Consider the following 114640-nt stretch of genomic DNA (forward strand, 5'->3'; position numbering starts at 1 on the left):
GACGTGCTACCAGGAGTAAGTCCCCCCTGACTCGTTTGATTATCTTAGCCACGCTTCGTCTCTTGAACAGGGTTGGGGTGGCCATAAGTGGCACCCTTGGGAAATCTTTCCCTGATCTTGATCTAATCTTGAGGAATGGATCATTTACTCATTCTGCTACTACTATCTGCCCGCAGTGTCTGAGTGTGTGGACAGTTATATTTAGTAGGAGAATTCGGCGGGAGAATGTCATTTCATCGACTACGTCCTGAGCGGCAGGCCGGATGCCAGTGCACAATCAATGGGGGCATTAGATGTCAGAAATCAATCAGATGGTCTTCGATTTGTCTCCACGATCAGGCGGAAGGCGCGAAACTCGGCTCTTATTAGGTGTCATTTTCATTACTGTGGCCCACTAACCCTTGTAGTGACCGAGTTGAGATGCCGGACGGAGAAGCGCGCGCTTCGAGGTACAACTTGTCTTCTAAGTACTAGATGGCGCACCTGACGCTGGATCAACAGCGCGAGGCAGCCGTTTTGACGAACGTCAGCATTATTCCAGTCAGCAATCAACGAACAGGACGAGTAATGGCACTTTCTCTGGACAAAATTAGCGCCCAGGCGCCAAGTCTTCTCCCTCTGGCCAAGACTGCATCTCAGGCCGTCGACCTATCAGGTTTGAACGGCCAGACGGCCAAGGTCGCTGTTGCACTGGACTACTCCGGCTCTATGGGATCGGTTTACAGGTCAGGGGCTATGCAGCGACTGGTCGAGAAGGCACTAGCCCTGGCAACCCAGTTCGACGACGACGGAGCCATCGATTTCTTTGTCTTTGACTCCAAGGCTGCATACTTGGGCGAGATCACCATCGATGACTTCGCCAGCTCCGTAGACCGCCTGACCAAGGGACGCCATATGGGCACTACGAACTATGCCGACGCATTCCTGACTATCCGGAATCAATTTGGATTTGCTCCGCCGGCGCCGCCCAAACGGGGTTTCTTCGGACTCGGCAAAGCACAACCTTCGCCGACCAGCACCGGCCCGGCACCCGCGGACATCCCGGTGTACGTGCTGTTCCTGACCGACGGCGCACCCGACAATAAGGACGCAGCCATTCAAGCGCTGACCGAAGTGTCCACCTCTCCGATCTTCTGGAAATTTCTCTCCATTGGACAGCAATCTATGACCTTTCTCGAGCAGTTGGACACGCTCACGCAACGTTTTGTAGACAACGCGAACTACGAGCCCATCGGCGACGTGGACGCGATTAGCGACGCCGTACTATTCGAGAAGATGCTGACCGAATTCCCGGATTGGCTCCAAGAAGTCCGTAACAAGGGTCTCATCAAATAGCGTCCACATGAGCCGCGGCCGCAGGGTTCCGGGAGGTTCAAGCCCTTTCCCGGTCCACAAAATCTTCCAGTCTTAGAGCGCCATCACGGCCTTCCTGGCCGGGCAGACTTTGTGAGCTGCCTTGGCCCCAATTCGCCTCGGGAACCTTCGCGTAGGACGGAGCCGAAGACAAGGGCTTTGGTTTGGAGAAGGAGGCTCTGGGTTCCAGGAGCGCCGAAAGGGAGCTTGGGGACCGTCATTACCGGATGTATCAGAGGTGGAGCTACTGGGCTTATCCAGCACCTGACCTAATGCATTGATTGGCACTCAGTCTAGGCAACGTTGACCACCCAAGAGGGTCACGGCCGTAACCCAAGACTTGTCCGTGCGGGAGCGGTTACAAAACCGTGCTCAGGCTGCCAGATCCAAATTCCCTTGTTCGACGATTCCGGCGACTATGCGCCAAGTGTTGTCTGGCGGAAGATCGGCTTCCTTGTGCCTGCGGGCCATGACCGCCAGCCGGTCAGCAAGAATGTTCAGCCGGTGATCCGCGTGGCCTTTGACCCAGAGGAACCGGACGTCGGCAAAGGCAACCAGCGTGCGGATCCGCTGCACTTCATCACGGCAGGCCAACGTCGATCGTTCTCGAGGCGAGTCTCCCTCGCTGAGCATCCTGACGGCCGAGAGGTTGTCGGAACAAACGGTGACGGCGCACCGTCCATCCAGGGCGGCCGTATGTGCGTTCTTGGCTGCGCCAAGGGCCAGCCGGATCGCCCGCAGCTCGCTTTCCAGAATGCTCCCGCCACTCACAGCCTTCAGGCCGGCTCGAAGCGGTTGCCCCTTTCCAAAATCCAACACCCAGCCGTGCCCTGCCCAGGGAGTGCGATGACCCACCGAGGCGTCGGTGGCAATCTCCAACTCGGAGAACACCGCATCGAGGCTTTCGGCGATGGCCCCTTCCGTGGCCGCCACACCAGCCGCCGGCGGATAGGAATGAACAACCGGAAGTCCAAGCTCCAGCAACCGTTCCGCCGCCGCATCCACCACGGAAAAGACGGGTTCGCTACGATCCGGAACCAGTTCCACAAGCGCATGGACAGCCTCCTCGTACGCTTTGCCCCAGCGCGGTCCTGCTGCGGCTTCGGCGAGCCAGCCGGAGCGCACTCCGATCACGTTTGACTCGACCGTTCTTGCCACGGCCCACAGGACCAGGCCCCGCCGCGGCACGATGAGGACCGTGAGTCCGGAACGCTTTGCAACAACTTCAGCGGCCGACTGGACTCGTCGCAGCGGCGGGGCGGGAAACGGCATGTGGTCCTCCTTGGAGCGGATGAACTGTTAGTGGGAAGGCTACAAACGGCCACTGACATTTTTCGCGGCCACGACCCCGGCTGCGTCAGACGTCGGCTGCTGCGGCGCACCGGCATCGCTGAGCATCCGCATAAACAGACCATTCGGCCGTGCCCCAGGCAGCACCCGCCGCACATCCTCAAGAGCCTCCAACGGCGACACCCCGGCTTCCGAAGCCCCATATAGCGCAGCCACCGTGGGCGTCCGGGATTCCGCCCGCACGCAGTGCAGCAGCACCGTCTTGCCTTCTGATCGGTAACGTTCGACGGCGGTCGCTGCCTCCCGGAGCACGAAGCCGGCATGCGTGTTGTCACCCTCCAAAGGAGAATCAACCACCCAGAACGTGGCGTGATCTTCCGCGGCCACAGCGGGAACATCCTGCGTACCGAGCCGGCACAATGACACCACCGCATCGATCCCCAGCTCACGCACCCGCGCAAGGGAGCCGACCCCGCCCAGCCACACGCCGTCATCGTGCGGGTGCCGGACCAGCGCGTCGGTGCGGCCCCACATGCTGTAGTCGTGGCGTTCGGCGCGCGGCCAGGACACGGACCGGCGGCCCTCGCCGCGGCCCAGCTCCATGCCGAGGGTCATCAGGTCGCGGGCCCGCAGGCCCGGCCAGCCGTGCAGGCGCCGCCGCCATTCGAAGGGCACTGCCGTGTAGCCGTAGGCGGCGCCCAGCAGACTGCCGGCGATCGCGGCCACCGTGTCGGTGTCACGCCCGCCGCGAACCGCCTCCTCCAACGCGGCCCGCAAGTGGGCCGGACCCGACGCCGACAGTCCCGCATAGTGGATGGCGCTCCACGCGCCCTGGAACGCCTCCACCACCCAGCCGTTGCGGGTGAAGTCACGGGGCCGGGACTGCTCGGCCGTCTCGATCCGCTCCAGCCACACGGAGGCCCGATCAGCAGGCAGCAGTGGCAGCCCGGCCCGGACGTCGAGCTGCCCGGTGAGAACCGCGTGACGGATGGCAACGCACCACAGCCCGCAGGCCTCCTGCGCGTTGGGGTCGGCGTGGGTCAGGGCGCTCATCACCCCAGCGGCAGCCATCAGTTCGGCTGGCTCCCGGTCCAGGTACGCAAGGGCAAGCGGCGCCGTGCGCATCAGCGAGCCGTTGCCGGCGCTGCGGCCGGTGCGGGCGTGGGAGTCCGCGGCGGCTGCGCTGAAGTCGGCCGCGTGTACCTTGCTCCGCCCGGCAGCGGAAGCCCGCCGTCGGGCTGCCGCAATGACGGCGCTGGTTTGCGCGCCCACGTCCTTCGCCTCCGCGGCCCAGGACGTCCAGGCCCGGACCACCATGGTCAGCGCCGCGGGGGAGGAGGACCCGGCGCCGGAAGCAGATTCCAGCAGCGCCTGGGCGATCGGGATGGCCATGGACGTGTCGTCGGTCCACTCGGCCGGCGCGAACCCGAACGGGCCGCCGCCCTTCATGGTCACTTCCGCGCCGTCCGGCAGCGGTGCGCCGAACTCGTAGCCGGCTCCAAGGGCGTCGCCCGCGGCCGGGGCGACGAGGACGCCGGCCGCGCGGTCATTCTGCAAGGGGTTCAGTTTCATGCCATCTCCATCAGGGGGTGTTTGCTGTTCCAGCCGGTCAGGTGGGCCAGCTGGGGGCGGCGCTGGGGGAGCGCGACGGCGATGCCGGCGGCGGTGACCGCTCCGGCGGCGCGGGAGATATTGCGGCTGCGGAGCGCGCCGTGGTCGCGGACCTCGACGGCGGCCGGGCCGTCGTCGAACGTTCCGAAGTCCATGGCCTGGACGTGGGCGGCGAAGTCGCGGGCGCGCTGGCCGGGCATCGGTCCGGATGCCACCGCCTGGGGCGGCAGGAGTTCGAGGTCCAGCAGGGCCGCCTCGATCAGCTGGCGGTAGTGGCCGAGGAAGAGCGTACCGGTGCCGAAGACCTCCAGGAGCAGCGGCTGCTGGCCGAGGCCGATCGCCACGCCGCGCTGGCCTTCCAGCGGTTTCGGTGCGTCCGCGGCGCTGAAGCGGTTCCGTTCCTCCTTGTCGTCCTTGAACCTGTCCATGTGCTGGAGGAGGGAGCTGGTGACGGAGGCGCCCCGGGCGTTGTCGAAGCGGCTGACCCGCTCCCAGATGCGGCCCTGGCGGTTGCCGCCGCGCTGTCCGCCGGGGCCGTTGGCCAGCTCGGACCAGACGTTGAGCGGGGCGCGCCGGGCCTGCCGGCGGTGGGTGGTTTGGCCGGCTTCCCAGCGGCCGGCTTCGACGCAGAAGGTGTCGATGTCGCGGGTTTCGCCCGGGCCGAGGACGACGTCGCGGGCGCAGGTCCGGTGCTGCTGTCCGCCTTCGAGCAGCTCGCCTTCCAGCAGCAGCGCGGGGTGCGGGCCCTTGTTGGTGGCAGTGAGGCGTTCCACCTGGGCACCGCCGGCGAGTTCGGTGACCGCGACGTCGGCGTGGGTGCCGGTGCTGATGCCGAGGCTCCCGGAGCCGGAGGTCCAGACGGGGAAGATGCTGAGGGGGCCGAGCGTGCTGCCGGCGCCGACGTGGAGTTGCGGGACTTTCATGGTGACCTCCGGTTGATTTAATGCATTTCTGCGCTAATTGATCCCAGTGTGCACCGTTTGCGTCTTTAGCGCAATACTGCGATAAATAATGGTGTGAAGGATTCCAAGAACAGCCCTGCGCCGTCCCTGCTCGACTACCCGCGGCCGTCTGTGGCGGTGGATACGGCAGTGCTGACTGTTGCGGACGGGAGCGTGTGCGTGCTGCTGGTGCGCCGCGCGGAGGATCATCAGCACGGAAAGTGGGCCCTGCCGGGAACGTTCCTGCGCGAGCGCGAGACCCTGGCGGATGCGGTGCTGCGATGCCTGCGGGAGAAGGCGGGGATTTCCGGACGGGTCCCGCGGCAGCTGCAAGTGTTTGACGAGCCGGGGCGCGATGACCGCGGTTGGGTGCTGTCGGTGGCGCACGTGGACGTGGTGCCGCTGGCGGCTCTCGAGGAAGCATTGAAGTCCGACGGCGTCAGGCTGGCTTCCGTGACCGGGGAACCTGGCCTGATCGCCGGACTGCCATATGGGCACGCGGACATCGTGGCCAGGGCGGTGGAGTGGCTGCGGGCCGCTTACGCCGACGTGCCGGATCCCGGTGCGCTGCTGGACGAGCCGTTCACGCTGAAGGACCTTCGGGAGCTGCATGAGGCGGTGGCTGGTGCCCCGTTGATGCGGGACACGTTCCGGCGGTTCATGGAGCCGAAGCTGACGGGAACCGGGCAGATGTCGGACGGGACGAGGGGGAGGCCTTCGCGGTTGTGGGTGCGGGGCAGGGCATGAAACGTCCCCCGAACCGTGAAGATGACACCACCGTTGACCAGGCGTCGTCGCGCCAGCCTGACGATTGCCCAGCCAAAATACATCCCGGTTGTTCTGGTTCACACGTAACCAAGGGTTGATCGATCTGCCTGCGACCGTTGGCGCTTCAGTCAACAAACGGCGCGTCTCAAGAATGGCTCCATGCTCTGCCGCAGGCACAGGACGCTCGCGGTGTCCGGTTAGCGAGCGCGAGAGGTTACAGTAGCGCGAGCTGCGCTGGTCCCCGCCGGTCTCGTTCCTTGGCCAGCGATGCGAAATCCGTCAAACTCATCAGCCACTTCTGCTGCTCGGGCTTGAAAGGTTGGTGCAAGGTTCGGGGTATAACGAGCTGAATCCTGTGATCGCGCATCTCATCGGTTTGGGCAACGCTAATTGGACTTTCCAATGTGAGCAGGTGCTTGTCGGGAACACGACTGGCCTCACTCAGGACTTGCCGCCACCGGTCTTTGCAGCTGGTCTTGACGCCCAGCATGGTCAGGTCGCCATATGGAAATCTCGGGTTGCGGTACTCGTCAATGCTGGGGAATATGAAGTCCGGGCGTATGCGTTGCTCCGTCACCGGGTTGAACGTATGGCGCAAGTTTAGCGCGGCGAATAGAGCGATGAGATGGTTCTCCAAGCCTCGCCCCGCTCTACTCTTTCGGCGGTTATGCAGGGAGAGCGAGACCTCGATGAAGCGGTCCAAGTCCACTCGCCCTTCGCTGTAGAGACTTGCCAAGGTGTCGGCGGCGAGGTGGCGCTCCAGAGTCCGGAACAGGAGTTCTTCCCGTTCCATCCAAGCCATAAGTACCGCATCGGGGTCATCGGCCGGATGGAGTTCAGGGAGGGTGGAACGGGCGAAGGCGCCGAATTCGGCCGAAGTGGGGAACCTGGGACCAAACCGTTCCAGCACCCGATCCAGCCAGTCATCGCTGGCTGGTTCTACAGAAACACCGAGCGTATCGAGGAGGTACATGGCCGTCAGAGGAAGGCCGTCGGTCTCTAGGCCGGATCGAACGGAGAACCCTGAATGTTCCGAAACCGTTGTGCCGAAGAGCCAGTCGAGCTGGGCAGCAACGGTAGAACCTGCTGGCGCAACGATGAATAGTGCACCGCCGTCCTTGCGTTTGGCTATGAAGACGATGTCGCCGGCCTCGGCGGTCCTCATTACATCTACTGACGCGGGGTAGTAGAGCCGATACTCGGAGCGATTCGGAGTGTTAATTCTGGCGTCGTAGTAAGTCAAAGTGCCGTCTTCCGCCACCGGCTCGTCGGTATCGTCGCTGACGCGGAGGAATCGGGTGGGGATTGTCAGCTTATTGGACGGTCTTCCAAAGAGGGCCTGAAGCGCCTTCACCCCGTCAAGCTCGTGCTGGTTGGAGCTTCTCCCTACAGTTTCCACCGTACTGAGAACCTTGGCAGCGACACCGTCAAAGTGATCAGCCAGATTACCGAAATTCACGAACTTGCCCCCGAAGAGTCGATGTTAGCCTGCCGCAGACGTCGATGTAGCGCGGCGCCGAGGGAAGTCGGCACCACGCTACAGCAGAGTCAGGCGGACAGGCTCTGATCGACCTTCGATGCTTCAACGACTTTGTGCACGTGCGGAGTCATGATGCGCGCAACTTCGCGCATCACCGGCGTCACGACGCTGTTCCCGAACTGCTTGTAAGCCTGGGTATCACTGACGGGAATTCGGAAAGTATCTTCGTAGCCCATAAGGCGGGCGCATTCTCTCGGAGTCAACCGGCGCGGCCGGTCTCCGTCTTGGGCCACGAGAATTTCGGAGCCATCTTTGTAGTACCTGGCTGATAGTGTTCGGGTAGTTCCAGAGGGGTGGACCAGCCCGTATCCGAATCCGTTTCCAGCGGCTTTGTGTTTGGCCGCATAGGCCTGGAGATAGGCCCACAGTTTCGGAGTGAGTGTGAACTTCGGCTGAACCTCGCGGTTGTCATGATCGAAGTAGCGGTCGCCGTCCCACTCGAGCACTGGCTCCGAACCGTCCGTGCGGTGCAAAATCGTATGCAATTTCGGGCCCACAGGAGGCATTTCCAGATCATCCCAGCTGAAATCGGTGGGTTCGCGGAAGCCTACAATTATGATGCGTTCGCGGTGCTGCGGTGTGAATCCTATGCCGTCAATGACCCTGAAGTGAACTTCGTATCCGAGCTCCTCCCGCAGCGTCTCCAGGATGACCGCAAAGGTTCGTCCCTTGTCATGCGACCGGAGATTCTTGACGTTTTCCAGCATGAACGCGGCAGGGCGCTTTTCGTTGATGATCCTAGCTACATCGAAGAAGAGCGTGCCTTGAGTTGCGTCTTCGAAGCCGTGGAGCCGGCCAAGGGAGTTCTTTTTGCTCACGCCCGCGATGGAGAACGGCTGGCATGGGAACCCGCCTAGCAGGACGTCGTGGTCGGGGACATCGCTTGCCGGAAAGGGCTGGATGTCGCCGACAAAAGTATGAGCGTCCTCTTGGTCATCTGGGAAGTTGGCCAAGTAGGTTTTCTGGGCGTAACTGTTCCATTCGCTTGTGAGGACACATCGCCCTCCCTGAGCTTCGAATCCCTTGCGAATACCGCCGATACCCGCGAAGAGATCGATAAATGTAAAGTCTTGATTTACCGTGGTCGGTCGAACGCCGAGCAACTCCTTCAGCGCAGGTGCAAGCATGGTGGGACAAGGTGTTTCGCCGTTCTCCCAACGGGCCACAGTCCGTTGAGAGACGTTCAGTTGTTCCGCGAGCTGCCGCTGGGTGTAGCGAGCACGGGCTTGGGAGAGGAGTGTCGTTGCGATGTCCATCATGTCCTATCTGGGTTGTTCACCAGACATTCTGTCCTATAAATGACCCAGCAGGAGACTCGCCGCGCCGAGGCCAGCCAATCCGGCGGTCTGGAAGATGTGAGGTTGGTTGGAGCTGAACTGGACATAGATTGCCATGCACCTACGACAGACAAAACGTCCCTAACCCAGTGAGCGACTCCGCCTCGCAGTTGCAGGGGGGGCGCACCGCTCAATGAGTTCTCTGTGGGAGCAAGTCCCCCCGACTCGTTTTGATCCGCTCAGCCTCAGTCACACTCCGCTTGCGTCGCGGTGGTGAGTACGTGTCCCTATGGTTTTCTGGGCCGGCAATCCGTTGGCGTTATGTATATTGTCGGTGGGCGCCGTCAGAATCGGGGCTGATAGTGGATGCAGGACCGACGACGGGGAAATGAACGATGGAGTGGACCGAGAAGCATGAAGCCTGCCTAAAGCAGCTTACGATGATCGTCGCAACGGGCAGTTCGGTCCAGGACGCGAAGAACACACTGTCCGTGCTTGGCGTCGATTCAGCAATGCTGGATCAGGTGGAAAGCCGGTACGTCGACATCCTTAAGGACGTCCTTAGGAAGGACCAAGAGGATGTACTCGAACCGAAGAACCTCGCGCCTTGGTATTTCGGGCCCCAGGCTCAGGACAAGTTCTGGCCGAGGCTGAGGGATGAGATGTTGGGCCAACCGAAGTGGAAAGACGCAGTGCCGTCTTTGGACGAGACGTCGACGGCGGTTGTGGCCAGGCTCGGTAACCCCTCCGACCGCCGATTCGCAAAGCGGGGGCTCGTACTGGGCTATGTCCAGTCGGGCAAGACCGCGAACTTCACAGCAACGATTGCCAAGGCCGCCGACGCCGGGTATAGGCTTTTCATTGTTCTTTCTGGTGTCCACAATTCCCTCCGGCGCCAAACCCAACTTCGCCTAGAGCAGCAGATCGTCGATATCAACCCGACCAACTGGGTCGGACTCACCACGGAAGATGCCGACTTCGGCAACCCGGTGATGGCACTGCCGCTAGTGGCCGGGAGCGAGCTCAAACTCTTGGCTGTGGTGAAGAAAAATGTGTCCCGACTGACCAACCTCGTCAACTGGCTGGAGACAGCGCAGGAGCACGGGGCTCTGAACAATTGCCCCATCCTGATCATCGACGATGAAGCTGACCAAGCCAGCATCAATACAGCCAACACAACGAAGCCTGGTTCCGATCTCGATTCTTCGGCTATACACGCAAAGCTGAAGGCCCTTCTCAATTTCCCTAAGGTCACCTATTTGGGATATACGGCGACGCCCTTCGCGAATGTCCTAGCCAACCCGAAAGACTCCGACGGGATTTATCCCCGTGACTTCATCTATCCACTCCCCAAGCCGAAAGACTATTTCGGTGCCGAGGAGCTATTTGGCGCTCCCGTCTCCGAAGATGAAGAACTGCCCGTAGCGTTCGGACACGACATGATTCGCTTCGTGCCTGAAGTCGAAGCCAAAGCGTATGTCGTTACAGCCAAGAAGTCTTCGCCGGCCAAGATATCACCCGCTCTTGGCGACGCCATCAGGTGGTTCATTATGGCCACGGCCGCACGACGGGTGCGTGCGGGCGAGGACGAACACTCCAGCATGCTCGTGCACACCACGATGAGAGTTCAGCCGCAACTGGACTTCGTTCCAATCATCAGAAAACACCTTAAGGCCCTTTCCCAGGAATGGTCTTCCGGCGCTGTGGAGGGGTGGCGCCAACAATGGGAATTTGAAACGCTCGCCGAGCCGGCGGAACGCCACGAATTGACTCCAATTAGTTTCCAAGAGATGTCCGAAGCCGTTCCATCCGTACTGGACAAGATTGAGGTTTTGGCAGACAACAGTTTTTCCGACGACCGTCTGATTTATACGGATGAGCCGGCGACCGTTATCGCCGTTGGAGGAAATACTTTGTCCCGCGGACTGACTCTGGAAGGACTGGTCTCGTCCTTCTTCCTGCGAAGCTCGACGATGTACGATTCGGCACTCCAAATGGGCCGTTGGTTTGGCTATAGGACTGGTTACGCGGACCTCCCACGCGTGTGGACCACTGCCTCGTTGGCAAACGACTTCAGGTTCCTGTCAGAGATCGAATCATCTATTCGAGAAGACATAGCACGATATGCCCAAGACGGGTTGACCCCTAGCGAATTGGCCGTGAGGCTACTGCTGCATCCCAAGATGCAGATCACTTCCAAGCTGAAAATGCAGTACGCGGTCCCGGTGACGGCGTCATTCAGTTCTGCAAGGCCTCAGACGATCATGTTCGATCACAAAGTCACGAACGTCGTAAACGCCAACTGGACAGCGGCCACGAGACTGGTATCGGACAACGCTGGGAAGGCCAAGCCGGACACCACGCACCCAGGCTCCCTTCTACTCAAGGATGTCTCGGCTGAGAACGTGTTGACTTTCTTGAGCAGTTACTCGTTCCACTCGTCTTCGGAAATGGGTGGAAACCTGCTGGCTGATTACGTCCGCCGCCAGGTCGAATGCGGGAAGCTGGTTACTTGGAATGTCGCGGTGATCTCCAGAGACACGCCGCATTCCGACTACGTCGACGTCACTATGGGACTTGACCGGCCCTTTCACCCCATCGGCCGTTCACGGGTCGTGGTTGGCGAGAGGGAGGACTGGGAAGACGGCCCGGCTTACCTGAAGGCGATCACGTCGACGTCCGACTTCACTGTGGACTTGGACCGTCACCCGTCGTCCGCTCCGGCCATCGTGAAAGCGCGAAACGAGTCGGGCACCCCGTTGCTGTTGCTGTATCCGATCGCGCCCAACTCCAAACCCATTCCGCCGTCCGAGGGCGCTAATGGAGAAACCAATGCAAAGGGCGAAAAGAGGGTTCAGTTGGACGCGGTTGGTCCACTGGTAGGTCTGGCGATGTGCCTCCCCGCGGCAGCTCCGGGCTCTGAACCTAAAGACATGATGCAGGTCGACTTGGGCAAGTTGGACAGCAGCACCATCACCTCGGTGCCTGATGAGGACGGGGATGAAGATGTATATGTTGATACAGAAAACACCCTGAATCAGGTGTCCCTTGACGGCTAGCCAGTATTCCTTTGAATCAATTTGGAACGTGGTCCACTCTCTTGCTGTTCAAGGCTCGTCCGAGCTCTATATGCACACTTTGGGGCCAACTATCGAGGCTGGTCCCCTCATGGCCGCAGCTAACCCAGCGGGCCGGTTAACGGTGCTTGTTCCGCTGCTCAGCAATGAGGGTTTCGCGGATCAGCTGAGCGGCGCCGCCATTCGTCTGGAACGAACTCTGGTCCACGGTAGACCGTATGCATCTGTCACATGCGTCGATTCGGATCTAAACGACGTCTTCATCATATTTGTTCGCGACTTGGTCCGACGTTTACCGCCGTCCGGACCTTGTGCTGGGGTTTTGATCGATCATGTCGAGCATTGGCGAGACCTATTCGCGCAGACAAAGTCGTCCGGTCTCTTGACCCTCCCCCAGGTCGCCGGACTACTAGCGGAACTGCTGACGTTGGAGCGAATCCTGTCTCGTGACTCCGCGCGAGGATTGGCTGTTTGGTCCGGGCCTTCCAAGTCGCAACACGATTTCAGGGTCAGTGGGCATGCTTTGGAAGTAAAGGCCTCGCTTGTTCGGGAGGGGAACCGAACCAAAATCAGTAGTGTGGAACAGCTCCAGGAGCCGCGGAATGGTACTCTCCACCTCAGTTTGTTCAAGTTTTCGCTCGCCCCGGAGGGTGACTCGCTCCCAAGGGCCGTCCGTCGAATCAAGGCATTAAATGTTGACTCGCTTGAATTTGAACTACTGCTGCTGAAGTCGGGGTACCGGGTCGGCTTCGACGACGTCTACGGAGCATATGCGCTCAGCATCTCAACCGAACATACATTTGACGTGACTGCACCAGAGTTTCCCCGAGTTGTTCCGAGGAAGTTTGTGGAGGCTCACGTCCCTGCGGGAGTAGAACAAATCAGCTACGTCATCGACTTGTCGGGGCAATTGGACGTCGCGCTTTCGCCGGCCCAACTCGATGCTGTCTATATGTGTCTCGCGGAAGGAACGCCTCATGCTTGAATGGATCCCTGAGCGCCTCCCTCCGAGCGGTGGCCTGTCGGCAGAGGGCTTTTACAAATTGTTGGGCCGTCCCTCTTTGGATCCTCTAACTGTGCTGGTGCGTGAAACAGCCCAGAATAGTTGGGATGCACGCCCCCACGGTGCGCGCACCGTGCGTTTTGACCTAGACCTTCGAAGGGCGACAGATGAGCTCAAAGAGGTGCTGCGAACGAAAGTTTTCAAGAGCGCTGCCGAGGTCCACGGAACCCCGCTGAATGGAGTGCTCGAAGATCGGGAACTGCACGTACTGACGGTGTCCGATCGTGGCACGCGAGGCTTGGACGGCCCTGTGACCGCCGATGAGGTCTCGACGGATGGCAGACAGAACTGGGCGAATTTCGTTCTGAACGCCGGCAAGTCGAAGACGGAAGGCAATACCGGCGGAACATACGGATTCGGCAAGACGATAGCCTACGTCGTCTCGCAGTCCAATTCGGTGATCATTCACAGCCGGACGAAGCACGGTGGTCAGATTGTCACTCGATTGATAGCAACTGCAATCGGGAAACGTTTCGTTCGGGACGGAAAGAACTTCACTGGTCGCCATTGGTGGGGCATCAACGGTGACGGGGCCCCGCTTCCCGTTGAAGGCGCCGATGCCGAGGAGCTAGCCGCACGGCTCGGCATGCCGGCCTTCGAAAATGGGGAACTGGGGACAAACGTCATGATCATAGCCCCCGACCTGGGTCAACGGACCCCCGCGCAAGCTGTGACCTTCCTGACCGAATCGATTCTTTGGCACCTCTGGCCCAAACTCATTCCACGAGACGGAGGCCCTGCACCCTTACAATGTTCCGTCCGACATGACGGCGTTCGGGTCCCCATCCCAGCTTTCACGAGTCGTCCACCACTCGCCAGGTTTGTTGAGGCGTATCAGGACTTGGTTATGGGGGCGGATGCCTCGCTCACATTTCAAAAGCGCCCGATTGAGCGGAGCGCACCTAAGAAGATGGTCTTAGGTCATCTCGGCACTGTTCCTTTCGCGCGAGAACAGCGAGCTTTTGTGGACGACGGGCACGATCCGGAGGACGACGAGTCTCCGGCGCCGGCGTCACCGTTCACGAATTCGGCTGCACACCACGTCGCCTTGCTCCGCGGGCCGGAGTTGGTCATTGAGTACTTGGCGGGCCCGATCGCACCGGATCCCGCAATCGAGTGGGCTGGCGTTTTCCGTGCCGCGGATGAATACGACGGGATCTTTGCTCGCGCTGAGCCGCCAACCCACGACGCTTGGAATCCGGACACCGTAGATGACAGAACCGAGAAAAACATTCTCCGGAAGGTCCTCAGGGATATTCAAAAGGCAGTTACCGAGCGCTGGGGAACGATTGCTCCGCCTCCCACTAAAGGCGCCGTCAGTACAGCCGGCATCGCAGACGCCCTAGGCCATCTGGTCCTTGGCAAGGCGGGTCAGGGCAAAGGACGCAAGGTGGGGCCAGCTCCTGCGCCGGGCCCAGGGACGGCCCGGCCGGCATTAGCGTTGATCGGCTCAACTATTGAAATCGTTGACGGGATGCATGTATCTCGGGCGACTATTGACGTTGTGCCGGCCAAGGGCAGCCACCGGACCGCACTGAACGTCAGCGTCGGTATCGCTTTGGACGGGACGAGTCTGGATGCGTCGCTAGACAAGTCGTTGCAACTGCGCAGAGTCAGTGCCGACGGAATCGACTTCGATGTGCGCGGCATTAACTCCGTGATCACTCTCGAAGGGACACACAAACAGAGGGTCGTCTTGGAAGCCGCCAATTCCGGACGCATGAGCGTCATGTGGGATGTCGATGCGACTGTTGGAGCTCAGAATTGAAAGTTAAAGTACCGCCGTTTCTTGTTCCCCCAACGGAGAGCATTGCTTTTGACGGGTGGTACCAGCAGCTCGGCGACGAGAACGTCGCCCTCCCCGAAGAGCTTGAGCACTGGGATTATCAGACTCGTCTGATTCTGTCAGCCTTCATAACGCTCGACGAAGCACAAATCTTGTCCGACACTCACTTGGGTCCGGGCAGCCGGTTGGGCGTCTTGGTAACGGCATCCGCCGAAGCTACGAGTACTGAAAGCGTTCTTGCGCTGGTGGACATTCCAGCCGGTTGGAACGACGCACGTGCCCTCACCGTTGAGATTTCCGGTCAGAACTTTGCCCGACGCCTCACGGTCACCACGCAGGTCGTCGTTACGACCGCCGAGCCCCTGGACGGACTGGCCCCTACGAAACAGGGTTCGATTTTGTGGACGATGACTCAGAAGACGTATCTCCAAGGCGTGGGGGCCCAGTTCCCTACGTATGCGGAAGATTTCAGTATTACTAGGCCGAAACTAAGTCATGCGGGATGGTTCATTCACATCGATGCGACGGACCCCCACGCGTTGCTCCTATCCAACATCAAGGTCGTGCTGAACTCGGGGCGCCCCGAGATCCAGAAGCTCCTCAGCGGAGCCAAAGATGCGTCCACCGCCCAAATCCAAAGAATGATTGACGTTGACGTATCGAGGCGAATTGCTTCCGCAGGGCTGGGAATGCCTGAAGTGCTGGATAGCGAGGCGGATTTCGACGACCTGAGCGTCGCCGGTGGCCTCCGAGCAAGCCTTGCTCTGCTGTGGCCGGACGTCCCGGTCGAACATCTTGCCCATGAGTTCGCAAATGATACTGGTGCCTTCGAGGCCCGGATTCAGCAGAATCGAGGACTATTCAATTGAGCGCCAATGACTTCGTGTTCCTTTATCCCAGACTCGACGCACACCGTGCCGCTCTTCTGGTTGATGAATATGCGGACCTGACTGTGGAGGAACTCCGAGGACGCGGCGCGACTTACCACGCTGACGCCGCATGCTCACCTACGGGTGGCCTTCCCGTCCCCGGCCAGAAGCTTCTTGACCTACAGGCGACCCTTCGGGGACTGTGCGAAGATTTCGGTTTCCCACGGCCACTCAAGACATCCAAGCAGGGGGAATTCGACCGGATTTGCGGAACGATCCTTCGCCGCGACATGGGCATTGTTCCGGCGGACGCTGCAGAGGAGGGGGTATGGTCCTTCATCGCCTTGGTTTTGGTTCCTGAGTTGCCAGCGTGGCGGTTTCCGGCCAGACACGTCGATCGTCTTGTAGGGAAGCCGCGCAACGCCCTTCGCAGGCTATGGTGGCGGGCCCATGTGCTGGGACCGGATCTCACCTGGGTTCCGCCCGGATGCTCGCCATTGAACGAAGACGAGTTCGTCCAAATCATGGAGCGCCCGACTGTTGCCAAGAACGCAAGGCTTTCACAGCAGCTGAAACAGGTTCTGTGGCGGACGGAGATGAAGGGGTTCAAGGGCAACCGTGCCGAACTCCTTCGCGACTCAATCAAGCTGATTCGAGCCGAGCGATCTCACATCGCTATGGATGCCATGCACAACAGCGTCCTGGCCGATTACTTGGACGGGATCGTCATCGAGGCTGTGGGGCGTGGCGCAGCGGGTGATCCCTCCCCGCAGCCCATGGTGTAGTTCAGTCTCGAAGCCGGTCCCGACCTCCCCAAGGAGGAGTCCGGCGTAGGGCGACCATCCCAGTTGTTCGAAAAGTTGGGATCTTTTCGCCGACGAGTAACGGCTCGGGCATCCTGCCGAAGGGACGCTGGTGATAGCCCAAGCGCAGCGGCACCGGGTCGCCATTCCGTCCAGGGATGCCCGCCGTCCTAACCTTCGGATAGAGGCTGTCACCCTCGAAGCACTCTGCGCAACGGTTCCCCTGGTGCGGGCAATGCTGGCGCTGGTGAACCTGATTCTCACCGGCGTTGAGGGACTGATCGCGATTTTCCCGGACGTGCCTTCACTCTGGTCAACGCGTCGGTGGTGTTCCGCTACGTGCGCCAGCGCAGGCCGGGCCGGGCACCGGCTAACCCCGTGTTCTACGTGATGGTCCCAGAAGTGGTTGCCATCATCTCCGCCCTACCTGGACGGCCCGCCCGCGGCGCCCGGTCCGTCCAACAGCGCGCTGGTGCTGCTCTGGGGCACCACCACGTGGACGGCGTTGCGCTGGACTGTGAAATCGGCGGGCGTGGTGGTGGCGATCTCGCCGTCGAGGTTTACCGGCAGCGGCGGTTCGGTGACCAGCCGGACATGCCTGCTGGTCAGGTGGTACACCCGGTCGTGTTCGATGAAGCTGCCGTCCTTGAGCAGCCGCGCGATGCTCACATGCTCCCGGAGGGGGCCGGCCAGGATTGCGTAGATGTCAAGGAGGTGGTCATCGATCCCTGCGGTGGGGGAGACCGTGTTGCCGCCGCCGAAGTGCCGGCCGTTGCCGACCGCCACCTGAAGCAGGTTTTCCAGTTCCATCGGCTCGTGGTCGCCCTCGGGGAACTCGAAGCGGGACCGGAACGGCTTGTGCCGGGCATAAGCCCGAAGCGTGGCGATGCTGTACGCCAGCGGCCCAATGTACCGCTTTAGGCGGGGGCTCAGTTCCTCCGTCACAGCCACCGACAGGCCCACGGACGCGACGTTGAGGAATGGCTCGCCGTTGGCCCTGCCGAGGTCGACGTCCACCACCTTTCCTTCGGCCACGGTGGCGCATGCCTCGGCGAGGTTGTTCGGTATCTCCAACGTGCGGGCGAAGTCGTTGGCGGTTCCCAGCGGCAGAACGCCGAGCGCAACGCTGGTGCCGGCAACCCGACCGGCGGCGTAGGACACGGTCCCGTCGCCGCCGCCGACAACCACCAGGTCGTGCCCGTCCGCAAGAACCCGGTCAAGCGTCCCGGCCAGCTCGCCCCCGGACAGCACGTGATGCACGGCGGAGATGGGCACGCCTGCCTTCCGCATCGTGTCCACCGCAAGTTCGTGTGCAGCTCCTCTGCGTGATCCGGCGTTGATGACGACGGCGGCAGAGCGGGCGTCCCGGGCAGCATTCATGAGGGCCATGTTAGGGCGCGGACCTGTGGGTTTCCTATGGCGCCGGCGCCGTTCTTGGAAGCCCCGCTACGGAACCACCGCGGCAACCCCGGCGTCGGGGCCGTCGTCCCTAAGCCACTCGGCCATCCGACGCCCCCGCTTATCGATGAAGTCCAGTGTGGCCTCACGGTACGTCACATATTCCTCCGTTGTGGCCGGTGTCCCGGGACGCTCGAAGTTATTGAACGACAGGAAGAACCGAACTTCGTCGTAGTCGGCAGTCACGAGGTCTTGGAAGTGGAAGAAGTCCACGAAACACCTGAACCCGTCAAAGAGCGCGAAGAAGTCCGCGTAGGCGTTGAGGACACCTGCAAGGGGGCTCTCGGGCTCTCCTGCGTAATGACGCCGGATGCACTCAAGGGTGAGATCCATGCGATCGCTGACCAGCCGACTGAACCCCCGTGCCTGGTTGATGGTGGGTCGGTCCGCCTTCCTGACGGGCCAAATCATCGCACTGCCGATGGTGTACGGCGGGTTGAGGTAGCGGGCCCGCTGCTCTTCGGATAGGTCGGCGATGGCCGCGACCAGAGGCCTCGGACGTAGCCAACGGGAGTAGGAGGGGGTGATGGCGTCGCTGCCGTACCAGTGCCTCGCTCCGGAGGCGTCAGTGAAGATGAGGTAGCCTTCCCCCCGAACTGATGGAGCGGTCGGGGCGAAACGGACGCCGGAGCACAACTCCTTGGTCCACAGTCGCTGATGGAGCGCCCGGAGACGGGGACTGTCCCTGTCGGGGTCGGGATTATTCCTCGCCGGCCTGTCGGTCTTGTAGTCGAATGAGATATCGAAGTCCCGTATCTCGGGGGAGTGCGGTTGCCACACCGTGACTTCGTCAAGCACTTCCGTTGCCTCCGCAAGACCATGTTCACTCATCATTTGCCCCCATTAGTTTGTGCAGCCAATGCCGTGATGTTAGTTCTTCAGGGGATTGAAAGAGTCGTTCTTGAGGCAATTTTGCGCTAATCCTTCCCCACGGCTGCCAACGCGATGGTCCGGAAGTGCACCGCCGCAGTCGTACGGTTGAAAGCTGGCCTGCGTGTTCTGGATTATCGGCCGTTAGTTGGGTTAGTGTCGCGACAAGATAGCCATGTCCTGACGAGGGAGAACCTACTTGGAAACTTCATTCACCGCGTCCAGTTCAATTGTTGGCCAGCTCCTTGAGGAAATTTCGTGGGAGAAAGCCAAGGACTATAGGGCCGGTGGGCAGGGGCGCGAAAATGTGTTAACCGCGGAGGTGCTTGTCGGCTTGGACTTCTTGCCCAGGACCCACTTCCTCGGAGCTGTCATCCAAGCGGCGCAAGGTGCCGATGAGGCCCGGAAAAGACTTTCATCAGAAGCCGAGGAATTGCAGATGCACTTTCTACCGGGGGATTACAGCCCAGGTTCAGACGGTCATAAGGCCAAACTGGTGGTCCAGCCCGACGCTATCTTTGAGACCCCCTCGACATACACACTGGTTGAAGCCAAACGAATAAGATATGGCAGCTTTCAGCCCGAACAACTGGCCCGGGAATACGTCACTCTTATGTCCAAAGCCGGTACCGCCACACCCATTCTCTTCCTCTTGGGTGTTACCCCGCCCGTTCGGGTCAAAGGCAACGGCCAACTAGGAATCGCCGAAGCTGTGGGACGTTTCCTCAGCCCCGTTTTGGAGCGGGTGGGCGATCAAACACTTCCCTCCGAGTCCGAACTTATGGAGCGCATACCGGAGGTCTTCTGCTGGCTATCTTGGCCGGAACTGGACCGATGTATCCGCGAAGCGGCGAACACCTATGTGGGCGGCCATCATTCTGGAGATGCTTCCGTCCGGCGCATCGCCTCCTTTATCCAGAACGCGGTCGCCTGGCATGCGTGATTCTTTCCCGGCTCGCCAGGACTAGTTAGCCCGCCACCGCCGCCGTCGCTGCCTGCTTGGCATTCATCCACTCGCTCAGCCACGGGGCCCGGACGCTGGACGTGATCCGGCAGTCAGCCACGAAGGTGCCCTGGGCGCCGGAGTCGATCCAGTCCTGGAGCGCTGAAAGATCCACCAGTGAACGGATGATCGCCGACTCGGCACCGAGTGCACGGGCGACGCCGCTGAAGTCGACCTCGGGGATCAGCATCGGCTTCTCGGTCAGGCCCTGGGAACCGTACTGGTGGATCTCCGCTCCGTAGGCGGCGTCGTTGTAGATCACTACGATGGCGCTGCGCGCCGCACCGATCAGCGATTCGAGGTCCGACAGGCCCATCAGGAAGCCGCCGTCGCCGGAGGCCAGCACCAGGGTGCGGCCGTCCTCCACCGCACGGGCTGCCCCGACGGCGCTCGCCAGTCCCAGCCCGATGGACTGGAACGCGGTCCCCACCATCACCAGATCCTGCGGCCGCGGAATGTTCCAGTACATCGGGGCCCAGCCGATGAAGTGGCCGCCGTCCTGGACCACCGTGCGGCGCTCCGGCAGCACGGCATCCAGCGCCGTGGCCAGGGCGCGGGGGTCCAGCCGGCCGTCCACGGTTTCCGTGGAGCCTGCAAGGTGCCCGGGGCCTTCCGCCAAGCGCTTGCGGGCTTCCGCGCGCCACGCCTCTGCTGCAGTCTCACCTTCAAGCATCCCTAGGAGGCGTCCGGCAGCGGTCTTCGCGTCCGCGCTGACGAACAGGTCCACCCGGGGGTGCGTGGGCTGCAGGGCGGTGTCGATCTGGATGACCGTGCTGTCCGGGCCGATCAGGTGCCCGAACCGCATGGTGAACGGGCTCAGGCTGGCCCCGGCCACCAGGACCACGTCCGCCGCGCCCATGAGCCCGGCCGCGGTGTCGGTGCCGAAACCGCCGGCCACGCCCAGGTACCCCTCACCTTCGAGGAGGCTGAGTGCCAGGGCGGTTCCGGCGGTCAGTGCGCCGAGCCGGTCGGCGAGTTCGCGGAGTTCCGGGCCGGCGCCGGCGAGGTGCGCGCCGCGGCCGGCGAGGATCAGCGGCCGCTTCGCCCCGGCGAGCAGGCGGGCTACCTGCCCCAGGCCGCCGTCGACGTCGTCAATCACCACCGATGCCAGCGGCGCCGGAAGCTCCTCGTCCGCAGCCTCGAGTGCGGCGAGGTCGTAGGGAATGGCAATCACGACGGCGGTGCGCTTGGTGAGTGCGTATTCCACCGCCTGCTGCGTGATGGAGCCTGCGGCGTCGCGGGTGACCGTGAAGGTGGCCGCGCCGAGTGCTGTGGCGATGGCTGCCTGGTCCACGTCCTGGGGCCGGGCGCCGCTGCTCGGCGCGTCCCCGGTGACCAGCACGACGGGGATCTGCGCCTGGACCGACTCGGCGAGGGCGGTGAGTGCATTGGTGTAGCCGGGGCCGTAGGTGGTGGTGCCCGCTGCGAGGCGTCCCGACGTCCGGTAGTAGGCGTCGGCCGCGGCGATGGCAGCGCCTTCATGGCGGACGGCCGAGAAGCGGAGGCCCAGCTTTTCCGCGGCGTCCAGGAAGTAGACGTTTCCGTTGCCCATGACGCCGAAGACGTCGCTGACATAGCTGCTGAGAACCTGCGCCACGCGGCCGGAGACGGTAAGTGAAGTCATGCAGGAATCATGTGGGCTGGTTCACAGATGCACAATAGAGGTGAGTTTGATTGGGATATTTGGCAGGCCAATGCAGGTGTTAGTGAAAATTTGCCCACTTGTGTGTGCATCATGTTTAGTGCGAGGGGCGGGATTCCTGCTCCGAGAGCCGGCTCAGAAGGCCGTCGTAGCGGGGCGGCATGAGTTCCAGTACGGAAATGGCTGTGCTGGTCCGTTGGATCCCCTCGATCTCCAGGATTTCGTTGGTGATGCGGTAGAGGTCGGCCGTGCTGCGGGCCACCACCTTGGCCATGAGGTCCGCGTCCCCGGTGGTGGCGTGCACCTCAATAACCTCCGGGATCGCCGCGAGCCCGTCTTCCACTGCGCCTGTCCGGGTCTGGCTGATGGACAGCGAGAGGAATGCCATCAGGTCATAGCCGAGCGCGGCGGGATCCAGCCTCCGGCTGAAGGAACGGAGGGCACCGCTGCGCTCGAGCCGTGCGAGCCGGGCGTGGACCGTGTTCCGTGCGACGCCGAGTGTCCGCGAGAGTGCCAGGGCGCTGGCTTCCGGATCCTTGTCGAGGGCCAGGATGATCCTGCCGTCGAGGGAATCCAGGTTGCGCGGGTTGGGGATGGTCATATTTTCACCACAGTTATTAGAAGTTGAGCAGAAGTCCCAATGACTTGAGGGTATCTTGCATTGTGGGGCGGGTCACAATCATGATCGGTCCTCATGACCAGTGATCAGCTCCTGACCGCACCGGACACCGCACTTCCCACCCTTCGTGGCGCTGTGTCCGGACTTCCGTCCTACGTCCCGGGCCGCCGCGGCGCCGGCGCGGACATCGCAGCCCTCGCCAGCAACGAAAGCCACTACAGTCCACTGCCCGCTGCCGCCGCTGCGGTGGCCGCAGCCGCCGGCACCATGAACCGCTACCCGGACAGTGCCGCCGTCGACCTCCGCGAACGGCTCGCCCGGCACCTGGGCGTCACCGCGGGGGAGGTCGCGGTGGGGCCCGGCAGTGTGGGCGTCCTCCAGCAGATCATCACCGGACTGTGCGACGCCGGGGATGAAGTGATCTTCGCGTGGCGCTCGTTTGAGGCGTACCCCATCCTGGTTGAGCTGGCAGGCGCCCGGCCGGTCCGCATCCCGCTGGACCGCGCTGAGGGCCACGACCTCGACGCCATGGCCGCGGCCGTCACTGACCGCACCAAGGTGATCCTGCTCTGCACCCCCAACAACCCCACCGGCGTGCCGATCAGCCACGAACGCATTGAGGCCTTTCTGCGATCCGTCCGTTCCGACATCCTCGTGGTGATCGACGAGGCCTACGTGGAATATGCCGAAGCGGGCAGCGGCCCCGATTCCCTGGCGCTCTACCGCCAGCACCCGAACGTCTGCATCCTGCGCACCTTCTCGAAGGCCTACGGACTCGCCGGCCTGCGGGTGGGCTACGCCGTGGCTGCGCCGGCCATCGCCGAGGGTCTGCGCCGCACAGCCCTTCCCTTCTCCGTGAGCGCGCTGGCCCAGAAGGCGGCCATCGCGTCGCTGGACGCCGGGGAAGAGATGGAATCGCGGGTGGCCGCCGTCAGGCAGGAGCGCGCCCGGATGGCCGCGCAGCTGGAAGCCCACAGCTGGAAACTGCAGCCGAGCCAGGGCAATTTCCTGTGGATCCGGGCCGATGACCACCTCCGGGCGAGGCTGGTGGACGCGTTCGACCGCGCAGACATCCTGGTCCGGGCGTACCAGCGCGACGGCGTACGGATCACCGTGGCCGATCCCGCCTCCAACGACCGCGTGCTCCGGCTCCTCGAAGCCCACGCAGCCTGACAACCGACTGACCTTTTACCAACCCGTTCCACCTACAACCAGAGGAATCCCCAATGGAACAACAGACAAAGACGTCTGCCCGCGCCCTCGGCGCGGCCCTCAAACCCCGCCAGCTCACCATGATGGGCCTGGGAAGCGCCATCGGCGCCGGCCTGTTCATCGGCTCCGGCGCGGGCATCCAGGCTGCCGGCCCGGCCGTGCTGATCTCCTACCTCGTGGCCGGCACCCTCATCATCCTGGTGATGTGGGCCCTCGGCGAGATGGCCGCCGCCAACCCGGACAGCGGCGCGTTCTCCGTCTACACCGCCAAGGCCTACGGGCCGGTGGCCGGTGCCACCGTGGGCTGGCTGTGGTGGCTGCAGCTCGTGGTGGTCATAGCCGCCGAAGCGCTCGGTGCGGCAGGCTTGCTGGCCACCATCTTCCCGACCCTGCCGGTGTGGCTGATGGCGTTCGTCTTCATCGTGGTGCTCACCGCTGTGAACCTCACCAGTGTGAAGAACTTCGGCGAGTTCGAGTTCTGGTTTGCGCTGCTCAAGGTGGGGGCCATTGTCGGGTTCCTCCTGGTGGGCGCGGCCCTGCTCTTCGGCTGGCTGCCGGGCGTTCAGTCGCCGGGCCTGTCCAACTTCACGGGTGCCGGCTTCGCACCCAGCGGTTTTGCCGGGATTGCCACAGCCCTCTTCGTGGTGGCATTCGCGTTCGGCGGCACCGAGATTGTCTCCGTGGCGGCAGCTGAAACCGCGGAACCGGCCCGCAGTGTGAAGCAGGCAGTCCGGACGGTGCTGTGGCGCATCCTGGTGTTCTACATCGGCGCCATCTTCGTGATCGCAGCGGTGGTTCCCGTGGGTTCGGCGGGGCTGAAGAGCCCGTTCGCCGCAGTGCTGGATGCGGCCGGCATGCCCGGTGCGGCCACCGCCATCACCCTGGTGGCTGTGGCGGCTCTGCTGTCTGCCCTCAACGCCAACCTCTACGGTGCCTCCCGGATGGCGTACTCCCTGGCCGAGCGCGGTGAAGCGCCACGCCTGCTTGCCTCGGTGTCCAAGGCCCGGGTTCCGGTTGTCGCAGTCCTGGCCAGCGTCGCCTTCGGCGTTGTCACGGTGGTGCTGGAGCTGGCCTTCCCGGAGAAGGTCCTTCCCGTCCTGCTCAACATTGTGGGTTCGACGTGCCTGCTGGTGTGGACGTCCGCGCTCCTGGCCCAGCTCGCGCTGCGGCTCCGCGCGGACCGCGAGGGGACGGAGCTTCCCCTGCGGATGCCCGGCTTCCCGTGGCTGACGGTGTCTGGTCTGGTCATCCTGGCGGCGATCTTCACGGTGGGCTTCATCGGCGAGGATTCCCGCCCCCAGCTCCTGAGCACGTTCGCGCTCGTGGCGCTGCTGGCTTTGGGGTGCTGGATGCATCACCGGAATGGGAAGGTTCCGGCCGTTGTCGAGACTTCTGATGGTGCCAAGGAGCCAGTGCTCGTCGACTGAACCAGGCGGTGTGAACCACTTCGTTGGTTCCGTGAATGCAAAGGGCGCGTCCGGCTTTCGCCGGGCGCGCCCTATGCAATGCGGCGCAGGGCTGGCTGGCCAGATTATGGCAGGCGGCGGCATGCAGGCCGTGCTGGTCTGCTCTCTTGGGTGCCGGGCGCGCGGGTGGCCAAGGCGAGAAGGTTCCGAAGGTGCACACGTTGCATCTCAAAATGGTCACAGCGTGCCGCGACCGGATTCCCGCTTGGCGCGATGCGATAAGCGTCCGGCATGGGAACATGCTGTAATGACTGATTCAGATCACGCGGTCCCTGGAGCCAAGAGTAGCGCTGACTTTGATGGCTGCGCTGTTTGTAGCCTCAACTACGATTTCGTTCTCCCGCCTCAATTGATTGAGGCGGCCAAAGAGGGTCGCCTGGTAATCTTTGCAGGCGCTGGAATCAGTACAGAGACTTCCAGAGTTTTCCCGTCCACTTTCTATGACGAGATTAGAGCCGAACTCCCGGACAATTTCTCGGGTGATGATTTCCCGTCAGTCATGTCGGCTTACGAGAAACTCAACGGTCGCCTGCAGTTGGTCGAAGAGGCGATGAAGCGGATTCGGTACGCGGAGACCTTTCCGGCTGTCCGACAGTTTGCCTCAATGTTTCATGAAGAGTTATCAACAATTTCCCAAGTTCGTGAAATTATCACTACGAACTGGGATTCATTTTTTGAAGACGTTTGTGGTGCCATCCCGATCGTAGTTGACGGGGACTATGCCTTTTACAATCTGCCTGATAGAAAGGTCTACAAAATACATGGCTCGTTGAGAAACATCTCGACTTTAGTGGCAACTACGGACGACTACGCGGAAGCGGAAGCTAGTCTTCGCTCGTCCGCTGTAGGTGGCACCCTCCGGCATTTGTTAGCTACCAAAATGATCGTTTTCACTGGCTACTCACTCCGCGATGCAGACTTCCGCAACGTCTACGAGCCCCTGATGGAGGGCATGGGTAAACTGCGGCCGGTCTCCTATTTCGTAGGACCCTTCGACTCGCCGGAGGCCGAAACGCTGGGCCTTAGGCACATCAAGACGGACGGGACGCATTTCCTACGATCTCTAAAACAACATCTCCAAAATAGCGGTGATTTGCTCTCGGATGAGGTTTTAGAGCGTTCCCGCAAGCTGCGGCGTTTCTTAGTGGCGGCCCATCAGGAGACGGCAGACATGGACTGGCGTTCGCATCCAGAAATATTCTTCTCACTGGCGTACCAGGATGGGATGCTCGATGCTTTTGATCGCATTCAGTCGCAATGGATAACTGGTGAATATACAAATCCGGAACATGTTCGTAATACACTCCGCAGCTACAGTCATTTGCACCACGTAGCGGTTGAGCGCCATCGGTACTGGGACGCAGCCTACGTCAACGGCTACTTAAATGGGCTCATGACATTGGTCGTTGACGAAGAGCATCTCGAGCTACTTCCGCTCTACGAGTTGTTCGAGGACTCCGTTTATGGCTTCTCAGAGGACGAGGAGGATGAGGACGCTTCGCAGGATGAGTCGGAGCTGCATGTGCACGAAGAAGCAGATGATGCCGAAGAAGTAGTAACAGAGGACGATGACGACGACGCTCCTCGTCAGTTCGCGCCAGATCATTGGACCGAAGATGAACTGATACAAGCTTTAGAAGGTCTGTTTGAGGCGATACCTGAAGCCCTAAAAGAAGCTAAAGGGTATCTGGCAGGACTGGGGCCGGGCATGGTTCCGCAGCATACACCGTTCTTGTACGGTGTAATGGACTGAGCTGGATTACCCCTATCCATGCCATGGTCATCTGGCTGATCGGCGGTTCGTACCTGACCGCGCAGTTCCCCCCAATATCCCAATTGGCGTCTGGATTGTGGGCTTCATCCTCATCACCACACTGCTGAACATTTTGGGCATCAAGGTGGCGGACAAGGCCAACTACGTGCTGATGGCGTTCCGGCTGCTGGTCATCGTGTTCTTTGTGATTCTCTCAATCGGCAACGTGGTGTCCACACAGGGCGCCGGCGGCCTGGCCAGCACCCAGCCGTTCCTCAACGACACGTCCAGCTTCGCCACCATCTCCGCCGGTGCCGCAATCGCTACGTACTCGTTCCTCGGGTTCGACGCCGTCACCACGCTCACCGAGGAAACCATTGAACCGCGCAAGAACATGCCACTGGGGCGGGTTCGACCGGCCACTCGTCGCACCGCCCGTAAGCGGACAAAATGGCGTTAGGCAGCGCTACGCGGGCTTCTGCGCCGACCCGATATTTAAGAAGGCAATCGAGATGCAGGCCGTCCGGCAGGCGACTGCTCACTACGAAGCAGCTGGTTACAGTGTCGAAAACGTCGGCGCCTTCCGCTCCTACGATTTGCTGGCAATACGTGGTGACGAAGAGCGTCACATCGAAGTGAAGGGCTCTCAGGGATACGTCCAGAAAGTCATCCTGACGCGCAAGGAGGTTACGCACGCTAATGACTATGGCCTGACGGACTTGGTTGTGGTGGCTGATATCCAGTGGGAGCGCCACCTCGATGGTTCCATCGCCACCGACGACGGGACGATGAGCGTCTACCCGGATTGGCGGCCTTCGCCGGAGAACCTGAAGCCGCTGAGCTGCGAGTACTTCCTAGACTAAGACCCGGTTTTGCTTTGGGGGGTCGGAGGACCGACCCCCCAAAGAAGGAGTTTAGTAGACCTTGTCGGCCAGCTTGTCTGCGAGGTCCGCGGGTGCAAAATCGTTCGTGTGGTAGGTAGTCCAACCTTGCTCCGCGAGCCAGTCGTCGCGTTCGTCATCCCGTTCGACAAGTACCGCCACCCGCGAAGTCGCCCAGGATAGATCAACTTGCCACTGGTTCTCGGGGCCAATATCGGCGCCCCAGTCTCCAAGCTCCACATTCACCTCGACGAGCTCGGGAATGAGTTCCTGGAGCTCGGGGCCGGATTCGGCGAAGACTGTCAACCAGGGGCTTTGACGCACGCTGACAGGTACGTTGTCGTCATGGGAAACGTCCGAGACGCTGCCTGGTTTTTCAGCGCCGGTAGTGGCAACGGGGTTCAGGGCTGCCCAGTCCATAAAGCCAAGCCCGATCTGACCATGGACGCCAAACAGGGAGCCCCGGTCGAGATTGGAATTGAAGAGTTCGCAGCTTGTTTCCGGCACGAGGACGCAGCAGTGGCAGGCTGCCAGGTTACGGGCATCGGTACCAGACCCGCGGGATTCGATGCAGACAGGATCCGCTGAACACCACGACGTGCGGAATAGTCCTTCGTCCAAGGAAGGGCCGAGGCGCCTCGGGCCCGCCTGTGCAGCGATGCCGCCCAGGCTGCCTGCGGAGTCGGACGATGCCGTATACAAGAGCACTCCGACTTGATCCGGACCCACATAGAGGCGTTCCCGAATAGACGACGCGGGGTAGCCAGCGTCCAACGAGAGCTGGTCGATGATGATGTGGGAGAGCGTGTGGATCAGCGTCTCAACAATGGTGACGGGAATCGGGTCCTGGCCGCGCTGCTCAGCTGCGCGCTTCGCATTGAGGCGGAGAGTCTTCTCCCTGCCAGCTGCGAAGTCCGTTTCAGCCCAAGTCTCAACCTGTGATCGGTCCAGCGCCACAAAGAGTCCCTCACCCAGCGTCTCAATTGCGGGAAGCCAATTCTGGCGGTTGTCGTCAGGTGACAATGGGGACAACTTGGCGTCAGGCTTGTCTTCGCTCCTGGGGTGCAGACGGCTAAAGCCGAACAGGGCCCGGACCTCCCTGAGCCGGGTGACCTTTCGTGCCGCCTTGATCCAGTGTTGATGGGCCTCCGGTACGGCGACTTTCTCAGCTACAAAATCGGTGTCCGGGCTGTCACGGCGGCCGTTCATCAGCGCTAGGAACTCTTGCTCCCGCAGCTGGTCCTCTGAAAGCTCAGCTTCCTCACTGCCATGGAATTGGCGCTTTATTTCAGCGCGAAGTTCGTCGACGGAGAAGCGTCCGTCAAATTCCTGGACCACGCCCTCGAGAACCCATGTGGAACTGGGGTCCAGAGCCTGCGGTTGACTGAGCTGAGAGGCTTTTGACGTCACCACCTTGGCGAGAAATTCGGAATATGGCGGGATCGAGATTGCCGACCGAACCACCGGGAACCAGACATTTGACGCACCGCGCTGAACCGTTTTTGAGGCTTTGCCACATCCACGTTCGCTGTAGCCCCAGCCGAGCCAGGGGCGGTTCCCCTGGCACTTCATTTCCTTCAAGGCAATTGAGTTGAACGCATCGGCCATGGTTCGAGACTTTCCGCACGAGCACCGCACAACCATGTCGGCAAGCGACGACGTTCGGCCCTCGGACGCGAGAGACAGCGCATGATCCGCGTCGTCGCTCGGGGTGTGACCATGGACCCAGTAGGAGTAAGGGAAGTCGTCGATGTGTCCGTCCTCGCACGCCACAACGAATCGGGAGGGAGTGAGCGGTGCAAGGGACTTGCACAAGCCACACTTCGGGTCCTCGTACGATGCCTGCAGCTGTTGAACCCGTCCGATTCGATTGCAGTTGGGGCACACGAGCATCTGGGGAAAGCGCACAACCGGGATCTTCCCGCGCGTGCCAGCTGGCGGTAGCAGAAGCTCTGATACCCCCAGACTACGTGCCAGGCGCGGCTCACTGACCGGCTTCAAATGATTTTTGTCCCATTGATCGATGCTTGTGATCATGAAGCTGTTGTTTTCGGCGGGGAATAGACTCCCTACTCCGAACGTGGAGATCAACTGGCTGCGTCGGGCAGCATAGGTCTTTCTAGCCAAGGGAGGCGTCCTTCCTCATAGGGGCCGGCCGGAGCGCGGTTTCGGCGTCCACGTCGCGCATGCTTCGGGGTGTCGGCCAGGGGATGCTGCTCGTGCTGTAGACGAAGTCGGGGTCTTCAAGGGCTTTGCTGGAATCGATAAGGAGCGAGCGTGGCGAATTCTTCTTGCCTTCGTATGGCAGGTCGGCGTCCGCCAGGGCAGCCTTTCGCCAGATGTTCAGCAGCCGCTCGAGCTCCTCGCGAGTTGCTGGGGCTTCTTCCGAATCGACAGCCGCGACACGGTCGCCTATCCACGACATGATTCCGTCAACTGTTGGGGATTCGTCCCGGACCTGACCAGCAGTACTCCGCAGCTCCGGGACGAGCATCCGAAGCGCAGAGACGAGGGTGGCGTGAAGTCCTCGGTCGCGCGACCGAGCCGCGAAAGGCGTGGCACTTGTGGCTTCCACTGCCCGGTAAAGAGCACCGTGAAAGTCGTTGAACGATTCGTAGTGCGACCGGTCCCGTGTCCGCGCAGCATTGAAGATTGTCACAACAAGGCCCGGGTGCTGACGCCCTACCCGGCTGGTCGCCTGGATGTACTCAGCGCTGGACTGTGGCTGTCCCATAACGGCCATCAACCCCAGACGATCCACATCCAGGCCTACTGAGATCATGTTGGTAGCCAGCACCACGTCCTCGGGCGTGAGGCCACTCATCAGGCTCTTCTCCAGGGACTTTAGAGCCTCGGGGATCTTATGGTTTTCGACGCGGCTCGTGAGCTCGCTCAACTGGATTCCACGCGCCCCCAGCCTGCCCTCCCGTTTGGCCAGAAGGTTAAGGCGAGCTCTAACGTCGTCGTATACCTGAAGGTAGGCGGAGCCAAGCACGCGCAAGCTATTAAAGTAACCGACCAGCGTCCAGTACGGATCGCGGTCCTCTGTTGCGGCCCCTCCGATCACGTTCGCTGAGTGAAGTAGGGATGCGTAGGTGCGCACCATGAGCGTGGCGTGGCTCGTGCCAGATGCCAGAACGCCGACATATTGCCGCGTTCCGAACTGATCGGAGGGCGCCTTGTTGGCGAAGAAGGAGTCGTCGGGGTCAAGCCCGGGCGGCGGGAACAGGCTGGATTCGCGGTTGAAGACGGACCGGATCTGATCCTTGGCTCGTCGGATTGTTGCCGTCGAGGCAATGATTTTAGGCTTTCGACTGGAGGAGCCATCTTCACGGCCGATGCCGCTTGCCGCCAGGTCGACCGCTGTTTCAAAGAGACCGACGGTTGAACCGAGGGGCCCCGAGATGAGGTGCAGTTCGTCCTGGATGATGAGGTCCGGGCCCAGATCGGCAGGAGAGATACGTCCGAACAGAGTTGCGATTTCACCTCGCCAGGACATACCGGCGAACTTGTCGACGGTTCCGATTACAAGTTCGGGCCGTTCCCGGTAGACGTCCGCGTCGATAATGTGAATGGGGAGTCCATCTGAGAAGTCGCACACCTTATTGGAGCAGCTGACGATCATCCGGTCCGAGGGAACTTTGACGATCCGATAGTCGTCGACCGTGAGCCGGGTGCCGCACCAAGGGCAGGCCTCGATCTGCTTCGGGTTGCCTTCGACGACTTCCTGGTTATTGCGAAGCTTTCCCAGGTTCGTTCGTGCAGTTGCGATGTCATTCGGCGTTGCGCCCCCGCCCACCCAGAGTCCGATGCCGAAGGGTGCACCGCCGACCCGGTCCTCATTCCCCAGTCGAACAGATTCCAGGGAACAAATGAGCATGGCAGCACGCTCGAATTGTTGGATCGTCAGAAGCCGGAGGGTATAGCGCATGATGACGGCCACGCCCCGGACGCTTGTATTCCGCAGCCGTCGGAGCAGCGTGAGGTATGCGACAAGCCCCAGATAGGCTTCTGTCTTTCCTCCACCTGTGGGGAACCAGAGGAGATCAGCAATGTCGCGTTCCGGGTGCTGATCGTCGGTCACTGACGGCAAGTTAATGAGGATGAACGCAATCTGGAAGGGTCGCCACGCCTGGGCGCCCAGTACGAACTCGCCTTTGGCGCCTTTCCGGACCCAGTCCTGGCGCGAACGCTGCATGTGCATAGCCTGATTCGCGAGCTGAAATGCCTCAAAAGCTTTCTCATCGTTGACCAGCAGCTTGATGCCAGCTTTGATCCGATCGTGGGCTGTCCCCGCCTGCTTCATATGATCGGCAGCGACACCGCGCAAGTGCGGAGGAACCTGGGTTTGACCGTCTGCTGTCACCGAGGCACCGGATGCAGTGATCCACGCTGCGTAGTCCTCGGCGAGCAAGTTCAGCTGCGCGACGACATCTTCGCGCGTGGCCGAACCCATGAACGAGAGTGACAGGTTGGCGTTGCTGACGCCAGCCATGGACCGGTGGACGTCCTGCCGGGGAACAAACGTGGTGGTCACTCGCCGACAGAGCCGGCCATCGACGTCGGACGGCTCCACATCGACTGCACAGCCGTGCCCGGCGCCGAAGACCATGTGGTTTCGGTAGAGGAGTTCGGAAGACGCCAGGTCGGGGTCCGAGGGGAGGGTGGTTCGCAGCTTCGAACGATCCACAAGAGCGGGCTTCTCGGTGTGAACGGAAAGGCCAGCCTGGAACCAGCACGCCACGTCTTTGTCTGAAGTGGGGTCAGGTTTGGGCTGCGTGTTCCGCAGCACCACGGTCACGGTGACGACAGTCTCTTCGGGAATGCGCACCAAGGCGTACAGCTCCAAGGCCCCGCCCTCCAACAGATGCCTTTGGGGCCCAGCTGAAGTCAGGTCGATTTGCACCTCGGGGAGTTCTGCAGGCAAGCGCTGCCAGTCATATACGTCGCGGCGCTTGCTGCCGCTGTCCCGGACAGTGGGGATTGGGGCATATCTGGCGGCAGTAGGCGAGACGAGCAAAACGGTAGAAAGCGTGGTGTCGACGGAGACCGTTATGCCTACGCTGCTCGGGTAGGTCAGCCGTGCGTTCGCCACGGGGCTGTCGACCGAGGCCTCGCCGGAAGTGGCAGCTACGGACTCCGGCTCGTCCGGGGCCTCGGCATATGAGTCATCTGCAGCCGGCCAGAGCACTCCTGTCACATACCGCTCAAGAGGGCGCTCCGTGATGAGCTCCTCGGACGCGCCCGGCCCGAAGAGGTCGGTGACAAGGCGATCCACCATTTCGCGGCGGAAGGCGTATTTACTGTCCAGTTTCGACACTGTCATTCTCCTAATCCTTGATCCGGCTGATAAGTCCGGTAAGCCGCGGTACCAGCCACATACCGGAGGAACCGAGTCCTGCGAGTTTGGTCTCCTCCGGATGGCCCGTGGCGCACTCAATGGATGTGACCCGAGCGCCGGTAAAGGCGATGGGCCACTCTTGGCCGCGGTGTCCTTTGAAGCCGAAATTCCTCTTCAGTGCGTACGCAAAAGATTGACTGGTTCGGCCAAGCACGCGGCAGTCGCTCGTAGTTAGCGTGTAGCGGGGAACTTCACCGGGCTCCGGCTGGGAGTCAATGCGGCCGGAAACGACTTCTCCCAGAAGGTCATCCAGTACAAGGCTGTTCTGGACCGCCTGAGCGTCTCCGTCTGCCGGGTAATAGGGCGAAATGTCGTCAATGTCGGAGTTCATGAACTCCATCCGTGCCGTGTATTGACCGAACTTCCCGTAAGCCTTCTCCAGCCATCGCCCCGTGGACCCGTCGGCGCGCTTGAGGATCTTTTTAGGCAGTTTGGTGGAGACGATCTCTTCTCGAGCCCGGCTCAGGGCTACGTACTTCTGCTTCAAAGTCGCTGCGTTATGTTCTGCGGCGGGAGATCCGAACTCCGGTTGCAGATAAAGGACATTGGTGAACTCGAGCCCTTTGGCCCGATGTACTGTCGAAACGATCAACGGAGCGACGTCGGCCACCGTGAGGGTCAACGGGATCGATCTGCTGCGCAGCCTTTGGCTGAGCTGGGGGACATTTAGTGAGTCGTACGCGGAGAAGTTGCCCTCGGCCGTCTTCAACGCGAGCCAACGGTCTGCCGCTGCCTCACCGAAGAGTTGATGCAGGCGTGACTTTATCTCGTCGGCGTCATAGGTCCTGTCTTCTAGATCCTTGAAGACCTGATGGACCCACGGCGCCACACTCATGTCCTGTGCTTTCCGCCGGATCAGGTGCGGATACCCGTTTTCCCACAGAAGTTCACTCGCGATGAGGACTTCGTAATTGGTCGAACAAAGCAGGGCTGTTGTGTCGCCTTCCTTCGGGCTGAGCGCCCCGGACTCATTTAGTACGGAGGTGCTGGAAACTTCCCTGCGGAAGTCGTCGAGCAGCATGTGCGCGGCCTCGCACGCTGGGTCGTCGAGTGCTCCCAGGTTGCGGATCTCGTCGCCAACGGAGATGAGCTCCCTCGTGCGATCCGTCACCGCCCTATAGTGCTTTGCCAGCGTCTGTTGATCAGCATCAAACTCCCTGACGAGGGTCTCGATGAGCTCCGCCGAGGTGCGTTTGGACTCGGATTCTTCCAGCTGGAAGTCGTAGATACCCTGTAACGGGTCGCCGAGCACAGTAAAACCAAGGTCGTCGCCGAGAGCGGAGAATAGCGCCAAGACGAGCTCCGCGCGGTCGCCCACGAGGTCCTGAGCTTCGTCAACCAGGATGTGCTTCAGATAAGTGAGCCGATCGGGCGTCTCGTCTCCGGCGATGTATTTCGTGGCTTTTCGGATCCGGGCGTCAAAGCTGTCGCCCAGAGTCTCTTCGTCCATGTCGATCAGAATCTGCGCCGCAAAGGAGTCGAAAGTGCGGATTTGAAGTCCATCGAGATCATGGATGCGTGCCCGTTTCCTGACAGCTTCTACAGCCGCCCGGGAAAAGCTAAGCACAAGGATTTCGTCGGCAGGATTCAAGCCATCTTCTACCAAGGTCTTTACCCGGGCCAGAAGGACCTCTGTTTTTCCTTGCCCGGCCGCGGCCGTCACGAACATTCGCGCATCCGCCTCGGCTTCCGCAACTTCTCGCTGACTCTCGTCCAGTTCAATCTCGGCGAGCACTACGAACCGTCTTTCCACAGGTAGTCCAACTGGGTAAACGCCAACTTGTGGCCATACTGATCCAAGTTGTCCTTAACGTTGACGATCAGGACTTCTTCGCTTCCGCCGTTGAGCGGTCCGCGGAGGCCGCGTCCAATCATCTGGATGTACTTGTTCGGCGAGAACGTAGGCCGGCAAACGTATACGGCGTCGACCTTGGGTGCGTCGAAACCCTGGGTAAGCACGTCGAAGTTGGTCAGCACGCGGATCTTTCCCTTGCGGAATTCCTCGATTATGGAGCGTCGGTGGCCCAAGTCCGTTTTTCCCGAGATGGCCGCTGCAGGAACACCCTCAACGGTCAGGACAGCTGCGAGAGCTTCGGCGTGTTCCACTGAAGCAGCGAAGACCAAGGTCGGCCCCTTCGTCTCGGACGCCTTGATATGGTCGAGAATCGCTTCGTTGCGCTGCGTGCTGTCTGCTACGTGCTGCAGGTCGATCCGGGCCTCAAGCATTGCACTTTGGGAATCCTCGTCTGTGGCCGAGCGCATGTCCTTCAGCTTGAGCTCGATACCCTTCAGCTCGCGATGGTTGACCTTAGCCAGGACACCCATGCCCTGGAGATACTCGTGGGCGTCTTCCGCACTGAACTCATCCGGCTCGATGAGGTTGCTTCCGAATCGGGCTACAAGTCGCGCGGTCTCCTTCTCGTTCGTGCCCCGATATGGCGTGGCCGAAAGTCCAAGCAGGGACCGGGACTTTTCGGTGAATGAACGGCCGAACCAGGAAAGGACTGGAGTGTATGACGTTGCGGTCGCCCCGTGGGCCTCATCAATGATGACAAGATCGGGGTTAGACATCCATTCATACATGGATTTGCGGGACTGTTGGATGCTGCTCAGCGTCTGAATGGTTGCGACGACGAGGTGGAGTTTCGTTTCCTCTCGGATGGCGTTGTTCCCGCCCCACAGCCGGCTCACCGCCATTCGCTCACCAGGAACTCCCGCTGCCTGCCAGACATAGGTCCACGTGTCGATGGCCTGCTCGCAAAGTTCTTCAGATTGGGCAATCCAGATGACCAGGCGGTGATCTTCCTTCGGTGAGGCTTTGATATCCCGGATGACTGATTCAACGGCTACGCGTGTCTTGCCGGCACCCGTGGGCAACTGCACTAACCCGCGGCGGTGCTTGGTATCCCCAGCAAGGAGACCGACGATCTTCTTGCTGGTCGTTTCCTGGTACCGGTGAAGGGGGTTCAAACCCACCGGTCCAACGAACTCTTCGCGTTCCGGCTTCTTCTTGATTGACTCTCCAGCCATGGCCGGGGAGAACCCGAGCTCTTTCACGAACTCTTGGGCCGTGCGCCCGCCGCGGAACTGATCAGGCGTTTCAATGCCGGCTTCCGACAGGGCAGGCTTGAGCACTTTGAGGAGGCTGCTGCCGTGTAAGTTGCTAACGATCTCGAACAGGCGTTCATCGGTGAGGTCAAGTTCACGGGCATCCAGCATCTTCATGACCGCGTCTGGGATCAGCTTTCGAAGGGTCTCGCGACCAACAAGTTCGGCGATCTTGCCGGCATCCGTCTTTTGCTTGTTGACTCGTCCAATTCGGGCTTGGGCTTCGTCGTCCTTTTTGAGCTGCCGCATTGACTGCATGACCTGCGCGGTCGCGCGTTTGCTGCCGAATGCACCGAGAATTGTTGTGAGCAACGCCTGGTCACCCTGCGGGGCCCGGTAGTAAAGGACACCATCCTGGAGGTAGGACGCTTTGGGCGTGGCTTCCGCCCGAGAGTCGAAGCTGTTTGTTCGCACTTCATCCACGGAAGTGCAAGGAACACAGAGGGTCTGGACGGCAACTTCACTGGCTGCGCGCTTAAGGAACGGAAACTTCGACTTTATGCTCTCGGGTACCTCCCCATCCATAGGCGTGGCGCGGGCTGAGATATGGAACTCGACCGTGACCGGCTTGAGCCCCCAGTTCTCGGCTAGGGCTTCGTCCAAATCTGGATGGCCGGTGTATATGACGGGCACGTCCGCTGTATCAACCAGATAGTCGCGGGAGCCGAGGTCCGCAGCCAGAACTACATCAGACGACAGGTAGCGTGTGTTTCGACCTCCGCTGAGAGGAGTCAGAAGCTCCTTCGGTGGACGCACATCGAGGACGGCAAGCGCCCCATAAAGTTCATGCAACTGGAGAATGGGCAGACGCTGCTCTGCCAATGAAAGGACGAAACTCCATTGGATCTTGCGTGTATCGGTGGGCAGTCCTAACGCCCTAGATTCCTCCTCTCCAGGAAATGGCAAAAAGTCTGTGGGAATCCCATCGATTTTGCCCACGCAGTGCTTGGTGTCTACTAAGCCGAGAGGGGTCTCAAAAGCGCCGTGGTTTTTTACCCACCAAAGGTCTGGCCCGTCGATTGTTTCAGCGGTCCTGAAGCCGCTGCTGAACTCAACTTTTGTCGGGTACTGCGGCCGGCCCAAAATTGTACGTGTAACCTTTGCACGGGTTGCTGCAGATGCATCCGCCAACAGATGGAGTCCATCTGTTGTCAAAGCCTGGCCAAAGCGGATTCCGGCTTCGGAAAGACGGACCGGTCCGTTCCGGGACTCGTTTGAAAAGCGGGTTGCCTCTTGCCCCTTCCATAACTCGTAGGTGCCCCCGGCGCGGACCATCTTCGAGTCCCCAAGTGACGTTCGTGCGCCCAGATTTCTCAGCAGGGCAAGGTCGTGGCCGTGGAACTGATCGTCTACTAGAAGGTGCTCATCCCCGATGTTGGTTTGAGGAATCAAGCCACCCGGCAGCCAGACATCACCCAGCGTGCGCCACATGTGATCGCGGCACCGAACAAGAATTTTTGTCGGTTCTGTTCTCTCATTAAGTATGGAGAGACTTTCCGGGACGGACAGCGACCGGGTTAATTTCCAAAGAGATCCGGCCAGATCTGTATCTAGATAGTCTCCGGCGACATCGCTCGCGACACGATTGACGATACCCCTGCCGTCTTGCGCCTGGAGGTCGAGGGCCCGAAGGTAAGCATTCGCATTTCCATGATGCATTAGCTCATAAGACACAACATTGGCTGACTCGTCGTCAGCCTTCATGGGTAGAAAGACCCTCGATGTGATTGGCGGTTGGACGCTGCCATCTGACATCAGGACAATCCGGCTTCGCCGCATTGCGGGCCTATAGTCGCTGTATGACTTGTCGATCATCGCCGCTATCTGCAGGGCGTTCTCGTAATCCTGCAGTTCTCCTCCGGCGACAACTTCTTCCAGCCACTCCTCAAGGGTGGCGCGCTTAAAATTCGCTTCCTTCAAAATGCGTATGACCTGGGATTCCCGTCGCAACGCCGACGAGTGTAGCCAGTGCCGGTCAGCTGGCACCCATGAGTCCCAGAGCGCGATGAGACGAGTTGCTTCTTCCAGTGGTGGTTGTACTTTGATTTCACTGGGGAGCCTGAGCACGCCTGATCTGTCCGGCAGACACGGTGCGAACGGCAGAATTTCAAAAATCGGTTTGTTGATCACGGAGTCGGCCCATGAACTTGACTCCTTGTCACGCGACGGCAGAATGTCCAGAAAGAGAGCCGGATCTTCAGGTGTCCTGAGGTCGTTTAGGGCGCTCGCCACCATACGGGGAAGTGTCCGAGTGAGAATTTCCCGATTATAGAGGGTCTCCAGCATGCTGTGGCGGTCCTCATTCATTTTGAAGGCCGCGTTAACGATGCCGCGAAGCGACGTCTCGTGCTGAGTCGGGAAGTAGTTCCAGAAGCGGCCCATCTTGCGCCGCTGGTTGCCTGTCAACGGGACAGCCCAAGTCACGTCGACATTTTGTCGCGCAACGATGCTGCCGGCCTCGATCGCAGCTTGAGGGCTGACTTCATGCCTATTTTTGAATATCAGCCATTCGCTGCTGTTGGCGCCGTCATAGAGGCTGACACGGCTGCCGTCGCGTGTTGCTGTCCACGTCCAGGACGAGCTTTGGGCTCTGTCCTCAAATTCAAGGGAACCAATTTTGTCGGAGAAGAGGAGGAACTCCTCGGGAAACTTCTTCATTTCGTCCGAGAGCCAGGAGACGCTGCCACTCAGGGGAAGCTTGACCACCGTGGTGGCCCATTCAAAAAGCTCAGAGAGGACGGGGTCTTTGGCCGCTTCGACGTCGGGGTCCACCGGGGTGGCCAAACGCAGAATCGGATAGGTAGCCAGGCGCGGATACAGGCCCTCCAAAAGGTTTCGGCTTTGATCCTGGCTCCATGCGACGGAACCGCTTCGGCTGAATATCATGGGCTCGTCGGTCACCTGAATGACTGATTTGAACCCGAGGCCGAAGCGGCCGATCTCGTCGTCGCGCTTCTCGGAGGAGTGGGACAGCATGAGGGTCCGGAATCCGGCCTCGGTGAAGGGCTGCCCTTCGTTCGCGCAATAGAGTGCATCCCGTGTCAAGACGACTCTGATGCGGCCGCCCGGTTCCTTGATGGCGTCAGCAGCGTTCTGGACAAGCTCATTGAGCTGTTTTCGACCGTAACCGCCCTGAGAGATAGCGGCCTCGATATTGCTGTGCTCGCGTACCAGATCCGGGCGAGCCCGGTAAGCGTTGAGCGCGCTTTCCGTTTCGGTCGCGACGAACCTTCCGAGCGGCGAGGTCGTACCCGCCCATGAATGCTGAACCATCATTGGTTCTATCCCCCAAATCGAGATTAGTGCTCTCGGCCCCCGCCGAAGTCTTCACGCTAATATCTACCATTCAGAGGCGACATTTATGCGAAGCCAGGCTTACCAAAGTGAGCTCTTCTAGAAATGTTGCAGCAGCTGTGCGGCAATGGCGCGTCCCAGGGCCGTCGGAACAGCGTTGCCAATCTGCTTTGCTATCGCGGTCTTGGACCCAACCCACAGCCGATCGTCTGGGAATCCTTGGAGCTTGGCTGCCTCGAGGTGCGTGATCGCCCGGTGTTCGGTCGGGTGGAGGTACCGACCCTTCTCAGGCTTGAAGAATTCAGTGCGCACCGTAACTGAAGGCTTGTCCCAATGCATACGTCCCATGACGTCGCCGGAGCCCGTTTTGTGGTCTTTCCAACAACGTGCCAGCAGTGAATCCGGCAGGTCAAATCGGTTTCCGCCCAAGGGTATGTTCACGAATCTGTCGAGAGAGAGCTCTGCATAGTCCCGACTCAGGTGAAGCTCTGATGTGCGGAAAGGGCCTGCGAAGTTTCTCCCAGCGTACCGGGTTGAACGGGACGGTAGGAGGGTGGCGGTAACTCGAGGCTCTATACCCCTCAGCGCATTGCGTACAGTCCGATGCCTACCGATATGCGTCGGCATCGGAAATCCTGGAAAAGCGAGGTCCTTTCGATGGCCGATGAGTATCGCTCTTTTTCGTGCTTGTGGGGCTCCGTAGTCAGCTGAATTCAGCACGTGCCACTGAAAGTCGTAGTCTTCGATGAGACCACCTGCGGCAGTTGCGTCTCTGAAGTCTTGAAGCTGCTGAGACTTACCGAACGCTGGCACGTTCTCCACTATGAAGTACTTGGGCTTCGCTCTGGACAGCGCTTCCGCATATGGCTGCCACAAACTGTTCCTGATGTCCTCAGGATCCTGCTTACCTAGCTGAGAGAATCCTTGGCACGGCGGTCCGCCGATCACGACGTCCACTTCAGGGACCGTTTCCTTCTTGAGCCAGTCCTGAATCGGGCCAGCGTATACCTTGTCGCCAAACGTCGCCGCGAACGATGCAGCGGCTGCAGGTTCGAACTCCACAGCGCGTTCGGTGACGAAGCGGGGGGAAGCCGCGTAGAAACCCTGGGTAAGCCCGCCAGCTCCGGAGAAGAGGTCCAAGACAGCGATGGATTTGGAGGTCTTCTTCCGCCCGTAGGGAGAGGTTTGCGCGACGGGATGTGTACTCATGATGGACTTAGAATATAGCCCCTGGCGTCGTCCGCAGGGCCGCGGAGCGTGTCGAGAGCCAGCCGAGTTGACTGATCCGGGCTCAGCGGCACATGAGTATTGCTGAGGTTGTCATTGGCTGCAGCCTACACTCTTGGGAGTGTTCACCCAAGGCACAATTCTGAGCTGACTAGATGGTCGGCACTCGCCGAAGATGGGGGACACAATGGGGCTTTCCAACCAGGAATATGTGGGACGTGCACTGGAGGCGTTGGCCACGGACCTAGGCTCCTACATCGACTCCCTACTGGAGGGGATAGCGCCAAGTATTTCCTGGCCCAAGCTGCTGGAACACAAGGATGCAAGCGCGGGCCGAGCACCCCCGACGTATTCGGCCTCCGATTTGAGCGCGCAACTGCGCGCAATGACGGAATCGTCTAATGGCGCAGCGGCTTGTTGCGCGAACCCGGGGCGCTAAATACCCTTGCGCGGCCTTGAGAGCTGCGATGATAGAGCACTGATCCACCGTTCCGGGTGGACTACCTATGGGGGATGTTTGACATGCAGAAGTCTGAGGTTGTGGCCCGTGTTCTAGGCGAGAATAGCATCGAGTGCACGATCGTCTCGCCTAAAGGCCAGAGGCTCAAATTGTCCGGCAACGTCACTGACGATGAACCCGAGTTCGAGAAGGGTGGGCTTGGGAACAATCCCGCTTTGGTGAACAACGCCTGGGCCTTCGCAAAGGCCAGGTACGCAGCAGTCAACCTGCCCGATCAGGAGCAACAGAAGAACGCTGAGAAGCGAGCGAAAAAACACCAGAATGTGGCCGAGTGGATCGCCGATGTGGCTGACGACCTCACGAGCGAGAAGAAGCACGGCTGGTGTTCGGCCTGCTTCGGTCAGCACGACCACTCGAAAGCGAATCGGCCGATCGGCCAGCTACCCGCATACGTTTGCGACGGTTGCGGATCGCCGACGCTGCCCTGCGTGCCAGGATGCAAGAACATGGCAGTGCGTGGACAACGAGCCATCAAAGTACCGCAGTACTGTGCCGAGCATCGCCACGAGGTCCCTGGCTTCGAAAAGGCCGACCTCAAGATGGGAGCGCTTGGGGACTACGAGGAGTTTCTCAGGTTCGACAAGGCAAACCTAAGTCGGGCCACCAAGTTTGTTGGCCTCGGACTCGCAGGGATCGCTTTGGGCGCCCCCGCCGCCCTTGTCGCCGCACCTGCCATAGGAGGCGCAGTCGGCGCGCTCATCGGGGGTTACACAGGCGCCGCCGCCACCAGTTTTGGACTGGCGCTGGTTGGTGGGGGCTCGTTGGCCGCCGGAGGACTAGGCATGGCCGGCGGCACCCTCGTGATTACTGGACTTGGTGCTGCACTCGGTGGTGCGCTCGGCGCTTCTGTCACTAACGCCTACGTCCGGGAAGACAGGTCGTTCCATATCGAAATGCTGCAAGGCGGACCAGGCGTACCAGTGATCGTCTGCAATGGCTTCCTTAGCGAGAGCGGCAAAGGTTGGGGCGAGTGGAAGGACATCATTACCGCACGTTACGCGGACTCACCTGTTTACCGGGTCCACTGGGGCGCCAAGGAGCTCAAGCACTTGGGATTCTTCAGCGCCAGCGGGGCGGCAAGGGTCGTCGCCGGTGCTGCCTTGAAGGAGGCCGCGATGAAAGCCGCGAAGATGGCCGCAAAGAGGCTCGGCCCGCTCGGCCCGGCTCTGTTCGCCGTCGACCTGGCGAAGAATCCTTGGCATGTCGCCAAGAACCGCGCCGAAAAGACCGGCGCTATTCTGGCCGACCTGCTTGCCCGCACCAATGAGGAGGCGTACGTCCTGGTTGGCCACAGCCTCGGCGCACGCGCGATGGTGGTCGCCGCCCAGACACTGGGAAGCAAACCCGACGGTCCACGGGTCCAAGCCATTCACCTCCTCGGTGCAGCCATCGGAGCCAGGAGCGACTGGCACACCCTCACCGGTGCGGTAGACGAGGCGGTTTACAACTACCACTCGACCAAAGACAGCGTCCTGAAGCTCGCTTACCCCTTCGCCGAGCGGGGACAGACAGCAGCTGGCCTTACAGGCTTCACGCCAACTGCAGTCCGACTGAAGAACGTCGACGTTTCGTCTAAGGTCGGGAGCCACTTCGACTACCACAAGAGTGTCAGCCTAAATTCACCGGGAGAACTGCCGGCGCCACGATCTGATTAAGCGGCAATGGCTCACTTATAAGAGGATCCCCTGTTGTAGTTCGATTCTCCCGCCATGTCAGATGTCTCGGCAGGGTCGCTGCGACCACGATCCGGGCGATCCACAGCACAAAGACCACAGGTAGTGCCGGGCCTACAAACTGGTTGGGACAGGTTTTCGCAGACACTGGCTGACGCTGAATCGGCAGCCGACGTCCCAAGAAGCCGCACCCCGATAGTGGCGCCTAAGGTGGTCCCTCCACGGCCTACACTCAGATTTGTGACTACATACGAACCTGCCGAACTCGCTCGAGAACTCGGCTATACAGACGAGCATCGTCCAGGGAAGGTCGTCCGGGATTATCTCCGAAAGACATATCCGGACCACCCGAAGCATCACCGGTGGGTGCTCGACGACGTTCAGGCCGCCGACGTTCGCGTCAACGTCCCGCGCAAGCGCTGAACCGCAACACCCGACGGCTGCCACCTCAGCTCAACGGGTTTCAGCAGGCTCAACCGCCGGCCGAGACTGCTGCCACCTCAACCTCCACCCCCAGCGTCCCTAAACTTCGCGACCTGACCCGGGTCGGCGCCGTCGTCCGTCACCAAAGTCCAGGGGAGCGCGAGCCGCGCCCAGGCGTGGAACGGCCGCAGGCCCAGCTTGGATGAGTCCGCCAGAACATACACAAGATTCCCCCGCCGGGCCATGAGTTCCTTGAGCCGGGTCTGCGCGTGGTCGGCCTCGCAGATACCGTCCTCGGCCGTGACGGCGTCGGCGCCCAGGAAAACGCGGTCAAAGCTCATCCGTTCCAGGGCGGCTTCGGCCAGTGGTCCCACAAAACTTTGCGAAAGGCTCCGCAGCCGGCCGCCCAGGCAGTCCACCTCGATGCCCTCGGAATCGGCCAGTTCCTGCATGGTGTTGCTGCCCGGCGTTGTCACGGACAGCTTTTCGAAGCCCCGCAGCTCGTGCGCCAGAGCACCCACGGTGGAGCCGGCGTCCAGCAGGATGTTCTCCCCGGGCCGGATTGCCGACGCCACCCAGCGGGCGATCGCATGCTTCTGCTCAAACGCCTCGCCGGTGCGCTGCCGCAGCGACGCCTCCGGTGCCCGCCCAGCGCCATCGCGCAGCCGTACGTGCGGGCCAGCCGGCCTTGCCCGTTAGCAGCGCCAGGTCGCAGCGGATGGTGGAAGCGGTCACCTCGAACCGTGCCGAGAGTGCCTCCACGGAGGCCAGCCCGGTGACGCGGGCCTTCTGAACGTTGGTGCGGGCAGCCATAATCGGTGTTGCTGGTGCATGGCGGCCAGTAGCGCGTGCCGTCGTCGTAGTTGACAGCTCCAGTCGAAATCCCAGAGTAGGGTGTCCTCGCCGGGTACTTGCGTCCAGCGCTGCGCTCCCTGACGCATCGCTCGGTGCGGTCACCAGGCCTCACGGGCCCGCTGGCGCTTATCGTGCCGCCAACGCTAAAACCCTGGCGGCCGTATGTCAGTGCTGGGTACCAAGCACCGAATGGGCGATCAGCATATCCAACCGACGTATGTCCGCTTTCTTGCCCACCTTAATTTTGATGTGACCGGCCCTCGTCCATAGCTCGAGCTCAGCGTCCATGTCGAATGTTCCGGCATTCTCCGAGGACCACATGTTGATAGCAGAGTAGGGCAGCGAATACACCTCCACTTTCTTGCCAGTGATTCCTTGGGCGTCGCGGACGATCAATCGCTTGGTTGTAAAGATGGCGCTATCGCGAAAGGTCTTATATGCGGCCACTGGTTGCTCGCCCGGGACCATTAATTCCATGACGTCGTTCGGGATCGGACATTCGGTGACGAACATCCATGTGGTCACTGCTGCTGCCTCCAAGGCTGCTCCTTTGATTAGTGTGGGCTGTTTTCAAGTGAAGGACGGGACCTGATCAACTTTGCCTACCGCGAAACGTTCTGCTGGTTGCCGTTGTCTGCACAAGGTCTTTGAGACCGTCCGCATCCAGGAAACCGGCGACGTCGATGGAACCATCCGGATGGACCCGAACATCAATTCGGTTGGCCACCACCTCGGGCTTGAAGGCCTTGTATCGTTCGGTGAAGTGGATAAAGCGTTGGTTGCTGGAGCCCACCAGAGCGCGGCTGGTTTCGGCGTTTCGGGCCTGGTAGGGGCCGTCCACGAGCAGGTCGGTCCCTGCTAGGAAGGCCTTTATGGCATCGTCCCTGCCCAGCAGGGATTCGTACTCGTAGCCCGAGAACGCGATGACTCCCAGGCCCCGCTCTTGAGCCGCGCTTGCCAAGGCTGCACCGCTGGCGGGCTGGTCAAACGGCTCGCCGCCGATAAGCGTTAGCCCTTCAACCCCCGCAGCGACGGCCCGATCGACAATTTCTGCGATGGGCGTCCGGGTCCCACCGCGGGGATTGAACAGGTGCGGGTTGATGCAGCCCTTGCACTGGATGCTGCAGCCCTGAAACCAGACCGCGGTTCGCAGACCCGGACCTTCGGCGGTAGTGCCGTGCAGAACACGCGCGACCTGAAGGTGCCGGTCGGTCAAAGGTCGAGTCGGCGGGCTGACTGGGTCCCGCTGTTCATAGGCGCAGTCACCGGTGAGGGGGCTGGCGCGCTGTGCTGCGCCGCACCGAAGGTGAGCTTTGACCGGTGGGGGATGAGCACGTGGGGCGGCACCTGGGCCTTTGACATGAGCTGCTCGAAGGAAGTAAACGAGCCTACGCCCTGCCGCGCGTCAATGATGCGGTTGGCGGTTGGCTGGTCCACGCCTAACGCGGTGACGAGGTCACCGGCCGTTGCTGTATTCACGTTGAGGGCCTGGTTGGATGAAGCCTGCGGAGAGACGGGCGGTGCCGGTGAGTCGAAGGCAGCGGCCGCCGCATTGGGGTCGTATCCGCGGGCCGGGGAGGGGTTCCCTACCGGCTGCGATACTCCGGCCTGGGCGTACCATTTGACGTCGCTGGTGTGGGCCTTCCAGATCAGCCACTTCTTATTGGTAACAAACGACGCCACTAGTCCGCCGATAAAGGTCGTGAACCAGATCCATCCCCAGATGGTGCTCGCCACAGAGGTTTTGGGCGCTTCTTTGGTGCCGGCATCGAATGTGCCGGTTGCCACCATGAGGCCGACTCCGAGCACCAGAAATCCGATGCCCAGTCTGATCCACAGCTTGTTCTTGGCCTTTATTCCGCGAATGAGGAAACCGACGCCGGTCAACAAGCCGAAGGAAAGGATGCTCCAGAGGAGCCCGGCGCTGTTTCGGAAACGCCACGTGCGTGAACAGAGTTTTTCTTCCGGAGTCATCGTTCGCTGTCCGCCTCGTACTGTAGATGTTGGGTAGCAACCTCTTGGTTGACTGTCTGGTAGTAGGCCGGGGTCAACCGGGAATCGGAGATCACCGTGTCCGGCAATAAGGCCTGGATCGCGGCGAGGTCGTCCGTGCAGCCGGGTCCCGGCCCGTGGGTTTCGGCGGTTATGGATCCGGATGCCGAAACGGTAATGGTAAAAGTCTTCTTCTGCATCATGTCGCCTGTTCGAATACGAGTTGGACTTCGCCGTTGGCTGCTGTCTGTGAGACGAGGACCATGCCCATGTCCGCGGCGCGGGCGTGCAGCGAGTCCACGGTTCGCTGTTGGAGCAGCGCACCGACGCTCATGTCCAGGGAGGCGAGCATGTTCCCGGTGACCTCGTCCGCGGCGTTATCGACCCGGCCCAGAAAGACCTCGCCGATCCGTTGGAAGGTGATCCTTCCATAGGGGCTATTGCCGGTGATGCGTCCCTCGGCGACGCTCAATTGGGTTGCACCCATGGCAAGGAGCGCGTCCTGCAGGAGCTGGGCGTCCTTGATGCGGGTCGTTCTGCACTTTTCGCACAAGTCGGTGCTACGGGCTTCGCGTATGGCGGCAACGGCGGCGATCCCCACGGGGATCAGGAGCAGCTCGAGACTCATGGGGTCAGTCCCCGAAATCGATCTGCCGGCCACCACGCCAGGAGTTGACGTCGGCTGTGGCGGCGGTGCCGCTGGTCGAGTAGTCCTCACGTGCGCTGGTCGATGTTGCCGCCACGGCACGTTTGGACGCCCATTCACGAACTGCGTTGATCTGTTCGGCCTGAGTGACAGAGAGCGGGACCGTGTTGGAGATCGCCCTGCTCAGGTCTTTTTCATTGAGCCGGCGACGTTCGGAGAACGCCTCGAAGCATGCACTGACCGCAGCTTCGGCGATCTCTGCGCCGGAGAAGCCTTCGGTCTGCTCAGCCAGGAAACCCAGCGAACTGGCGGTGATCTCGAAATCGCCGGAGGCAGCTGAAGCTGCAGTGAGCCGTTTTTCGAGCTGGATGCGCCAGATGTGAACCCGTTCTTCCTTCGTCGGGAGGTCGACAAAGAAGATCTCATCAAAGCGGCCCTTGCGGAGGAACTCCGGCGGCAGGGAATCTATCTTGTTGGCAGTGGCAATGACAAATACCGGATTCTTCTTTTCCTGCATCCACGTCAGGAAGGTCCCGAAGACCCGCTGGCTGGTGCCGGAGTCTCCGCTGCCGCTCGACCCGAAGCCCTTTTCAATTTCGTCGATCCACAGGATCGAAGGGGACACGGCCTCGGCCAGCTTTAGGGCACCCCGCATGTTTTGCTCGCTGGAGCCCACCAGACCGGAGAAGACACGGCCAACGTCAAGCCGAAGCAGGGGCAGTCCCCAGAGCGTAGCCATACAGGTGGCCGTCAGGCTCTTGCCGCAGCCGGGGATACCGGTGATGAGGACGCCCTTCGGCGCGGGGATGGACCAGCGCTGCGCCTCCGGCAGCCAAGAACCGTTGCGCTTTTTCAACCACTTCTTCAGGTTTTCCAAGCCGCCAACATCGTTCATCGTTCCTTCGGCGGAGATGAATTCCAGCAGCCCGGACTTCCTGATGGTTTGGCGCTTCTCGTCAAGGACCAGGGCAATATCAGACGCGTCCAGCCGGCGATCTGAGGCAATGGCGCGGGCGAAGGCATTTTCCGCCTCGCCCAAGGTCAGACCCTGAGCAGCTTGGATGAGTCTCTGGTGGTCGTCCGGGCTGAGATCCACAACGATCGACGCGGCGTTCGCTGTGACGATCTCGTCCAGGACGCCCTCGATTTCACCGGCCGTCGGCAGTGGAAGGTCGACGACGGTGACTTCCTTTTCCAGGTCGGCCGGTAGCGTCAGACCCGGGGAGACGATGATGAGGGTGTGGGGTACGTCTCCGGTCCGGAACGCCGTGGCGGCATCCTGGACCGCGCGGACCATCGTCGGCTCGGCCGGCCTGCCCTGCGCCCCAAGGAAGTGGTGAAGGTCGAAGAACACGAAAATAGTGGGCTCCGGGGCCTTGATCGCGTCGACCAGGGCAGCGTCAGGAGCCGTAGGCTTTCCGGACTGGCCCGGGGCGTGCAGGCCTTTGGAGACGGTATACATGACGACGCGGCGGGACCGCCGAAGATCCGGACTCGTCGCTACAGCTTCTGCCGCGGCGATGACCCGGTTGCCCTCGTGTGTCTCCACCAGCAGGATCGGGTGCCGCGCCCGGATGAGCTCGACCAGAGTCTCGCCGAAGACCAACGGCGTCTTTGCATTCACTTTTGCCCCCAGAGTTCTTGTGTCGCAACTTGGGGAAGCTTATCCCAGCATCAGGGCGTTTGAAGTGCACAGAGGGACAAGAATGTACGGCTGTTACTTTTCCCGGCTCGGAGGCGACCCGGGAAGTCGAAGCACTCCAAGGTTTCGGCAGGCTCAGCCGCAGATAAACCACGGCACGCCGTTCTGGATCTCGCACGACGGCTTCGTCGAGTAAGTCCCACCCGGCGCGGTCACTTCGACCAGCACTCGGAACTCCGCCATAAGCGCGTCTTTGGTTATGCGCGGGTATCGACAGGCTCAACTATTAGGGTGTTGACAAGCTCAACCCCCGACATCCGCCACCTCAACCTCACCCCCGGACAGCAGCCACCTCAACCTGCACCCCAGCATCTCTAAACTTCGCCACCTGATACGGGTCCGCGCCGTCGTCGGTCACCAAAGTCCATGGCAGCGCCAGCCGGGCCCAGGCATGGAACGGCCGGAGGCCGAGCTTCGACGAGTCCGCCAGGACGTACACTTCCCGGCCGCGCCGGGCCATAAGCTCCTTGAGCCGGGTCTGGGCGTGGTCGGCCTCGCAGATGCCGTCCTCGGCGGTGACGGCGTCGGCGCCCAGGAACACGCGGTCAAAGCTCATCCGCTCCAGCGCCGCCTCGGCCAGCGGCCCCACGAAGCTCTGGCTCAGGCTCCGCAGCCGGCCGCCCAGGCAGTCCACCTCGATGCCCTCGGAATCCGCCAGCTCCTGCATCGTGTTGATGCCCGGCGTCGTCACGGACAGCTTCTCAAACCCCCGCAGCTCATGCGCCAGGGCACCCACGGTAAAGCCGGCATCCAGCAGGATGTTCTCCCCGGACCGGATCACGGACGCCGCCCAGCGGCGATCGCATGCTTCTGCTCAAACGCCTCACCCGTGCGCTGCCGCAGCGACGCCTCCGGGTGCGCGCCCAGCGCCATCGCCCCGCCATACGTGCGGGCCAGCCGGCCCTGCCCGTTCAGCAGCGCCAGGTCCCGGCGGATGGTAGACGCCGTCACCTCGAACCGGGCCGAAAGTTCCTCCACGGAGGCAGGCCGGTAGTGACGGCAAGGCGGTAGATCTCCTCGCGCCTGGCATTTGCGCTCAGCATTCCCGGTCTCCTTCGCGTGGGCGTGCTTACCATGCTAGTTCCGGCCCCCAATAAAACAGCGCTGCTACACGGCCACGCTGGGCCGGATGGCCATCTCGGCCGCCTGGTGCAGCGCCTCCACCATGCTGCGCGGATCCGCGATCGCCTTGCCGGCGATGTCAAAGGCGGTGCCGTGGTCCACGGACGTGCGGATCACCGGCAGGCCCACCGTGATGTTCACGCCGGCCTCGATGCCCAGCACCTTCACCGGGCCGTGCCCCTGGTCGTGGTACATGGCCACCACCAGGTCGTAATCGCCCCGGCCGGCCAGGAAGAACAGCGTGTCCGCCGGCAGCGGGCCCGTCACGTCGATCCCGGCAGCCTGCGCCGCCTTCACGCCCGGTTCGATCTTCTCCGCTTCCTCGCCATGGCCGAACAGCCCGTTCTCGCCGGCGTGCGGGTTCATCGCGCAGACGCCGATCTTCGGGTTCGGGATGCCCGCGCGGACCAGGGCCTCATGGCCGCGGCGGATGGTGCGCTCCACCAGGTCCGGGTTGATCTTGCGGATGGCATCCATCAGGCCGATGTGCGTGGTCACGTGGATCACCCGGATCTTGGGCGTGGAGAGCATCATGGACACTTCCTCCGTGCCCGTCAGCTGCGCCAGCAGCTCGGTGTGTCCGGGGAAGATGTGCCCGGCGGCGTGCAGCGCCTCCTTGTTCAGCGGCGCCGTGCAGATGGCCTGCACCCTCCCGGCCATGGCCAGCTCGCTGGCCACCCGGATGTACTCGTACGCGGCGTGGCCGGCCACGGGGGAGAGCTGCCCCCATGCCAGGTCCTCCGGCAGCAGCGCCAGGTCGATCACGTTCACCCGGCCCGGCGTGAACACCGCTTCCTCCACGTTTTCGATCACCTGGATGTCCGCCTCGATGCCGAGGACCTCAGCGGCCTAGCGGAGGCGCAGCGCGTCGCCGATCACCACGGGCCGGCACTCTTTGTTGCTCTGCGGATCCAGCACGGCGGCCACCACCACCTCCGGTCCCACCCCGGCGCCGTCGCCCATGGTGACGGCCACGTAGGGGAGGCTCTTCTGCTCGGTCTTGTTTGCTGCTTCGGCGGTCATGTCTGCTCCAGATCGTTCGGAAGTCTTGCGGGGAAGGGTGTTGGCGAGAGTCGGCGCGGACTGGCCGCGGCGCTCCCGGATTTTCTCGTAAAGCTGTAGGAGGGCCAGGTCGTCGCCGAAGCTGCCGGGCTTGGTGCCCATCAGCGTTCCGTCCTCGGCGGAGGCGCCTCCCTCTAACCCCGACGCTCTGTCACTAACGGTCCCTTTTCCACGGACGTTCTTCCCTTGTGGTCACGTCCAAAAGGGGCCGCTGACAAGTGAGCGCGTTACATCTAGCGTTGGTGATGAGCGCCAGGGATCGTGTCGCGCGGCACCGGATGGCCATGCGCGAGCGAGGGTTTCGTCAGATCCAGATGTGGGTGCCGGATGCGTGTACGGGCGAGTTTAAGCGTGAGGCCCACACCAGGCGCGCGCTGTCGCCGCCCCTGACCAAGCTAAAGCAGGCTAAAAGCGATCAGGATCTCGTCGAACAGATTTCAGAAGACTGGCCGGAGTGAACCGAGGCGGGCTGGGGCGGAATCCGGACTTATGCGCAGAAACCCCGCGCGGCACTCATCATCGAGGACGAACTCTTCGCGGAGTGGGAGTCCGTTAAACTTCTACCCCTGACGTCGCACCTCGCGGATGCTCCACTGCTGAGGCTGAGCAGTCGCTCGCTGTCTTTCTCGGCTTGGCTCGGTATCGACGCCGGACTTAAGTCCCTGTTCCGGAGGAACCCTCAGGCGTAGCTTGAAGGCGGGTCCCGAAAATCCGGAGCCCGCACTCAAGGGGGCATCATGACCAGGCCCAGGCTTTCGGCATTCAGTGTTCTGGGGCTCTGCGCCCTGTTCTCGCTCTCGGGCTGTTTCGGCCCGCCGCCCCCGGCGCCCACTAGCAGCTCCGCCGCCGCGACTACGACGCCGCCGACGACGTCGTCGTCGCCCACGAGTAGCTCCGCCGCGCCGACCACAACGGCGAGCCCGTCCACGGCCAGCCCGTCGGTCACCCCGACCCCTACAGCGACTGCCCCGCCGTCGTCCGCTCCCGCGAGCCCGACGGCGACGGCGGAGCCAACCTCCACCGGTCTCCCGGAGCAGGTGGCTCCGCTGACCATCTACTACGTCGCCGTCGGCGACGCCGGTGTCTCCGGGCCGTTGATCGGCTGCGGTGACAGCCTCGTCGCTACCACCACGGCCCCGGTCCGCTTCACGGACCAGGTGGGCCCCAGCGTCGGGACGCTGCTCGCGAACAAGAGCCGCGACGTCGGACTGTCAGGGCTCGTGAACGTCCTGTACCAGTCGGACCTCAGCTACGTCGGCGGGGAGTTGGACGGCAGCACGATCACGATCTACCTCACCGGGCAGTTCATGCTCGGCGGCGTGTGCGACATCCCGCGCGCTAAGGCACAGCTGGAGTACACCGCCATGGCCGCGGCCGGGGCCACGAGCGCCCAGGTGTTCGTCAACGGCCGCCCGATCGACGAGGTGCTCAGCCTCAAGTAGTGCCCCGCGGGTCCTTCCCGCCGGGCGCTCCGGTTTGCAGGGCTACAGCTCATCCGGCAGGCGAGCGATTCCGGTGCTCGCTGCACGGACAGCATCATCAATCCAGAGCGGAATTGCGTCGCCGATCATCGGACGAATCAAGCCAATAGGTGCCTCCCTGCAGGCGAGCGCGACGAGAGCGAGTCCACGTGGGGTCACCCGCCCATGCCGCGCAAGGGTCAGCCGATCCAGAATTTCACCGACGGGCGCATTAAGGCCGGTCAGATCCGGCAGTACGTCCGCTGGTGGATCTTCCATGAGGTCCTTGTACCGATAGACGGTCATCATTCGGGCGTCCAGTGGGTTCTCGCGGCAGAAGCGGGGGATCAGCAGCGCGGTTTCGACGATTGCCTCGATCGGTTCGTTTGCTTCAATCCGTTGAAGCTCGTGGTGGAAGCGCTTGATCGACCGAACCCAGGCCGAGGCGAAAAGCGCGTCTCGCGAGCGGAACCGGTGATAGATCGAACCGGAGGGCGCCCCGAGCTTTGCGGTGACGTGAGCCACAGTGGCTGAGCGCCAGTGGTCATGTACGGCGAGCACTGCGGCGTCGAGGATTTCTTCTCGGGAATACGAAATGGGTCTTGGCATTTCCCCCATGCTATGCCATTCTGGAGGCGTTCATCTAGAGAGGGTCCTCTAGAACTCATTGGGGGAGAGAATGATGCCGATCAAACGACGTTGGCAGGTGGTTGCCTTCTGCGCGCTTGTGGTCTCAGTGGCGCCATACGGGCTGATCAAAATTGCATGGTTGGCCGGCTCGGACTTCGGCATGAAACCAGGCATGGGTATGGGGGAGATGGGCACGCCGCGCTTCATCATCGGCAATACCATCACCATCGCCATGGACGCCCTGGCAGTGGTGCTGGGGTTGGTGCTGATCCAACCGTGGGGGCGACGCATCCCCGCGTGGTCCGTCGTCATGGTCGGGGGCGCCGCCACGGGGTTGCTGGCGCCAATTCTTATCGGGCTCCCGGCGGGCAGTGTCCTGCAGCTGGCCGTCGACGGCAGCCTGACGTCCGGCGGAGAGGGAAACCTCGAAGGCTGGACCTTTGGGATCATCTATGGCGGGTTCGGCATGATGGCCGTAGCCCTTGCGGTACTCCTGGCGTTGTATGCGGAGGACCGGTGGGGCACGCTTATTACCGCCGGACCACGACTTCCCTCGCACAGCTGGGTGACGGCCATAGCGGGAACCGGGATGCTCTGCTTTGCCGCAGCAATGCTCTACTGGGGCGTAGCCGGGCCCGGCGCCAGCGGGCCGTCCGGCATGGGCTCGATCGCCCAACGCACAGTCCTCGCCGTCACCGGCGTCGCCGCGGCGGCCGGGTTCCTCGCACCGTTCTTCTCCGCGGGATCGGCATCCCGTGCACGGGCCGCAGCGCTGATCACGTGGGTTGGGTGCGCCACCGCCGCACTGCAGGGTCCAACCGGGCTCCTGCTGGCCCACGACGGCGAAATTTCGCCGCTCGGTGTGGCGGTGGCCGCCCTCGGAACCCCCGCCGCGGTGCTTTATGGTCTCGCGGTCTTGAAAAGTACCCGGCAGGAGGTTGCCTCGCCGGGCCACCAGCCCGGCTGGATTTAGCGGCGCTGCGGCCCCGCCGACGTCGTACGGGGGGAGTTTCCCTTCCCTTAGGGGGCCGGCTTGCCCACTGCCTCTATTCAGAGAGGGCAGGTTGAAGCAAGATAACCCCATGAAAAAAATGGCAATAGCTAGTTTCGCAGCGATGGTGATGGCGCTTGGCGCCATCACCTCCGCGCTTCCAGGCAACGCAGCTCCGGGCGCCGCGGCGGCCCAGTCGTCACCCGTCACGGGCCAGATCATGGTGAAATTCCGCGACCCCGGTGCGGCGGCCGGCGTGCTGCGCGGGCACGGCCTCAGCGAAGGCCCGGGCATCGGCAGCACCGGCGCCCAGCTCATCAAAGTACCGGCCGGCAAAGAACTTCAGCTCATTGACGCCTTGAGCCGGAACCCGGCAGTGGAGTACGCCGAGCCGGACGAGTTGGTCACCGCCGCTACGTCGGACGAGTATTTCCCCCGCCAGTACGCCCTGCAAAACAACGGTCAGTCATTCACCAACACCGCCGGCACCCTGTCCGTCGCCGGAGGGAAAACGGACGCCGACGTCGACGCCGTCGAAGCCTGGAACGTCACCACCGGTAGCGGCATAAAGGTTGCCGTTCTCGATTCAGGCGTCGCAAGCGACAACCCCGACATCAACCCGAAAGTTGTTGCACGCGCCAACTACAGCGGTGCGGCCACCAACGAAGACAACTACGGCCACGGTACCCACGTCGCCGGTACCGTTGCCGCCACTGCCAACAACACGATGGGTGTAGCCGGGGTGTGCCCGGGTTGCACGATCCTGGCCGGCAAAGTGCTCAACGACAGCGGCGTCGGATCCAGCTCAGGCCTCGCGAACGGCATCAACTGGGCTGTCAGCAACGGTGCGAAGGTCATCAACATGAGCATCGGAGTACGGGCGTCGCGGACCCTCGAAGCTGCCGTCAATAACGCCTGGAATGAGGGCGTGGTGCTGGTTGCGGCAGCAGGCAACGGCGGTAACCAGACCAAGATCTACCCGGGCGCATACCCCAACGTGATTGCCGTCGCCGCTACTGACAACACCGATGCCAAGGCGTCCTTCTCCACCTACGGAGCCAGCTGGGTGGACGTCGCAGCGCCCGGAGTCAACGTGTATTCGACGTTCCCGAACCACACCTTCGTCCTCGGGACGCAGAACGGCCGTTCCTTCGGTTACGACGTCGGCAACGGCACCTCAATGTCCTCACCCATCGTCGCTGCCACGGCCGCGCTTGCCTGGAGCTCGCATCCCGGCGCCACGCAACAATCAGTCCGCGCAAATGTGGAATCCACCGCCGACAAGATTTCCGGCACCGGGACTTACTGGGCATACGGCCGCGTGAACGCGGACAGGGCCGTCCGGTAGGGCTGCCGACCGGCCGCTCGCTCCGGCCATGAACGTTTGTGCACATGCTTTGGACGGACCCCTCTGGCCTCAACGCCCGGGCAAATAGCTACTGGCCAGTAATAACGGCGCGAATGGGGACATTCCGCCTTGGCTCAGGGGTCGCTGGCGGGCGGCCGATCCTCGTGCACATCCGTGCAGTCAAGGCTGAACGGATGTGTCTGTTGCCTACATTTGAGTACCGGCCGGGGTTTGGTTGACGGGAAGAAACACCACCGCGGCCGGCCCACCCACTGACACACAAACAACGAGGTTTCTATGTCACTGCTCTCCAAAACCCTGTCCATCGCCGCTGCTGCCGTCCTCGCCGGGTCTCTGGCCGTTGCCCCCGCCCAGGCGGACACCCTCGACGTCGCGCCGCCGGGGGCCAACGACTGGTCCTGCAAACCAACCGCCGAGCATCCGTATCCGGTCATTCTGGTGCCTGGAACCTTCGAGAGCATGGCGAAGAACTGGTCCACGCTGTCGCCGTACCTCAAGAGCGCCGGGTACTGCGTCTTCGCCCTGAATTACGGCGAGACGAACGGCGTGTCTGCCACCGCCCCGGTGGCCGACTCCGCGCAGGAACTCGCCCCGTTCGTGGACGCCGTCCGTGCTGCCACCGGCGCCAAGCAAGTGGACCTGGTGGGCCACAGCCAGGGCGGCATGATGCCCCGCTACTACATGGGCTTCCTGGGCGGAGCCAAGTACGTCCACCAGCTCGTTGGCATCGCGCCCTCCAACCACGGCACGGAAGGTGTGATCCTCCCGCCGCCGGACGTTGTCGCTGATCCGGACTACACCGCCCTGGGCTGTGCCGCCTGCGCCGACCAGCAGGCGGGCTCGGCGTTCATGCAGAAGCTCAACTCCATCGGCGACACCGTGGCGGGCCCCTCCTACACCGTCATCTCCACGGTCTATGACGAAGTGGTCATTCCCTACAACAGCCAGTTTCTTGCCGGCGCGGCACGGCAGGTCACTAACATCACCATCCAGGACAAGTGCCCGGCCGATCTCTTCGAACACGACCAGACGCCGAACGACCCCGTGGTGCATCAGATCGTGGCCCACGCACTGGGCCAGGCGTCCGGCCCCGCTGATCCGGTCTACCAGCCCAGCTGCATCTAGCTCGCCGGCGGATCAATCCCGCGCCCAGTGCCCGCGCAGCAGCCCGGCAACGCGCTCCGGCTCCACCCGGTGTGGCGAATCGAAGTGGTGGCGGTTCGGGAACACCTCGAGGCGGAAATCCGGAAAGACCCTCCCGAGGCGCTCCGCGTTGTCGCCAAAATCGTCCGGGTTGCTCAACCCGCCAAGGGCGAACAGCACCGGCTTCGTGAAGGCAGCCAGCCGCTCGCGGTCCAGGTCGTAGGTGTTGAAAGTCTGCAGGAACGCCCTGATCCCCGCCGGCCGCTTGGCCATCCACGGCGGCGGGGGACCCGGCGGCGGAGGCGGAAGGACGACGTCGGGCCTCACCTGCAAACGCATGAAGGTGCCCATGAACTCCTCCTGCGGCAGGCCGCCCAGCTGACCGTACTGCTTCCAGAGTTCGGCGTGGGCCCGGCTCCAGTCCCAACTGCCGGCCCAGGCCGGCTCCAGCAGGGCAAGGCTCTGCAGGCGCTCCGGGTGCCGGGCGGTGGCGGCCAGGGCAGCTGCGCCTCCACCCGAGTACCCCACGAGGTGGAACGTCTCCCAGCCGCGGGCGTCCGCTTCGCGGACCACGCCGTCGGCCTCCGAATCCAGGCTCCAGCCGGGCGGGGGCACGTTGCCCGCATAGAGTTCCAGGTCCTTGGCAACGGCTTCGACGCCCGGTCCCAGCGCCTCGATGAGCGCACCGTAGGCAGGCTGGGCCGGGAGCACGCTTCCGGGAAGAAGGATGACCCGAGTTGGTCCCATGGCAGGATGCTACGCCCGGGCGGCCAAACGGGCTACTGCCTGCACCAACGCCCGGGCCCCTGCCGGGGAGCCCCTGCCGGGGCCCGCGAAAAAGACCCCGGGCGGCCCGTTTTCGCGTTCCTTGTCAGCCACTCCGGCCGGGAGGAGACTTGCTACATGTCATTCGTCAGCGGCGGATGACGGTGTCTTTCCTGCGGGGGCCGTGGTGCCCTCTTGGCTGGTCGGGGTAAGTCGTGGACGGACCTGGGTTACGGAGCGCGTTCGTCGTCGTCAACGGGGAGGCGGCGGGCGCCCGGATCGTGATCCCGCACGGCAAAACGACCATCGGCAGCGACGAGGGCTCCCGGCTGCGCCTCCCCGTTTCCGGTGTGAGCCGCCGGCACGCCCTGCTGACCTCGGTTAACGGCCGCAATATTCTCGCCGACGAGAATTCCCGCAACGGCACCTGGGTCAACGGCCACGCCATCACCTCGCCCACCGAACTTACCGACGGTGATGAGGTCCAGTTCGGGCAGGTCAGGCTCCGCTTTGTTGAAGGGACGTACGACGACGGCAGCGCGCGGCCGCCCGAAGGCGGCGGATGGGAGGGACCTCCGGCCGCCCCGGCGGCTGCCAGGAAAAAGGGTCTGGGTTCGGCGCTGTTTTTCGCGGCTGCGATCAATGTGGTGGGGCTGATCGGCAACAGCCTGACCGCGTTCCTGACCGAGCTGACGCCCACCTGGACGTGGTTCGTCACCCCGGCGATGGGCCTGGCTGTTGCCCTGGGCGGCGAGGCGCTGGATTACCTCAAAGACAAGGCGCAGCCCGCACCTAAACGGTCTAAGCCGCAGTACCGGCCGTCCAGCCTGGGGCAGCCAGCACGACCCGCACGCCCGGTGAGGCCGGGGCGCCCGAATACCCACGCGACCACGTATCCTTCCGGGCCGGTCAAGGCGGCACCACGGTCCCGTCCGGTCATCGCCACGGTGCTGCTCACGTTGCTCCTGCTCGGCGGTGGCGGGTGGCTGCTGGCTGCCGGGGCGAGTTACGCCGTCGGCTATTTTTCCGGGAACGAGGAAGGCACCCAACGGCTGGCACGCCAGGTGGTGACGGAAGCGCAGGGCGTCACGGTGACCGTCCTCGGCATCCAGAGCACCGCACATTTCACCCGAGTGGAGATCCATGTGCGGAACGGAACCAGCAGCTCCATGTCACTGCCGCTGTTTCACAACGCAATCCTCACCGGCCCTGATGGCACCACGTTCGACGCCGATTCCTTCCGCAGCAGCTGGCAGCCCGAAATACCGCCCGGAGGCCAGCGCAAGGGGACCATCAACTTCGAAAGCCAGCTGCCCGAATCGGGTGGCACGGTGTCGCTCAGCTTCGTCACGGTGTTCATGCAGGGGTTCGACGGACCGCGGTCCATCACCGTCCCGGACATCCCGCTGATGCCGGTGGTAACGCCGCTGTAAAAACCCGTGTACAGTAGAGATCGTTGTTGTGTTTGTATTTGGTAGTTCAGGCAGTACGCGGGGTCGAAAGTCCTCGTTCTTCTGAAGTAGCGGTTTTGAACACCCCACACCGGAGGACCCGAAAGTCGGGACAGTTCCTCCACCTTCACGAAGGACATAAATAATGGCTACTGGTACCGTCAAATGGTTTAACGCTGAAAAGGGCTTCGGCTTCATTTCCCCCGATGACTCCTCACAGGACGTTTTCGCACACTACTCTGCGATCAACTCCTCCGGCTTCCGCTCCCTCGAAGAGAACCAGAAGGTCTCCTTCGAAACCGAGCAGGGCCCCAAGGGTCCCCAGGCCACCAACATCCAGGCTATCTAATTTCCTAGATACCCGGGACCGTTAGGTTTCCTATAAAAGCAGGGTCCGTCTTTGACGGGCCCTGCTTTTTGTTTAACGCGGGTGTGCTTTGACTGCCCAAGCTTGGTTTCGACAGGCTCAACCAATACCGTGCCGCTGCGCCAGGAACGCATCCAGCGCGGGGTTCTGGATCTCCTTAGCCAGCCACGGCACAGCCTGCGCCGCCGCCTCATCGCCGAGCACGGCCCGGTGGGATTGCGCCCGCACGGTGAACTCCCGCATTCCGCTCCGGCCCGCAAGCTCGGCCAGGCGTTCGACGAACCTCGGAGCCCGCGGCGAGCGACTAGCAATGGCAACCTCCGCCGCCGTATCCAGTAGCCGGGCCGAGTACCAGAGGTACCACGGCTTGGGTTTAAGGCCGCGGTTGATCCAGTGCTCGGCCGCCGCGAGATCGCCGTGGGCCAGGAACAGGCGCGCTTCGGCGCCCGCCGCCAAGGCCATGTAGCAGTGGTCGCCGGCAAGCTCTGCCATCACCCAAGACCGGTCAATCATGGCCGCGGCTTCCTCCAGTTGCCCCGCTGCCAGATAGGTCTCGCCGCGGACCCCGGCGACAAACGGCTCGAACGCCGTCCAGTGTTCCTCCGCTATCAGAGCCAGGGACAGGTCCAAGGAGCTGGCCGCCTGCTCCAGTTCCCCGCGAAGCAGGTACACCCGCCCAAGCAGCGCCTCGCTGAATGCCTGCTGCCTTCGGTTCCCGACAGCCCTGGCCAGCCTTCCGGACTCGGTCAGCGCGGACACCGCATCCTCATACCGGGCGGTGTCCGAGGCCAGCATCCCCTGGATCGCCAGGATCCTGGCCCGTTCGTCGGGGAAACCTTCGGCAGCCCGCATCGCCCGGTCCAGCCAGCCCGCCGCGCGGTCGGGCACACCGCGCTGCACGGACAAGTAGCCCAGCTCCCGGTACGCTGCGGCGGCAGTCCGGGAGGCGCCGTCGGGACCTTCCGCCTGCAGAGCACGGTGCAGGAAGTCCGCCACTTCGGCGCCGCGCCCGCCCGCCTGATGGATCAGCGCGCCGGACAGTGTCACGAGGGACTCGGCGATCAAATGGGCGTCACCGGTGCGCTGGGCCAGCACTACCGCGAGACGCAGCTGATCCAGTCCCCGGTCCACGGCGCCCGCCCAGAGTGACGCGCCGCCGGCGTCGATATAGGACCTCACCGTCGCCGCGGTGGCCGGCATCCCTGGATCCGCCTCCGGAGCCGCATCGGACAGCGCCCGCCGGACTTCCGCGGGCAGCGGCAGGCCAAGTTCCTCGCGGTACAGGTTGCCGCATTTGGTGACGTGCTCGCGGGCCCGGCGGTGCTCACCGAGAGCCACAAGCGCCTTGACGAGGACGGCGTTGCAGTCCGCATGGAAAGGGTCCCGCCGTAGAGCCAGCGTCGCCAACTCCACCGCATCGCCGGGAGCGCCCGAAGCCAGGGCCGCCAGCGCGGCCTCGTATAGCAGGGACTGGACGACGTTGTCCAGACGGTGGCGCTGGTCCGCCAGCCAGGAATCGAAGACCGGGGAATCGGCGAAGGACAGCCCTTCGAGCAACTGGCCGCCGAAGCGTCGCGGATCAGCGCCAGGATGGGCAGCCGAGTCCACCACTTCCAGTGCGTCGCAACGCCACGGCGGCTGCAGGGTCAGCTGCAGGGGATCGCCGGCCACCGTCACGCCGTCGAGCGTCCGGCGCAGCTCGGACAGGTTCCATCGCAGGGCACCGAGCGGGTCCGCGGCATCCGGGAACAGCAGCGACGCCGTGCGGGAGCGGCCGGTGCCGTCCGACTGCAGCGCCAGATAGGCCAGCACCGCCCAGGCCTTGCGGCCCCTGGGCTGCAGGGGAGTTGTACCGGGGGACTCGATCGCGGGCGGACCGAGGAGCCGAATCCAATTCTCGGCCATACGGCTCATGGTACGCCGAGGGATTGGCGGCGTCTGCGGGGTTCACACGTTTGCTCACACGGCGGCCGCACACACTGAAATCACCCAATCCGCACACACTCACAAGAGGTGCACATCATGGAATTTCTCGGCATCCTGCTACTTGGACTCTGGGTTCTCAGCGTTACCGTCCGCGCCGTCCTGACCGACGGCCGCGGCCACACGCCTGACATCCGCTCCACGGCGCCGTGGACGGCAGGCAACCTTCCCAGCGGGCCATACGCTTCGCCGAGGGTCTAGCCGGTTTCGGCAGGCTCAACCATCGAGAAAAGTACGACGGCGGGAGGCCGGCCTTGTGTGCCGGCCTCCCGCCTTAGCCCTCGAGCTGCAGAACGAGCTCCACGCCCACGTCATCGCCGTCGTGGATGGCGGCTGCGGCCCGGATGGCCTTCTTGACCGGCAGCAGGTACGAGCCGGTCTTGGTGTCAGGGAAGATCGACGTGGACCAGCTGTTCCCCGCGATCGAGGCCGTGACCTTCACCGAGCCGAATCCCTTGTGGAAGGGAGCGGCTTCGTCGCTGATCTCGTCCGCCAGGTCCTGCGGCAGCGTGATGAAATGCCACCCGGCTTCCTCCGGATAGTGCCACAGCCCGCCGCGGAACGAGTAAGTCGTCACGCATTGAGTATGGCACCGGCCGGGGTTTCGGGCTCAGTCAACGGCCAGTTCACACCCCCGCCACCACCGGTTCACCCGCCCCGGCAACGATGGGCGGCATGACTGCTTTCACCCGCCGTAATGTCCTCAAAGGTGCGCTGGCCGCCGCCGGTGCCGCCGCCGTCGTGCCCGCCGCGCTTTCGACAGGCTCAACCCCCGCTCACGCCGGCGTCGCGCTGGTCCGCAACCGGCTCACCCTGCCGTCCGGCATCGCCACCGGAGACGTCACCGCCGATTCCGGTGTGCTGTGGTCCCGCGCGTCGGGACCCGGACGGCTGGTGGCCAACCTGCTCGCAGTGGACGACGACGGTGCCCCGCTCCGCGGCGGCCGCGCCTTCCAGCGCGTGCTGCGGGGGAGCGCCGCCAGCGAAGCCACTGACTTCACCTCCCGGATCAACGCCGAGCATCTCCCGGCCGGCACCCGGTTCGCGCTCACCCTGCACTTCGAGGACGCGGACGGCAACGCCGGCGAGACCGCGCAGGGCTCCTTCAGCACCGCCCCGGAAACCGGACTCATCAGCAGCGGCCGCGCAGCCCGCAAACAGAGCTTCGTCTGGACCGGCGACACCGCCGGCCAAGGCTGGGGCATCAACGAGGAGATCGGCGGCATGCGCGGCTACGCGGCCATGCACGCCACCAAACCGGACTTTTTCATCCACTCCGGCGACACCATCTACGCCGACGGCCCCATCACCGCGCAGGTCACCGAGCCTGACGGGCAGGTGTGGCGCAACCTCGTCACCGAAGAGGTGTCCAAGGTGGCCGAAACCCTCAACGAGTTCCGCGGCCGGCACCGCTACAACATGATGGACCGCAACATTCGCGCCATGTACGCCGAGGTGCCGGTGATCGCCCAGTGGGACGACCACGAAACCCACAACAACTGGTACCCCGGGCAGATCATCACAGACTCCCGCTACACGGAACGCCGCGCGGACGTGCTCGCCGCCCGCGGCCGCCAGGCCTGGCAGGAATACCAGCCAATCTCCGGCCTCAGTACCCGAATCGGCGACGGCAGCACCGGCTTCGAACCCGCCCGCATCTACCGCAAAATCTCCCGCGGCCCCCAGCTGGACGTCTTCTGCCTGGACATGCGCACCTTCAAGGACCCCAACACCGACGGCAAGGAAACACACCTCACCCACATCCTGGGCCAGGAACAGGCCGAGTGGCTCATCCGCGAAGTCAGCAAGTCCAAGGCCACCTGGAAGGTCATTTCCGCCGACCTGCCGCTTGGACTGATCGTCCCCGACGGCGCGGTCAACCAAGAATCCCTGGCAAACCGCGACGCCGGCGCCCCATTGGGCAAGGAACTCGAGATCGCCGGGGTGCTTTCCGCGTTCAAGCGCAACCGGGTTAAAAACGTGGTGTGGCTCACGGCCGACGTCCACTACTGCGCCGCCCACCATTACTCGCCGGAGCGCGCCGGCTTCACCGACTTCGACCCCTTCTGGGAATTCGTGGCCGGTCCCATCAACGCCGGCAGCTTCGGCCCCGGCGAACTGGACGGCACCTTCGGGCCAGAGAGGGTGTTCTACAAGACCGGCGCCTACGCCAACCAGTCCCCGCGCACCGGCGAAAACCAGTTCTTCGGCCACGTGGACCTGACCGAGGACGACGCCTTCACCGTCAGCCTCCGCAACGCCAACGGCACCGTTCTCTGGAGCAAGGCCCTGCAGCCGGAGCGGTAGCAACGTACGACGGCGGCGGTCAGCCCTCGATGTCCACTGACCGCCGCTCGGCGTCGCTGAGCCGCGCGGCGTCCAGCACTTCGAGTGTATGCACGGCTTCGGCGCCGGGGACCGGCTCGGGTCCCTTGCCGGCAACGGCCAGGGCGAACTGCTCGTAGTAGGCCTGATAGGCACCCTGCTCGGACGGCACGCGGAACTGGCCCGCCGCCGTCGTGAGCGTTCCCCAGCGGGCCTCGTCCTCGTAACCCCACGCCGCGGGGTCGTCGGCCGGGCGCCGGCCCGCGATGGCCGCGACGGCCTGCACGTCGCTCTGCTGCGAGACGTAGCTGCCGTCGGAACCGAGCAGCCGCATTTCCCGCGCGACGAGCCGGTTGCTCTTGGTGGCCGAGACGTGGGACTTCACGCCGTTCCGGTGCACGATGCTCACAAAGAAGCCCGAGTCGGTGCGGCCGGCGTCCAGGTCCACCCAGTCGAGCGTGGCGAACACGGTGGCCGCCGGGCCGAAGAGCCACAGCGCCTGGTCCACCAGGTGGCTGCCGAGGTCGCGCAGCAGTCCGCCCGCCGGGCCGGCCTCGAGGGTGTCAGGCTGGTCCAGGTCGAAGCGCGACTCAAAACGAGCCACGTGGCCCACTGCGCCGGAGTCCAGCACCGAGCGCAGCGTCCGGATGTCCGTGTCCCCGCGGCGGTTGTGGAAGACGTTGAGGATGACCCCGGCGTCCGCGGCGGCCTTGACGAGTTCGCGCCCCACTTCGGCATTCGGGGCGAAGGGCTTGTCCGCCACCACATGGACGCCGGCCGCAACCGCTTCGAGCACCAGCTCCCGGCGCGTCTCCGGCGGCGTGGTGATCACCACCGCATCCACTCCGGCAGCCAGCACTTCGGTGAGGGAATCGTAGAGCGGCACCCCCGGGTACTCCGCCGCGGCCTCGGCGCGGCGGGCAGGGGAGCGGGTCACGATGCCGGCGAGTTCCACTCCGTCCGCGGCCGTGACGAACGGAGCGTGGAAGAACCGGCCGCCGAAACCGAATCCAACAAGTCCAAGTTTCACAAGATCTCCTTTGTCCCCCTGGCGGCGTTGCCTCGGGGATAGTTTGTCCTTATGTTAGAACAAATACCGGAGAACTAGCACGCGTGAAAAGCCATCAGCGCCGAAAAGGACCTGCGACCTGCAACGGGCTACGCGGTGCGCGCCTTCCTGGCGGTGACCAGCAAGTATTCCCAGTCCATTTTCGCCGTCGAATCGCCCTGGGCTTCGAGGTACGTGCCGGCCAGCTCCGTGAGTGCCTTGTCCAGGTCCTTCGCCCTGTCTTCATCGTCGCCCAGGAACTTGTAGACGGAAATGGTGGGGCCGTAGTGGGACTTGAAGTAGTGCACGAAGTCCTCCGGATGGTGGAAGCTGGTGATGGCCACTGTCTTCTTTGCCGTCTGGACATCCGTGATCCTGTCGCCGAAAAGCTCGCGGACGTGGTCCTCAGTGCCCCAGAGCGGCGGCGGCTGTGCGCCGGGCGGGGGCGGCGGAGCGAACGGCTTCATGGCGGCGAACATCTTTCCGATGAACCCTTCGGGCGTCCAACTCATCAGGCCGATGGTGCCGTCAGGTTTGCAGACCCGCACCAGTTCGTCGGCACTCGCCTGGTGGTGCGGCGCGAACATCACGCCCAGGCAGGACATCACCACGTCGAACTCGTTGTCCCCGAACGGGAGCGCCTCGGCATCGGCTTCCTTCCATTCGAGCTCGGCGCCGCGATCTGCAGCCTGCCGGCGGCCGGCGTCGAACATTTCCGGGGTGAGGTCGCTCGCTATCACCTCCGCTGCCATCATGGCGGCCGGAATGGCCGCGTTGCCCGCGCCGGCGGCCACGTCAAGGACGCGCTGGTGGGACTTGATGTGGCAGGCTTCGACGAGGATCGCTCCGAGCTCCGAAATCAGTTCGCTGGCGAGGGCCGGGTAGTCGCCCTGCGCCCACATGGCGCGGAGCTTCTGCTTCAGTTCCCGGTCCGCCGCGATTGCATCGGTCTGGTCATTCATAGTGGCACCCCTCTGCTGTGGCAGGTTCTGGAAGACAGCGCGCTGTGAGCCCAGTGGAGGCTGTGGTGTGAGTTATTTTGGCCGCGGACCGGCGGGAAGTAAAGGTGCCCGCGGAAGCTGACCAGGGAGGGTGCGTTCCCGTACTGGCGAGTAGAAACCGTGCTAGCACGGAAGTGCGGGCGGGGTGCCCGGAGCCACCATGGATACATCGGAACGCGCGGGAAACCGGCGGATCCGAAGCCCGGAATCGCCGGGCAAACCACCCCACACACACAGCATCTTTCCCTCAGGAGAACCCCCGTGTTCAACGCATCAAGCACCAAGAAGTCCCGCACCTCCCGCCGCAGCAAGGCAGCCGTGGTGGCCGCCCTTGGACTGGGCATGGTCGCAGCACCCTTCGCCCTGGCCGCCCCGGCCCAGGCCGCCGGCACCAACTACGCCTGCTCGGTCACCCCGCTCCGGCCGGCGTTCGCCGGGTTCAATTCGTCCGGCGTGAAGCTGGTGGACTACCAGATCCAGGTCCACTGCAATACGGACCGCTACGTCAACATCACCCAGCAGCGCTGGGAGCAGGACGATTGGCCCAACCCCGACGACCATCTGGGCACCACCAACTTCAGCCGCCACCTCAACCAGTACAGCGGCACCGTGACCCTCCACAACGTACGCACCCTGGTGGACGGCGAGATCGGCAACGAGGAGCTCTACCAGAAAGTCAGCTTCCAGGAAGGCAGCAACGGCGTCTGGTCCCCGTACACCGGCTGGCACTACAGCGGCGTCACTTCAATGTCGAACTGACGCCCGCCCGGGGGAGCCGCTGAGCCGGTCCCCGCAATGCCCAAGACCCGGTTCCCCCAACCGGGTCTTGGGTTGTTTTAATCCAGCGCCCGCCGCTCACCTGCCAGAACCGCTTCTTCACGGGCGATGTAATAACGACGGCGGTCCTGCAGCCGCGCTTGCTGCCCCGGCGAAGGGATCCGGGCGCCCTTCGCACGGTTGCAGCTGCTGCAGGCGGCCACAAAGTTCTTCAAGGACGTGGCACCTCCCTTGGACCACGGGTAGAAATGGTCGCCATGTTCCGCGGGGCGCGAGCACCGCCGTCGAAACGCGCCTTCCATTTCGCATTGCCCGTCCGCGCGCGCCATCCCCTCGCGGCGCTGCTGGCGGGTGAAACGGCGGACCGGGTCCCGGCGTCGGACGTCCCGGCTTTGCATGATGATGGAGACGACCACCAGCACGGCGAGCAGCACGCCCGGGCCGGCCATGGCCGGCAGGACGCCGCCGAACGTTTGCTGCAGCACGGCGGAGACAGTCGTCGCCGGCTGGGCGGGGACCGGCTTCGCCGCACCCGGCGTGAGTGCAAGGTAGGCCGAGGCGAAAAGCCAGAGTCCCGCGAGCAGCACCAGCAGCCGGAGCCCCTGGCGTGTCCAGTAAATGCGCTTCAGTTCCACCATCTTGATCCCCCAATCAAACATGCTCCGTTGACGAAGCCGGTGCGGCAGCCAGTGAGACAGATCGTACCGGCGGGGCCGTCAGGGCGCCGGCACGCCGGGCCCCGCACCGCCGTCGTGCCTTTCCGTACGGTTCTGGCCCCACCACGCCCGAAAGTGCGGGACACTGGAAGTCACACCACCCACGAAAGCGGACCACACTTTGATCAATCTCCAGCAGGACGCCGACGGCTTCATCCGGATGAACCGGCACTTCCCGGAAAGCGTCCGGATCACCGTCACCTTTGCGGACGGTACCACGGAGGAACTCTCCGGCGGCAGGCTCAACAAGGCCTATGACGCCGCCCTGGCCGAATACCGCGCGCAGAACCACCTGGACGCCAGGGGATACTCGCGCTCGCCGAAGAAGAAAACCAGCTCCGGAAACAAAATCGAGTTCGTGCCCGTCCACCCCGGCATGGGCGACTGACTCCACCGCCCCGCACCACGAAGAAGGCTGAGCATGGCACCGAGCAGAGGATTGCGCTCCGAACCGGGCCGGCCCGCCGGCACCGGCCGGCTCGATCCGCTGCTGTATCCGTGGGATCCGCCCGAGACCTCGGGCGTCATGGGCGCCGACGGTTTTCTGCCGCTTGAGCCCTCATCCGGCCTGGATGAAGCCCTCGCGCGGGCCAACGCGGCACCGCTGGAGTGCCGATCAATGGTGGTCTCCATCGGCTCGAATGCCAGTGCCGACGTGATGCGCCGGAAGTTCGCCGCCTACCACCAGCCTGTCAGTCCGGTGCTGCCGCTGGTCCGCGGGCGGCTCCACAACATCGCCGTCGGCCACTCTGCCCACGTGAGCAGTGGCGGCTACATTGCCGCCGCTCCCTACCCCCGGCCTGGGGAGCGCACCGGGGTGTGGGTGTCCTGGCTGGACGACCTCCAGCTGACGGCACTGGACGAAACCGAGCCCAACTACCGGCGGATCCAGCTCGACGGCGGCGCCTGCCCGCTCGCGCTCGACCGCGGCGAGCGTCCGGAGGACTTCTCGCTGTTCACCTCACGCTGGGGCGTTCTGACCGACGGCGACGGCGGGAAGCTTCCCTTCGTGGACCAGCCGGTCCTCTTCGGGCTGCTCGCCGGCAGCGGCACCGGGGACCAGGCGGAAGAGGGAAAAGCGGTGTTCGACGGCCCTCCGGAACTCGTGGCCGAACAGCTCGCCCGGCCGTCGGTCCAGACATGGGCCAGGGACTGGTTCAGCTCGGCCGGACTGGCGGCACCCGCAGACTTCGGCGGCCTCTGCGCGAAGTAGCCGCCGCTGGCTGCCGTTGTACGCCGCGGGGCCGCCGGGCCGCGGGGCCACCAGCAGCCGCGGGCCGCCGGCCGCATCAGCGCGCCGCGATGTGCTCCGCAACATACGCGGCATCCCGGCCGACGCCCGCCACGATGGCCGACCAATGCCCGTTCAGCCACGGCAGCCCCACGACGTACAGGCCAGGGTGCTCGGTGATTCCGCGGTGGTGCCGGGGATAGTTCCACTCGTCCAGCACGGGTATGTCCAGGATGCCGAAGTCGAGCCGGTACCCGGTGGCCCAGAGGACGGACATGATGTTTGCGGCGCCCAGGTCCAGCCGGGCGGGCTCGGACGGCAGCCAGTGGTCCTGGCGCGGCGGATCGGCCTCCGGTGCCGGGATCCCCGCCGCGGCAATGTAGGCGTCGAACATCGGCTGCAGGCGTTGGCGGAACCCGGCCTCGACAATAGCCAGGCGCTCCGGAAGGTCGTCGCTGAAGGTGAGTCCGCCGTCGTCGGCTGCTTCCAGGTGGCCGTGCAGCCGGACGCCGCGGCGGCCGAGGTCGCGCAGGTGGATGTCGTGGCCGCCGTCGGCGCCGGAGAGCAGCGGGTTGCACATGAACCGCGCCGCGGGGGAGGGCAGCTGCTCTACGGTGAGGCCGTTCAGCCCGTACTCCGGGCCGTGCAGGCCGATCTGGATCATCCAGTGGATCGCGTCCTTGCCGCGGTACCGGCGGGGTGCCTCCGGGCAGGCGGACACGGCCAGATGGACTTCGCGGCCCGCCGACAGCAGGTCCTCGGCCACCTGCCCACCGGACTGGCCGGTGCCCACGATCAGGACGGCACCGTCCGGCAGCTGGCCCGGGTGGCGGTAGTCATGGGTGTGCAGTTGCACGATGTGCCCCGGCAGATCTGCGGCGAAAGCAGGGACTTTCGGTTTCTGGTAGGCGCCGGTGGCCAGCACCACGTTGCGCGCCCGCCGGATGCCCTCGGTGGTGTCCACGCGGAAGCCGCCGTCCTCCGCCACGATCCGGGTGACGTCCGTGCCGGTGCTCACCGGCGCGCCGATGCGCTCCGCATAGTTCCGGAAGTACCCGATCAGCTCGTCCCGCGGCATAAAGGCGTCCGGCTCAGCACCGTCATACGGCCTGCCCGGCAAATCCAGCGAGAAGTTCGGTGTGTTGAGGCAGAACGCATCCCAGCGGTCCTGCCAGGCGCCGCCCAGGGCGGCACGCCGCTCCAGCAATTGATGTTCGACGCCGGCACGGCTCAGCCAGTAGCTGGTCGCCAGGCCGGCCTGCCCCGCGCCGATCACTAGGGTGTCCAGAATCGGTCCCATGAAAAAACCATACGCCGGGCCGGGAAGGTTTCAAGGGGGTATTGGGGCTTCCGTCCGTGACGGGCTGCGGCACAACTCTGGAGTCCGCGTTTGTCACGGAAGAGTGGTCGGCCCCTTTCACCGAAGTCTTGGGGAGCTTCTGACGGCCAGGTCATGGATCGCCACGGACTTCACTGGCTCATCGGGTACGAGCCCGGCCCGTGAGCGACGCACAGTTGCACGCGCAGTTGGCCAGCAAACGCTGTTAGTTTCCTCGCGGCAGAAGCCGCGCCAGCGCCCAGTCCCAGCCAATCAGCTCCTGCTCCAGGCGGACAGCCGAACCGAACTCGCCGTCAGCGAGAGACTGATAAAGCTCAGACTCCTCTGCCGTCAGCCGCGTAAGTGCGGCCGTTGCAGGCGTCGGTTCCGAGCCCCACGCATCGCGGTGTTCCAGCAGGGTTGCCCGGTCCATCAGCACACTTCCCACATGCGGATGGGCTGCCCTCAGTTGGTCCAGGATGCGGAAGCCGTGGGTGTCCAGGTCACCCCAATAGAGGACCTCGCAGTCCTGAAGCCAGGCCGCGTCACGCAGCGCGGAAAAACCGTAGCCCGCACCGAAGAGGGCCAAAGCACCGGGCCGCTCCGGCAGGGCCAGGAAGTTGACGAGGTTTTCGGTGACGACCACCGTGCGGACCGGCAAACGTAAAGTGCGGAAGGCGTCCGCGGTTACCGTGACGTCGCGGGCGTCGCCCAGGAGCGGAATCTCCGGGTCCAGCATTCGGAACCGGACCAGTTCAGGCGGATGGATGAAGCCGTGGCGTTCAGCAAAACGCCCCGCCGGTGTGCGGGCTGCTGCGTTGCCGAGGACGGCATCGCCCGGTTCTGCATTGCCCAGGACGGCGTCCGTCTGTTCTTCGGCCGTCGGCTCGCTGGGCATGGTCGCCTTCAGCGCTGCGGCCATCTCGTCCACCACCCGCCGATGGGTCTCCAGGAACTTGGTGTGCACGCCGGGCAGGCTCAGCTGCCGCACGTATATTCCGGGCGCCGGGGTGCTGAGTAACCAGAGGGCCACGCGCCCGGCTGTCAGCGCAGCTTCTTCCAGCGCCAGTAGCTGAAGCGGCCGCTTCCACGCCCACTGGCGAAGTGCCGGATCCAACGCCGACAATTCGTCCGCGAGTTCCCGGAACCGGGCCGCATCACGGGTCTTACCGACGAAGGCGATCTCGTCGTCGACCGACTCGAACACCGCTGCGGCGGGCAGCCGGTTGGAACCGATGGTGGTCCGCCCGACGTCGGCGGTCTCCAGCGTGTAGCGCCCGGCAGCCACGAACAATTCGCTTGCCCACGCATGTGCGGCGGCGTAGTCCGTCCGGAGGCCGGCCGCCGTCGGACGTTTTAGCGGGCGGCGGCGGGGATATGCACCGGTAGGTTCCAGCAGTTCGCGCAGCAGCGCCCCGCTGTCCCAGGCCTTCAACGACAGAGCGCGGAGCATTGCCAGCGTGGTCCAGCCGCTGGTCCGCGGGCTGGTCCGTGCCCCTGGCCCCTCAGTCGGCACGCCGGTCCCGTTCGTCCCGGTATTCCTGGATGGTCATGTTACGCAGCTGCGAATCGTCGCCATTGACGTTGGCCACGAATCCCACGTGGGACACAAACGGCTCGATCACATGGATCTTCTGCAACGGAGTCACGATAAGCAACTGCAGCTTCATCCGCTGGAACAGCTCCAGCCCGTACCGCGCCGACTCATCGGAGCCGCGGCCGAACGCCTCATCAATCACGACGAACCGGAAGCTACGTCCGCTCCCGGCGTTCTTTCCGGCGCCCTTGCCGGACGCGAGCCCGAACTGGAACGCGAGGGCGGCAGCCAGAATGGTGTAGGCGAGCTTCTCCTTTTGGCCGCCGGACTTTCCACCGGAGTCCGTGAAATGCTCAAACTCCTCGCCGGTCTCGGTCCACTTTTCCGAAGCGGAGAACGTGAACCAATTCCGGACGTCCGTGACCTTGGCCGTCCATCGTTCATCGAGGGTGGTGTAGCCGTCCCGGCCGCGGAAGCGTTCAATCAGCCGGGCAACCTGCAGGTACTTCTGCTCGGAATACTGGTCATCGTCGCCGATGGTCCCTTCCGAACAGGCCCGCAGGTCCATCCCGAACTGCCGGACGTCCAGGTCGGTGCTGTTCTGGTGCTCCAGCTGGATGTGCCGGCCGGAGTTGTACTCGATCCCGGCCAGGGAAAGGTTGATTTCGCAGATCCGGTTCACGATGTCCTGGCGGCGGCTGTCCAGGAAAGCGTTGAAGGCCACCACCTCATGGATGGTGTTTTGGTTCAGCGATTCCTTGAAATGGGCCTCGAACCGGGGGAGGTCGTTGCTGACGAGCTGCTCCAGGAGCTTGGCGAAGTCGCCGGCTGCCTCGAGGGCGGCGTCGATCTCGACCGTCTCGTTCGGGTACGTGTTCCGGAACTCGGCCATGAGCCGGACAGTCTTTTCCGCGGCACGCGCGATCTGTTTGGAAAGCGCATCGATGCTGTCCGTCAGCCCGGATCGGACCGCACTTTCCACAGTGCCGGTGTTCTTGTAGGTGAGCGTTTTGCCGGCGAGTTCTGCGCCGGCAAGGCGGGCCACGGCAGCCAGCACCGCGCCGTCGCCCGTCAACGGGGTTTCCTTGAGGACGTCACGGCAGTCCGCGATCGCCTCGGCGATGTCCTTGGCCGCACCCTCATTGGAGCCGATCCGGCGCTGGACGTCGTCGGCCCGCGTTTGAAGGCGGTCCAGGGTCCCGGAAATCTCGGTTTCCTTCGCCGTGAGCTCCCGGAGTACATCGCTGGTGGATTCCAGCTGGGTCTTCTCCGCCTTGAGGTCCTCAATGCGCCGCGCGGTGAGCTGCCAGCTGACCTCTGCGAAGTCCGACACCGAGCCGATGGTCCCCAGCTGCTGGTTCTGCCGGCCGACGGCGCCCAGGGAAGCGTTGACCCGCGAGAGCTGGCCGGCCACCACGCTGAGCTGCCCCTGGAGGTCGTCCTGTTCGGCGCGGAAGCGGCTGATCTTGTCGTGGTTGTCCCAGCCGAGGACGTAATTGCGGCGGTCCGAGAGGTCCTGCCGGTCGTCCTTTTCGTGCCGCCCGCGCCCGCCCTTGAGCTGGCCGTTGGCGGTGAGGGCCTTGGAGCGTCGGCGGAAATCCTCGAGGGTGTCGCAGCAGAAATAGTCGAAGCGGCTGCTGAGCTCATCCAGCAGGAAGTCACGGAACGGCGTTCCCTGTTTGATGGCGATTTTCGCGGCAAGGGTGCCCGCTTCGGCCGGCTTCGGCGCGTACGACTCGCCGATCTTCAGGTACACCAGCCGGCCGCGCAGGTTGTTGCCGTCCACCCAGCCGCTCACCGCAGCGTAGTGTTCCGACGGAACCAGGAGCGAGAGTGCAAAACCCCGCAGGGTGCGCTCGGCAGCGCCTTCCCACGCCGCTTCGCCGTCGCGGACGCGCAGCAGCTCGCCGGCGTACGGCAGCTCGGACTCCCGGATTCCGGTCCCGTCACACAGCCGACGGCGGAGCTCCAGTTGGGGGCGCGGCAGCAGGTTGGGCCGGGACTGCAGGCTGGTCAGCTCAGCGGCGATGTCGGTGGCGCGGCTGGTGAGCGCCGTGCGCGTCATGGTGAGCTCGGTGCGGCTGTCCTGCAGCTCGTCGGCCTTGGCGGCGAGCTCTATTTCGACTTCGGCGAGCCGTGCCCGGTTGGCGTCGAACAGCACGCGGTCCGCCGGGGCCTGAAGACCAAGGTCTGCCGCTGCCTCTGCGTACTTGTCAAACCGCGCCCGCTGCGCCCTAGACTCCTCGCCCAGCCGCGCGGCTTCGGCCTCGATGGCGGCCAGCCGTCCGCCGCCGTTGCTGCGGATGTCCTCCTTGACAGCCGCCAGGTCGAGCCGGAGCTGGGTGATTTCGGTGGCGAGCTTGCCGCTGTCCTCCTGCAGCCGGACGCCGGTGCTGTGCAGTTCTGCCTGGTGCTCGAGGCTGAGCTGCAGCTTCCGGTCCGTGAACCAGGGGTGCAGCTGGTCCCGCTGCCGGCGAGCGAATTCATCTTCGGCGCTCAGACTGGTGTGCTGGGCGGCGCCCTGGGTGATGGGCGTCAGCAGCGCGATCTGGTCCTTGGCCCGGAGGACGGCGTCGTGGGCCTTCTTCAGATCGTCGAAATGGTGGATGAGGTTGCCGATCCGGGCCTGGACGTCATCTTCTTCGAGCATGTTGGTGCGCACGAAGTTGGTGATGTTTTCCACCTGCTTCATGGACACCGTGCGGTGGAACAGCTCCATGGCCTGGTTGCCGCTGATGCCGAACTGCCTTTTGAAGGCTGCTGCGTAGGGCTCGAACGTGTCGTGGATGGAGGCGCCGGCCGCCCGGAGCTGCTTCTTCAGCTTCGCGGGGTCCTGACCGAAGTTGGCGAAGTCCCCGGCGATGGACTGCTCGCCCTCCATCAGCGAGTAGAAGCGGCTGGGCTGGCCTGCTTCCTGCGTGGCCCACAGGCTGATCGCCAGCGTGATCGATTTGCCGAGGACGGCGTTGTGGAAGACGCCCAGCACCACTGACAGTTTGCCGGTGCCGCGCAGCGCCACCGGCTTGGAGTATTCGCCGCCGGTGCTGCGGGTGCTCTTGTGGAAGCCGCGCACATAGGACATCAGGGTGCGTTCCTTCTTCTGTGCACCCGCGGCCTTGTTGTACTCGATCCTGTTGGCCGGCAGCAGCAGCGTGGTGATGGCGTCCACCACCGTTGACTTGCCGGAACCGATGTCGCCGGTCAGCAGGCTGTTGGATCCGTCCAGCCGGAACGTACGGACCTCCCGGTGGAACGTACCCCAGTTGAGCAGCTCCAAACGGTGCAGCCGGAAGCCCGGGGGAGTACCGGCGTCGTCCGCTTTTTCATCGAGGCTGAATAGCATGTCCTGCTGGTCGGTCAACTGGGTGCTCACGGGAGGTTTCCTTCCGTCGTGTCGGGCCCCGAAGCGGTGCCCGTGCCCGCGCCGGTGAGGGAGGCGCGGTAATCGGCCAGCCGCGCGTCGAACTCTTCCAGCCACTGGGCGTCAACGTAGGCCTTGAGGATGCGGGCCACCTCGTAGGCGCCGGGCTGGTTGCGGAGTTTGCGCAGGAAGCCCAGTTCCACCACTTTTTTAATGTTGGTGCCGAGCTGGTCCAGGATCCTGGCCTCGTTGCTGGATTCTGGCAGGAAGACGGCGACCATGTCTGCGATGTCCTGTTCGGTCATGATGAGGCGGAGCTCGCTGCTGTTGGTGTCGAATTCCAGCATCCGGCCGCGGAGCAGCGCCAGGAGCAGGCTGACGTTGAAGGTCAGCGGTCGCCGGGGGATCAGCCTTGGCAACGTACCGTCCGGGTCCTCACGCGATTTCAGGAATGCGTAGCCCTCGGATTCATCCAGGATGAGGTCCAGGCCCAGAACTGCCACGTAGTCGCGGACGTGGGAGGACAGGCCCAGCAGCGACTGCCAGACCTTCTCGTCCGACTCGGCGTACACCACGCCTTTGAAGAGCTTGGTCACGACGCCGGGAAGTTCTTCGGGCGCGTTCGTTGCCGGTGTATCAGTGTGGTTCATGCGGGCCTCACAAAGACAATCTGTTCAACGGTGGCTTCCCGGGTGCTGCCGTCCGGGAGCTGCCAGGACAACTGCTGGGTCCGCTCCGGGCTGATGGATGCCCAGTCCGATTCGGTGGCGAGCTGGTAATAGGCCACGATCTCGGCCAGTCCCTGGGAGAGCGGGTAGGCCTCGGTGATGTCGCCCAGAGTGGCCTGCTCGGCTCCCGCGAGGACGGCGTCGATGTTGGACTTGAGCCTTTCCGTGTCCACATGGAACTGGCTAAAGAGGGCGGCGGCGTCCACCTCGGCATCGTTTGCGGCCACCACGACGTCGTCCACCATGATCCGCCGGCTGGGCTCATACAGGGGACGTTCAAAGGGCAGTGCGACATCCACGGACTGAGCGGCTATGTCCATAAAGACTCCCGGCGGTGCCTCGGAGCGCGTGGCGAGGGCGCCGGCTTCAATGCTGCGGACCAGCTGCATGATGCGCTTGTTCTCCAGGAACACCTTGTCATCCAGGAGCCGGCGCATTTGCTGGGACAGCTGCCGGACAGTGGCCTGCGTCTGTTCGACGGCGGGCAGCCAGTCCTGGTGGAGGTTCGCCACTGCGTGGAGGTTATCCAGTTTGGCGAGGGCATCGATCTGCGTGGCCCGCTGCAGCAAGTCCCGCAGTTCGGTGCGCAGCTGCGGGGACATGAGGTAGTCCCAGAAACCCTGGAAAGTGCGGCCCTGGAGGGAGCCGCTGATGTCCTGCTGGTTGGCGAAGATCGACTCCAGCAGCTCGCCCTGTGTGCCGTCCCAGGTGGCGATCTGTTCCCGGACCTGGCGGTCCAGTTTCCGGAAGTTTTGTTCGACCTCCCGGAAGTCCGCCAGCAGATCCTTGGCGAGGGCGGTGAGCTGCTGGAAGTGGTCCAGCGCTTCCGGCCCGCTCATCACCTTGACGTGGCCGTCGCGGATCCGCTGCATCTCGGCGTCGATCCCGTCGCGCTGGCGCTGGAGTTCCGCGAGCCGGACTTCCGGGTCCGTTTCTGACTGCTGGACGAGCTGCTTGAGCACGGCGAAGATGCTGGTCAGCCGCGACTGGGTGGCCACGAAGTCACGGCCGGGCAGGCTCTCCACCCACCGGACCACGTCCTCCGCCGTCGCAGTGAGGTCGTAGCGCGGCTCGTCCTGCCCGGGAACGTAGTATTTCCGCAGCCACGCCCGTTCCGGGGCGGCCCAGTCGTCCAGGTATTCCGAGGCCTGGCGCGGGAACTTGTCATCGCCGTAGGTTTCACGCAGCCCGAACAGCACATCATCCAGGGTGTCGATCAGGTCCTGGCGGCCAATATCCCGCTGGTTGGGTTCGGTGAACGCCGCCATAAAAAACGCGATGGCGAGCGGGGCATTCTGTGCGCGGAGCAGAGACCATCCTGCGTGGTTCTCACGCAGTGCATTGATTGCGTAGTAGTCCATGGTGCCCCTGCGGTGGTTTTTTACGGCGGCCGGTCGCTAGCCCTAACTTATATGCCACCACAGACATCTTAGGAGGGGAATGCGAGCCGGCGGATGACGTCTCGGCTTGCTTCGGCCTGGCGGGGAGAAAGAGCGCCTGTGCTGCCGCCGGCAGCGCAACCCGGCTACCGGCGTCGTTCGTCACTTTTCCGGCTGTCCCGCGCTGCTGGACGGATTCACCGCCGGAATCTGCAACAATACTGGAGGTGTCCGGGCGGCTCAGCGCCCGGCGCTCTTAGTTTTGAGCCAGGCTTAGCGGCCGCGGAAGGTGGGACGCATGCCGATGTGGGTGCAGGCCATGTTCTGGGGAACCCTGGCTGGCGGCGCACTGGTGCTGGGTTCCTGGCTGTCGTGGACGTGGACCATCCCCGCGAAGCTGGTTTCCTCCATCATGGCCTTCGGCGCCGGCGTGCTCATCTCCGCACTCGCCTTCGAACTGGTGGACGAGGCAGTGGACGGCGGCGGGCTGTGGCCCACGGCGGCCGGATTCCTTGCCGGGGCCGTGGTGTACGTCAGCGCCAACGCCCTGCTGGCACGCTCCGGCGCCAAACACCGCAAACGGTCCAAAGGCCAGCAGCCCACCGAGAAGGACAGCCCCGGCAGCGGCACGGCCATCGCCGTCGGCGCCCTCCTGGACGGCATCCCGGAATCCGTGGTCCTGGGCCTGGGACTCATCAGCGCCGGCGCGGTCAGCCCCGCGATGCTCGCCGCCGTCTTCATCTCCAACGTTCCCGAAGGCCTCTCCAGCACGGCGGGCATGAAGAAAGCCGGCCGCAGCGCCGGGTATGTTTTCGGCGTCTGGGGCGGCATCGCGGTGCTCTGCGGCCTGGCGTCCCTGCTGGGCTATACGGCACTGGAGAACGCGCCCGACGAAGCCGTAGCGTTCATCACCGCCGTTGCGGCCGGCGGCATCCTGGCCATGCTGGCGGACACCATGATCCCGGAGGCCTTCGAAGAGCACCACAACCTCACCGGACTCGTTGCGTCTGTGGGATTCCTGTCCGCCTTCACGATCCACCACGTGGGCGGGTAGCGCTGCCGCTTCCGACGGCGGGTCCCGGGTGCGGCGGCCGCAGTGGGTCCCGGGTGCGGCGGCCGCAGTGACCGGTCGCAGCGGTGACCGCCACCGGGACGGCCACCGCTGCTGCGGACAGTGCGGCGCCTACGGCGTGGGGCTGCCGCCGTTGACGTTCAGCGTTTCGCCCACCACGTAGCTGGACTCGGCCGACGCCAGGAATACATAGGCCGGCGCGAGTTCGGCCGGCTGGCCGGCGCGGCCCAGAGGAGTGTCCTTACCGAACTCGGGCAGGGCCTCCTTCGGCTGACCGCTGCTGACCTGAAGCGGAGTCCAGATCGGCCCGGGCGCCACGGCATTGACGCGGATTCCCTTCGGAGCGAGCTGCTGCGCCAGGCCCTTGGTGAAGTTGTTGATGCTTGCCTTCGTGGTGGCGTAATCCACCAGCGTGGGTGACGGGTTGTAGGCCTGGATGGACGTGGTGTTGATAATGGTGGATCCGGCAGGCAGGTGCGGCACTGCCGCCTTGGTCAGCCAGAACATCGCATAGACGTTGGTCTTCAGCGTGTGGTCGAACTGCTCATCGCTGATCTCCCCGATGTCCTCCTGGGCCACCTGCTTGCCGGCGTTGTTCACCAGGATGTCCAAGCCGCCGAGTTCGCGCACCGCCGTGTCCACCAGCTCGCGGCACACGGCCGCGTCCTTCAGGTCGCCGGGAGCCCTGACGGCTTTGCGGCCCGCCTTCTCGATCAGGTTTGCGATCCGTTCGGCATCTTCTTCCTCCTCCGGCAGGTAGGAAAGCACGACGTCGGCACCCTCCCGTGCGAAGGCGATCGCCGTGGCGGCGCCGATCCCGGAATCCGCGCCGGTGACAAGCGCCTTGCGACCCTCCAGCCTTCCGGTGCCGCGGTAGGTGTCCTCACCCAGGTCTGCCTTCGGTGTCAGCTTCGCGTCTAGGCCGGGCTCGGGCTGGTGCTGTTTGGGCGGCTCAATGTGCTCGTAGGCCGTCACGGGGTTCTTGAACGTGTACTGGTCGGTCATGGTGCTCCTCCGGAAGGGTTGCTCTCAACACGGACAGTCGGTCGGTGCCAGATGGCCGGCCCCGACGCATGCTAAGCATGCTTACCAATTCACCCTAACGAGGGTGTGTGCGAGTCGCAACGAGGGCGGGCTGCCGGGGGCGCGCAGGTGGGGTTGGCACGTTCCGCTGCGGCGTGTGGCACGTGGTGCGCCGGCGCAACTGCCGGTGTGATGGGCTCCACAAAAACGTCCGACGGCGGAATGCTGACTTACGGGGGACCCGTAGCCCCCGTAGCCCCCGCCGTTGCGGGGGTTTTTCGGTGTGTTCTGCGTGTTGGGGGGTGGATTTGTGTGGGGTGCTGTGGGCGTGTAAAGTAATTCGAGTCGCCGCCGCTGATGCGGAAAGATAGCGACCGACCCCCTTTCTGAATGGCCTGAAAAACGGCGCTGTGATGGCGTGCGGAAACCGGGTGGGGACCCTTCCTGTGGTGCTTGTGGATGGCGGAAACGCCGGTTTGCAAAGCGATCCGGGATCGGGTAACTTAGAAAAGTTGCTCCGGAGCGATCCACGGCTGTGAAGTTGTGGTGGTGCCGGGTGTGTCTGTTGTTTGAGAACTCAATAGTGTGCCAAGTTTGTTGATACCAATTTATTTTATGGATTGGTTGAATGTGCTGGATTGTCCACCCCGTGGATGGTCTGGTGTTTTTGGCTGGTTTCAAATTTTGTGCAGCCTGGTTCCGCGTTTTCCCGTGGTGCCTGGTTGTGTCTGTTTTTGTTTTACTTCAACGGAGAGTTTGATCCTGGCTCAGGATGAACGCTGGCGGCGTGCTTAACACATGCAAGTCGAACGATGATCCCAGCTTGCTGGGGGATTAGTGGCGAACGGGTGAGTAACACGTGAGTAACCTGCCCTTAACTCTGGGATAAGCCTGGGAAACTGGGTCTAATACCGGATATGACTCCTCATCGCATGGTGGGGGGTGGAAAGCTTTTTGTGGTTTTGGATGGACTCGCGGCCTATCAGCTTGTTGGTGAGGTAATGGCTCACCAAGGCGACGACGGGTAGCCGGCCTGAGAGGGTGACCGGCCACACTGGGACTGAGACACGGCCCAGACTCCTACGGGAGGCAGCAGTGGGGAATATTGCACAATGGGCGAAAGCCTGATGCAGCGACGCCGCGTGAGGGATGACGGCCTTCGGGTTGTAAACCTCTTTCAGTAGGGAAGAAGCGAAAGTGACGGTACCTGCAGAAGAAGCGCCGGCTAACTACGTGCCAGCAGCCGCGGTAATACGTAGGGCGCAAGCGTTATCCGGAATTATTGGGCGTAAAGAGCTCGTAGGCGGTTTGTCGCGTCTGCCGTGAAAGTCCGGGGCTCAACTCCGGATCTGCGGTGGGTACGGGCAGACTAGAGTGATGTAGGGGAGACTGGAATTCCTGGTGTAGCGGTGAAATGCGCAGATATCAGGAGGAACACCGATGGCGAAGGCAGGTCTCTGGGCATTAACTGACGCTGAGGAGCGAAAGCATGGGGAGCGAACAGGATTAGATACCCTGGTAGTCCATGCCGTAAACGTTGGGCACTAGGTGTGGGGGACATTCCACGTTTTCCGCGCCGTAGCTAACGCATTAAGTGCCCCGCCTGGGGAGTACGGCCGCAAGGCTAAAACTCAAAGGAATTGACGGGGGCCCGCACAAGCGGCGGAGCATGCGGATTAATTCGATGCAACGCGAAGAACCTTACCAAGGCTTGACATGGGCCGGACCGGGCTGGAAACAGTCCTTCCCCTTTGGGGCCGGTTCACAGGTGGTGCATGGTTGTCGTCAGCTCGTGTCGTGAGATGTTGGGTTAAGTCCCGCAACGAGCGCAACCCTCGTTCCATGTTGCCAGCGCGTAATGGCGGGGACTCATGGGAGACTGCCGGGGTCAACTCGGAGGAAGGTGGGGACGACGTCAAATCATCATGCCCCTTATGTCTTGGGCTTCACGCATGCTACAATGGCCGGTACAAAGGGTTGCGATACTGTGAGGTGGAGCTAATCCCAAAAAGCCGGTCTCAGTTCGGATTGGGGTCTGCAACTCGACCCCATGAAGTCGGAGTCGCTAGTAATCGCAGATCAGCAACGCTGCGGTGAATACGTTCCCGGGCCTTGTACACACCGCCCGTCAAGTCACGAAAGTTGGTAACACCCGAAGCCGGTGGCCTAACCCCTTGTGGGAGGGAGCTGTCGAAGGTGGGACTGGCGATTGGGACTAAGTCGTAACAAGGTAGCCGTACCGGAAGGTGCGGCTGGATCACCTCCTTTCTAAGGAGCACCTACAATCACCCTGCCTCATGTATGTGAGTGTTCGGGGGTTGTCAGGAGTACGCCCGTTGCGCAGACGCTAGTTCTGCGGCGGGTGCTCACGGGTGGAATATCAACAAATAGCGGCCGCATGGTTTTGTCCTTGCCCAGTACGGATGTGCTGCTCTCTTGTGGAGCAGGGTGTCCTGGAACGGCGGGGGCGGAGTTGGTGCGGTTTAGTGTTTGGCACACTGTTGGGTCCTGAGGCAACAGGACCATGATCTCCCTTTGCGGGGTTGATCCTGGTACTTGTTTGTTTCTGGTTTCCCGGCTGCAGCGAGCATGCACTGTTTGGGTGTGTGGGGTGTGTGGTACGGGGTTGTTGTTTGAGAACTACATAGTGGACGCGAGCATCTTTTATAAGAAGCAATTTCCAAGAATATGAACCTGGATCTGGCTGCGCGTGATGATGATTCCTTGTCTTTCGGGGCGGGGGGTGGTTGTTGGGTGTGGTTGGTTTCTGTGGTTCTCTCGAAAATTTCTGATTGATCTTTTGTGGTCAAGTTTTTAAGAGCACACGGTGGATGCCTTGGCATTAGGAGCCGAAGAAGGACGTAGGAATCTGCGATAAGCCTGGGGGAGTCGATAACCGGACTGTGATCCCAGGGTGTCCGAATGGGGAAACCCCGCCAGGGACGCGAGTTACCTGGTGACCCGCATCTGAACACATAGGGTGCGTGGAGGGAACGCGGGGAAGTGAAACATCTCAGTACCCGCAGGAAGAGAAAACAATAGTGATTCCGTTAGTAGTGGCGAGCGAACGCGGATCAGGCTAAACCGTTCCATGTGTGATAGCCGGCGGGCGTTGCATGGTCGGGGTTGTGGGACTTTCCGTTCTGTCTCTGCCGGGACAGTGGGGTGTGATGTGCAGGCATAGGTGAACGGTCTTGAAAGGCCGGCCAGAGAGGGTGTGAGCCCCGTAACCGTAATGTTGTGTACCGCCTGGAGAGTATCCCAAGTAGCACGGGGCCCGAGAAATCCCGTGCGAATCTGTCAGGACCACCTGATAAGCCTAAATACTCCCTAATGACCGATAGCGGACCAGTACCGTGAGGGAAAGGTGAAAAGTACCCCGGGAGGGGAGTGAAACAGTACCTGAAACCGTGTGCTTACAATCCGTCGGAGCCAGTCTGATTCTGGTGACGGCGTGCCTTTTGAAGAATGAGCCTGCGAGTTAGTGTTACGTCGCGAGGTTAACCCGTGTGGGGCAGCCGTAGCGAAAGCGAGTCTGAATAGGGCGTTGCAGTGGCGTGATCTAGACCCGAAGCGAAGTGATCTACCCATGGCCAGGTTGAAGCGACGGTAAGACGTCGTGGAGGACCGAACCCACTTCAGTTGAAAATGGAGGGGATGAGCTGTGGGTAGGGGTGAAAGGCCAATCAAACTTCGTGATAGCTGGTTCTCCCCGAAATGCATTTAGGTGCAGCGTTGCGTGTTTCTTACCGGAGGTAGAGCTACTGGATGGCTAATGGGCCCTACAAGGTTACTGACGTCAGCCAAACTCCGAATGCCGGTAAGTGAGAGCGCAGCAGTGAGACTGTGGGGGATAAGCTTCATAGTCGAGAGGGAAACAGCCCAGACCACCAACTAAGGCCCCTAAGCGTGTGCTAAGTGGGAAAGGATGTGGAGTTGCGAAGACAACCAGGAGGTTGGCTTAGAAGCAGCCATCCTTAAAAGAGTGCGTAATAGCTCACTGGTCAAGTGATTCCGCGCCGACAATGTAGCGGGGCTCAAGTACACCGCCGAAGTTGTGGCATTCACATTTTATCCAAGCCTTTGTGGTTCAGGAGTGTGGATGGGTAGGGGAGCGTCGTGTGGGCAGTGAAGTCGCGGTGTAAACCAGCGGTGGAGCCTACACGAGTGAGAATGCAGGCATGAGTAGCGAAAGACGGGTGAGAAACCCGTCCGCCGAATGATCAAGGGTTCCAGGGTCAAGCTAATCTGCCCTGGGTAAGTCGGGACCTAAGGCGAGGCCGACAGGCGTAGTCGATGGACAACGGGTTGATATTCCCGTACCGGCGAAAAACCGCCCATGCTGAACAGGGGATACTAACCGCCCGAGACCTGACCAATCACCCTTGTGGTGTGCGGTTTTTGGTGGAGCGCGGGACCTGATCCTGGGAGGTAAGCGTATTAACAGGTGTGACGCAGGAAGGTAGCCGAGCCGGGCGATGGTTGTCCCGGTCCAAGGATGTAGGGCGAACGGTAGGCAAATCCGCCGTTCATGATGCCTGAGACCTGACGGGACCCCCGTAGGGGGGGATTCGGTGATCCTATGCTGCCTAGAAAAGCATCGACGCGAGGTTTTAGCCGCCCGTACCCCAAACCGACACAGGTGATCAGGTAGAGAATACTAAGGCGATCGAGAGAATTATGGTTAAGGAACTCGGCAAAATGCCCCCGTAACTTCGGGAGAAGGGGGGCCCCAACCTTGATGGACACATGCTGTCCGGAGGGGATCGGGGCCGCAGAGACCAGGGGGAAGCGACTGTTTACTAAAAACACAGGTCCGTGCGAAGTCGCAAGACGATGTATACGGACTGACTCCTGCCCGGTGCTGGAAGGTTAAGAGGACCGGTTAGCCGCAAGGCGAAGCTGAGAATTTAAGCCCCAGTAAACGGCGGTGGTAACTATAACCATCCTAAGGTAGCGAAATTCCTTGTCGGGTAAGTTCCGACCTGCACGAATGGAGTAACGACTTCCCCGCTGTCTCAACCATAAACTCGGCGAAATTGCAGTACGAGTAAAGATGCTCGTTACGCGCAGCAGGACGGAAAGACCCCGAGACCTTTACTATAGTTTGGTATTGGTGTTCGGAGTGGCTTGTGTAGGATAGGTGGGAGACGTTGAAGCCCGGACGCCAGTTCGGGTGGAGTCATCGTTGAAATACCACTCTGGTCACTTTGGACATCTAACTTCGGCCCGTAATCCGGGTCAGGGACAGTGCCTGATGGGTAGTTTAACTGGGGCGGTTGCCTCCTAAAAAGTAACGGAGGCGCCCAAAGGTTCCCTCAGCCTGGTTGGCAATCAGGTGTCGAGTGTAAGTGCACAAGGGAGCTTGACTGTGAGAGAGACATCTCGAGCAGGGACGAAAGTCGGGACTAGTGATCCGGCGGTACATTGTGGAATGGCCGTCGCTCAACGGATAAAAGGTACCTCGGGGATAACAGGCTGATCTTGCCCAAGAGTCCATATCGACGGCATGGTTTGGCACCTCGATGTCGGCTCGTCGCATCCTGGGGCTGGAGTAGGTCCCAAGGGTTGGGCTGTTCGCCCATTAAAGCGGTACGCGAGCTGGGTTTAGAACGTCGTGAGACAGTTCGGTCCCTATCCGCTGCGCGCGCAGGAAATTTGAGAAGGGCTGTCCTTAGTACGAGAGGACCGGGACGGACGAACCTCTGGTGTGTCAGTTGTACTGCCAAGTGCACCGCTGATTAGCTACGTTCGGATGGGATAACCGCTGAAAGCATCTAAGCGGGAAGCTCGCTTCGAGATGAGATTTCCATACACCTTGTGTGTGAGAGGCCCCCAGCCAGACCACTGGGTTGATAGGCCGGATGTGGAAGCGAGGACTAACGACTCGTGAAGCTGACCGGTACTAATAGGCCGATAACTTACACCACACACCACTGCGTGAACGGCATTCAAAAGACGTTCACACCAAGCACTGGTAAAAAGATAACAAGACTGCTTGCGTCCACTATGTGGTTCCCAACCAACAAACCCGTTGCTTGAGAACCGATAATTACATAACAACACCACAACTGCCCTACCAGGCAGAGCATGTTGTAACCACAGAATTTCCCGACCCGCCAGGGTTGTGGAGCAAGGGTTACGGCGGTCATAGCGTGGGGGAAACGCCCGGTCCCATTCCGAACCCGGAAGCTAAGACCCACAGCGCCGATGGTACTGCACCCGGGAGGGTGTGGGAGAGTAGGTCACCGCCGGAACACCATTCAGGTCGAGAGCCCCAACCACACGGTTGGGGCTCTCCCACTTTAACCACCACACCACACCAGCACCCTCTTAAGGCCCCCTTCCAAGCGACCCTCTCTCACTACCGGGGCCCTGGCCCGGGGCACCCGGGCCGGCCACCGCCGTCGAACCTCCGCCACAACCGAGAGAGCGTCCGCGAAAAACCCGCCACAACCGAGAGAGCGTCGCAAGGGGGAGGAACACCAGCCGTTCCGCCGTCGTTGTACTCACTGGTTTGGTACGCCGGGTAGCGGCGAACTCCATCATCGAATGGGAGACACTTCATGACTGCACGCACCATCGTTATCACCGGGGCTAGCGACGGCATTGGTGCCTCCGCCGCACGGACGCTGGCCAAGGCAGGGGATCGGGTGGTCGTCGTCGGGCGTTCGGCGGAGAAGACTCAAGCGGTGGCGCAGGAGATCGGCTCTGACTTTTTTGTCAGCGACTTTGCGGACCTGTCTCAAGTGCGCACCCTGGCTGGTCAGCTGATGGAGAAGTATCCGCGGATCGACGTCCTGGCGAACAATGCCGGCGGGATCATGGGCAAGCGCGAGTTGACGGTGGATGGCCACGAGAAGACTTTCCAGGTGAACCACCTGGGGCCATTCCTGCTGACGACTGAGCTGATGGATGTCCTGACGGCAAGCAAAGCGACGGTGATCAACACATCGAGCGCGGCGAACGCATTCGGATACGTGGACATTAACGACCTTGACGCCGCCGGCAAGTACTCCACCAACAAGGCCTACGGCACGGCCAAGCTCGAGAACATTCTGTTCACCACCGAGCTGCACCATCGTTATAGCGCCGCCGGCATTTCCACGGCCGCATTCCACCCGGGCGGCGTGGCCACGAACTTCGCGGCAGAATCCACCAGTTGGTTCCGGTTCGCCTACAAGACTTTCATCAAGCGGTTCATGCTCACCCCGGAGCAGGGCGCAGATACCCTCGTGTGGCTCGCAACCGCCAAGCCTGGGCAGGACTGGGTCTCCGGTGCGTACTACGCCAAGCGCACGCTGGCCAAAGCCAACAAGCAGGCCTACGACGCCGAGCTGGCGCGGCAACTCTGGGACCGCAGCGAAGCGCTGGTCAGCACCGACAAGCTCAACCAGCGAAGCTGATCGGTTATCCACATAGGGACTTGCCTCCGTTCTGCTTGCCGCAGACCCCTCGTAGCGTGGTGACATTCGCTATGAGGGGGATCCATGAAGAAGTTCATCGCCGCGCTGATTATTACCACCGTAGTAGGGCTGGCCGGGTGCTCACTACCTGTGGCAGCGCCTGCTCCACTGTCCGATCAGGAGTCCGTCCCAGCGACCACTGCCGCGTCTGACAAAGCCCCGGTGGTTAGGGACCCGGGCTTCGGCGACTCAGGCATGATCGTTCAGAGGCCCGCTCCCGGCCCCCAAACGCTAGCGCCGGCATCTCCAACCATGAGCGTCGAGGAAGTCTGCGCTGTATGGAAACAGGGCTTCAGGGTTATCGATGAAGGCATCGTCTCAGCCGGGGAAGCCATGACGCCCCTGGAGGAAGCTACGGCGGCGGCTCCTCCAGAAATCCGGGTCCAATCCGGCATCGCCACCCGGATTCTCTGGGGCCAGATCTTATATCCCAGCGATCAGCCGGCGTCGGCAGAGACCATGGGGTATCTCGCGGCTCTGCGTCAGGCCTGTTACGACCTGACCGGAATTGATGTGGTCGAAGGACTCGACAAGTAGTGCACTGTTCGCTGAAGCACTCAGCCCTCGAGACGAATGCCCCGCATCTGATCGATGGCATCTGCCGAGCGGAGCAGCGCGAGCTCCAGGCCGGACTCCGGTTCCGGGTGGGAGAAGAGATAGCCCTGCAAGGAGTCGCAATCCAGGTTGGTCAGGTAATTGGCCTGGGCAGCGGTCTCGATTCCTTCCGCTGTCACCGTCAGGCCCAGGCTGTGGGCCATGTTGATCATGGAGTTCAGGATGGGCAGTTTCTCCGCTCCGGTCCGGACCATCGAGACGAAGGAACGGTCGATCTTCACCGCGTCCACCGGAAGTTCCTGGAGCCGCCCCAGCGAGGAGTATCCGGTGCCGAAATCATCCAGCGCCACCCGCACGCCTGCGTCGCGGAGCAGGTCCAGTTGCCTGATCACATGGGCATCCGGATCAAAGAAGACGCTCTCCGTCACCTCCAGCACCAGCTGCCGCGGATCCGTGGCGCAGGACGCCGCCAGCCGCAGGACCCTCTCAGCAAACGTGCAGTCCTTCAGCTGCACCCCCGAGATATTGACAGCCACGGAGCGCGCGGCGTCCCCGGCGAGCCATGGCTGCAGCTCCACAAAACTGTGCCGCATGACCTGCATGCCAATGGCCGAGATCAGGCCGCTGCGCTCCGCCGTCGGAATGAACTGTCCGGGCGGAACCAGCTCCCCGTCACGCCTCCATCGGGCCAGGGCTTCAAACTGCACCACTTCACCGAGATTCGGCGAAATCACCGGCTGGTAGTGGACAGTGATCTGCCCGGAGTCCACGGCAAGCCGGAGGCCGGCCTCCATGTCCGTACGCTGGACCAACGCCGTCATCATATGCTTCTCGAACCGCATGTACCGGTTCTTGCCCGCGGCCTTCGCAGCGTACATGGCTACGTCAGCCCGGCGGAGCAGCTCGGAGGCCGCCACCACGTCCTGGCTCGCTGACGCCAGGCCCAGGCTGAGGCTAGGACGGAGCATGGTCCCGTCGATCCACATGGGTACATTCAAGGAGGCCACGATGGATTCCGCTACGTCATCGGGTTCAGGGGAATCCGTCAGCAGCACTACGAACTCATCTCCGCCCAGGCGGGCCACGGTGTCGTCGGGCCGGACGCAGGACCGCAGCCTGCGCGCCACTTCTGTCAGCATCTCGTCGCCGGCATGGTGCCCCAGGATGTCATTGACTTCCTTGAAATCGTCCAGGTCAAGGAGCAGGACGTCCACGGTTCCGGACCTATTGCCGCGGAGAGATTCAGCAAGCTGGTCGTGGAACAGTTTCCGGTTGGCAAGGCCGGTCAGCGGGTCCTGGAACGCCAGTGCCTTGAGCTGTTCCGCCTGCTCGGCGAGGTCGGCCAGGGCCTGCCTTGCCTGGTCCTGGGCAGCCAGCCGCGGGGTGACGTCGCGGAAGCTCCACACCCGGCCCACCACTTTGTCAGCCACTTTTTGGGGGCGTGAATACCGCTCGAAGGTCCGGCCGTCAGTAAATTCCAGGATGTCGTTGCTCTCGGCCAAGGGGTGCTCGTAGAGATCACGGACCTTGTCAAGAAAGCTTTGGGGCCCTTTCAGCAGCCCGAGCACGTAGCTGATCACTGCTTCGTCGTCATGGGTTGCCAACAACTCGCGCGGAATGCCCCACATGGACACGAACTGCTCGTTCACACCGGCGATCTGGCCACCCGTATCTACAACGAGGATCCCGTCAGCCGTGGATTCGAGGGTGGCGCTCAGCAGGGACATCGCCTCGCGCAACCCGTCGTCGGGTTCTTCGCGATGGGTCATATCCCGCACTGACACGGACATGCAAAGACCGGCGGCTATATCCAGGAGGCCGCACGCTATCTCGCCCTTGAATTCCGTGCCGTCCTTCCGGAGCCCGTACTCCTCCAACGGTGAACCGTAGCTGGACTCCGGGCCCCGGCGCGAAGGGCCTTGAAGAAACGCTGGAATCCCAGCCGGTACCCTTCGGCGAGAATGATCCGGTGGTCATGGCCCACCAGTTCCTGCCGTGAGTAACCGAACACGCGTTCAGCGGCAGGGTTCATGAGCACTACAGTGCCGTCCTGGGCCAGCACCAGCAGGGGGTCGGGCAGCGAATCAATGATGGCCTGGTAATCCTGGCCTGAAACTGCCCCCGGATCCGGGCTTCCCTGCAGCGCCATCACAGCACCCTAAAGACAACATGAGACCGTACTTGCTGCCTTGAATGTCCTCCCTTCCGCACATCATAGAGCGCAAAGGCAGGAACCGCCTGTCACGCGATCCGCTGAGGAATCAGACCCGCCCCGGTCCCCAGCCCGCGAACGGTCCAGCCTTCCGCCTGCCACGCCCCAGCATCCAGCACATTGCGCGCGTCCAGGACCGTCCGCCGGCGGACCAACGCCCCCGTAACCGCCGGCGACAGCGAACGGTATTCGTCCCATTCGGTCAGCAGCAGCACCAGGTCGGCGCCCTCAAGCGCCCGGTCCGTGCGCGCCTCGAACCGCAGCTGCGGGTAACGCATCCATGCATTGTTGATCGCCTTCGGATCCGTCACCGTCACGTGTGCGCCGGCCGCGGCCAGCTGCAGTGCGACGTCGAGGGCGGGGGAGTCGCGGATGTCGTCCGTGTCCGGCTTGAACGCCGCTCCCAGCACCGTCACCGTCCGGCCGGACAGACTGCCGCCGCACATCCCGCGGGCGATCTCCACTGTCCGCGATCGCTGGTCCAGGTTGATGGCATCCACCACGCCCATCCACTCGTCCACCGATGCCACGCCAAGCGCCGCCGCCTGGGTCCGGAAGCTGCGGATGTCCTTGGGCAGGCAGCCGCCGCCGAACCCCAGCCCGGCATGCAGGTACCGGCTGCCGATCCGCGGATCCAGACCCATCGCCTCGCCCAGTTCGGTGACGTCCGCCCCGGACGCGTCGCACAGCTCGGCCATCGCATTGATGAAGCTCACCTTCGTGGCCAGGTACGCGTTCGACGCCGACTTGATCAGCTCCGCCGTGGCAAAGTTGCACACCAGCCGCGGAATCCCGGCGCTCAGCAGCGGCCCGTACACGGCGTCCAGGGCCGCGGTCACCCCGAATGCGGCACCGCTCGTCCGGTCAAACGAGGCTGCCTTGCCGCCCGGCGCGCCGTAGACCAGCCGGTCCGGCACCAGCGAATCCTTCACCGCGGTGCCCTGCCGCAGGAACTCCGGGTTCCAGCCGAGCAGCACGTCCGGCCGCGCGGACAGGAGGCCCGCCAGCATGTCGACGGTCCCCACCGGCACTGTCGATTTACCCACGACGGCGGCTCCCCGGCCCAGGTGCGGGAGGAGGCTTTCGGTGGCGGCGAGCAGGTAGCTGAGGTCGGCGCCGTCGGACGTCTTGGACTGCGGGGTGCCCACGCAGAGGAAGTGCACCTGGGCTCCGGCCGCGTCCGCAAAGTCCGTGGAGAACGTCAGCCGTCCGCTGGCCCGGCCGTCCTGCAGGAGCTCATCCAGACCCGGTTCAAAGAATGGGGCCAAGCCGCGGGCCAGCTGCTCCACCTTGGCGGTATCGACGTCGATCCCCACCACGGTGTGGCCCATCGACGCCAGGGTTGCCGCGTGGACGGCACCGAGGTACCCGCAGCCGACCACGGAAATCTTCACAGCGTTGCTCCTCTTTTGGTTGCGACAGGCTCAACCGCCGGCATTCGCCGGGCAGGCTCAACCACCGGTATTCGTCCGACCGGTTCAACCACCGGCTCGCCGGCGATCACTGCCCGGTAATGCAGGACCAGCTCCGCGCTCAACGCCGGCCACGTCCGCCCCTGCACCGAAGCGTGGGCTGCCGTGGCGAACGCGCGGCGTTTGGCGTCGTCGCCCATCAGGTCCATGACGCGGGCGCGCAGCCCGGCCAAGTCGCCCGGTCTGTACAGCCAGCCCGTGCGGGAATTCTCAACCAGGTCCAGAGGCCCGCCGCGGCCCGTGGCCACCACCGGCACGCCCGATGCCATGGCCTCCTGGATCGTCTGGCAGAACGTCTCGAACTCGCCGGGATGTACGAACAGGTCGAAGGACGCCACCGCCCTGGCCAGCTGCTCACCGCCCAGGAACCCCGTAAACACGGCGTTCGGCAGGGCTTCCTGCAGCGCCTCGCGCTGCGGACCGTCGCCCACAATCACCAGCCGTGTTCCCGGTACGTCGGCCAGCACGGCCAGGTCCTCCACCTGCTTTTCTACGGCCAGCCGGCCCACATAGCCGATGATCCGCTCCCCGCCGGGGGCCACGGTTGCCCGCCACCCGGCGTCGCGCTTTCCCGGCGCAAACCGCGCGGTATCCACACCGCGCCGCCACATGTCCACCCGCAGAACTCCGCGGCCGCGCAACTGATTCAGCGCGAAAGTCGATGGCACAAGCGTCCGAGAAGCCAGCAGATGGATGTTCTCCACCCGGTTCCAGGCCCAGTTCTCCATAAACGGCACACCGTAGCGCGCCGCGTAGCTGGGGACCTCGGTCTGGTAGATGGCCACTGTGGGAATCCCCAGCTGGTGCGCCGCCTGCGCCGCCCGCCAGCCGAGCACAAACGGGGACGCGAGGTGGACAACATCAGGCGCGTAATCGGCAAGGATTCTCTTGACCCGGTTCACACCGCCCAACGCCACCCGCACGTTCGTGTACCCGGCCAGCGGCACGGACGGAAGCCGGTGCACGAACGCGCCGTGCACCACGTCCAGGACCTCTGTGTCCTGTGTGGACGGGGCGATCACCAGGACGTCATCGCCCCTTTCCTGCAGGTGCTCAAGCACCCGAAGGATGGAGTGCGTAACCCCGTTCATCAGTGGCAGGAATGATTCGGCAACGATTGCGATCCTCACCCCTCCACGGTGCGGGCGGCGCGTTGCGCCGAGGGGGAGCGGGCATGACGGGGAAGGGAAGGTTGGGTTAACAGCCGGGCTGAGTTGAAGCACGACGACGGCGGCGCTCGCTGCCGGGGCGGGCTTGCCGCCCAGGGCCCGGACCCCGGCCCTTGCCACCCCCAGGCAGACAAGGGACAGGATCCGGACCGGTCCGGGGGTCAGCGGCCGGCGGCCGAGTCCGCGCAGCCCATGGGGTCGGGCCAGTTGCCGATACGGGCGTTCGTGGCGTTGGGCCACCAGCCGATGGCGGCACGGGTTGAGGAGGGACGGACTATTACGGTGGCGCTGAAAAGCTGGGTGTGGATGGACATGACTTTTCTCCTGACTGAGTTGTGATTCCGTACGCGGACGGCGTCGGTGGCCATGCTCTGCCTGAAAAAGCGCAGAGGTGACCTGTTCAGTCGGGGGAAGACCCCGGATCGAATGACGGGCTGGCGGCCAGGATCAGCGCCGCGCCGGGCACGGGGCAGCGTCCGCCGTCGTGCAGCGGGCTCCAGAACCCGGGCACGTCAGCCGACGCCTCCGTGCCGGTACTGCCGGTGCCTGACGTCCCTGAACCGGACCGGTTCTGGAGGCCGGGGAAACGCAGTTCCGTTGCCGGCTCAGGAGCCGGAGCGGCCGAAACAACGTAGCCAACCGTGGCGGACTCCGCCCGCATGGCCTGCGTATTCGCGAGGAACTGCAGCGGTGTAACTGTGGTGTAGACCTGCTGCGGAGCGGCTCTGACATCGGCGTGCCGGACCATGCCGGCTTGAGGGGCCGCTTCAACGCCGCCGACAGGGGCCTCCGATTGCGAACTGACGCCCGAAGGCGGGACTGCACGCCCGGGGACTGCCGTGTCCGGCAAGGGCACCCGAACCTCTGGCAACGCAATCTGCGGTTCCGGGATAGTGGGACGCGGAACGGAGGGATCCGGCACAGTCGGAAAATTGATGTCCGGGAGCGCCGGTGCTAATGAATCCACCACGGACGCGACCTCGTCGACCGCCCCAGCCACCGTATCCGTGACAGTGTCAACGAGTGGCGTATCGGTGAGCAATGGGGCGGCGTCCGCCCCATTCGTGACGACTGCCGTTGTCCCGCTGACCACCGGGTCTACGACGTCGACGATGGTCGCCGCTGGGTCGGAGACCGGAAGCGGCACAGCGGCGACCGGAACTGGAACATCCTCGATTGTTTCAACAAGGGCGCTGTCCGCTTCCTGCACGGTTTCTTGGAGCAGCGAATCAGCAGCCTGCTCGATTGCCGCCGGCGGGTTGGGATCGTCAGCCGCGGCGCTCGCGGTGCCGGCGGACCAGGCCATCCAGGCGACGCAGAGGAGGAAAGCGAGAAGGCATGGGCGCAGGGCAGCAAGGCAACGATCGCGGAAAATGCCGCCCATCCAGATCACCCCCCAGAGGCAATGGAAAATCAGGATACGCCCGGTGGTGTCTGACCGTCCAGACCCGCGCGCTTGCGGACTAGTTGAGGGCCTACCGGCAGGCGCCGGTCGTTCGTTCGAGCGACGCTCGGCGGCAGGACCAGACGGCCGTAAAATTGGCTTTAGAGGTGTTCCATCGATGTCAGCGCCAATCGTCGCCCTCCTGATTTTCTTTGCCGTCGTTGCCCTGGTGGGGGTTATCGGAACGGTAGTGGTGGTTGTGCGCGACGGCCGCGGGATCCTGCCGCGGGAGGAATCCGAGCGGCCATGGATGGCAGGGAACCTGCCCAGCGTTCCCTACTCAGTCTGGCGGTTCTGACCCGCCCTCAAGGGGCGGCCGGGAGCGGGACTCAGCGCCCGCCGTCGTGCCTTAACACCTCCGGAAGTTCATCCACGTAGACCGTTTGCGGCGGATCAAAATAGATGACGAGCACCTCCTCGCCCACCGCAAATTCACTTGCCTTGTCGAACGGGTGGGCGTGGAAAGCCATGGTGCCGCCGAGGTACGGCAGCATGACTTCGCCGATGGTGCCCGGGCCGATGCGCCCGGTCACCCGCCCGATCTTGCCGGTGAGGCTGCGGTCAACATCCCTACGCATCGGGGGCTTTCGCCGGCCGCTTGCCTTCCCGGCTGTTCTTCAGCGCCGAAGAAAGGGCCGGAAGGTAGTCGCCCACCTGGGCGAGAATGCCGCCGAGCATCTTGTTGACGCCTTCCCCGCCGTTGAGCACAGTCATCTGGCCGACGTGCGAGAAGGGCTCGGCCGCTGCGGCGATGATGGCGGGCATATTCTCGGCGAGCTGCTGCGAAATGACAGCGTCCTGGTTGGTCCCCAGTGCCTCGGCGCGGGCCTTGATGCCCTCCGCCTCCGCCAGAGCCTTGGCCTTGATGGCCGAGGCGGCGGCATCACCGCGCGCCCGGGTGGCTGCGGCTTCCGCCTCGCCGGTGACCTTGGTGGCGCCGGCCGCGGCCGCAGCGGCGGTGGCATTCGCCTGTGCCTGCAGTTCCGTCCGCCGGGCGTTCACCTGTGCTTCGAGTTCCGTGCGGCGGGCCAGCGCTTCTGCCGCACTGATGTCCGCCGCCTTCTGGCCTTCGGCGTCGGTGCGCTTGGCGTAGGCCTTGGCATCGGCGGGCTTGCGGATGGTGGTCTGGAGTTTCTGTTCTTCGCGGTCCGCCTCGAGTTTGGCCACTTCGGTTTCCTGGACCACCACCTGCTGCCGGGCCGTCGCATCCGCCAACGGCCCGGCCTGGGCGGCGTTGGCTTTGGCCCGTTCGGCATTGGCCTGCGCCACGGACTGCCTGATCGCCGAGACACTTTGGGCGTCGGCGATGAGCGCCGCCGCCTCCGCCTCCTTCTCCGCCGCCTCGCGGTTCCTGGTGGCCTCGGCGATGCGGGCCTCCATCTTCACCTGGGCAATGTGCGGTTTGGCGATGTTCTGGATGTAGCCCGTAGGGTCCTGCAGATCCTTGATCTGGAGTGAATCCACCACCAGGCCCAGCTTCTCCATTTCCACACCGCTGGCGCTGCGGACCTGCGAACCGAGCTTGTCCCGCTCGCGGATGATCTCTTCCATCGTCATGCTGCCAATGATGGATCTCAGGTGCCCTTCAAAGACGTTGTACACCTGGCTTTCCATTTTGGGCTGCTGGCCCAGGAAGCGCCGGGCAGCATTTGCTATGAAAGGCGGGGCATCGCCGATTTTGTAAATCACTACACCTTCCACAATTACCTGAATGCCCTGGGAGGTAACACAGGAAACTTTGAGCTCAGTTTCATTCAGGGTGAGGGACAGGGTCCGCACGGTCTGAAGCCCGGGAAATACCAGCGCGCCCTTGCCCGTGACGATCTTGAAGTCCATACCGGCCCGTGTTTCAAGGGTTCCGCGGGTCAGGCCGGAGATGATCAGGGCCTCGTTGGGTTCAGCCACCTTCCACATGAGTTTTATTGCCACCCAGATAAAGCCAATGACAACTATGGCCCCGATGAGGGCGGCAATTAGCGGGAAGAATGCTGACAAGTCCGGCATGGCCCAGGTCCTTTCAGGTTATGGAACAGGCATCGCGGTACATCCCCAATAGATGCAGCTGCTCATTCCCTGCCGGTCAAAATGCGGGTAATTCAGGCCTGCCGGGCCAGCTGTTGTAGACAGTCTGATTGGCCCCCGCCGGGAAGTCCAGCAATTCGGCGGTGACGGGAAGGAAGCCTCTGTTACGGCGCCTGCCGCTGTGGAATGGTGGGGCAGGGGACCGGGGACCGCGGACTGATCCGGAGAGGAGTTTCACGATGCGTGGCGTATTCGTGCGGATCCTCGGAGCCGCGTGGGATGTCTGGCGGGCTGAACGTGGAGGCCCGGAAGCGATCAGCCGGCGGCAACGTGCCCGGCTTGCGGACCTCGTGGAGTTTGCCCGGTCGGCGTCGCCGTACTATCGCCGGTTGTACCGGGACATGCCGGAGACGGTGGCCGATCCGCGCCAGCTTCCCTCGGTCAGTAAACGTGAGTTGATGGCGAACTTCGACGACTGGGTGACCGACCCGCACGTTACATTGGCGAAGCTGAGGTCTGAGCTCCTGTCCGACCTCTCGCGGTTGGGCAGCCTGTACCGCGGGCTTTACCTGGTGGTCACGACGTCCGGCACTTCGGGTGAGCCGGCCGTCCTGGTCCACGACCGGTTCTCCTGGGTGGTGGTGAACGCGGTGGTCAGGATCCGGGAGCGCCGGTCCCTGGCGGGTGGCTCCGAGGTGCGGGATTTCCTGGTCCGCGGCTTGCGGGCGGCGGCCCTCGTGGCGTCCGGCGGACACTTCGCGGGTGTCACGCTGACCGAAGCCGCCCGGCGCCGCGCCCCCTTCATTGCCAGAAGGCTCCGCGTCTTCTCGGTGCTGAGGCCGCTCCCCGGGCTGGTGGAGGAGCTCAACACCTTCAAGCCAACGTTGCTCTACGGCTATCCGAGCGCGATGATCCAGCTGGCCGCCGAGCAGAAGGCCGGCCGGCTGCGGATCAAGCCCGTCCTGGCGATCTGCTCCGGCGAAACCTTGTCCGCTGCCGGACGTGTTGCCATCGAAGAGGCTTTCGGCTGCCGGCTCACGGAACGCTATCTTTCCTCGGAAGTCCCGGCGCTGACCAGCATGTGCAAACTTGGTGCGTTCCACGTCAACACTGACTGGTACATCCTCGAACCGGTGGACACGAACTACCGGCCGGTCCCGGCCGGCACCACCTCCCACACCGTGCTCGTCACCAATCTAGCCAACCGGGTGCAGCCCCTGATCCGCTACGACCTCGGCGACCGGGTAACGCTGGCACCCGAACCGTGCCCCTGCGGCAGCCCCTTTCCCGCAGTGAGCATCGAAGGCCGCTCGGGCGACCTGGTTTCGTTTGCGGCTGCGGATGGCAGTTCCGTCACCGTTCTGCCGCTGGCGCTTGGCACCGTGATCGAGGAAACCCCCGGCGTGCGCAGGTTCCAGGCGATCCGGACGGCGCCGGGGAACCTGACGGTGCGGCTCGAAACCTGGGCGGGCGCCGACCTGGGCCACGTGCGGAGGGCTGTGACGGAACGGCTGGATGCATATTTCGCAGCCCTTGGCGCCGTGCCGGTTGTGATTGAGCATTCGGATGCGCAGCCCCACCCTGACCCCAGCGGGAAATTCCGGCAGGTCTGGTCCGCGCGGTGAGCGGCAGCATAAGCGCGAACGGACAGGTGGGGCCCCGCCGTTTGGGGCTCAACTGTCCGTTCGCGCTCGGTCAGCGGGCAGGTTCTGCAACCGGCTCGGCCGCCACCACCGGGTGGTCGCGGCCCAGGTTCCCTAGCGACGAGGCGCCCTGCGGCGACCCCAGCTCTTCGAAGAACTCCACGTTGGCCCGGATATAGTCGGCCCACTCATCGGGAACGTCGTCCGAGTAGTAGATCGCCTCCACCGGACACACCGGATCGCACGCACCGCAGTCCACGCATTCGGACGGGTGGATGTACAGCGAGCGTTCACCCTCGTAGATGCAGTCCACCGGGCATTCCTCGATGCAGGCTTTGTCCTTCACATCCACGCACGGCTGCGCGATCACATACGTCATGGTGCGCTACACACCCGTGTAAACGGTTTTGCCCCAGGTGAAGAAGTCCAGCGCGGACTTTCCCTGCTCGCGGAACGTGTTGGTGGAGGAGTCCTTCACGCCGCCGAACGGCACATTGAGGTCCAGGCCCGCCGTCGGCCGGTTGACCTTGACCACACCGGCTTGGGCCCGGGCGGCGAAGTCCGTGGCACGTGCCAGCGAGTCGGTGCAGATGCCGGCGGTGAGGCCGTAGCGGGAGTTGTTGATCGCGGCGACCCCGGCCTCATAATCGGCCACTTCGAGGACCGCCACCACGGGGCCGAAGATCTCCTCGGTCACGGCGGCGTCGTCGAACGGCAGGTCCGTGAGCACGGCAGCCGGGAAGTACAGCGGACGGTCCGCGTCGCCGTCGTGCGTTTCGTCCAGGATCCCGGAGCCGGTGAGCAGCGTGGCTCCGCGTTCGACGGCGGAACGCACCGCCGCGGTGTTCTGCGCGAACTGCTGGCTGCTCACCACAGCCCCCATCGGGGCGTCCATGCCGTCGCCGGGAGTGTAGGCAGCGGCTTCCTCGGTGAGCGCGTCAAGGAACGCGGCCCGGATGCCCGGGGTGACGTAGACGCGGGACGTGGCGGTGCAGGCCTGGCCGGTGAGGCCGAACGCGCCGGCGGCCACCACCTTGGCGGCCTTGCGGGCATCGGCATCGTCAAGCACCAGGACGCCGTTCTTGCCGCCCATCTCCAGCTGCACGCGGGCGCGGCGGGCATTCAGGATCTGCTGCAGGCCCAGCCCCACGTTGGTGGAACCGGTGAAGGAGAGCCCGGAGACGCGCTGGTCGCGGGCCAGGGCGTCGCCCACCACGCGGCCCTTGCCGTGCACCACGTTGAAGACGCCGGCGGGCAACCCCGCGTCCTGGAGGGCGCGAGCAAGGTGGGTGGCGGAGAGCGGGGTGAGTTCGGCCGGCTTGATGACTACGGCGTTGCCGCTGATCAGCGCCGGGGCGGACTTCCAGGCCGGGATGGCGATGGGGAAGTTCCACGGTGTGATCAGCCCGACGACGCCGAGCGGCTCGCGGCGGGTGGTGATGGTGGTGTCCGGCAGGCCGCTGGGCAGCACTTCGCCGGTGGCGGCCCAGCCGAGCGAGCCGAAGAAGCGCAGCACGTCCGAGGCACGCTTGACCTCGCCCTTGGCCTCGGCGAGGGTCTTGCCTTCCTCCCGGACCAGGTCCTCGGCGATGGCGGCCTGGCGTTCAATCAGCAGGTTTCCGGCCGTGATGAGGATGGCGCCGCGGGACGGGGCGGGCAGTGCTGCCCATCCCGGCTGCGCTGCCGCGGCGGCCGTGATGGCAGTGTCCACGTCCGCGGCGGTGCCGCTGGGGGAGAGGGCTGCGAGTTCGCTCGGGCGGGCCGGGTTCATCCGGTCGGTGTCGGCCTCGCCCAGCCATTCGCCGTTGATCAGGTGCCGGGCGGTGATGAGCTCGCGGTCGGTGGAGGTGGTGACGTCAATGGCTGTGGAAGTCATGGGGTTCCTTTGGGAATCGTGGGGAGGTCTGAGGAGCTACAGGCTGCGGATCAGGCCGCCGTCGCAGCGGAGCGCGACACCGGTGATGTACGACGCCTGGGCGCTGCAGAGGAACGCGGCGGCGGCGCCGAACTCCTCCGGCTCGCCGTAGCGGCGGGCGGGGATGGTTTTGCGTGACTCGAGCTGGATGTCCTCAACCGTGGTGCCGCGGCGCTTGGCGGCGGCCTGATCCAGTTCGGCCACCCGGTCCGTGGCGATCCGGCCGGGGAGGAGCATGTTGACCGTCACCGAGTCCAGGGCCACCTCTGCGGCGAGGGTCTTGAGGTAGCCGGCCAGTGCGGCCCGGCCGGTGTTGGACACGGCCAGGTTGGGCAGCGGGGCCACCACTCCGCTGGAGCCGACGGCGAGGATACGGCCCCAGCGCCGCTCCCGCATGCCGGGAAGCACCTGGGAGATGAGCGCGTGGTGCGGTTTGACCAGGAGCTCGAAGGCGGCGGCGATGTCTTCGGAGCTGAGCGTCGCCGCCGCCCCGGGCTTGGGGCCGGGACCGTTGAGCACCAGGATGTCGACGGGACCGAGGTCCGCCACGGTTTGTTCGACGGCGGACTCGATGCCTTCCGGTGTGGTGAGGTCCGCTTCGATGGCGATGGCTCCTGTGCCATACGCCGTGTGCAGTTCCGCGGCGATTTCCTTGGCGCGGTCGCGGCGGCGGCCGATGACGGCCACGCGGACGCCTTCGGCGGACAACGCGCGGGCGACGGCCAGGCCTAGGCCTCCGGTTGAGGCGGCCACGAGTGCGGTTTTCCCGGCGATTCCCAGGTCCATCAGAAACTCCCTACTGAGGTGTGGTGGTTGGCGGCAGGCGTGTCGGTGGCTGATTCCAGCGCGGCCGCGGCTTCCCGCAGGTGGGTGAGCATGCTGTAGCGCAGCTTCTCGGGGAACTCCGCGGCCGGGGCCCGGACGCCGGAATCCTTGATGAGGCCGCGCTTCCGCAGGCATTCCTTGCGGACGGCCAGCGCGATTTTGGCCTGCTGCTCGAAGTTGACCAGCGGCAGGTACGGCAGCAGCTGGTCGCGTGCGGCTTCATACCCGTCCCGCTGCCACGCCCGGACACAGGCGATCAGCGCCTCGGGATACGAGAAACCGGTCATGGCGCCTGCTGCGCCGGCCATGAGCTCGTCCAGCAGGCCCTGCCCGCCCAGTCCACCGAAAACGGAAACCCCGACGGCGGCTGTGAGGTCCGCGATGGCAACGCTGGTGGGCGGTGCTTCCGCCTTCACGGCGACGACGAAGCTGCACCACTTCACCACGGAAATGAGCGCCGCGGTGCTGATGCTGACGCCGCTGGCCAGCGGATAGTCCTGCAGGACCACCTTCGCGCCGGTGGCCCGGTGGATGGCGTCGAGATGGGCGATCACCACCTCGGGCCGTGGCGAGTTGGCCTGCATCATCACGGCGGCAAGGCGCTCGCCGGCGACGGCCTGCGCAGCCTTGATTTCGTCGATGGCGGGCCTGGTTGCCAGCGCGGTGATGCCCACAACCAGCGGAAGGTCCGTGCATTCGACCGCGATGTCGAGGACCTGGCCGCGCTCCTCCGCGGTCAAGGCTGCGGCTTCGCCGAACACGCCCAGGACGGTCAGTCCGGTGGCGCCGATGCCTTCGTAGTGCTCCACCAGCCCGGACAGGCTGTCCAGGTCCACATCCAGCGTGCTGCCTTGGAACGGTGTTGCCACCACGCCCCAGACGCCCGGCACCAGGGACTCGCGTGCGTCCGGTTCACGGGAATCCTTCCCGCTGTGGTCATTCAGTGATCCAGTCATTGAATCCTCCTCGAAGTTGGCGGGCATCAGCGGCCGGGCCAGACCGGCGGCCGCTTTTCCTGGAAGGCGCGCACGCCTTCGGCCGAGTCCTCGCTGTCCAGCGCGGCCATGAGGGCCGGCAGCCGGAGCCCGCGGGCCTCTTTGGCGGTGAGGTGCCCGGTCTGCGTGACCATCTGCTTCACGGCCCGGACCGAGGTGGGGGCGCAGGCCAGGATCTGGTCCACCCAGCGCTGCACCGCGGCGTCGAGCTCTTCTGCCGGGACCACCTCGTTGACCAGTCCCATGGACTGCATCTCCGCGGTGTCCGCCTTCCGCCCGGTCAGCAGCATGCCCATCGCCTGGGTGTAGGGGATACGACGCACCAGCTGGTGGATGCCGCCGTCGAGCGCCAAACGCCCCACCCGCGGTTCCGTCAGCCCGAACTTGGCATTCTCCGACGCGACCACGATGTCCGCGCCGAGCACGATCTCCATGCCGCCGCCCAGTGCATAACCGTTGACCCGGGCGATGACCGGGATGTCCAGACTGGTGCGGAGGCTCAGGCCGCCGAAACCGTTCGGGTCCAGGCCGGCCCAGTACTCCAGGCCGGTCTTGTCCACGGCGGAGGCGGACATGTCCGCCCCGACGCAGAACGCCCGGGTGCCGGCGCCGGTGATGACGACGGCCCGCACGGAGGTGTCCTGTTCCAGCTGCGTCCAGATTTCATTGAGCCGGGCTTGTGCGGTGCCGTCGACCGCGTTGAGCACGTGCTGCCGGTCGATCACCACTGTGGCGACGTGGTTCTCGATGGTCAGGGTGACCTGGTCAACTGTGTTCGGGACTGCGGTGGCCTCTGCGACAGCCGTCACCGCAGGACCCCCAGCTGCTGCAGGCGTTCGATGGTTTCCTCATCGAAGCCGTTCTCCAACAGGACCTCGACGTTGTGCTCGCCCAGCCGCGGCGCCACGCGCCGGACGGTGGGCGGGGTGGCGGAGAGCCGGATGGGCGCGTTCAGCATGCGTACGGTGCCCACGCCGGGGTGTTCGGCCTCGACGATCATGCCGTTGGCCTCGGTCTGGGCGTCGGCCAGGGCCTGCTCCAGGGTGTGGACCGGGGCGTTGAGCAGCCCCTGGTCCTCCAGCTTGCCGGTCCAGTACTCTGTGGTGTTGGTGGCGATGCGCTCGCGGAAGATCGCTTGCAACGCCGGCTTGTGCTGGAACTGCTGCTCCAAATTGGCGAACTCGGGCCGGAGCGTCAGGTCCTCTTCCAGGCCCAGGGCCTCGGAGATGCGGGCCAGCGGGTCCGGGGTGAAGCCGCCCACCATGCACACGGCGCCGTCGGTGGTTTCGAACACGCCGCTCAGTGGCATGGCGCCCCAGTTGACCTCGTAGCCGCGGTTGAGCTGCATGCACGCCTCCTGCATCTGCAGGTGCAGCATGGAATCGTACATGGTCACCTCCACCTTCTGCCCGACGCCGGAAGTTTCCCGGGTGCGCAGCGCCAGCAGGATGCCCTGCATGAGGTGCATGCCGGTGATGTAGTCGCACAGCGTCGTGGGGTAGATGGACGGCTTCTGGTCATCCGATTCCCGCCGCCACATCACACCTGAGTAGGCCTGCGCGATCGCGTCCTGGCCGCCTTTGTGCGAGTACGGACCCACGGGGCCGAAGCCCGTTCCCGAGGCCCAGATGATGCCGGGGTTCTCGGCCTTGAGTTCCTCGTAGCCGAAGCCCATCCGCTCCATCACGCCGGAGCGGAAGTTGCTGACCACCACGTCCGCGTCCGCCATGATGGCGTGCAGCACGTTCCGGCCTTCCTCGGTGCGCGTATCGATGGAGACACTGCGCTTGTTCCGGTTGATGGACAGGAAGATCGGGTTGTCCTGGCCGTCCTTGTCCGGGAAGGAGTTGCGTGAAATGTCTCCGGCGCCGGGGCGTTCCACCTTGATGATGTCCGCGCCGTAGTCGCCCAGCAGTTGCGTGCAGGACGGGCCCATGAACACCTGCGTGAAGTCCACGATCTTGATGCCGTCCAGCGGCAGCGGGGTTGGGGTGAGTTCATCCGCGGCGGCGGGCGCCGCCGTCGTGCGTTCCAGCTCTGTCGCTTCCAAAGTCACCGTGCTCATGCCGGAACCGCCGCGTCGGCGTCAACGGTGGCGTTCGACGACGGGACGTCGCCCGGGTCGGCGCCGTGCCCGCGCATGCCCTGCTGGATGTCCAGCGCGGACACGTCGCGGACCAGTAGGCCGTTCTCGACGGCGAGGGCTGCGGCGACGCCGACGGCCTGGCCCATGGCCATGCAGGGCGGGATCTCGCGGGACATCTTCTGCGCCTCCGGTGTTGCGGAGTAGTGGCGGCCGGCCACCAGGAGCTGATCCACTTCCTTGGGCAGCAACGAGCGGTACGGGTAGTAGTAGTCGCGGCCGCGGGCCACGGTGTCGGCGAAGTGGCGGCGCTGCGTGACGTCGTCCTTGGTCATGACGTACTCGCCCTGCAGCAGGCGGGTCTGACGGACGCCCATCTGCGAGGCGACATCCAGCATGTAGCAGTTTTCGAAGCCCGGCAGGTTGGCGCGGACGTAGTCCACGGCCTCGGAGATCCGGTCGCGGGCGGCGAACTCGGCGGCGGTCATGTCTGCCGGGTCCACGCCGTCGAAGCCGGACATGTGCGGGGCGTTGCACCACACCACGCCGTCGATGGGGGTCTTGAGCCACCACAGTTCCCAGGCGCCGCCGAGGAGGCGCTTGATTTTGCGGTTGATGGCGCGGGCTTCCTTCGGGTTGGCCTGTTCGAAGGCCTCCGCTGCGGCGGTGTTCACGTTGCCCAGCCGGAAGACGAGGGTGGTGAGGTAGTTGTCCTTGGCGTAGCTTGCGCCGGCCCGGGACGCGACGTCGATGTCGCCGGTGGTGTCGATGACGACGTCCGCCATGAAGGCCTGCGGGCCCAGCTTGGTCTCGCAGATGACGCCCTTGATCACGCCGTTGTCCACGATGGGGCGGGAGAACCAGGAGTGCAGGCGCAGGTCCACACCGGCCTCGCGGACCAGGTCGTTGGAGACGCGCTTCCAGCCGTCCGGGTCGAACGCCGCGGCGTAGCAGATGGGCTTGGGGTTGGTGTGGGAGTGGAAGTCGAAGGTGCCGTAGCGGCCCCACTTGTTCCAGAGTTCCTCGGAAGTCTTGCGGTCGTCGGCCGGCGGGACGACGGCGAGGCCCAGCTTCTGCAGGCGCTCCACGTATTCGGACACGATGCCGGTGACGGTGATTTCCTGGCCGTTGATCATGTCGTCCAGCACCAGCACCATGCCGCCGGAGGCGAGGCCGCCGAGGGATGAGTAGCGTTCCAGCAGGGTGACTTTGGCGCCGGAACGGGCGGCGGTGACGGCGGCAGCCACACCTGCGGGGCCACCGCCGACCACGAGGACGTTGGAACGGGAGATGACCGGGGCGGTGAGGTCCGCCGTCGTGGTGCTGAGTTCCAGGGAGTTGAAAGTTGCAGGGGAGGTCATGGGGAGTCCTTACTTTCCGACGAAGATGCCGTTGGAGCGGCGGGCGGCGAGATAGAAAACGATGCTGAGGATGGAGAGGGCGGCTACGTAGACCGGGAAGATCCAGGTGAGGTTCAGGGATTGGAACCAGACCAGCAGGTAGGAGGCGGTGCCGCCGAAGAGTGCGACGCCGATTCCATAGCCCAGGGCTACGCCCGTGCCGCGGATGTTCTTGGGCATCAGGGAGGAGCTGACCACATTGTAGAGGGTCATGTTCAGCACCAGGACAATGGAGCCGCCCAACAGGACTGCTGCGAAGCCGCCGATACCCGGCTGGACGTAGAAAAGCATGAGGAACACAGACGGGATCGCCAGGATTCGGGTGATCAGGAACCAGCGCGACATCGACTTGCCGTCGGTCAGCTTGCCGATGATCCAGCTGCCTGCCACCAGGATGACGCCCAGGACGGTGGTGAGGGCGAAGACGGCGGTGGGATCTTCCTTGAACCCGCTGCGGGCAGCGCTGGGAAGGCCAACGTTCCAGGCGTAGTTGTAGGCCTGTGCTGCGCCCACCACAAAGATGATGGCCAGGACGGAGAGCCAGTGCTTGCGGACTCCGGACCAGACGGCGCGGGGAGTGTTGCTGGCCATTTCCTCGGCCTTGAGGGTCTCCGGGAGCGAACGGCGGAGGTAGAGGACCACGAAACCGAAGAGGGCGCCGATGATGAACGGAACGCGCCAGCCCCAGTCGGCCATGACGGCACCGCCCAGGACCAGGCTGCACAGGAAGCTGATCAGCGACGCCAGCAGTATGCCGATGTTCACGTAGAAGCTCATCAGGCCGGCGACGTAGCCTTCGCGGCCTTCGGGCGCCAGCTCCAGGGCATGGGACGTTGAAAGCGGGGCTTCGATGCCCGTGGAAATGCCCTGCAGCACGCGGCACACCAGCAGGATGATGCCGGCCCAGGCGCCGATCTGCTGGTAGCTCGGGGTGACGGCGATGATCAGCGTGGTGCCTGCCATGAGCATGATGGACAGGAGCATGACCCGGCGGCGGCCCACGCGGTCGGCCAGGGTGCCGAGCAGGATCCCGCCCAGCGGACGGAAAGCGAATCCGACGGCGAACACGGCCAGCGCGTTCAAGGTGGCGGAGAGCGGATCGGTGTTGGGGAAGAAGTTGGGCCCGATGAAGGCCGAGAGGAGGCCGAAGACCATCCAGTCGTACCACTCGAGGGCGTTGCCAAGGCCGAGGCCCAGCAGGCCTTTGCGGACCTCGGGGGTGAATTTTTCGTGCTTGGTGTGGGATGAGCGGGTGGGGGAGGGGGACGTGACGGCTTTGTCCGTCCCTTGGGGGTCTGTCGTTTGTGTATCGAGCATGGAAGTGTCCTTACGCTTACGCCGAAAAGGGCGTGGGAGGGTATGACGCATCGACGCCCTGGACGCAGGGCGGAAGATGCGAACGATGCAAGGAGTGTCTGCGGCCACGGTTCGTGTCCGGAGAGTTAGGGGAAAACGCAGGTGCCGGTTGGGGGCGGCAGGGCTACCACGCGTGTGGTGCGTTGACCCAGATGGCTACGCATACCTCTTCGTAGCTGTTCTTGTACCAGTGCGGGATCTCTGAGGAGTACGTGATGGAGTCGCCCTCCTCAAGGCTGTAGCAGACGCCGTCCAGGAAGACGTCCTTGCGGCCCGAGATGATGTAGCAGAACTCCTCACCGCTGTGGGTGAAGGGTGTTCCGCTCGTGTCATGCCCCGGGGGCGTGCTGATCCACTGCGCTTCGATGTTTCCGTCACGGTTCGGGGTCAGCAGCTCGTGGACTGCTTCCCCTACCGACTCGCGGGTGACGTTTTTCAGGTTGCGTCGATCGGATTTTCGAACGACGGGGGACTTGGATTCATCCTGGCCAATGAAGAACCTCCCTACGGGGACGTCCAATCCGTGGGCCAGCTGTGCCAGCGTGGTGAAGGAAGGGTTGGCCAAGCCGCGTTCGATCTGGCTGACGATCGCTTGGCTGAGGCCGGTGATGTCCGAGAGCCGGGCGAGGGTCATGCCCTTTGCCTTGCGCATGGTGCGCACCTTGTTTCCGACAGTCGCCAGAAGTTCGCTGGTGGCCGGCGGGGCGGGAGTCTCGGTGGTCATTGCCGCATCCTTCGTTGGTGAGCTAACTCACACAACTATAGTGAAGATTTTCAGCGAGTCAATGATTCTGCCTTGATTAAAGTGAAAATCTTTACAGGAATGCAGATTTTGTAGGTAGCCACCCGCCATCGGCCCCGACCACCCGCCGTCGGGCCTTAACGCAAAAAGCTGGTGCAGCCGCCTGCGACTACGCAGGGCAACTGCACCAACCGGTGGTTAAAACATTCAGATTGCTATGAAGCGTTCCTCATTAGCGGCTCCTTATGTCCCGGCTACGCGATCCGGGTTACCTGCGGTCCTCGGCCAGATGCCTCGAGAGGATCCAGCCGACGCCAATCATCAGCACACCCAGCACCATGTGGGTCCAGTTATCCATAGTGTTCAGCGACAGGAAATTGGCCGCCGAACCTACTCCGACAATGAGCCCGAAGATGCCGAGGACGATGTACAGCAGACCAAAGCCCATGAGGAAGTTCCGGGCGCCCATTCCATTACGGGACATCGCCCAGCCGGTTCCACCGATGACCAGCTGCACAATGTTCAGCAGCATGGATACCTGGAACAGGCCAAGGAACATGGCGTGCGAATCAGGCCCAAGGAACCTCAGTTCGCCGTACTGCTGGGTAACGCCCGGGATGAACCCCAGGACACCTACCAGCATCAGGACAATACCTACACCCATGCCAACGTTCTGGACATCCGTACGTCCAAAGTGAACGCCATGTGCATGCGGGGATGCGGTAGTCATTTTTCTGCCTCCAACCACTGATTGCGGACATTCCAATTTTACGGCTGAGTAATGAAAAAAGCGCTGGGGGATGGGGACTTCTGCCCAGCGACAGGGCCGCCTCCTGTCTGGTGAACTGGCAGGACCATGCGCCCTGTAACAGTGATCATCCGGACCCTTGCGGCCGTCGTCGTGCTACTCCTCACCGCCGGCTGCAGCGTGGCCGTCCCGGCCGGGAAGGCGCCCGCCGTGGGGGCACTGCGGATGAGCGACGAGACGGCCGTTCCGGACTCCGCCACCCAGCCCCTGAACCCCAGGCCCCTGAACAGGCCCCTGAACCCCAGGCCCCTGAACAGGCCCCTGAACCCCAGGCCCCTGAACAGGGCCGAACAGCTCCTGCCCAAGGTGAACGCGCAGCCGTGGCCCGCGCCGCTGCCTGTGGTGGTGCAGTCGGCCAGCAAGGACATGCAGTGCTCCATCGACGCGGACGGTGCAGCCTGCCACCTGCTCACGGACGTTGCGCCCCGGCCCGGCGACATCAAAGGCCAGTGCACCGGGCTTAGTGAGTATTTCGGCGGATATGCGGTGGTAACGCTCGACGGCGGTGCCCAGTACGGGCTGTGCGGCAACGGAACGTCCCCCATGGAGACGGAGGAGGCTGCAGGTCCGGCGTTCCCTGGGCCGTGGATCCAGGACGGCCAGACCGTGCGGCTGGGCAACATGGTGTGCGAACGGGCGCCGGGCGCCATGACCTGCGCGCATCTGCGGACGGGCCACGGCTTCATGATGAGCAAGGACAACTACGAGCTCTGGTAACTCGGGGGTTTGAGCCTGTCGCAGACGGGTCCGGGGCACCTCCCGTGACACCATGGAACACGATGAAACTGCGCGCTGATCAGACCGGAGACCGTGGCATTCCCATGCCCTTGTGGCTGCAGGGAGCGCTCGAATCAGCGCAGGCGGCGGTCATTTCCGCGCTGGTGGTGCTGGCACCCATCGTCGCCGTGTGGGCCACAGCCGGATTCCAGAACAACAACTTCGACGCCCTGGCCCGGCTCGGCGGCCAGGCCTGGCTGCTGATCCACGGCGTTCCCCTGCACCTGACCACCGTGGCGGGGGACGCTGCCGCGCAGCCGGAATCGGGCACCCTGTCGCTGATCCCGCTGGGCCTCACCCTCATCCCGTTCCTCCTCGCGTGGCGGGCAGGCCGGCGCCTGGCCAGGGCTTCCTACACGGACCAGCTCTGGCAGGCCCTGCTGGGTTCCTGGCTGGTGTACGCCGGGTTCGGCATGGCCACCGGCTTCGTATGCCGCACGGACGACGTCGCCATCTTCCTGTGGTTCGCCGGGCTGATGCCGCTGGTCCCGTTCGGCCTGGGCATGGTGGTGGGCGCCCGGCGCGAAGCAGGGTCCTGGAGCCGGCTCATCGGCGTCGACGCCGTGGACTGGATCGCCCGGACCAGCCAGCACTCCCGCTGGGCCGGCAGCTACCTGGGCTCCGCCATCAAAGCGGGCTTCGTCGCACTGATGGCCGCCTTCACTTTGTCCGCCGCGCTGCTCGCGGTTGACCTCTTCATCCACTGGGACCTGGTGATCGCGGTATATGAAGGGCTCGACGCCGGCGCCATGGGCGGTGCCGTGCTCACCATCGCGCAGCTCGGCTTCCTCCCCAACCTTGCCGTTTTTGCGCTCGCCTGGACGTCCGGCTCCGGCTTTGCCCTGGGCGTCGGCTCGCAGGCCGGACCGCTCGGAACCGCCGTCGGCCCGCTGCCGTCCATTCCTGTGTTCGCCGCCCTGCCCGCCGGTCCGCTTGATTACGGCTTCGTGGCGCTGGTGGTTCCCGTCCTGGCCGGCGTACTTGCCGGCTGGTGGTTCCTTCGCGAAGGCGAAAACCATTTCGACGAATGGCTGTCCATCAAGATCCGTTCCCGCTGGTTCACGGCATCGGCGTCAACGATAGTCCTCGGCGCGATCATCGGCGTGGCCGCCGGCCTGATGGCGGGCGGCCTGGCCTGGATGGCGCGCGGATCGGCCGGGATCGGCCGCCTCACGGACATCGGACCGGATCCTTTAAGCACGGCCTTGTGGGTGGCCGCGGAAGTGGGCATCGGCGTCGTGATCGGTTATGCGGCGGGACCCTGGCTGGAACGCCAGCAGAAGCTGCGCGAAGCGGACCTGGACACAGCGAAGCCCTAGGGGCGCCGCCGTCGGGCGTTATTTCCGGACGGCTGGCATTACCGGACGGTTGGCGGTGTCCGGAGGCCTAGCGAAGCTGGGCGGGGAGGGACTTTTGCAGCTGGGTCTGGCACTGGCTCATGGCCTGCTCCGTGAGCGCACTGCGCGAGCACTGCTGGAAGTCCCGGACCTGGTTGAAGAACACCGCGGAGACCAGGATCAGCAGCACCATCACCGCTGAGACCACCAGCCCTGAAATGGTCCCGAAAAGCACCAGCTTGGATTCCTTCAGCTTGATGGCCCGGACCAGGACCATAATGCCGAGCACGATGCTCACAGCCGTGAGGATGGAGGTGAGCCACAGGTAGGTGACGTCAAGCTGGTAGACGAAGAAGGCGCCCAGGACGGCAACGATGAACGCACGGAACAGGTTGTGAGTCTTCAGCAGTGACGTCTTGGCGGCCTCGCTGAGGGGCTGCCGGGCCTGCTGGGGACCTGCGGGGTCCTTCGGGGGATTCATGTTTTCCAGCCTACGCGAGCGGCCCCATAAGCTAGAGCCATGCGCATCGTAGTCCTCGTGTCCGGTACCGGTTCCAACCTCCAGGCTGTCATTGACGCCGTTAAGGCGGGCGAACTGGACGTGGAGATCGCCGCCGTTGGCGCCGACCGGCCGGGGACCTACGGTGTGGAACGTTCAGCGGCCGCCGGAATCCCGACGTTCGTGGTGGACTTCAAGGCCTACTCCGACCGTGCCGAATGGAACGCGGCGCTGACCGAAGCCGTGGCCGCATATCAGCCGGATGTTGTGGTGTCCTCCGGGTTCATGCGCATCGTCAGCCCGGAGTTCATCGACGCGTTCGACGGCAAATACCTCAACACCCACCCCGCGCTGCTGCCGGCTTTTCCCGGGGCACACGGCGTCCGGGATGCCATGGCATACGGCGTCAAGGTCACCGGCTGCACGGTGCACTGGGCCGACGCCGGCGTTGACACCGGCCCCATCATCGCCCAGGAAGCCGTCGCCATCCGCGACGACGACACCGAGGACACCCTGCACGAACGCATCAAGGTGGTGGAGCGCAGGCTCCTGGTCTCCACCCTGGCGCAGCTCGCCGCGGCCTGATTCCTGCCCAACTAGGTAGCAGCAGGTGTCGTTTTGGAGGCTCAAAACGACACCTGCTGCTACCTAGTTGCAATCTGGGGGCCGGGCCTGTGGATAACCTCCGCGCACTAGTCCGAAGTTTGCCACGATGGGGCCATGAAGACCCCGCAGCCGTTGCCGGAACCGCTTAGTTCGGGCGCTTTCACGTACCAGGAAGCGGTCGACGCCGGTGTAACCCGCCGCCGCATGCGGCACCGTTCGCTGTCCGCGCCAAGCCGGGGAGTCAGGCAGCCCGGGCAGGGCGACATCGAACTACCGTCACAGGTCCGCCCGGTTACCCTGGTCACCGAGTTCTCGACCGCATCCCATGCCTCGGCCTTTAGGCTGTGGTCGTTTCCAGGATTCCTACCTGGCGCGGACGATTCGATCATCCACATCTCCCGTCCTGACAGGCTGGCCATCCCCAGGCGGACGGGTGTGCGAGGCCACCGCGGCCAGTTCTTTGCGGACGAGATCGTCGCTCTGCACGGTCTGCTGGTCACATCCCGGACCAGGACCTGGCTGGATTGCTCGCGGAAGATGACCATCGATGAACTGACGGTTGTGGCAGACCATCTGCTGAGGATTCCGCGGCCCGAATTCGAGGGCAGGACGGAACCTCATGCCACGCTTGAAGAACTGGCGGACATGCTGGACCGGCACAAGGGAACGCCCGGGATCCGGAAGGCCCGCCTTGCCCTGCAGCAGGCGCGTGTCGGAGCCGATTCGGCGCCGGAAACGCGCCTTCGGCTGGCCTTGCAGAACGGAGGCCTGCCAGAACCGCACCTGAACGTGCCCACGAAACTGCGTGCCGGCGTCGTGCGTCAACCGGACCTTGCCTATCTGGAATACCGCGTAGCGGTGGAGTACGAAGGCGAGGGCCATTCCGAGGTTGCGCAGATTGTCCGGGACATCGCCCGTGAAGAGGATTTCAGCCGGGCCGGGTGGGTGCTGGTCCGGATCTCCAAACGGCACATGGTCAACGATGCCCGGCCGGCGGTGGCAAAGGTCCGCGCGGCACTCCTCAGCCGCGGCTGGTTGCCCAAGTAAGTAGCAGCAGGTGTCGTTTTGAGACCTGAAAACGACACCTGCTGCTACCTAGTTGGGGGAGGGGAGGGGGAGGGGAGGGGGAGGGGTCGCCTACGTCAGGGTGCGCTGCTTCGTCTCGGGGGAGAAGAACGCCATCCACAGCACCGACAGCAGGACCAGCCCGCCGGCCAGTGCGAAGGACGTTGCCAGACCCAGTTGCGGCCACAGGACCGAGGCGAAGATGAGCGGCCCGAAGCCTGCCCCGAGCCGAGAGAACGTGGACGCCCAGCCGAAGCCGGTGCCGCGCAGGTCCGTGGGGTACAGCTCGGACACATAGGTGTACAGCACCGGGATGGCCACCTGCACGATGAACCCGAACACCAGCAGCCAGAACACGGCGGCCGACGGGATGTCCACCACGAAGGCCACGATCACCAGGGTCAGCGCGGACAGCGGCCCGGTGATCGCCAGGATCCACTTGCGGCCCACGCGCTCCACCAGCACTGCGGCCACCACCACGCCCAGGAGGCCGACGGCGGCCATGGACGCCGTGGTGAGGAAAGCCTTGTAGTCCTGGAAACCGGCGCCGATGAGGATCCGCGGCATCCACGTCAGGGACAGGTAGTAGACCAGCAGGATGCTGAAGAACAGGGACCAGGCAGCGGCCGTAATCTTCCAGTTGAATCGCCAGACCCGGACCAGCTGGAGCCAGGCGCTGCCGGCCGAAAGCTTCGGGGCGTCCTGTGCATCCGGGAGGCTGTAGGCGCGGGGCTCGGCTCCCGTGGCCTTGACCAGGTCGTCGATGACCTTGGCGGCCTCGTCCCGGCGTCCTTTGCGGATGAGGAACAGGGGCGACTCGGGCACGCTGCGCCGGACCCAGAAGACCAGCAGGGCAGGGAGCACCATCACCAGCATGGTCAGCCGCCAGTCGGCGAAGGCGGCCACCAGCCAGGCGGAGATAAAGCCGCAGAGCGCAGCACCCACCGGCCACCAGCCGTCCATGGCGGTGAGGACCTTGCCGCGCTGCTTCCGCGGGGTGAACTCACCCACTAGCGCATAGTCAACGGGGATGCATCCGCCCAGGCCGAACCCGGCCATGAAGCGGAACACGCAGAACCAGATGAAGTCGGGGGAGAAGGCGCCCAGGACGGTGAAGAGGGAGAAGATCAGCAGCGTGGCGGTGAAGGCCTTCTTGCGCCCGATGGTGTCAGCGATGGTGCCCCACGCAAACGCGCCCAGGGCCATGCCCACCAGGTTCGCCGTGCCGATCCAGGCGGCATCGCCGGGGGCCAGGTTCCAGTGGGTGGACAGCAACGGGATGAGGATCCCGTTCAGCGTTACATCCCAGGCGTCGAACATAAAACCCAGGCCGCCGATCAGGAAAATCCGGCCCTGGACCTTCCACCGCCACGGCAGTTCCTGGACCACCTGTTCGCCGCTGGGCACAGTGGTGTAAGTATTCATCTCGGCCTCCTGTGAAAACTCTACGGTGCGGGGCCGGGTGCGTGCGCGGACTTCACACTCCGGCGCGCAGGGAGGGCATCCCCCCGGACGCGATAAACTGGCCACATCCCCACCAACCGCGGCACCCACCGTGTCAAAAGACGGAGACCTTTGTGAGCTTTACGCAGCTAGACCGTGTTCCCATCCGCCGAGCCCTGATCTCGGTCTACGACAAGACCGGTCTGGAGGAGCTCGCGAAGGGCCTGCACGAAGCCGGCGTCAAGATTGTCTCCACCGGCTCCACCGCCAAGAAGATCGCGGCCGCAGGCATCCCCGTCCAGGAGGTCGAGGAAGTCACCGGTTCGCCTGAGATGCTGGACGGCCGCGTCAAGACGCTCCACCCGCGCGTTCACGGCGGCATCCTGGCCGACCGCCGCGTCCCCGCCCACATGGAAACGCTGGCCGGCATGGAGATCGAGGCATTCGACCTCGTCGTGGTGAACCTGTACCCGTTCGTGGAGACCGTCAAATCCGGTGCCGCACAGGACGACGTCGTGGAGCAGATCGACATCGGAGGCCCGGCCATGGTGCGCTCCGCCGCGAAGAACCACGCCGCCGTCGCGATCGTCACCGACCCCAATTTCTACGGCGACGTGGTGCGTGCCGCCGCTGAGGGCGGCTTCGACCTGAAGACCCGCCAGCGGCTTGCCGCGAAGGCGTTCGCCCACACGGCCAGCTATGACACCGCCGTGGCCACCTGGACCGCCAGCCAGTTCCTCGACGAAGACGGCGACGGCGTGATCGACTGGCCCGCCTACGCCGGCCTGGCCCTGGAACGCTCGGAAGTCCTCCGCTACGGCGAAAACCCGCACCAGCAGGCCGCGCTCTACGTGGACAAGGCCGCTCCGGCCGGCATCGCCCAGGCCGACCAGATCCACGGCAAGGCCATGAGCTACAACAACTTCGTGGATGCCGACGCCGCCCTCCGTGCAGCCTTCGACTTCGCCGAGCCTGCCGTGGCCATCATCAAGCACGCCAACCCCTGCGGCGTGGCGGTCGGTTCCGCCGACGCCGCGGACCCGATCGCCGACGCCCACGCCAAGGCCCACGCCTGCGACCCCGTCTCCGCATTCGGCGGCGTCATCGCAGCCAACCGCACGGTCACCGCCGGAATGGCGCGCACCGTGGCGGGCATCTTCACCGAGGTTGTCATCGCGCCGGGCTTCGAGGACGAGGCCGTGGAGATCCTGTCCAAGAAGAAGAACATCCGGCTCCTGTCCCTGCCGGAGGGCTACGGCCGCTACCCGACCGAGTTCCGCCAGGTCTCCGGCGGCATGCTGGTGCAGGCTGCGGACAAGGTGGACGCCGAAGGCGACAACCCCGCCAACTGGACCCTCGCCGCCGGTGACGCCGCGGACGAAGCCACGGTGGCCGACCTCGCGTTCGCCTGGACCGCCTGCCGCGCGGCCAAGTCCAACGCCATCCTGCTTGCGGACAATGGTGCCGCGGTGGGGATCGGCATGGGCCAGGTCAACCGGCTCGACTCCTGCAAGCTGGCCGTGGAACGCGCCAACACGCTGGGCGTGCAGGTGGAGTCGGAGGTGGACGGAGCGGGCGGCGCGTCCAATACCAGCGCGGAGGGCGCCCCGCAGCGTGCCCGTGGTGCCGTGGCAGCCTCGGACGCGTTCTTCCCGTTCGCCGACGGACTGCAGATCCTCATCGACGCCGGCGTCCGCGCCGTGGTCCAGCCCGGCGGTTCCGTCCGCGACGACGAAGTGATCGCCGCGGCCAACGCCGCCGGTATCACCATGTACTTCACGGGCGCGCGCCACTTCTTCCACTAAGAGCTAAGCGCCACGTACGACGGCGACCGCCCCCGGAAAGGGGACGGTCGCCGTCGTGGTTTATTCAGTTAGTTTTCCTCAGGTTCCGCCTCCGCCTCAGGTTCCGGGAGCCGGATTTCGCGGGGTTTCGCTTCGGCCATCCGCTCCTGGGTCCAGTACGCGAGGATGTCCTCCGGAGTCTGGCTGACGACGCTGTGGCTCACAGCGTCGTCATCGGAAGGCCCCGTGGCGTCAGTTCGCGGATGATGATGCACTCGAGTACGCCTGCTGGATGACGGAACCCCAGTAGGGTCCGTACATGACCTTGGAGGGTGCGCCGCTGTAGCCGTAGCTGTTGATGGAGTTCTGGTAGCCGTCGGAGCTGGTTCCGATGAACCACGGACCGCCGGAGGAACCGCCCGTCATGTCGCACGGAATGCCCTGGCTGTTGAACTGGGGGTTGTACGGATCATCGCTGGCCGGGCCGGTGCAGCTGACCAGTGACTGTCCGTCGAACGGGGCTGCGGCCGGGTAGCCATAGGACTTGTAGGTGAGACCGCGCGCTGCGTTGAACTGGACCCCGGACGAACCCACCACATCGGCCAGGTTCTGGCCGTTGAGCGGCGAGACGACGGCGAAGCCTGTGTCGTACTGCATATCGCCGGCCGAGCTCCACTGCGTGGGGGTGTACAGGGCCTTGGCTGCCCATTTGCCGTACGGCGCGGCGCCGTCCAGGTAGGCCGGGACAAAGACGAAGTTGGTGGCAAACGCGCCCGGACCCTCATTCACGCAGTGACCCGCTGTGGACACGGTGCTCTTGTTGTTGGACACCACGGAGTTGCCTGAGCAGACGTAGTTGCTGCCGCCCATGGTGAAGAAGACCTTGCCAATATGGGACACCGGATTCTCATCGACGTGCAGGACTGTCTTTCCCTTGCCGGCCTTGCCCGTAATTTTGGTACTCGAACCCTTTTCCACCGCCGCGGCTGAAGAGGTGTTGCCGCGCTCCAGCGCCTTGGCTGCCAGTACGTCGCCCGGAA

Annotated in this window: 97 protein-coding genes, 3 rRNA genes and 2 pseudogenes (1 of these 102 cut by a window edge); 41 read left to right on the forward strand and 61 right to left on the reverse strand. The window is 63.6% G+C overall.

Going from position 1 to position 114640, the window contains the following annotated elements:
- Window positions 1-474: 474 nt before the first annotated feature.
- Window positions 475-1335, forward strand: a complete 861-nt coding sequence (locus tag AC1MDG_RS05070; protein ID WP_479807934.1) for a VWA domain-containing protein — start codon at window positions 475-477, stop codon at window positions 1333-1335.
- Window positions 1336-1725: 390 nt separating this feature from the next.
- Here the strand turns inward: AC1MDG_RS05070 and AC1MDG_RS05075 are convergent, their stop codons facing one another.
- From AC1MDG_RS05075 to AC1MDG_RS05085, 3 genes are read right to left on the reverse strand one after another with little or no spacing between them, the layout of a single operon-like run.
- Window positions 1726-2625, reverse strand: a complete 900-nt coding sequence (locus AC1MDG_RS05075; RefSeq protein ID WP_479807935.1) for an RNase H family protein — start codon at window positions 2623-2625, stop codon at window positions 1726-1728.
- 39 nt (window positions 2626-2664) lie between these two features.
- Entirely contained in the window at window positions 2665-4215 is a 1551-nt protein-coding gene (locus AC1MDG_RS05080) for an ADP-ribosylglycohydrolase family protein (RefSeq protein ID WP_479807936.1), read from the reverse strand.
- Complete coding sequence (locus AC1MDG_RS05085) at window positions 4212-5177, reverse strand: ARPP-1 family domain-containing protein (protein ID WP_479807937.1); 966 nt, start codon at window positions 5175-5177, stop codon at window positions 4212-4214. The genes AC1MDG_RS05080 and AC1MDG_RS05085 overlap by 4 nt, the downstream gene beginning before the upstream one ends.
- Before the next feature lie 93 nt (window positions 5178-5270).
- Here AC1MDG_RS05085 and AC1MDG_RS05090 point away from each other — a divergent pair, with 93 nt between their 5' ends.
- A complete protein-coding gene (locus AC1MDG_RS05090) occupies window positions 5271-5942 on the forward strand; it encodes an NUDIX hydrolase (protein ID WP_479807938.1) in 672 nt (223 codons plus the stop codon).
- Window positions 5943-6177: 235 nt separating this feature from the next.
- Here the strand turns inward: AC1MDG_RS05090 and AC1MDG_RS05095 are convergent, their stop codons facing one another.
- Window positions 6178-7422, reverse strand: coding sequence for a type II restriction endonuclease (locus AC1MDG_RS05095; protein WP_479807939.1), 1245 nt, complete (start codon window positions 7420-7422; stop codon window positions 6178-6180).
- 89 nt (window positions 7423-7511) lie between these two features.
- Complete coding sequence (gene dcm / locus AC1MDG_RS05100) at window positions 7512-8762, reverse strand: DNA (cytosine-5-)-methyltransferase (protein ID WP_479807940.1); 1251 nt, start codon at window positions 8760-8762, stop codon at window positions 7512-7514.
- 413 nt (window positions 8763-9175) lie between these two features.
- On the opposite strand from dcm, the gene AC1MDG_RS05105 reads away from it, so the two are divergent.
- From AC1MDG_RS05105 to AC1MDG_RS05125, 5 genes are all read left to right on the forward strand, one after another.
- Entirely contained in the window at window positions 9176-11839 is a 2664-nt protein-coding gene (locus AC1MDG_RS05105) for a Z1 domain-containing protein (protein ID WP_479807941.1), read from the forward strand.
- A gap of 109 nt (window positions 11840-11948) precedes the next feature.
- On the forward strand, window positions 11949-12842 hold the full coding sequence (locus tag AC1MDG_RS05110) for a PD-(D/E)XK motif protein (RefSeq protein WP_479807942.1): 894 nt from the start codon (window positions 11949-11951) through the stop codon (window positions 12840-12842).
- Window positions 12835-14688: a hypothetical protein gene (locus AC1MDG_RS05115; RefSeq protein WP_479807943.1), complete on the forward strand. Its 1854-nt coding sequence runs from the start codon at window positions 12835-12837 to the stop codon at window positions 14686-14688. The genes AC1MDG_RS05110 and AC1MDG_RS05115 overlap by 8 nt, the downstream gene beginning before the upstream one ends.
- A complete protein-coding gene (locus AC1MDG_RS05120; protein ID WP_479807944.1) occupies window positions 14685-15575 on the forward strand; it encodes a hypothetical protein in 891 nt (296 codons plus the stop codon). Before AC1MDG_RS05115 ends, AC1MDG_RS05120 begins: the two co-directional genes overlap by 4 nt.
- Window positions 15572-16360, forward strand: a complete 789-nt coding sequence (locus AC1MDG_RS05125; protein WP_479807945.1) for a DUF6339 family protein — start codon at window positions 15572-15574, stop codon at window positions 16358-16360. Before AC1MDG_RS05120 ends, AC1MDG_RS05125 begins: the two co-directional genes overlap by 4 nt.
- Before the next feature lie 441 nt (window positions 16361-16801).
- Here AC1MDG_RS05125 and AC1MDG_RS05130 read toward each other — a convergent pair whose 3' ends face one another.
- Together AC1MDG_RS05130 and AC1MDG_RS05135 are read right to left on the reverse strand one after the other, a co-directional pair.
- Window positions 16802-17758, reverse strand: a complete 957-nt coding sequence (locus tag AC1MDG_RS05130; protein ID WP_479807946.1) for a lipid kinase — start codon at window positions 17756-17758, stop codon at window positions 16802-16804.
- Window positions 17759-17824: 66 nt separating this feature from the next.
- Window positions 17825-18634, reverse strand: a complete 810-nt coding sequence (locus tag AC1MDG_RS05135) for a DUF6994 family protein (RefSeq protein WP_479807947.1) — start codon at window positions 18632-18634, stop codon at window positions 17825-17827.
- Between the two features lie 271 nt (window positions 18635-18905).
- Between AC1MDG_RS05135 and AC1MDG_RS05140 the strand changes: the two genes are divergently transcribed.
- The gene (locus AC1MDG_RS05140) at window positions 18906-19649 is read left to right on the forward strand and encodes a hypothetical protein (protein WP_479807948.1); all 744 of its coding nucleotides are present in this window, start codon (window positions 18906-18908) and stop codon (window positions 19647-19649) included.
- A gap of 25 nt (window positions 19650-19674) precedes the next feature.
- Here the strand turns inward: AC1MDG_RS05140 and AC1MDG_RS05145 are convergent, their stop codons facing one another.
- Together AC1MDG_RS05145 and AC1MDG_RS05150 are read right to left on the reverse strand one after the other, a co-directional pair.
- Window positions 19675-21333: a thiamine pyrophosphate-binding protein gene (locus tag AC1MDG_RS05145; RefSeq protein WP_479807949.1), complete on the reverse strand. Its 1659-nt coding sequence runs from the start codon at window positions 21331-21333 to the stop codon at window positions 19675-19677.
- Between the two features lie 115 nt (window positions 21334-21448).
- A complete protein-coding gene (locus AC1MDG_RS05150) occupies window positions 21449-21952 on the reverse strand; it encodes an Lrp/AsnC family transcriptional regulator (RefSeq protein WP_479807950.1) in 504 nt (167 codons plus the stop codon).
- Between the two features lie 93 nt (window positions 21953-22045).
- Here AC1MDG_RS05150 and hisC point away from each other — a divergent pair, with 93 nt between their 5' ends.
- The 5 genes from hisC to AC1MDG_RS05175 all read left to right on the forward strand — a co-directional run bounded on the left by hisC (window position 22046) and on the right by AC1MDG_RS05175 (window position 27264).
- Window positions 22046-23143, forward strand: coding sequence for a histidinol-phosphate transaminase (hisC, locus tag AC1MDG_RS05155; RefSeq protein WP_479807951.1), 1098 nt, complete (start codon window positions 22046-22048; stop codon window positions 23141-23143).
- Between the two features lie 53 nt (window positions 23144-23196).
- Window positions 23197-24609, forward strand: a complete 1413-nt coding sequence (locus tag AC1MDG_RS05160; protein WP_479807952.1) for an amino acid permease — start codon at window positions 23197-23199, stop codon at window positions 24607-24609.
- A 286-nt stretch (window positions 24610-24895) separates the two neighbouring features.
- The gene (locus tag AC1MDG_RS05165) at window positions 24896-26401 is read left to right on the forward strand and encodes an SIR2 family protein (protein ID WP_479807953.1); all 1506 of its coding nucleotides are present in this window, start codon (window positions 24896-24898) and stop codon (window positions 26399-26401) included.
- Between the two features lie 97 nt (window positions 26402-26498).
- The gene (locus tag AC1MDG_RS05170) at window positions 26499-26861 is read left to right on the forward strand and encodes an amino acid permease (protein ID WP_479807954.1); all 363 of its coding nucleotides are present in this window, start codon (window positions 26499-26501) and stop codon (window positions 26859-26861) included.
- A gap of 52 nt (window positions 26862-26913) precedes the next feature.
- Window positions 26914-27264 (forward strand): protein NO VEIN domain-containing protein, encoded by a 351-nt coding sequence (locus AC1MDG_RS05175; RefSeq protein ID WP_479807955.1) that lies wholly within the window; start codon window positions 26914-26916, stop codon window positions 27262-27264.
- Window positions 27265-27315: 51 nt separating this feature from the next.
- On the opposite strand, the gene drmB is transcribed toward AC1MDG_RS05175, so the two are convergent.
- The 5 genes from drmB to AC1MDG_RS05200 all read right to left on the reverse strand — a co-directional run bounded on the left by drmB (window position 27316) and on the right by AC1MDG_RS05200 (window position 40294).
- A complete protein-coding gene (gene drmB / locus AC1MDG_RS05180) occupies window positions 27316-29409 on the reverse strand; it encodes a DrmB family protein (protein ID WP_479807956.1) in 2094 nt (697 codons plus the stop codon).
- Window positions 29402-32602 carry a helicase-related protein gene (locus tag AC1MDG_RS05185; protein ID WP_479807957.1) on the reverse strand — a complete coding sequence of 1067 codons (3201 nt, stop codon included), beginning with the start codon at window positions 32600-32602 and terminating at the stop codon, window positions 29402-29404. Before AC1MDG_RS05185 ends, drmB begins: the two co-directional genes overlap by 8 nt.
- A 10-nt stretch (window positions 32603-32612) precedes the next feature.
- Window positions 32613-34418 (reverse strand): UvrD-helicase domain-containing protein, encoded by a 1806-nt coding sequence (locus AC1MDG_RS05190; RefSeq protein ID WP_479807958.1) that lies wholly within the window; start codon window positions 34416-34418, stop codon window positions 32613-32615.
- Window positions 34418-39067 (reverse strand): DEAD/DEAH box helicase, encoded by a 4650-nt coding sequence (locus AC1MDG_RS05195; RefSeq protein WP_479807959.1) that lies wholly within the window; start codon window positions 39065-39067, stop codon window positions 34418-34420. The genes AC1MDG_RS05190 and AC1MDG_RS05195 overlap by 1 nt, the downstream gene beginning before the upstream one ends.
- Window positions 39068-39184: 117 nt before the next feature.
- Window positions 39185-40294, reverse strand: coding sequence for a DNA cytosine methyltransferase (locus AC1MDG_RS05200; RefSeq protein ID WP_479807960.1), 1110 nt, complete (start codon window positions 40292-40294; stop codon window positions 39185-39187).
- Between the two features lie 531 nt (window positions 40295-40825).
- On the opposite strand from AC1MDG_RS05200, the gene AC1MDG_RS05205 reads away from it, so the two are divergent.
- Both AC1MDG_RS05205 and AC1MDG_RS05210 read left to right on the forward strand, forming a co-directional pair.
- Entirely contained in the window at window positions 40826-42487 is a 1662-nt protein-coding gene (locus AC1MDG_RS05205; protein ID WP_479807961.1) for a DUF726 domain-containing protein, read from the forward strand.
- A 258-nt stretch (window positions 42488-42745) separates the two neighbouring features.
- Window positions 42746-42928, forward strand: coding sequence for a hypothetical protein (locus AC1MDG_RS05210; protein ID WP_479807962.1), 183 nt, complete (start codon window positions 42746-42748; stop codon window positions 42926-42928).
- A gap of 77 nt (window positions 42929-43005) precedes the next feature.
- On the opposite strand, the gene AC1MDG_RS05215 is transcribed toward AC1MDG_RS05210, so the two are convergent.
- From AC1MDG_RS05215 to AC1MDG_RS05265, 11 genes and pseudogenes are all read right to left on the reverse strand, one after another.
- On the reverse strand, window positions 43006-43503 hold the full coding sequence (locus AC1MDG_RS05215) for a DeoR/GlpR family DNA-binding transcription regulator (RefSeq protein ID WP_479807963.1): 498 nt from the start codon (window positions 43501-43503) through the stop codon (window positions 43006-43008).
- A 25-nt stretch (window positions 43504-43528) separates the two neighbouring features.
- Window positions 43529-43741, reverse strand: coding sequence for a hypothetical protein (locus AC1MDG_RS05220; protein ID WP_479807964.1), 213 nt, complete (start codon window positions 43739-43741; stop codon window positions 43529-43531).
- Window positions 43742-43948: 207 nt separating this feature from the next.
- Entirely contained in the window at window positions 43949-44296 is a 348-nt protein-coding gene (locus AC1MDG_RS05225) for a PH domain-containing protein (protein ID WP_011690880.1), read from the reverse strand.
- Between the two features lie 79 nt (window positions 44297-44375).
- Window positions 44376-44999, reverse strand: a complete 624-nt coding sequence (locus AC1MDG_RS05230) for a 4Fe-4S single cluster domain-containing protein (RefSeq protein ID WP_479807965.1) — start codon at window positions 44997-44999, stop codon at window positions 44376-44378.
- Window positions 44996-45757 carry a ComEA family DNA-binding protein gene (locus tag AC1MDG_RS05235; protein ID WP_479807966.1) on the reverse strand — a complete coding sequence of 254 codons (762 nt, stop codon included), beginning with the start codon at window positions 45755-45757 and terminating at the stop codon, window positions 44996-44998. Before AC1MDG_RS05235 ends, AC1MDG_RS05230 begins: the two co-directional genes overlap by 4 nt.
- Window positions 45754-45978, reverse strand: coding sequence for a hypothetical protein (locus tag AC1MDG_RS05240; RefSeq protein ID WP_479807967.1), 225 nt, complete (start codon window positions 45976-45978; stop codon window positions 45754-45756). Before AC1MDG_RS05240 ends, AC1MDG_RS05235 begins: the two co-directional genes overlap by 4 nt.
- Window positions 45975-46403 carry a hypothetical protein gene (locus AC1MDG_RS05245; protein WP_479807968.1) on the reverse strand — a complete coding sequence of 143 codons (429 nt, stop codon included), beginning with the start codon at window positions 46401-46403 and terminating at the stop codon, window positions 45975-45977. Before AC1MDG_RS05245 ends, AC1MDG_RS05240 begins: the two co-directional genes overlap by 4 nt.
- Before the next feature lie 4 nt (window positions 46404-46407).
- Window positions 46408-48045 (reverse strand): AAA family ATPase, encoded by a 1638-nt coding sequence (locus AC1MDG_RS05250; RefSeq protein WP_479807969.1) that lies wholly within the window; start codon window positions 48043-48045, stop codon window positions 46408-46410.
- A 349-nt stretch (window positions 48046-48394) separates the two neighbouring features.
- A pseudogene (locus AC1MDG_RS05255) lies at window positions 48395-49166 on the reverse strand (DeoR/GlpR family DNA-binding transcription regulator).
- A gap of 64 nt (window positions 49167-49230) precedes the next feature.
- Window positions 49231-50058, reverse strand: a complete 828-nt coding sequence (gene pdxA / locus AC1MDG_RS05260) for a 4-hydroxythreonine-4-phosphate dehydrogenase PdxA (protein ID WP_479807970.1) — start codon at window positions 50056-50058, stop codon at window positions 49231-49233.
- Between the two features lie 36 nt (window positions 50059-50094).
- On the reverse strand, window positions 50095-50409 hold the full coding sequence (locus AC1MDG_RS05265; protein WP_479807971.1) for a hypothetical protein: 315 nt from the start codon (window positions 50407-50409) through the stop codon (window positions 50095-50097).
- A gap of 143 nt (window positions 50410-50552) precedes the next feature.
- Here AC1MDG_RS05265 and AC1MDG_RS05270 point away from each other — a divergent pair, with 143 nt between their 5' ends.
- The gene (locus AC1MDG_RS05270) at window positions 50553-50765 is read left to right on the forward strand and encodes an antitoxin MazE-like protein (RefSeq protein ID WP_479807972.1); all 213 of its coding nucleotides are present in this window, start codon (window positions 50553-50555) and stop codon (window positions 50763-50765) included.
- Between the two features lie 266 nt (window positions 50766-51031).
- Here the strand turns inward: AC1MDG_RS05270 and AC1MDG_RS05275 are convergent, their stop codons facing one another.
- Window positions 51032-51328, reverse strand: coding sequence for a hypothetical protein (locus AC1MDG_RS05275; protein WP_479807973.1), 297 nt, complete (start codon window positions 51326-51328; stop codon window positions 51032-51034).
- Between the two features lie 16 nt (window positions 51329-51344).
- Here AC1MDG_RS05275 and AC1MDG_RS05280 point away from each other — a divergent pair, with 16 nt between their 5' ends.
- Window positions 51345-51749: a hypothetical protein gene (locus AC1MDG_RS05280; protein WP_479807974.1), complete on the forward strand. Its 405-nt coding sequence runs from the start codon at window positions 51345-51347 to the stop codon at window positions 51747-51749.
- Between the two features lie 42 nt (window positions 51750-51791).
- Here AC1MDG_RS05280 and AC1MDG_RS05285 read toward each other — a convergent pair whose 3' ends face one another.
- Window positions 51792-52376, reverse strand: a complete 585-nt coding sequence (locus tag AC1MDG_RS05285) for a TetR/AcrR family transcriptional regulator (RefSeq protein ID WP_479807975.1) — start codon at window positions 52374-52376, stop codon at window positions 51792-51794.
- 73 nt (window positions 52377-52449) lie between these two features.
- Here AC1MDG_RS05285 and AC1MDG_RS05290 point away from each other — a divergent pair, with 73 nt between their 5' ends.
- From AC1MDG_RS05290 to AC1MDG_RS05300, 3 genes are all read left to right on the forward strand, one after another.
- Window positions 52450-53370, forward strand: a complete 921-nt coding sequence (locus AC1MDG_RS05290; RefSeq protein WP_479807976.1) for a hypothetical protein — start codon at window positions 52450-52452, stop codon at window positions 53368-53370.
- Between the two features lie 109 nt (window positions 53371-53479).
- Complete coding sequence (locus AC1MDG_RS05295; RefSeq protein ID WP_479807977.1) at window positions 53480-54736, forward strand: S8 family serine peptidase; 1257 nt, start codon at window positions 53480-53482, stop codon at window positions 54734-54736.
- Window positions 54737-55033: 297 nt separating this feature from the next.
- Window positions 55034-55882 carry an esterase/lipase family protein gene (locus AC1MDG_RS05300; RefSeq protein WP_479807978.1) on the forward strand — a complete coding sequence of 283 codons (849 nt, stop codon included), beginning with the start codon at window positions 55034-55036 and terminating at the stop codon, window positions 55880-55882.
- A 12-nt stretch (window positions 55883-55894) separates the two neighbouring features.
- Here the strand turns inward: AC1MDG_RS05300 and AC1MDG_RS05305 are convergent, their stop codons facing one another.
- Entirely contained in the window at window positions 55895-56647 is a 753-nt protein-coding gene (locus AC1MDG_RS05305; protein ID WP_479807979.1) for an alpha/beta fold hydrolase, read from the reverse strand.
- A 233-nt stretch (window positions 56648-56880) separates the two neighbouring features.
- Between AC1MDG_RS05305 and AC1MDG_RS05310 the strand changes: the two genes are divergently transcribed.
- Entirely contained in the window at window positions 56881-58098 is a 1218-nt protein-coding gene (locus tag AC1MDG_RS05310; RefSeq protein ID WP_479807980.1) for an FHA domain-containing protein, read from the forward strand.
- 163 nt (window positions 58099-58261) lie between these two features.
- Window positions 58262-58465, forward strand: a complete 204-nt coding sequence (locus AC1MDG_RS05315; protein WP_011690916.1) for a cold-shock protein — start codon at window positions 58262-58264, stop codon at window positions 58463-58465.
- A 117-nt stretch (window positions 58466-58582) separates the two neighbouring features.
- Here the strand turns inward: AC1MDG_RS05315 and AC1MDG_RS05320 are convergent, their stop codons facing one another.
- Window positions 58583-60388, reverse strand: a complete 1806-nt coding sequence (locus AC1MDG_RS05320; protein WP_479807981.1) for an AfsR/SARP family transcriptional regulator — start codon at window positions 60386-60388, stop codon at window positions 58583-58585.
- 117 nt (window positions 60389-60505) lie between these two features.
- Here AC1MDG_RS05320 and AC1MDG_RS05325 point away from each other — a divergent pair, with 117 nt between their 5' ends.
- Window positions 60506-60667, forward strand: coding sequence for a hypothetical protein (locus AC1MDG_RS05325; RefSeq protein WP_479807982.1), 162 nt, complete (start codon window positions 60506-60508; stop codon window positions 60665-60667).
- A gap of 73 nt (window positions 60668-60740) precedes the next feature.
- On the opposite strand, the gene AC1MDG_RS05330 is transcribed toward AC1MDG_RS05325, so the two are convergent.
- Window positions 60741-61043, reverse strand: a complete 303-nt coding sequence (locus tag AC1MDG_RS05330) for a DUF1905 domain-containing protein (RefSeq protein WP_479807983.1) — start codon at window positions 61041-61043, stop codon at window positions 60741-60743.
- Window positions 61044-61132: 89 nt separating this feature from the next.
- Here AC1MDG_RS05330 and AC1MDG_RS05335 point away from each other — a divergent pair, with 89 nt between their 5' ends.
- Window positions 61133-62773 (forward strand): alkaline phosphatase D family protein, encoded by a 1641-nt coding sequence (locus AC1MDG_RS05335; protein WP_479807984.1) that lies wholly within the window; start codon window positions 61133-61135, stop codon window positions 62771-62773.
- A 19-nt stretch (window positions 62774-62792) separates the two neighbouring features.
- Here the strand turns inward: AC1MDG_RS05335 and AC1MDG_RS05340 are convergent, their stop codons facing one another.
- Window positions 62793-63821, reverse strand: coding sequence for a Gfo/Idh/MocA family oxidoreductase (locus AC1MDG_RS05340; protein ID WP_479807985.1), 1029 nt, complete (start codon window positions 63819-63821; stop codon window positions 62793-62795).
- 128 nt (window positions 63822-63949) lie between these two features.
- Window positions 63950-64801: a class I SAM-dependent methyltransferase gene (locus tag AC1MDG_RS05345; protein WP_479807986.1), complete on the reverse strand. Its 852-nt coding sequence runs from the start codon at window positions 64799-64801 to the stop codon at window positions 63950-63952.
- A 300-nt stretch (window positions 64802-65101) separates the two neighbouring features.
- On the opposite strand from AC1MDG_RS05345, the gene AC1MDG_RS05350 reads away from it, so the two are divergent.
- Window positions 65102-65599: a hypothetical protein gene (locus tag AC1MDG_RS05350; RefSeq protein WP_479807987.1), complete on the forward strand. Its 498-nt coding sequence runs from the start codon at window positions 65102-65104 to the stop codon at window positions 65597-65599.
- Between the two features lie 77 nt (window positions 65600-65676).
- Here AC1MDG_RS05350 and AC1MDG_RS05355 read toward each other — a convergent pair whose 3' ends face one another.
- Window positions 65677-66276, reverse strand: a complete 600-nt coding sequence (locus AC1MDG_RS05355) for an HNH endonuclease (protein WP_479807988.1) — start codon at window positions 66274-66276, stop codon at window positions 65677-65679.
- A 178-nt stretch (window positions 66277-66454) separates the two neighbouring features.
- On the opposite strand from AC1MDG_RS05355, the gene AC1MDG_RS05360 reads away from it, so the two are divergent.
- Both AC1MDG_RS05360 and AC1MDG_RS05365 read left to right on the forward strand, forming a co-directional pair.
- A complete protein-coding gene (locus AC1MDG_RS05360; RefSeq protein ID WP_479807989.1) occupies window positions 66455-66721 on the forward strand; it encodes a hypothetical protein in 267 nt (88 codons plus the stop codon).
- Between the two features lie 33 nt (window positions 66722-66754).
- Window positions 66755-67546, forward strand: a complete 792-nt coding sequence (locus AC1MDG_RS05365; protein WP_479807990.1) for a hypothetical protein — start codon at window positions 66755-66757, stop codon at window positions 67544-67546.
- Window positions 67547-67622: 76 nt separating this feature from the next.
- Here the strand turns inward: AC1MDG_RS05365 and AC1MDG_RS05370 are convergent, their stop codons facing one another.
- On the reverse strand, window positions 67623-68864 hold the full coding sequence (locus AC1MDG_RS05370) for a flavin-containing monooxygenase (RefSeq protein ID WP_479807991.1): 1242 nt from the start codon (window positions 68862-68864) through the stop codon (window positions 67623-67625).
- Between the two features lie 111 nt (window positions 68865-68975).
- Here AC1MDG_RS05370 and AC1MDG_RS05375 point away from each other — a divergent pair.
- Window positions 68976-69068, forward strand: a pseudogene (locus AC1MDG_RS05375) (VOC family protein); the annotation flags it as partial.
- 40 nt (window positions 69069-69108) lie between these two features.
- Here the strand turns inward: AC1MDG_RS05375 and AC1MDG_RS05380 are convergent.
- Genes AC1MDG_RS05380 through AC1MDG_RS05395 form a run of 4 tightly spaced genes read right to left on the reverse strand, consistent with a single transcriptional unit; the run spans window position 69109 to window position 75869 of the window.
- Window positions 69109-70398: a Wadjet anti-phage system protein JetD domain-containing protein gene (locus tag AC1MDG_RS05380; RefSeq protein ID WP_479807992.1), complete on the reverse strand. Its 1290-nt coding sequence runs from the start codon at window positions 70396-70398 to the stop codon at window positions 69109-69111.
- A complete protein-coding gene (locus tag AC1MDG_RS05385) occupies window positions 70388-73792 on the reverse strand; it encodes an ATP-binding protein (protein WP_479807993.1) in 3405 nt (1134 codons plus the stop codon). The genes AC1MDG_RS05380 and AC1MDG_RS05385 overlap by 11 nt, the downstream gene beginning before the upstream one ends.
- Window positions 73789-74430 carry a DUF4194 domain-containing protein gene (locus tag AC1MDG_RS05390; RefSeq protein ID WP_479807994.1) on the reverse strand — a complete coding sequence of 214 codons (642 nt, stop codon included), beginning with the start codon at window positions 74428-74430 and terminating at the stop codon, window positions 73789-73791. Before AC1MDG_RS05390 ends, AC1MDG_RS05385 begins: the two co-directional genes overlap by 4 nt.
- The gene (locus tag AC1MDG_RS05395; protein ID WP_479807995.1) at window positions 74427-75869 is read right to left on the reverse strand and encodes a DUF3375 domain-containing protein; all 1443 of its coding nucleotides are present in this window, start codon (window positions 75867-75869) and stop codon (window positions 74427-74429) included. Before AC1MDG_RS05395 ends, AC1MDG_RS05390 begins: the two co-directional genes overlap by 4 nt.
- Before the next feature lie 316 nt (window positions 75870-76185).
- On the opposite strand from AC1MDG_RS05395, the gene AC1MDG_RS05400 reads away from it, so the two are divergent.
- A complete protein-coding gene (locus AC1MDG_RS05400) occupies window positions 76186-76941 on the forward strand; it encodes a ZIP family metal transporter (RefSeq protein ID WP_479807996.1) in 756 nt (251 codons plus the stop codon).
- A 129-nt stretch (window positions 76942-77070) separates the two neighbouring features.
- Here the strand turns inward: AC1MDG_RS05400 and AC1MDG_RS05405 are convergent, their stop codons facing one another.
- Complete coding sequence (locus AC1MDG_RS05405) at window positions 77071-77964, reverse strand: SDR family oxidoreductase (protein ID WP_479807997.1); 894 nt, start codon at window positions 77962-77964, stop codon at window positions 77071-77073.
- Window positions 77965-78726: 762 nt separating this feature from the next.
- Between AC1MDG_RS05405 and AC1MDG_RS05410 the strand changes: the two genes are divergently transcribed.
- From AC1MDG_RS05410 to AC1MDG_RS05430, 5 genes are all read left to right on the forward strand, one after another.
- A 16S ribosomal RNA gene (locus tag AC1MDG_RS05410) occupies window positions 78727-80250 on the forward strand.
- A 536-nt stretch (window positions 80251-80786) separates the two neighbouring features.
- Window positions 80787-83912, forward strand: a 23S ribosomal RNA gene (locus AC1MDG_RS05415).
- A gap of 210 nt (window positions 83913-84122) precedes the next feature.
- Window positions 84123-84239: ribosomal RNA gene (gene rrf / locus AC1MDG_RS05420) — 5S ribosomal RNA — on the forward strand.
- The 16S, 23S and 5S rRNA genes sit together here, the layout of an rRNA operon.
- 309 nt (window positions 84240-84548) lie before the next feature.
- Entirely contained in the window at window positions 84549-85388 is an 840-nt protein-coding gene (locus AC1MDG_RS05425) for an SDR family NAD(P)-dependent oxidoreductase (RefSeq protein ID WP_479807998.1), read from the forward strand.
- A 312-nt stretch (window positions 85389-85700) separates the two neighbouring features.
- Window positions 85701-85985, forward strand: coding sequence for a hypothetical protein (locus tag AC1MDG_RS05430; protein ID WP_479807999.1), 285 nt, complete (start codon window positions 85701-85703; stop codon window positions 85983-85985).
- Between the two features lie 20 nt (window positions 85986-86005).
- Here AC1MDG_RS05430 and AC1MDG_RS05435 read toward each other — a convergent pair whose 3' ends face one another.
- The 6 genes from AC1MDG_RS05435 to AC1MDG_RS05460 form a co-directional block, all read right to left on the reverse strand.
- The gene (locus AC1MDG_RS05435; protein ID WP_479808000.1) at window positions 86006-87772 is read right to left on the reverse strand and encodes a putative bifunctional diguanylate cyclase/phosphodiesterase; all 1767 of its coding nucleotides are present in this window, start codon (window positions 87770-87772) and stop codon (window positions 86006-86008) included.
- Between the two features lie 56 nt (window positions 87773-87828).
- Window positions 87829-88152, reverse strand: coding sequence for a PAS domain S-box protein (locus tag AC1MDG_RS05440; RefSeq protein WP_479808001.1), 324 nt, complete (start codon window positions 88150-88152; stop codon window positions 87829-87831).
- A gap of 92 nt (window positions 88153-88244) precedes the next feature.
- Window positions 88245-89609, reverse strand: coding sequence for a UDP-glucose dehydrogenase family protein (locus AC1MDG_RS05445; RefSeq protein WP_479808002.1), 1365 nt, complete (start codon window positions 89607-89609; stop codon window positions 88245-88247).
- Entirely contained in the window at window positions 89606-90817 is a 1212-nt protein-coding gene (locus tag AC1MDG_RS05450; protein ID WP_479808003.1) for a glycosyltransferase family 4 protein, read from the reverse strand. Before AC1MDG_RS05450 ends, AC1MDG_RS05445 begins: the two co-directional genes overlap by 4 nt.
- 200 nt (window positions 90818-91017) lie before the next feature.
- Window positions 91018-91170 (reverse strand): hypothetical protein, encoded by a 153-nt coding sequence (locus tag AC1MDG_RS05455; RefSeq protein WP_479808004.1) that lies wholly within the window; start codon window positions 91168-91170, stop codon window positions 91018-91020.
- An 86-nt stretch (window positions 91171-91256) separates the two neighbouring features.
- A complete protein-coding gene (locus AC1MDG_RS05460; RefSeq protein WP_479808005.1) occupies window positions 91257-92240 on the reverse strand; it encodes a hypothetical protein in 984 nt (327 codons plus the stop codon).
- Window positions 92241-92418: 178 nt separating this feature from the next.
- Here AC1MDG_RS05460 and AC1MDG_RS05465 point away from each other — a divergent pair, with 178 nt between their 5' ends.
- Entirely contained in the window at window positions 92419-92598 is a 180-nt protein-coding gene (locus tag AC1MDG_RS05465; RefSeq protein ID WP_479808006.1) for a hypothetical protein, read from the forward strand.
- A gap of 31 nt (window positions 92599-92629) precedes the next feature.
- On the opposite strand, the gene AC1MDG_RS05470 is transcribed toward AC1MDG_RS05465, so the two are convergent.
- Window positions 92630-92878 carry a hypothetical protein gene (locus AC1MDG_RS05470; protein WP_043479256.1) on the reverse strand — a complete coding sequence of 83 codons (249 nt, stop codon included), beginning with the start codon at window positions 92876-92878 and terminating at the stop codon, window positions 92630-92632.
- On the reverse strand, window positions 92871-94304 hold the full coding sequence (locus AC1MDG_RS05475) for a flotillin family protein (RefSeq protein WP_011690934.1): 1434 nt from the start codon (window positions 94302-94304) through the stop codon (window positions 92871-92873). Before AC1MDG_RS05475 ends, AC1MDG_RS05470 begins: the two co-directional genes overlap by 8 nt.
- 257 nt (window positions 94305-94561) lie before the next feature.
- Here AC1MDG_RS05475 and AC1MDG_RS05480 point away from each other — a divergent pair, with 257 nt between their 5' ends.
- Window positions 94562-95947 carry a phenylacetate--CoA ligase family protein gene (locus AC1MDG_RS05480; protein WP_479808007.1) on the forward strand — a complete coding sequence of 462 codons (1386 nt, stop codon included), beginning with the start codon at window positions 94562-94564 and terminating at the stop codon, window positions 95945-95947.
- Between the two features lie 70 nt (window positions 95948-96017).
- On the opposite strand, the gene fdxA is transcribed toward AC1MDG_RS05480, so the two are convergent.
- From fdxA to AC1MDG_RS05530, 10 genes are all read right to left on the reverse strand, one after another.
- The gene (gene fdxA, locus AC1MDG_RS05485) at window positions 96018-96344 is read right to left on the reverse strand and encodes a ferredoxin (protein WP_479808008.1); all 327 of its coding nucleotides are present in this window, start codon (window positions 96342-96344) and stop codon (window positions 96018-96020) included.
- A 6-nt stretch (window positions 96345-96350) separates the two neighbouring features.
- A complete protein-coding gene (locus tag AC1MDG_RS05490; protein ID WP_479808009.1) occupies window positions 96351-97841 on the reverse strand; it encodes an aldehyde dehydrogenase family protein in 1491 nt (496 codons plus the stop codon).
- Between the two features lie 36 nt (window positions 97842-97877).
- Complete coding sequence (locus AC1MDG_RS05495) at window positions 97878-98666, reverse strand: SDR family oxidoreductase (RefSeq protein ID WP_479808010.1); 789 nt, start codon at window positions 98664-98666, stop codon at window positions 97878-97880.
- Window positions 98666-99661 (reverse strand): dihydrodipicolinate synthase family protein, encoded by a 996-nt coding sequence (locus tag AC1MDG_RS05500; protein WP_479808011.1) that lies wholly within the window; start codon window positions 99659-99661, stop codon window positions 98666-98668. Before AC1MDG_RS05500 ends, AC1MDG_RS05495 begins: the two co-directional genes overlap by 1 nt.
- Before the next feature lie 26 nt (window positions 99662-99687).
- The gene (locus AC1MDG_RS05505; protein ID WP_479808012.1) at window positions 99688-100509 is read right to left on the reverse strand and encodes an enoyl-CoA hydratase-related protein; all 822 of its coding nucleotides are present in this window, start codon (window positions 100507-100509) and stop codon (window positions 99688-99690) included.
- Window positions 100506-101765, reverse strand: coding sequence for a CaiB/BaiF CoA transferase family protein (locus tag AC1MDG_RS05510; RefSeq protein WP_479808013.1), 1260 nt, complete (start codon window positions 101763-101765; stop codon window positions 100506-100508). Before AC1MDG_RS05510 ends, AC1MDG_RS05505 begins: the two co-directional genes overlap by 4 nt.
- Window positions 101762-103144, reverse strand: coding sequence for an FAD-dependent oxidoreductase (locus AC1MDG_RS05515; protein ID WP_479808014.1), 1383 nt, complete (start codon window positions 103142-103144; stop codon window positions 101762-101764). The genes AC1MDG_RS05510 and AC1MDG_RS05515 overlap by 4 nt, the downstream gene beginning before the upstream one ends.
- A gap of 9 nt (window positions 103145-103153) precedes the next feature.
- On the reverse strand, window positions 103154-104500 hold the full coding sequence (locus AC1MDG_RS05520) for an MFS transporter (protein WP_479808015.1): 1347 nt from the start codon (window positions 104498-104500) through the stop codon (window positions 103154-103156).
- A gap of 163 nt (window positions 104501-104663) precedes the next feature.
- Window positions 104664-105263, reverse strand: coding sequence for a helix-turn-helix domain-containing protein (locus AC1MDG_RS05525; RefSeq protein WP_011690944.1), 600 nt, complete (start codon window positions 105261-105263; stop codon window positions 104664-104666).
- A gap of 286 nt (window positions 105264-105549) precedes the next feature.
- Window positions 105550-106011, reverse strand: a complete 462-nt coding sequence (locus AC1MDG_RS05530) for a DUF4383 domain-containing protein (RefSeq protein WP_479808016.1) — start codon at window positions 106009-106011, stop codon at window positions 105550-105552.
- Window positions 106012-106137: 126 nt separating this feature from the next.
- On the opposite strand from AC1MDG_RS05530, the gene AC1MDG_RS05535 reads away from it, so the two are divergent.
- Together AC1MDG_RS05535 and AC1MDG_RS05540 are read left to right on the forward strand one after the other, a co-directional pair.
- Window positions 106138-106806, forward strand: a complete 669-nt coding sequence (locus tag AC1MDG_RS05535; RefSeq protein ID WP_479808017.1) for a hypothetical protein — start codon at window positions 106138-106140, stop codon at window positions 106804-106806.
- Window positions 106807-106868: 62 nt separating this feature from the next.
- Window positions 106869-108185, forward strand: coding sequence for a cell division protein PerM (locus AC1MDG_RS05540; RefSeq protein WP_479808018.1), 1317 nt, complete (start codon window positions 106869-106871; stop codon window positions 108183-108185).
- 67 nt (window positions 108186-108252) lie between these two features.
- Here the strand turns inward: AC1MDG_RS05540 and AC1MDG_RS05545 are convergent, their stop codons facing one another.
- A complete protein-coding gene (locus tag AC1MDG_RS05545) occupies window positions 108253-108684 on the reverse strand; it encodes a hypothetical protein (RefSeq protein WP_043479266.1) in 432 nt (143 codons plus the stop codon).
- A 39-nt stretch (window positions 108685-108723) separates the two neighbouring features.
- On the opposite strand from AC1MDG_RS05545, the gene purN reads away from it, so the two are divergent.
- The gene (gene purN / locus AC1MDG_RS05550; protein ID WP_479808019.1) at window positions 108724-109287 is read left to right on the forward strand and encodes a phosphoribosylglycinamide formyltransferase; all 564 of its coding nucleotides are present in this window, start codon (window positions 108724-108726) and stop codon (window positions 109285-109287) included.
- A 135-nt stretch (window positions 109288-109422) separates the two neighbouring features.
- Window positions 109423-110355, forward strand: a complete 933-nt coding sequence (locus AC1MDG_RS05555) for an endonuclease domain-containing protein (RefSeq protein ID WP_479808020.1) — start codon at window positions 109423-109425, stop codon at window positions 110353-110355.
- A 90-nt stretch (window positions 110356-110445) separates the two neighbouring features.
- On the opposite strand, the gene AC1MDG_RS05560 is transcribed toward AC1MDG_RS05555, so the two are convergent.
- Window positions 110446-111798: an MFS transporter gene (locus AC1MDG_RS05560; RefSeq protein WP_043479272.1), complete on the reverse strand. Its 1353-nt coding sequence runs from the start codon at window positions 111796-111798 to the stop codon at window positions 110446-110448.
- Between the two features lie 152 nt (window positions 111799-111950).
- On the opposite strand from AC1MDG_RS05560, the gene purH reads away from it, so the two are divergent.
- A complete protein-coding gene (gene purH, locus AC1MDG_RS05565) occupies window positions 111951-113621 on the forward strand; it encodes a bifunctional phosphoribosylaminoimidazolecarboxamide formyltransferase/IMP cyclohydrolase (RefSeq protein ID WP_479808021.1) in 1671 nt (556 codons plus the stop codon).
- Window positions 113622-113689: 68 nt separating this feature from the next.
- Here the strand turns inward: purH and AC1MDG_RS05570 are convergent, their stop codons facing one another.
- Complete coding sequence (locus tag AC1MDG_RS05570) at window positions 113690-113824, reverse strand: hypothetical protein (protein ID WP_479808022.1); 135 nt, start codon at window positions 113822-113824, stop codon at window positions 113690-113692.
- 28 nt (window positions 113825-113852) lie between these two features.
- On the reverse strand, window positions 113853-114640 hold the 3' portion of the coding sequence (locus AC1MDG_RS05575) for a trypsin-like serine peptidase (RefSeq protein ID WP_479808023.1). 205 nt of this gene lie beyond the right edge of the window; only the last 788 of its 993 coding nucleotides appear in the window; the start codon falls outside the window, past its right edge; it ends in the stop codon at window positions 113853-113855.

Source organism: Arthrobacter sp. AIWTK1, assembly GCF_056680535.1.

What these genes read in the sequence shown, in the direction of transcription:
- AC1MDG_RS05515 (WP_479808014.1), bottom strand. Translation starts at nt 103,144, where the DNA reads ATGACCTCCCCTGCAACTTTCAACTCCCTGGAACTCAGCACCACGACG.
- AC1MDG_RS05495 (WP_479808010.1), bottom strand. Translation starts at nt 98,666, where the DNA reads ATGGACCTGGGAATCGCCGGGAAAACCGCACTCGTGGCCGCCTCAACC.
- AC1MDG_RS05525 (WP_011690944.1), bottom strand. Translation starts at nt 105,263, where the DNA reads ATGACCACCGAGACTCCCGCCCCGCCGGCCACCAGCGAACTTCTGGCG.
- AC1MDG_RS05200 (WP_479807960.1), bottom strand. Translation starts at nt 40,294, where the DNA reads ATGAGTACACATCCCGTCGCGCAAACCTCTCCCTACGGGCGGAAGAAG.
- AC1MDG_RS05510 (WP_479808013.1), bottom strand. Translation starts at nt 101,765, where the DNA reads ATGAGCACGGTGACTTTGGAAGCGACAGAGCTGGAACGCACGACGGCG.
- AC1MDG_RS05320 (WP_479807981.1), bottom strand. Translation starts at nt 60,388, where the DNA reads ATGGCCGAGAATTGGATTCGGCTCCTCGGTCCGCCCGCGATCGAGTCC.
- AC1MDG_RS05080 (WP_479807936.1), bottom strand. Translation starts at nt 4,215, where the DNA reads ATGAAACTGAACCCCTTGCAGAATGACCGCGCGGCCGGCGTCCTCGTC.
- purN (WP_479808019.1), top strand. Translation starts at nt 108,724, where the DNA reads ATGCGCATCGTAGTCCTCGTGTCCGGTACCGGTTCCAACCTCCAGGCT.
- AC1MDG_RS05500 (WP_479808011.1), bottom strand. Translation starts at nt 99,661, where the DNA reads ATGACTGGATCACTGAATGACCACAGCGGGAAGGATTCCCGTGAACCG.
- AC1MDG_RS05400 (WP_479807996.1), top strand. Translation starts at nt 76,186, where the DNA reads ATGCCGATGTGGGTGCAGGCCATGTTCTGGGGAACCCTGGCTGGCGGC.
- AC1MDG_RS05195 (WP_479807959.1), bottom strand. Translation starts at nt 39,067, where the DNA reads ATGATGGTTCAGCATTCATGGGCGGGTACGACCTCGCCGCTCGGAAGG.
- AC1MDG_RS05235 (WP_479807966.1), bottom strand. Translation starts at nt 45,757, where the DNA reads ATGACTCCGGAAGAAAAACTCTGTTCACGCACGTGGCGTTTCCGAAAC.
- AC1MDG_RS05085 (WP_479807937.1), bottom strand. Translation starts at nt 5,177, where the DNA reads ATGAAAGTCCCGCAACTCCACGTCGGCGCCGGCAGCACGCTCGGCCCC.
- AC1MDG_RS05405 (WP_479807997.1), bottom strand. Translation starts at nt 77,964, where the DNA reads ATGACCGACCAGTACACGTTCAAGAACCCCGTGACGGCCTACGAGCAC.
- AC1MDG_RS05560 (WP_043479272.1), bottom strand. Translation starts at nt 111,798, where the DNA reads ATGAATACTTACACCACTGTGCCCAGCGGCGAACAGGTGGTCCAGGAA.
- AC1MDG_RS05470 (WP_043479256.1), bottom strand. Translation starts at nt 92,878, where the DNA reads ATGCGTAGGGATGTTGACCGCAGCCTCACCGGCAAGATCGGGCGGGTG.
- AC1MDG_RS05530 (WP_479808016.1), bottom strand. Translation starts at nt 106,011, where the DNA reads ATGACTACCGCATCCCCGCATGCACATGGCGTTCACTTTGGACGTACG.
- AC1MDG_RS05335 (WP_479807984.1), top strand. Translation starts at nt 61,133, where the DNA reads ATGGGCGGCATGACTGCTTTCACCCGCCGTAATGTCCTCAAAGGTGCG.
- AC1MDG_RS05325 (WP_479807982.1), top strand. Translation starts at nt 60,506, where the DNA reads ATGGAATTTCTCGGCATCCTGCTACTTGGACTCTGGGTTCTCAGCGTT.
- AC1MDG_RS05285 (WP_479807975.1), bottom strand. Translation starts at nt 52,376, where the DNA reads ATGCCAAGACCCATTTCGTATTCCCGAGAAGAAATCCTCGACGCCGCA.
- AC1MDG_RS05480 (WP_479808007.1), top strand. Translation starts at nt 94,562, where the DNA reads ATGCGTGGCGTATTCGTGCGGATCCTCGGAGCCGCGTGGGATGTCTGG.
- AC1MDG_RS05455 (WP_479808004.1), bottom strand. Translation starts at nt 91,170, where the DNA reads ATGTCCATCCACACCCAGCTTTTCAGCGCCACCGTAATAGTCCGTCCC.
- AC1MDG_RS05555 (WP_479808020.1), top strand. Translation starts at nt 109,423, where the DNA reads ATGAAGACCCCGCAGCCGTTGCCGGAACCGCTTAGTTCGGGCGCTTTC.
- AC1MDG_RS05355 (WP_479807988.1), bottom strand. Translation starts at nt 66,276, where the DNA reads ATGTTTGATTGGGGGATCAAGATGGTGGAACTGAAGCGCATTTACTGG.
- AC1MDG_RS05425 (WP_479807998.1), top strand. Translation starts at nt 84,549, where the DNA reads ATGACTGCACGCACCATCGTTATCACCGGGGCTAGCGACGGCATTGGT.
- AC1MDG_RS05395 (WP_479807995.1), bottom strand. Translation starts at nt 75,869, where the DNA reads ATGGACTACTACGCAATCAATGCACTGCGTGAGAACCACGCAGGATGG.
- AC1MDG_RS05475 (WP_011690934.1), bottom strand. Translation starts at nt 94,304, where the DNA reads ATGCCGGACTTGTCAGCATTCTTCCCGCTAATTGCCGCCCTCATCGGG.
- AC1MDG_RS05110 (WP_479807942.1), top strand. Translation starts at nt 11,949, where the DNA reads ATGGCCGCAGCTAACCCAGCGGGCCGGTTAACGGTGCTTGTTCCGCTG.
- AC1MDG_RS05115 (WP_479807943.1), top strand. Translation starts at nt 12,835, where the DNA reads ATGCTTGAATGGATCCCTGAGCGCCTCCCTCCGAGCGGTGGCCTGTCG.
- AC1MDG_RS05345 (WP_479807986.1), bottom strand. Translation starts at nt 64,801, where the DNA reads ATGAATGACCAGACCGATGCAATCGCGGCGGACCGGGAACTGAAGCAG.
- AC1MDG_RS05465 (WP_479808006.1), top strand. Translation starts at nt 92,419, where the DNA reads ATGTCAGCGCCAATCGTCGCCCTCCTGATTTTCTTTGCCGTCGTTGCC.
- AC1MDG_RS05545 (WP_043479266.1), bottom strand. Translation starts at nt 108,684, where the DNA reads ATGAATCCCCCGAAGGACCCCGCAGGTCCCCAGCAGGCCCGGCAGCCC.
- AC1MDG_RS05205 (WP_479807961.1), top strand. Translation starts at nt 40,826, where the DNA reads ATGTTTGACATGCAGAAGTCTGAGGTTGTGGCCCGTGTTCTAGGCGAG.
- AC1MDG_RS05265 (WP_479807971.1), bottom strand. Translation starts at nt 50,409, where the DNA reads ATGGGCACCAAGCCCGGCAGCTTCGGCGACGACCTGGCCCTCCTACAG.
- AC1MDG_RS05440 (WP_479808001.1), bottom strand. Translation starts at nt 88,152, where the DNA reads ATGGCGCTGCAGGGAAGCCCGGATCCGGGGGCAGTTTCAGGCCAGGAT.
- AC1MDG_RS05240 (WP_479807967.1), bottom strand. Translation starts at nt 45,978, where the DNA reads ATGATGCAGAAGAAGACTTTTACCATTACCGTTTCGGCATCCGGATCC.
- dcm (WP_479807940.1), bottom strand. Translation starts at nt 8,762, where the DNA reads ATGATGGACATCGCAACGACACTCCTCTCCCAAGCCCGTGCTCGCTAC.
- AC1MDG_RS05160 (WP_479807952.1), top strand. Translation starts at nt 23,197, where the DNA reads ATGGAACAACAGACAAAGACGTCTGCCCGCGCCCTCGGCGCGGCCCTC.
- AC1MDG_RS05365 (WP_479807990.1), top strand. Translation starts at nt 66,755, where the DNA reads ATGGCACCGAGCAGAGGATTGCGCTCCGAACCGGGCCGGCCCGCCGGC.
- AC1MDG_RS05490 (WP_479808009.1), bottom strand. Translation starts at nt 97,841, where the DNA reads ATGACTTCCACAGCCATTGACGTCACCACCTCCACCGACCGCGAGCTC.
- AC1MDG_RS05105 (WP_479807941.1), top strand. Translation starts at nt 9,176, where the DNA reads ATGGAGTGGACCGAGAAGCATGAAGCCTGCCTAAAGCAGCTTACGATG.
- AC1MDG_RS05270 (WP_479807972.1), top strand. Translation starts at nt 50,553, where the DNA reads ATGAGCGCCAGGGATCGTGTCGCGCGGCACCGGATGGCCATGCGCGAG.
- AC1MDG_RS05540 (WP_479808018.1), top strand. Translation starts at nt 106,869, where the DNA reads ATGAAACTGCGCGCTGATCAGACCGGAGACCGTGGCATTCCCATGCCC.
- AC1MDG_RS05290 (WP_479807976.1), top strand. Translation starts at nt 52,450, where the DNA reads ATGCCGATCAAACGACGTTGGCAGGTGGTTGCCTTCTGCGCGCTTGTG.
- AC1MDG_RS05430 (WP_479807999.1), top strand. Translation starts at nt 85,701, where the DNA reads ATGAGCGTCGAGGAAGTCTGCGCTGTATGGAAACAGGGCTTCAGGGTT.
- fdxA (WP_479808008.1), bottom strand. Translation starts at nt 96,344, where the DNA reads ATGACGTATGTGATCGCGCAGCCGTGCGTGGATGTGAAGGACAAAGCC.
- AC1MDG_RS05165 (WP_479807953.1), top strand. Translation starts at nt 24,896, where the DNA reads ATGACTGATTCAGATCACGCGGTCCCTGGAGCCAAGAGTAGCGCTGAC.
- AC1MDG_RS05075 (WP_479807935.1), bottom strand. Translation starts at nt 2,625, where the DNA reads ATGCCGTTTCCCGCCCCGCCGCTGCGACGAGTCCAGTCGGCCGCTGAA.
- AC1MDG_RS05225 (WP_011690880.1), bottom strand. Translation starts at nt 44,296, where the DNA reads ATGTTCGTCACCGAATGTCCGATCCCGAACGACGTCATGGAATTAATG.
- AC1MDG_RS05370 (WP_479807991.1), bottom strand. Translation starts at nt 68,864, where the DNA reads ATGGGACCGATTCTGGACACCCTAGTGATCGGCGCGGGGCAGGCCGGC.
- AC1MDG_RS05145 (WP_479807949.1), bottom strand. Translation starts at nt 21,333, where the DNA reads ATGACTTCACTTACCGTCTCCGGCCGCGTGGCGCAGGTTCTCAGCAGC.
- AC1MDG_RS05245 (WP_479807968.1), bottom strand. Translation starts at nt 46,403, where the DNA reads ATGAGTCTCGAGCTGCTCCTGATCCCCGTGGGGATCGCCGCCGTTGCC.
- AC1MDG_RS05435 (WP_479808000.1), bottom strand. Translation starts at nt 87,772, where the DNA reads ATGACCCATCGCGAAGAACCCGACGACGGGTTGCGCGAGGCGATGTCC.
- AC1MDG_RS05295 (WP_479807977.1), top strand. Translation starts at nt 53,480, where the DNA reads ATGAAAAAAATGGCAATAGCTAGTTTCGCAGCGATGGTGATGGCGCTT.
- AC1MDG_RS05130 (WP_479807946.1), bottom strand. Translation starts at nt 17,758, where the DNA reads ATGAATGCTGCCCGGGACGCCCGCTCTGCCGCCGTCGTCATCAACGCC.
- AC1MDG_RS05150 (WP_479807950.1), bottom strand. Translation starts at nt 21,952, where the DNA reads ATGACCATCCCCAACCCGCGCAACCTGGATTCCCTCGACGGCAGGATC.
- AC1MDG_RS05300 (WP_479807978.1), top strand. Translation starts at nt 55,034, where the DNA reads ATGTCACTGCTCTCCAAAACCCTGTCCATCGCCGCTGCTGCCGTCCTC.
- AC1MDG_RS05535 (WP_479808017.1), top strand. Translation starts at nt 106,138, where the DNA reads ATGCGCCCTGTAACAGTGATCATCCGGACCCTTGCGGCCGTCGTCGTG.
- AC1MDG_RS05390 (WP_479807994.1), bottom strand. Translation starts at nt 74,430, where the DNA reads ATGAACCACACTGATACACCGGCAACGAACGCGCCCGAAGAACTTCCC.
- hisC (WP_479807951.1), top strand. Translation starts at nt 22,046, where the DNA reads ATGACCAGTGATCAGCTCCTGACCGCACCGGACACCGCACTTCCCACC.
- AC1MDG_RS05520 (WP_479808015.1), bottom strand. Translation starts at nt 104,500, where the DNA reads ATGCTCGATACACAAACGACAGACCCCCAAGGGACGGACAAAGCCGTC.
- AC1MDG_RS05315 (WP_011690916.1), top strand. Translation starts at nt 58,262, where the DNA reads ATGGCTACTGGTACCGTCAAATGGTTTAACGCTGAAAAGGGCTTCGGC.
- AC1MDG_RS05070 (WP_479807934.1), top strand. Translation starts at nt 475, where the DNA reads ATGGCGCACCTGACGCTGGATCAACAGCGCGAGGCAGCCGTTTTGACG.
- AC1MDG_RS05305 (WP_479807979.1), bottom strand. Translation starts at nt 56,647, where the DNA reads ATGGGACCAACTCGGGTCATCCTTCTTCCCGGAAGCGTGCTCCCGGCC.
- AC1MDG_RS05220 (WP_479807964.1), bottom strand. Translation starts at nt 43,741, where the DNA reads ATGGCTGCCCGCACCAACGTTCAGAAGGCCCGCGTCACCGGGCTGGCC.
- AC1MDG_RS05460 (WP_479808005.1), bottom strand. Translation starts at nt 92,240, where the DNA reads ATGGGCGGCATTTTCCGCGATCGTTGCCTTGCTGCCCTGCGCCCATGC.
- AC1MDG_RS05175 (WP_479807955.1), top strand. Translation starts at nt 26,914, where the DNA reads ATGCAGGCCGTCCGGCAGGCGACTGCTCACTACGAAGCAGCTGGTTAC.